This window comes from Streptomyces sp. YIM 130001 (assembly GCF_003574445.1).
GTDB lineage: Bacteria > Actinomycetota > Actinomycetes > Streptomycetales > Streptomycetaceae > Streptomyces.
Genome location: NZ_KZ984565.1, coordinates 1 through 114,128 on the forward strand (window position 1 = coordinate 1; position 114,128 = coordinate 114,128).

A 114,128-nucleotide genomic window follows, 5' to 3' on the forward strand; every position below is an offset into this window, starting at 1 on the left:
GGTGCACGGCTATTGCGGCCGGCCCACGATCTCAGTCCCAGCCAAACGGCTTCCCGGCAGCCCGATCCCTTACGCCCGGGGATTGCGAGCTGACTTCGTCGACGCAAGCCGCGCCCCACGGGCCAGACGCCGCAGCGACGCCTGGCGCCGCTCAATCCGAATCCGGCGCACGAGCCAACCCGCAGCCCGCCCCACCACAAGGGCCGTCGGCGTTTCCCGCCGACGGCCCTTCTTACATGGTGAGCAGAGAGACTGCCCCTGTCAGCGCTGTCTCATCACGCACTTGACCCCTGTGGGATTGAAGGCCGAGAGCGTGCCCGAGGTCTTGGTGCTCGCCAGCATGCCTTGGACGTAGGTCTTTTTGGTGACCTTGTAGTACTTCCTGGTCCCCTGCGTATAGGCCTTGTAGACCTGGCTGTTCGAGGAGAACTTCGGGGAAGTGCACGCCGCCGTCACGCTCGCGGAGGTGGAACTACTGAAGTTGATCGAACTGGCGACCGCGCCGCGTGAGATGCCCAGATCGGTTCCGATGGTACGTGTGACGGAGTACGTCTTCGAGAGCGTGCAGGTGCCGCCCTTCCCGGCGGAGCATGTCGCGAGCAGCTTCCCTCCCACGTTCTTGGTGGTGGCGGTGACCTTCACCGAGTACTTGTTCTGGACAGCGGGGCCGTCGGCGGCTGCGGTCGGTGCGAAACCGACGCCCAGGGCCGTGAGGGCGAGAGCGCCGGCCAGCGCGGTTGCCCCAGTGCGAGTTCTTGCCACGTGAAGTCCTTGTCCGTTTGGAGTGGGGGGTGCTTCACCGTCATTCGTTCCATGGCGACGGCTGCCCAGAGTGTGCCATGGGGGCGCCAGAAGGTACCTCAGATGTTTCAGGGTTGGCAGAGGCCGGTGAGGCGGCGGCATGGGCCTGCAACCCCGCCCCGCCAGAAGGGCCATCGGCATCCCACCAGGGCGCGTGAGTTCTCGCGCAGCGCGACGAGACACTCGCGAGCGCGGCGGTCGGCGACACGACCGTTGCATGACGTCGTCCTCATCGAACTCCACAACCCGGTCATCGACGGAGGCGCCCTCCGGCACCCTCGCTCAACACGCTGAACTTGACAGAGAAGTGGCAGGAGGTGCTGCTCTGGTGGGCGTCGTCGGGCACGGTGAGACCACGCTGCTTCAGGATGACCAGCAGGGCCTCGGCCAGGTCCTCGTCGCGGTCTTCGTCCCGGCCTTCGTCCCGGATCTCTTCGGCGAGGTACGACTTGCCTTACGCTCACGAGGCATCATCGGGGGTTCACTTGCGTTCGTCCGTCCAGCCTTCCCCTTGCTTGTGGTTCCCAGATGGCCAGAGAACCCTTGAGCTTGAACGCTCAGCCTCACACCCCGCCGTTACCAGCGACGCACGTGAGCGCGGGGACCGGTCCGAGTACAGACCTGAAGTTCGGCCGTATCAACTACCCTTCGCGCGGCCTTACTTACTCAAATGGAGCGACATCGTGTCGCACGACAGGCGACGTAGTACGCCCAACTCGCCGGCTTGTCCGGGTCCTTCTTGCCCTGGGCCTCCACTGCGAGGAGGAATGCGCCCTGCCCGGTGGTGTCGAAGTCGAACCTGAGCAGAGTGTCCACCCGCCGTTCCACGGGGCTGTCCTCGGTGAGGTCGGTGGGCAGCGTGGGCGCCCTGACCGGTCTCGGGATGTCGGCCCCCGGGAACTGGGACACGCGGCTGAAGAGTCCGGGGTCGTGCTGGAAGATGCGGTGCATCGTCTCGTGGGATGAGCTGACCATGCAGTTCCGTTCGGAGTGCGGGCGGTCCGGGTGAGCTTAGGGCGATCAACAGGCCCTGGCCGCAGCTCAGTTGATGTTGTTCGCTCGGTCGGGTGAGATCGCTTGACGGCCGTGTCGTCCGTGGGGCATATGCGTCCGGCATCGACGGGCGATGAGGTTCGTCCGGTACGTCGGTCCACCTGGGTGGCACCGCGTGAGTCCGGACGGGACCACGTCGGCCGCAGGCCGCAGACCGTAGGCCGCAGACCGGAGGGCAGTTGATGTGATCGACAAGGAATTCACGGCGACCCTGCGGAAGAGCCCGGAGCAAGGCGGCTGGACCTACGTGGTGTGGTCCGAGTCCGTCGCCTTCTTCGGTACCCGCGGGCTGGTGAAGGTTCGCGGCACGGTCGACGGGCACCCGTTCCGCAGCTCGTTCATGGCGCTCGGCGACGGCAGGCACAAGCTGCCGGTGAAGGCGGACGTACGGAAGGCGATCGGCAAGCGGGAGGGCGACGAGGTGACGGTCCGCCTGCTGGAGCGGATCGAGGCGTAGGTGGTCCTCCGGGGGTGTGGGGGCGGGCTCGGTGCGGCGCGGCGGTGCCGCCCGGGTCCGACCGAGAGTGGCCGGACGCGGAAGGCCCGTACATGGACCGGGAGTTGAGGATGGGGTGGCCGCTCTCGCGTCGCGGAGCTTCGGGGCGGCGACGGGGTGCGGCGAGGATCTCGTATACGACACGAGGCCGACGGGCGCGTCCCCGTGTCGGATCGGGTGGGCGGCTTCCGTCTCCGGCACACCCGGACAGGGGGGGGCAGGTTCTCGGCGCCAACGGCGTCGCCTGGACGGCCTGAAAGGTGCGAAGCCGCGACGGGTCCGGGACTCCTTCGCCGCGTACGCCTCGGGGGAGTGACGTATGCCACCGCCGGGTGGTCGCTGATCACGCGCGTCCTGCGTCCGGTTCGCCCACGTGTGGGGCGCGTTGGGGTGCTCGCGCAGAGTGGTGGAGGCGTTTCGGTGCGCGGTAGCCGAGTCTCAGATTGCGGAAGGTGAGCCCGGGCCCCTGGTCTCGCGATTTACCGGGCTGTAACACTGAAGGGTCGGCCGCTCCTCGGACGCTCCGGGGCGGCCGCCGTCCTGCGCGCGGCAACGGCGCCGAGCGTTCATCACCGGTGCGTACCGGAGGCAGGGCCGTGTCGTGATCCGGCGCGTGCCGAGGGCCTCGTCCGTACGGGTAACAGCTGTGCCAGAAAGGGACCCCGTGGCGACACGATCCGAGACGAAGACCGCGCTGACCTCCCTCGAGAACCTCCGCCTCGAGACGGAGCGGCGCAATCCGGCCCAGCCCGAGTTCCACCAGGCCGTGCACGAGGTGCTCGAGACGCTCGCACCGGTGCTCGCGGCCCGTCCCGAGTACGCCGAACCGGGCCTCGTGGAGCGCCTCTGCGAGCCCGAGCGGCAGATCATCTTCCGTGTGCCGTGGCAGGACGACCAAGGCCGGGTGCACGTGAACCGCGGGTTCCGCGTCGAGTTCAACAGCGCCCTCGGCCCGTACAAGGGCGGACTGCGCTTCCACCCGTCGGTGAACCTCGGCGTCATCAAGTTCCTCGGCTTCGAGCAGGTCTTCAAGAACGCGCTGACCGGACTCGGCATCGGCGGCGGCAAGGGCGGCAGCGACTTCGATCCGCACGGGCGCAGCGATGCGGAGGTCATGCGGTTCTGCCAGTCGTTCATGACCGAGCTGCAGCGCCACATCGGTGAGCACACGGACGTACCGGCGGGCGACATCGGCGTCGGCGGCCGGGAGATCGGCTACCTCTTCGGGCAGTACCGCCGGATCACCAACCGCTGGGAGGCCGGCGTGCTGACCGGCAAGGGCCCGCAGTGGGGCGGCTCCGCGATGCGGCCGGAGGCGACCGGGTACGGCGCCGTGCTGTTCGCGGCGGCGATGCTGCGGGAGCGGGGCGAGGACCTGGAGGGCCAGTCGGCGGTGGTCTCCGGCTCCGGGAACGTCGCGATCTACACGATCGAGAAGCTGAACTCCCTCGGTGCGAACGCACTGACGTGCTCCGACTCCAGCGGCTACGTGGTCGACGAGAAGGGCATCGACCTGGAACTGCTCAAGCAGATCAAGGAGGTCGAGCGCGGGCGCGTGGACGCGTACGCGGAGCGGCGGGGCTCGTCGGCGCGGTTCGTGCCGGGCGGGCGGGTCTGGGACGTCCCGGCGGACGTCGCGCTGCCGTCGGCCACGCAGAACGAACTGGAGGAGAACGACGCCGCCGCGCTGATCCGCAACGGTGTGAAGGCCGTGTCCGAGGGCGCGAACATGCCGACCACGCCGGAGGCCGTGCACCTCTTCCAGCAGGCGGGCGTCGCCTTCGGCCCCGGCAAGGCGGCCAACGCGGGAGGAGTCGCGGTCAGCGCCTTGGAGATGGCGCAGAACGCCTCCCGTACGGCCTGGTCGGCGGAGCGGGTCGACGAGGAGCTCGTCCGGATCATGGACGACATCCATGTCAACTGCCACGAGACCGCGGAGCGGTACGGGGCGCCCGGCGACTACGTGACGGGCGCGAACATCGCCGGCTTCGAGCGGGTCGCCGACGCGATGATCGCGCAGGGGATCATCTGATCGCTCAGGGCTCAGGGCTCAGGGCTCAGGGCTCAGGGCTCAGGGCTCAGGGCTCAGGGCTCAGGGCTCAGGGCTCGGGGCTCGGGGCTCGGGGCTCGGGGGTCGCGCCTGGCGGGTCCGGAGTCGCGGCTTTCGGGGGCGGTGGGTCGTGGGCGCACAATGGCTGCATGAATGCCTCCGACCCCACCAGCCCCCTGGAGCAGGCGCTGCACCAGGCCCGCGCGCTCATCCTCGCCGATCTGGTGGCGGGTGCCGTCGCGGAGGCGGACGTCGTCACGCTCGTCGAGGACTCGGTGACCCACCGGCGCTGGTGGGTCGAACAGTGGCCCGAGGGCGCGGCGTACGTCTCCGGCCTGGTCGCCCAGGACGTCCAGGACGCGCTCCTGGAGAAGTACGGGCGCTGGCCGCTGTGCCCCGCCTGCGGCTCTGGCGAACCTCACGCCCTGGACGTGGAACCGGAGTTGGGCGAGGACCCGCACTGGGTGTGCGGGAAGGCCGGGATCGTGGTCGCGCCGGTGGGATCGCTCGGATCGGTACTGGGCTGACCCCGTGACCGTCTATATCGATCCGCCGACCTGGCCCGGGCACGGGCGTCTCTGGTCGCACCTGGTCAGCGATGTCTCGTACGCGGAACTGCACGCCTTCGCCGCGTCGATCGGCTGCCCTCGCCGCGCCTTCGAACGCGACCACTACGACGTCCCCGCCCACCGCTACGCCGACGCGGTCGCCGGAGGCGCGCTGGAGGTCTCCAGCCGTGAGGTCGTCCGCCTGCTCACCGCGGCGGGGCTGCGGAGGCGGAAGGGTGGGGGTGCTCCGGGGCGAGAGCGGTGATCTCGGTTCGGAGCAGTGCACCTGTACGAGAGCAGTGTTCACGCATCGGAGCAGTGCACCTGCACGAGAGCAGTGCTCACGCACCAGAGCGGTGCTCCCACTTCAGAGCGGCGCTCCCGCCGCGGAGAGAGCGCCGCTCACGCCGTAGAGCGGTGCTCTCGTTCTCGAGCGGTGCTCACGCCGTAGAGCGGTGCTCTCGTTCTCGAGCGCCGCTCCCGCCGTAGAGCGGTGCTCTCGTTCCCGAGCACTGCTCCCGCGGTTGCGTGAGGGCTGGATACGCTCGGCGTATGGCTGACGATGTTCCGCAGGAGTCCACCTCCCCGCCCGATTCCGGCTCCGACGCGGACCGCGACGCCGTACTGCGGCGACAGTGGGCGGAGGCGTTGCGGGGTGCGCGCGACGGCGACGGGCCCGACCCCGAGCCGTACGCGGAGAATCTGCTCGCACGGTGGGCCGAGCCGCAGCGGAAGTACCACACCACCGAGCACCTGGCGGCCGTGCTCGGGCACGTCGACACCCTCGCGCAGCACGCGGACGCCCCCGACCTCGTACGGCTGGCCGCCTGGTTCCACGACGCGGTGTATCTGCCGGAGCGTTCCGAGAACGAGGAGCGATCGGCGAGCATCGCCGAACGAGCCCTGCACGAGGCCGGGTTGGCACCCGAGGCGGTCGCCGAGGTGGCCCGGCTCGTACGGCTCACCGTCACCCACGACCCGGCCGAGGGCGACACCGACGGCGAGGTGCTCTGCGACGCCGACCTCGCGATCCTGGCCTCCTCGCCGGACGACTACGCGGCATACGCGGCGGCGGTACGGGTGGAGTACGGGTTCGTGCCGGACGACGCGTTCGCCGTCGGGCGGGCCGGGGTGCTGCGCCAACTGCTCGACCTGCCGAGGCTGTTCCGCACCCCGTACGGCGCCGAGCACTGGGAGGGCCCCGCCCGCCACAATCTCGCTACCGAACTCCGTCTGATCGGCGCACAATCATCCCGATGACGACCACCAAAGGCGCACAGGGCGGACGGACCCTCGCCACGGCGCGCATGACGCTGACCGAGATCGACCCCACGCAGGCCACGGCGCTCAGCGTCGGCGGGCCCGGCGGGTTCGACTGGATCACCGGAGGGCCGGTGGAGGGCACCCGGGCCGGGGCCGGCTTTCTGGCGAAGGCCGCGTCGGAGGGCCGGTACCGAGCGGGCTGGGGCATGTACGTCCTGGTCCGCGACGCCGACGGCCTCGCACTCGGCGCCATGGGCTTCCACGGGGCTCCGGCCGACGGCCGCGTCGAGGTCGGCTACGACCTGGTCCCCGCTGCCCGCGGCGACGGCTACGCGACCGAGGCACTGCGCGCCCTGAGCGCCTGGGCCCTCGCCGACCCGGCCGTCACCACGGTCGTGGCCCGCAGCGAGCCGTCGAACACCGCCTCCCGGGCCGTCCTCGCCCGAGCCGGTTTCACCCTGACCCGCGGCCCCGAGACGACCGACGACCACGGCGAGGTCGTCACGTACGAGCTGGCCCGGAAGACCGGGCCCTCGGGCAGGAATGTGCCGTCGTCACCTCGTGTTACTGGCTGATATGCCTTCCGCTTCCGCCGAGTCCCCGGCGCCTGCCCCTGCCCGCATGCCGTTGGCCGTGTACATCCTCGGTCTGTCCGTCTTCGCACTCGGTACGAGTGAGTTCATGCTGTCGGGGCTGCTGCCGCCGATCGCGGACGACATGGATGTGTCGATCCCGCAGGCGGGGCTGCTGATCTCGGCGTTCGCGATCGGCATGGTGGTGGGTGCCCCGCTGCTGGCGGTCGCGACCCTGCAGTTGCCGCGGCGGGCGACGCTGATCTGGCTGATCTCCGTGTTCGGTGTCGGGCAGGTGGCGGGGGCGCTGGCTCCCACGTACGAGATCCTCTTCACTTCGCGGGTGGTCAGTGCGCTGGCCTGCGCCGGGTTCTGGGCGGTCGGTGCGTCCGTGGCGATCGCGATGGTCGACCGCAAGGCGCGGGCGCGGGCGATGGCCGTGATGATCGGCGGACTGTCCATCGCCAACGTTCTCGGCGTCCCGCTCGGTGCCTTCCTCGGTGAGCACCTGGGCTGGCGTTCGGCGTTCTGGGCGGTGGGCGGGGCGACCGTGATCGCCCTGGTCGGCATCGTCACTCTCGTCCCGCGCATCCCCACGCCCGACGAGAAGCCGCGGCTCGACCGGGAGTTGAGCATCTACCGGGACAAGCACGTGTGGACCCAGGTCGCGGTCGTGACGCTGGCCGGCGGCGCCGTGTTCTGTGCGTTCAGCTATCTGTCGCCGCTGCTCACGGACGTGACCGGACTGGGTACCTCCGCCGTGCCGACCGTGCTCGGCCTCTTCGGGGTCGGCGCGCTGGTAGGGACCATGATCGGCGGACGGTACGCGGACGCGCACCTGTTCGGTGTGCTGTTCAGCGGGATCACCGCCTCGCTCGTGTTCCTGGTCGCGCTGGCGCTGTTCGCGGACAACGCGGTGATGGCGGTCGGCCTCTCGTTCCTGATCGGCGTCTCGGCGTTCTACACGGCACCGGCGCTCAACGCCCGGATGTTCAACGTCGCCGGCGCCGCCCCCACCCTGGCCGGCGCCACCACGACGTCCTCGTTCAACCTCGGCAACGCGGGCGGCCCCTGGCTGGGCGGCCTCGTCATCGACGCCGGCCTCGGTTACCGTTCCCCGGCCTGGGCAGGCGCAGGCATGGCGGTCGCGGCCCTGGTCGCGACGTTCGTCGCGTTGCGCCTGGAGCGGGGCGCGCAGTCCCGCCCGTCCACCCGCGTGGTGGCGAGCGGGCCGTCCCTGTCGAAGGCGGCGGAGGAGACCCGGCGCTAGACACGCAGGCCCCGTCCGGTACAGCTGGTCCGGTACGGCTGAGCCGGTACGGCCGGTCCAGGACGCCCGAGCCGGTACAGCTGGGACGTGCCATTCACACCCGCGGCCGATGCCGTGGACCGGACAGAGGGAAGGAAGGCGCGTGCCTGCTTACGTGGTCGTCAACGTCGATGTGCTCGACGAGGAGGCCGGACTCGCCTACGCACCGGTGGCCCAGGCGTCGATCCGCTACCACGGCGGGCGGTACCTGGTCATGGTGCCCACGCCCGGAGCCTTCGAGGACGGCGAGGCTGCCGCGCTGTTCATGGTCGTCGAGTTCCCCGACATGGACCGGATCTGGGAGTGGTACGACTCACCGGAGTACCGGCGGGCCCGCGCGATCCGCGGGGACAGGGTGCGGGCGGGCACGGTGTTCGTCGACGGCGCCTCGCCGGAGGGCTTCTCCTGGTCGTGAGCGGTGGCCCGGCGGCGCCGGCCTGATCCGGACGCGCCGCTACCCCTCGCCGGCCCCCAGGAAGCGGTGGAGGGACGTCTTCAGGGCGTCGACGAAAGCGTCACGGGTGGGGTCGTCGATCCGGTCGAGGGACAGATACGGGTTGAGGTCCTCCAGTTCGACCAGGAGCAGGTCGCCGTCCCGGGTGCGGCAGGCGTCCACCCGCTGGATGCCGTGGTCGAGGCCGTTCCACTCGATGAAGCGCCGGGCGAAGGCCAGGTCGGCATCGGTCGGTGCGTACGGCTCGAGGGCCCAGCGCCGGTCGGGGTCGGGGGCGTGCACGGCGTACTGGAAGGTGTGGTCGACGTAGACGAACGACACCTCGTAGCGGAAGTCGATGCGTGGCTGGATCAGGAGGTCGGGGCCCTGCACGAGGCCTTCCGGCGCCGGAGCGGCCTGGGCTCGATCGGCCAGCTCCCGGCGGGTCACGAAGGACAGGCCGACGGAGTCCGCGCCCGCCTTCGGCTTGACCGCGTACTGCGCGGCCTCGGGCAGCCGGTGCAGGTCCTGGGGCGATTCGACGGTGGGGATCACCGGGTGGCCGTCCCGGGTCAGGTCGAGCAGGTACTGCTTGCCCGCCATGTCGGCCCGGCCGGTCAGCGGGTTGTAGACCCGGACGCCGTGGGCCGTGGCCCGGGTGCGGAAGTCCTCGTACTGGTCCTGGTAGTGCAGCACCGGGCCGCTGTTGCGGACCACGACCGCGTCGAAGCGGTCCATCAGCGACGTGGCGTCGAGCGGGTGGCACAGCGCGATCCTGAAGTCCGTGCGGAGCCGGGAGGACAGCAGGATGTCCTCGTCGCCGTAGCGCCGACCCTGCGCCGGGTAGACCGGGTCGGTCACGTAGAGCAGGCTGGGGCGGCTCGGCATGGGGCACTCCTCGGTGGCGGACGGCCATGGTGTCAGCCGGGGTGGCGGTGCGGTGCGGCGCGGTCGGGGCGGTCGTGGGACCACGTACACGACCGGCTTCTAGCATGAGGCGGCATGACGCAGACACGTGATCCTGAGCTGCCCGGACTGCTTCTCACGACCGAACGCGACGCTCTCGTACCGCTGTTGAGGCAGTTGCCGGACGACGCCTTCGCGGTACGGACCTGTTGTCCGGGCTGGACCGTGCGGCATGTGGTCGCGCACTGTTCGTCCGCGCTGATGCGGGTGGTCGAGGCGCGGTTCGAGGAGGGTGTGTACTCGCCGGAGGCCAACGACCGCGACATCGCGGAGCGTTCCGACTGGTCCCACCAGAAGGTGGTCGACGAGCTGGAGCGGGGCACGACCGAGACCGGCCCCATTCTGGCGCGGACGAGGGGCCGCCTCGACGTGATCGCGCTCGGCGAGTGGATCCACGGCGGTGACGTACGGGAGGCACTCGGGCGGCCGGGGGCCTACGGAGGCGACGGGCTGCCGCTCGCGCTCAAGCTCGCCTCCGACGTGTCCCGGCGCCGCGGAACGGTCGCGGTGCACGCGGACCTGGACGGCTTCGACGATCCGGTCACGCTCGGGGCGGCCGACGGCGAGCACCCGCCGGGCCGGTATCTCGGCCCGGCGGACACGTTCATCCGTCTCCTCGGGGGACGTCCACTCGCCGGTACGCGGTACGAACTGGCCGGGGTGACGGAGGGCGAGCTCAACCTTTTTCGCGGAGAGAGCGCCCGTCCGTCACCGGAGCCTTCCCAGGGCCGCAGCGGCGTCAGTTGAAGCCCCGCAACCGCAGACTGTTGGCGACCACGAAGACCGAGGAGAAGGCCATCGCGGCGCCCGCGATCATCGGGTTGAGCAGTCCGGCCGCCGCGAGCGGCAATGCGGCCACGTTGTAGGCGAAGGCCCAGAACAGGTTCGACCTGATCGTGCCCAGCGTCCTGCGCGCGAGCCGGATCGCATCGGCGGCGGCCCGCAGGTCGCCCCGTACCAGGGTCAGGTCGCCGGCCTCGATCGCCGCGTCCGTGCCCGTGCCCATGGCCAGACCCAGGTCGGCCTGGGCGAGGGCGGCCGCGTCGTTGACCCCGTCGCCGACCATCGCGACCGAACGGCCCTGCGCCTGCAGCTTCCTGACCACGTCGACCTTGTCCTGCGGCAGTACTTCGGCGATGACCTCGTCGATGCCGGCCTGGGCGGCGACCGATGCGGCGACCGCGCCGTTGTCGCCGGTCAGCAGGATCGGGGTGAGGCCGAGGGCGCGCAGCCGGCGTACCGCCTCCGGGCTGGTCTCCTTCAGGGCGTCCGCGACCTCGAGCACCGCGCGGGCTTCACCGTCCCAGGCGACTGCGATCGCCGTGCGGCCCGCCGCTTCCGCGTCGGCCCTGGCGCGCTCCAGGTGCGTGGGCAGGTGGATCTCCCAGTCCGCGAGAAGCTGTGCGCGGCCGACCAGGACCGCGTGGCCCTCGACGACGCCCTGGACGCCGAGACCCCCCACATTGGTGAAGTCCTCGGGTACGGGCAGCGCACCGAGCCGCTCGGCCGCGCCCCTGGCGACGGCTTGGGCGATCGGGTGCTCGGAGGAGTGCTCCAACGCCCCGGCGAGACGTAGGACTTCGTCCTCGGTGGTGGTGTCGGTGCTGTCGGTGCTGTCGGTGGTGTGGGTGGCGAGGAGGGTCATGCGGCCGGTGGTGATGGTTCCGGTCTTGTCGAGGAGGACGGTGTCGATCTTGCGGGTGGATTCGAGGACTTCGGGTCCCTTGATGAGGATGCCGAGTTGGGCGCCGCGTCCGGTGCCGACCATGAGGGCGGTGGGGGTGGCGAGGCCGAGGGCGCAGGGGCAGGCGATGATCAGTACGGCCACGGCGGCGGTGAACGCGGCGGCCCACCCCGATCCGGAGCCGAGCCAGAAGCCCAGGGTGCCGAGCCCGAGCGCGATCACGACGGGGACGAAGACCGCGGAGATGCGGTCGGCCAGGCGCTGGGCCGCGGCCTTGCCGTTCTGCGCGTCCTCCACGAGGCGTGCCATCCGGGCGAGTTGGGTGTCCGCGCCGACCCGGGTGGCCTCCACGACCAGTCTGCCGCCCGCGTTGACCGTGGCGCCCGTGACGGTGTCGCCGGCGGTGACCTCGACGGGGACGGACTCACCGGTCAGCATCGAGGCGTCGACCGCCGAGGAGCCCTCCACGACCCGCCCGTCGGTGGCGATCTTCTCGCCGGGGCGTACCAGGAACCGGTCACCGGCCTGCAGTTCGGCGGTCGGGATCAGCTGCTCGCCGCCGTCGCGCAGGACGGTGGCCTCCTTGGCGCCGAGTTCGAGCAGCGTCCGCAGGGCCGCGCCCGCCTTCCGCTTGGAGCGGGCCTCGAAGTAGCGCCCGGCAAGGATGAAGGCGGTGACGCCTGCCGCGGCCTCCAGGTAGATGTTCCCGGCGCCGTCCGTGCGGGCGATGGTCAGCTCGAAGGGGTGCGTCATCCCCGGAGTGCCGGCGGTGCCGAAGAAGAGCGCCCACAGCGACCAGAGGAACGCGGCCGAGGTCCCCACCGAGATCAGGGTGTCCATGGTGGCGGCGCCGTGCCGTGCGTTGGTCCAGGCGGCGCGGTGGAAGGGCCAGGCCGCGTAGGTCACGACGGGGGCGGCGAGGGTGAGGGACAGCCACTGCCAGTACTCGAACTGCAGGGCCGGGATCATGGCCATGGCGATGACGGGTACGGCCAGCGCGACCGCGGTGAGCAGCCGCTGCCGGAGCGGGGTCAGCGGATCGGGTTGTTCGGCGGCGCCGGTGGCGGACGGGCCGGTGGTCTGCGGTGGGGCAGGCTCCTCGGCGGTGTAGCCCGTGGCCTCGACCGTGGCGATCAGGTCCTGCACGGCGACGTCTTCGAAACGGTAGGTGACCTTCGCCTTCTCCGTCGCGTAGTTGACCGTGGCCGCCACGCCCTCCATGCGGTTCAGCTTCTTCTCGATGCGCGCCGCGCACGAGGCGCAGGTCATGCCGCCGATGGCCAACTCGACCTGGGTGCCCGGGGCTTCGTCGGCCCGGGGCGTCGGCGTGTGCGTGCTGCTCATGACTGCCGCCCCTCCATAGCTTGTGGTCACTTCCCGTAACTGGCTGCCTGTCGCTGTCCGTGGAGCCGAGCCGGTCGATCGGCTCCCGAAGCTTCGGGCCTCGGGTGGTCCGACTTCTGTCCATATACCCTCTGGGGGTATCTCCGCGCCGCCTTCAGATATACCCCCCTGCCCTATGCAAAGCAAGCGGGGTCCGGTGCTTGACTTGGTACCCCCTGGGGGTATGGTCGTTCGTAGGTGAGCGCAAGAGCGAGCCCGACGGATCCGCGGAACGGATCAGAGGGCCGGAGATCCCGGAGCCCTGGACACCAAGGGAGAACGTCATGCGAACCGGACTGAGAATCGGTGCCTTCGTCACCGCGCTCGCAGCGACCTTCGGCACGGCCTATGCGGTCGGGGACGGCGTGGGCCCGGTCGGTGGCGACGGGGGAAGGGAGCAGGAGGCGGGGCACGGGCACGACGGCGGCGACACCGGGACGGGCGGGGAGGCGGGCGGCCACGGGGCGGAGCCGCCCGGTGGACTGCAGATCTCCCAGGACGGCTACACGCTCGATCTCGAGACGCCCAGGATCGCCGCGGGCGAGAAGGCCGAACTCCGCTTCGCGATCGAGGACGGCAGCGGCCGCCACGTCACCGCGTACCAGCGCCAGCACGAGAAGGAGCTGCACCTCATCGTCGCCTCGCGCGACCTCGGCGAGTACCGCCATCTCCACCCGGAGCGGGCCGCGGACGGCACCTGGTCCACGCCGGTGGAGCTGCCGCGGGCCGGCGGGTACCGGATGTTCGCCGACTTCCGGCCCAAGGGCGGCGAAGGCCTCACCCTCGGGGCCGACCTCGCGGTCACCGGGGACTATGCCCCGCGTGAGCTCCCGGAGCAGCGGGCCACGGCAGACGCCGGCGACGGCTACGAGGTCACCCTCGACGGATCACTGACCCCCGGAAAGGCCGGCGAACTCGAACTGGCCGTCGCCAGGAACGGCCGGCCCGTCACCGACCTCCAGCCCTACCTGGGCGCGTACGGCCACCTGGTCGCACTGCGTGCCGGCGACCTGGCCTACCTCCATGTCCACCCGAACGAGGGGGAACCGGGCCCGGTGTCGTTCACTGCGACGACGCCGAGCAAGGGCTCGTACCGCCTCTTCCTCGACTTCAAGCACGACGGCAAGGTGCGGACCGCGGCCTTCACGGTCCAGGCTGGAAGCGGGACCGGTGGCGGATCCGGCGGTGACGGCGGAGCCGCCGAGGAGCACGAGCCGGAAAGCGACGGCGGAGCCGCCGAGGAGCACGGCGCAGGTGGCGACGGTGGGACCGGTGGTGGGCACGGGCACTGAGCGTCTCCCGTAAGGAGCCGGCAGCGCGTACTCTGGTTATTGGACTAGACCTGTACCGTCCCTCGCTGTCCCGATTGTCCCGGCTGTTCGTCCGCCCGCCCGTACATGGTGGGGCGGACGAACAGCCGGGACAATCGGCCGTCGGCGGCAGAGCGTCGAGGGTCCACGGAACCGATCGGCCGCCTACGGAGAACCAGAGGAAGAGGACCCATGAGCGAGCGCGCAGTCCTGGAGGTGATCGCCCTCGACGCCGAGGACGCGATCGCCGCCGAAGCCGGGGGCGCGGACCGCCTCGAACTCGTCACGGACATGGCAGCCGACGGGCTGACGCCCTCCCTGGAGACCTTCGCCGCGATCCGTGCCGCCGTCGGCATCGCGCTGCGCGTCATGCTGCGCGCCGAGGACGGCTTCGCCGCCGGCAGCCCCGCCGATGTGGACCGCCTCGCCCGGCGGGCCCGCGCGCTGCGGGACGCGGGCGCCGACGAATTCGTCCTCGGCTTCCTCGACGACACCGGCGCCCCGGACCTCGCCGCGGTCGAGTGCCTGGTCGGCGCCGTCGACGGTGCACGCTGGACCTTCCACCGGGCCATCGACCGTGCCGCGGACCGCGACGCCCTGCGCAAGCAGCTCGCCGATCTGCCCGGCCTCGACACCTACCTCACGGCGGGCGCCGCCACCGGCGTCGACGACGGCCTGCCCGTCCTCACCGCCGAGGCCGCCCGCTCCGGCGAACCCGGCTACGAGCAGCAGATCCTGGTCGGCGGCGGACTGGCCCTGCACCACGTACCCCAGCTCAAGGCGCACGGCGTCGACGCTTTCCACATCGGCAGCGCGGCCCGCCCCGACGGCTGGGGCGCACCGGTGTCCCCGGCGGCGGTACGGGAGTGGCGCACCGCGATCGACGGGTGAACCCCCGGGCGCGGCAGTCCCGATGGGGCGATCGGCTACGATCCCCGGCATGACTACCGGGACGGCCTCGCGCCACACACGGATCGGTGACCCGGTGCTCCGCTGAGCGCCGGGCGGGCCGGGACCGGCCGCTTGCCGGGTGGAGCAACGGCACGCGCTCCGCCCCCTGTTGTGAGAGATCGCAGATTCGGCAGATCGATCACGACAGGAGACCTCATGTCCAGCAGGACGCTGCAGATTCCCATGCCCGACGGCCGGGCGGACGCCCTCGCCGCCTTCCCCGACGACGGCGAACGGCACCCGGCCGTGCTGATGTACCCGGACGCCTTCGGCCTGCGGCCGGTACTGCGCGAGATGGCCGAACAGCTGGCCGGCCACGGGTACTTCGTACTCGTCCCGCACTACCTCTACCGGAACGGCCGCACGCCCCTGGTCGACCTCCCGGAATTCATCGGGGACGAGGAGCGGGACCGACTCGTGGGCCGGCTCATGCCGTTGCTCGGGGAGCACACACTCGACCGGGTCCTCGACGACGCCGCCGCATATCTGCGGTTCCTCGGGGAACGGCCCGAGGCCGCGCCCGGCCCGGTCGCCGTGACCGGATACTGCTTCGGCGGCCTCCTGGCGGTACGCACCGCCGCGGCGCACCCCGGCGAGGTGGCCGCTGTGGCCGCCTTCCACGCCCCGGTCGCGGCGGACGGCCCCGACCGACTCGGACAACTCGCCGCAGAGGTCCACTTCGGCCACGCCGCGGGCGACATCACCGCGGAGGACCTGTCGTCCCTCAACCAGGTCCTGGACGGCGCCGGCCTCACATACACCTCCGAGATCTACCCGGACACCGTCCACGGCTTCACCATGTCCGACACCTCGGCCCACAGCCCGTCCGCCCTGGACCGCCACTGGGAACGCCTGCTCCCGCTACTGGCCCGCAACCTGCGCACCACCTGAGGCATGTCGGCGCGCCCTGCGGGCCTGCATGCGCAGCACCACGGCGGATGTGGCCAATAGCCCCTGTGCATAAGGGAGTTGAGCTCCACATCCCTCGCGGACAGCGGCTGTAGGGCGCTTGTCCCCCTCGGGAGCTACGTGGAGGTGTCCACCGTGTGGTGACGCGTGCGGGGTGGTGGTTTCCGTAGCGTCCAATACAGCCGCAGCGCACCGGAGTTGCGGTCGGTGGACACGGCGGAAGTGCCTGGTTCTTCCACCGTACGGACCGTTCTCCGCGCCAACTTTCCTACTGCGAGGGCCTCATGAACCGCAAGATCCGCAACGTACGCAAGTCCGCCCTGGTCGCCCTGTGCTGCGCCGCGGTGGGTGTCGGCCTGGTCGGCTGCGAGGACGAGCCGAAGGCGGACAAGAAGCCCGCGGCGAGCAGCACCGGCGACGGCGCGAAGGACGGAGCGGCGAAGGGTGACGGCGCCGAGGACGAGGGCGCGAAGGCGGACGACGCGGCCGCGTTCACCGGGACCAAGAAGATCAAGGTCGACGGGCGGACGGTGAATGTCTCCTGCTCGGGCAAGGCCGCGGAGGGCAAGCCGGTCGTCATGCTGCTGCACGGCGGCGGTGACGATGTGACGAAGCTGGCCGGTCTGCAGAAGTCCGTCAGCGGCAAGGACCGGGTGTGCTCGTACGACCGTCTCGGCGCGGGGGCCAGCGACAAGCCCGAGGGGCTCCAGACGGTGGAGGACGCGGGGAAGGTCCTGACCGGTGTGCTGGACCAGGTCGCGGGGGAGTCGCCGGTGGTGCTGGCCGGGCACTCGCTGGGTGGCCTCTTCGCCGGGCGGTACGCGCCGGACCACCAGGACCGGATCAAGGGCCTGGTCCTGATGGACGCCACCTCGCCGACCCAGGGCGCGGATCTCAAGAAGCTGATTCCCGCGGACGCGGACAAGGCGTCGGCGGAGCTGCGTGATCAGACGCTGATGGTCCTGCAGGGCAAGGGGCCGGAGAAGCTGGTGACCCCGGACGGGCCGGTGCGCTCCGCCGGTGACATCCCGGTCGAGGTGATCCAGCACGGCAAGCAGTACCTGGGTGCCGTTCCGAAGTACGGCAAGGGTCTCGAGCGGGCGTGGACGCAGGGCCAGCACGAGTGGCTGAAGCTGTCGAGCAACAGCAAGCTGAGTGTCGCCAAGAACAGTGAGCACTACATCTACGTCGATGAGCCCGACGTCGCCGTCGCCGCGATCCAGCAGGTCGTGCAGGGCGCGACCGGCTGACGCCCGCCGCATCCGCCGACCGTCGAACCGCACGGCGTCGCAGACACCCCGCCGGGGAAACCCCCTTACCCCGGCGGGGTCCAGCCGTGTCCGGTGAACCGTTCAGCCGGCCAACTGCCGCGGCAGAGGCGCTCCATGAACAACCGTCAGGCCCGACACCGCTCGCGTCAGAGCCACATAGAGGCGGCGCAGCCCCGTGCGGTCGTCCGGCTCGGCATCGACCACCGCGGACGGTTCGTCGAGTACCACGTAGTCGTACTCCAGGCCCTTGGCCAGAGACGCGGGGACCAGGGTGAGCCGGGCTTCGTGGGTGGTCTCCTCGCCCGGTGCGAGGTGGCGCACGCCGGCCTCGTCGAGGGCGCGGGCCAGCTCGGGGATCCGGATGTCGGCCGCGATCAGGCCGATGGAGCCCTCCTGCTCGAGCGCCTCGGTGCAGGCCTCCACCGTCGCCGCCGCCGGTGCACCCGGCACCTGGCGGATCTCCAGCGCCCCCGGCGACTCACGTACCGACCGCACCTCGGTCAGTCCCGGGGCGATGTCCGGCAGCAGCCTCGACGCGAACGCGATCACCTCGCGCGGCACACGGAAGCCCGCGGTGAGCTCCTCGACCAGCGCGTCCCGCTTGCCCAGATGGGCAAGCGCCTCGTCCCAACTCGCCGTCGCCCAGGGCGTGGTGCCCTGGGCCAGATCGCCGAGCACCGTCGCCGATCCGGTCGAGCAGCGGCGGCCCACCGCCCGGTACTGCATCGGCGACAGGTCCTGCGCCTCGTCCAGCACCACATGGCCGAGCGAATGTGTGCGCTCCACCAAGTCCCGCGCCTCGTCGATCAACACGGTATCCGCCGCAGACCACTTGGCCGACTTCACCGACCGTGGCGGCTTCTCCCAGCGGACCGTCTTCTGCTCGTCCGCATCCAGGATCCCCTCGGCGTGCTCGGCCAGGAACTCGGCGTCGGCCAGCAGCCGGAGCACCAGTTTCGCCGGATCCACCTGCGGCCAGCAGGACTTGACGGCCGCCTTCACCGCCGCGTTCCGCGCGACCGCGTCCTGCACCCGGTCGTCCGGCGCCTCGCCCGCCTGCTCCATGCGGACCAGGATCGCGTGCGCGATGCGCTGCGGCAGCGCCGCGCGGGCCGCACCGTAGCGGATGTCGCGATCCAGCAACTCCTGCACGATCTCCGCCAGTTCGTATGCGGGGATGCGCCAGCGCCGTGAACCGCGCACCACCATCAGTGCCTCTTCGGGCAGTGTCACGTGCGCCCGCACCGCGCGCCGCAGCACCTCGGCCATCCGGGCGTCGCCCTTGAGCAGTGCCGTGGCCGGCCCGTCGACGCCGCGTACCTCGACGTGCGCGACCAGGTCGTCGACCGTCGCCTGTTTGACCTCCAACTCGCCGAGTGCCGGGAGGACTTGCTCGATGTAGTGCAGGAACGACCTGTTCGGGCCGATCACCAGCGTCCCGGTGCGGGCCAGGCGCTCACGGTGCGCGTAGAGCAGGTACGCGACACGGTGCAGGCCCACCGCGGTCTTTCCGGTGCCGGGACCGCCCTGCACGCAGACCGTGCCGCCGAGTCCCGACCGTACGATCTCGTCCTGCTCCGGCTGGATCGTCGCGACGATGTCCCGCATCGGGCCCACACGCGGCCGCTCGATCTCCTGCTGCAGCAGCTTGCTGCTCCGCTCGGCCTCGCCGGGGTCGGAGAGCCGCTCGTCCTCGTACGCGGTCAACTCGCCGCCGGTGTAACCGAATCGGCGGCGCAGGGCGATGTCCATCGGGTGCTGCTTGGACGCCTGGTAGAACGCCTGCGACACGGGCGCGCGCCAGTCGATCACCATCGGATTGCCGTCGACGTCGTGCACGTGGCGGCGGCCGATGTAGAAGCGGTCGCCGTCCGCGCCCTCCGCCTCGTCGGCGCCGATCCGGTGCAGATGGTCGAGGCGGCCGAAGAAGAGCGGGGTGTGGGAGAGGTCGGCGAGGGCCTTGATGCGCTCCTCGATCTGACTGTGCAGGACCTCCGAGTTGACCCAGTTCGCGGTGACGTCGCGGATGTCGAGCGACTGGACGTCCTCGCGCATCGCCCGCAGGGCGCTCCGTGAGGCGGTCAGATGGGCCTGCTCGCCGGCGAGCGGGCCGCCGCCCCGGCTGTCCGCCTTGAGCGCACCGTCCGGTCGGTCATCGGCGGCGGCCGTGCTGGGTCGTACGTCCTCGGACATGGTGGTGCTGCCTCCGGGTTCACCAAGAGCGGGGGCGGGGGTGCTCACGGTTCGCTGCGCGCAGTCCGTGCGAACACCCCGGCCTACAAGGGCAGCCGACCGGTTACCGTCCGGACGGCGGCGCTCCACGACGGGAGGCGGGAAGGCGGGAGTCTAAGCCAAGGGGTGGGGGCGGAGCCAAACGGTTTTCCTGGCGGCGTCGGCCCCAGCCCGGTGGACCCACCGCTCAGGGCCCACCCCGAGACCACGTCAGGGTTCGACTGTGACCTGAGAGGGACCCGGTCCCCCTGCGGGTGGAGATGGAACGGGCCCACGAATAGGCCCCCGGGCCGACGCGCCGGGAGGGCCCCCGAGCCCACCATGGACACCATGAGCAGCGCATCCTTCACCCCGGCCCCCGTCCGGACCGCCCGGCACCACGGCGCCAGCGCCGCTGCCGGGCCCCGGCACCACCACCCCCTCGGCAGCGCCCTGCGCGCGGCCAAGGCCTTCGCCGGCGCCGCGATCGGCGTCGTCCTCCTGGGCGAGAGCGAGTACGGCGAGGCGGGCGTACGGCGGCGCTGAGCCCCGTGGCGCCGCCGGCTCACGCCTGCAGGATGTCGTCCGCGTCCGCGATCCGGTAGGCGTAGCCCTGCTCGGCGAGGAACCGCTGGCGGTGCGCCGCGAAGTCCTGGTCGATCGTGTCGCGCGCGACGACGGAGTAGAAGCGTGCCTCGTGCCCGTCCGCCTTCGGCCGCAGTACCCGTCCGAGCCGCTGTGCCTCCTCCTGCCGCGAGCCGAAGGTGCCGGACACCTGGATCGCGACCGTCGCCTCGGGCAGGTCGATCGAGAAGTTCGCGACCTTGGAGACCACCAGGACGTTCAACTCGCCCTGGCGGAAGGCCTCGAACAGCTTCTCGCGCTGTGCGTTCGTCGTCTCCCCCTTGATGACCGGCGCGTCCAGATGCTCGCCCAACTCGTCGAGCTGATCGATGTACTGGCCGATGACCAGGGTCTGTTCGCCCTGGTGCCGGGCCACCAGCGCCTCGGTGACCTTCCGCTTCGTCGCGGTCGTCGCGCAGAAGCGGTACTTCTCGTCGGACTCGGCCGTCGCGTACGCGAGACGCTCGCTGTCCGTCAGGCTGACGCGCACCTCCACGCAGTCGGCCGGCGCGATGTACCCCTGCGCCTCGATCTCCTTCCACGGAGCGTCGAACCGCTTCGGCCCGATCAGCGAGAACACGTCCGACTCCCGCCCGTCCTCACGCACCAGCGTCGCGGTCAGGCCGAGCCGCCGGCGCGCCTGCAGATCGGCGGTGAACTTGAAGACCGGCGCCGGAAGCAGATGCACCTCGTCGTAGACCACCAGACCCCAGTCGCGCGAGTCGAAGAGCTCCAGGTGCGGGTAGATGCCCTTCCGCTTCGTCGTGAGGACCTGGTACGTGGCGATGGTGACCGGGCGGATCTCCTTGCGCGTACCGGAGTACTCGCCGATCTCCTCCTCGGTCAGTGAGGTCCGCTTGATCAGCTCGTGCTTCCACTGCCGGGCCGAGACCGTGTTGGTCACCAGGATCAGGGTGGTCGCCTTCGCCTCGGCCATCGCACCCGCACCGACGAGCGTCTTGCCCGCGCCGCAGGGCAGCACGACGACGCCGGAGCCGCCGTGCCAGAAGTTTTCCACGGCCTGCTTCTGGTACGGCCGCAGCGACCAGCCGGACTCGTCGAGTTCGATCTCGTGCGCCTCGCCGTCGACGTAACCGGCGAGGTCCTCGGCCGGCCAGCCCAGCTTGAGCAGCGTCTGCTTGATCTGGCCGCGCTCGGAGGGGTGCACTGCCACGGTGTCCGGGTCGATCCGGGTGCCGACCAGCGGCGCGATCCGCTTCGACCGCAGCACCTCCTCGAGCACGGGCCGGTCGGTGCTGGTCAGGACCAGGCCGTGGGTGGGGTGCTTGGAGAGGGTCAGACGGCCGTACCGGGACATCGTCTCGGCGATGTCCACGAGCAGCGCGTGCGGAACCGGATAGCGGGAGAACTCGACGAGGGCGTCCACGACCTGCTCCGCGTCGTGGCCGGCCGCCCGCGCGTTCCACAGGCCGAGCGGCGTCACCCGGTAGGTGTGGATGTGCTCGGGCGCGCGCTCCAGTTCCGCGAACGGGGCGATGACGCGACGGCAGGCCTCCGCCTGCTCATGGTCGACCTCGAGCAGGAGCGTCTTGTCGCTCTGGACGATCAGACAGGACACACGTACCTCCGGGAAGCGCCATCACGCGAAACTCCAGAGTTTACCGCCACGGGGGTGCCCGATGCGGGGTCCTGACCGGTGTCAGGAGTGCGGCCCGTGCGGGGTCACGGCTCCTGCCCGTCCTGTGTGCCACGACTCACGTTCCGCACACCGAATCCCGGGCCGGTCACCGCTCGCTCCCGTCCTCCTCGCCGCGCACGTTCCGCAGCATGCGCTGCAGTACGCGGACGGTCGTGGCGTAGTCGGCGTCGTCGATGCCCGCGTGGATGTGAGCGCGCCAGGCCGGGGCCCGGGCCTTGAGTTCCGTGCGGGCCCTGTCGCCGGCCCCGGTGATCCGCAGCCGCCCGTCCGGCTCTCGCGTGATCCACCCGCGCTCCAGCAGGATCTCGGCATCCGCCGCGAGGTCGTCCTCGGCCTGGCGGTACGACTTCGTCGTGTCGGTCAGTTCCGGGAGGGTCGTCCCGCGGTCGTCGGCCGCCAGATCGTGCGGCGACAGGAACCGGAGTATCCAGTACTGCGGCTGCGTGAACCCCGCCTCGGCCTGCCGGGCGCGGATGAACGCGAGGATCTCCTGGTGGGCGATCCCGGTCCAGTACGCGACCGGCTCGGTGGCGAGCTCCCGGTCCTCGGTCCGCTGCTGCTCCGTGGTCATCGGGCACCTCTCGGTCTCGTGGGCCGGCGGGTTCCCGCCGTCCTCGGAGTCGACCGTAAGACCTCAAGCATGCTTGAGGTAAAGCCCCATTTCGCTACGGTGTGCGGCATGGACGCAGACGCATACGCCGTGCCGATCCTGCCCAGCAGGGACCTCGGCGAGACACGGGACTTCTACGCCCGTCTGGGCTTCGAGGAGCGGGGTGAGTACGCGGCGCAGTACGGGTACCTGATCGTGGTCCGCGGCACCGTGGAGCTGCACTTCTCGTACGACGCCGAGACGGATCCCCTTACCACCGCGGGCAGTTGCTACGTCCACGTGCCGGACGCGGACGCGCTGCACGACGCGTGGAGCCGGCTCGGCGTGCCCACCGATCCCGCCACCGGAAGCCGCCTGGTGCCGCCCGTCGACACCGACTACGGCCTGCGCGAGTTCGCCGTGGTCGACCGCAGCGGCAACCTGCTCCGGATCGGCAGCCCGCTCGCCGATCCGGACGACAGGCCCTAGGCGGTGTCCGCCGGCCCTTCGGCCAGTTCGGCCACGCCCGTGATGCGGTGCAGCGGATACGTGCGGACCTCGTCCGCCGTGTGGTCGTAACCCGTGACGAACCCGCCCTCCACCCGGACGGGGGCGATGACGCGCTGGCTGGCGGCGCCCTCGGCGTTCACGTAGCCGATCCACAGGGCCGCGCCGGTGAGGACCGAGGCCTGCATGGTGGCGAGGGTCTCGGCGGAGGTGGTGCGGGGGAGTTCACCGGTCCGGCGCGGGGTGTCGCGGCGCGGTGCCGTGGACGCCAGATCACCGGCGCGGATCGCGCGGACGGCCGCGTCGAGCAGCGTGCCGTCCGGCGGCGGCGGACCGTCCGGCACCGGGTCCGGTGCGGTGCGCGGCGGGGTGCGGTGCGCGTGGGCGCGGGTGATGAGGACGTCGCCGTCGGCGGTCTCGGCCGCCGGGGCGAAGCCCATCGCGCGCAGTCCGTCGAGCAGCGCGCCGGGGTCGGCCTGGGCGGCGAGCACGGTCGGCGCGAGGCGCCGCAGGCGCAGGTTCTGCGCGCGCTTGTCGGCCATGATCTCGCCGAGCACGGCGTCGTCGTCGCAGCGGACGTACGCCGATGCGGCCCCGATGCGCAGGTGACCGTGCTTGCGGGCCACGTCGTCGATCAGATAGGCGAGCGGCTGCGGCACCGGCGTCCGGGAGTGCTCGGTCAGGAAGGTGTGCAGGTCGGATGCGCTACGGCCGGCATCGAGCGCACGGCGTACGGAACCGGGGGTGAAGCGGTACACCGTCGCGCCGCCCTTGGACTCCACGTCGGCGAGCACGGCGAGCGTCTCCGCGAGCGGCCGCTCCAGCGGGCCGGGCGCGACGGCGGTCAGGTCGGCCTGCAGCAGTACGTGGTCGAGCGGCTCGGGCAGCAGCGGCGCGAGCACGGCCGCCGCCCGGGAGGCAGCGGAGCCGGCCTCGGCCGGGGACCCCGGAGCCGGTGCGTCGAGGAGAGTGCGGCCCTGCGCGGAGAGGGCGCCGCGGCCGGTGAGGCCGACCAGTTCCGCCTCGTCGAGCGTCCAGCGGGCCAGCCGGGAGCGTAGGTCGTCCGGGGGATCGGTGGGAGTGCCCGCGCTCTCGGCGGATCGCAGCGGACGCTCCCAGCGGAGGCGGGCCAGTACCGACGCCGCGTCGGGGGCCGCACCCTCGGGCAGCTCCGCGAGCAGGGCGAGCACCCTGCCCCGCACCTCGGGAGCCGCCGAACGGTCCAGGTGCGGGCCGAGCGCGGACAGCGCACGCTCCTTCGCGTCACGGGAACCGACCAGACCCGCGGTACGGGTCGCCGACAGCCAGGCCGTGGCGAGCACCGCCCAGCGCTCCGGGGCCGGCAGCTCGAGCCACGCGTCGTACGCCGGCGTCGCCGCGTACCGCTCGTCCGCCTCGCCGTCCGAGGCGATCAGGCCCGCGGCGTAGGCGAGTTCGACCCAGAACGCGGCGACCGGCTCCGACAGATCGAGCGCCACCGCCGTCCGCTTCAGGTCCCGCACGCTCAGACCGCCCGCCCGCATCACCGCGGGCCCGCCCTCGTGCCACTCCCGCAGCAGTTCCTCGACGGTCGCGAGCGCGGTGTAGGCCTGCCCGGCCGCCGTGGTGTCCACGATCCGCGGCCGGTGCTCGCGCGCGACACCGACCTCGGGCGGCAGCGGACCGACTTCGCGGTGCGCACGCCCGGCGCGCAGATGCAGGGCCGCCTCACGCGGCAGGGTCACGGTCCCCGGCGACGTCGGCACCAGGAGCCCGCGGTCGAGCAGCAGGCGCAGATGCGGCGCCGGATCGGCGGTCACCTGGCCGTACGGAGGCCCCCAGGTCAGCCGGCCGAGCACGGTGAGCGCCTCGGCCGGCACCTCGTCGAGCAGCGCCGCCATCCGGGGCCGGTCGGTGAACAGGGCGGTCAGCGCCTGCACCGCCGACACCGGGTCGTGCGTGGCGGGCAGGCCCGCCGCCGCGACGATCTGCTGCAGACGCCCCGGCGACATACCTGCGGTGGCCTCGGTGAGAGTCGGGCCGAGGCCCGTGGGGGACGGGTGCTGAGGGGACGGCGCGAGCAGTTCGCGGGCCGTACGCACCAGGCGGAGCCGGTCCTCGGGGCCCCAGACGAGGGCCTGGTTCCGCAGTACGGCGAGGGCCCCGGGCAGCGCCGCCTCGACATCGGCGTCGCCGTCGTCACCGGCGAGCAGGGCGCAGAGCTCCGCGTAGGGAGCCGGGTCGGAGGCCACGGCGAGGGCCTCCGCGGTCTGCAGGGCGAAGGTGTCGAGCCGCTCGACGGCCCGTACGACGGAGGCACGGGTACCGGCCCGGGTGGCGAGCTGCGTCAGGTCGTTCGGAACGGGGTTGAGCAGGTCGGGCCGCGCTCGGAGCAGCGCGGCGAGGGAGACGTCGTCGCGGCGCCTCAACTCCTCGGCGAGGGTCCTCGCAGGGGCAGCGGCCTCCCTGCTGTCGTTCGTCATCCTGCCAACGTTAGCGGTCCCTCGGACCGTGCGGGGGTTCCCGCCGGCCGGCCCGGCGCCGGGGCGCTCCGTCGCCGGTCACCCGGCGGCCGGAAATCCGGCGCGTCCGACGCCCGGGGACAAGGCCGCACGGCCTGGGTCGGAAGGTAACGTCGGACGGGGCAAACCGCCCCACCCGTGGGGGACTTCGCGGGCGAAGAGGGAGAAGCGCAGGGAGCACCTCGTGCCGATCGAGAGCGATCAGCTCGTCTTCGACTACCTGAGCAGGGTCGGTGACCTCGCTCAGCAGCGCCAACTGCCTTCCGGCGCCCGCATGCGCCTGGTCACCGAGGTCCGCGGCAAGGTCGAGCGGCTGCGCGCCACGAGCCCCAACGACAGCCCCGCGACCGTACGGAAACTCCTCGCCGGCCTCGGCACGCCGGAGTCGGTCGTCCAGCGAGCCGTGGACCGCGGCGACGCGACGCCCACCCGCCCCACCTCCTCCGACGAGGACCCGAACCACGGCTCCCCGTACGGCAGTCCGGCCGCCCCACCTGCCGAGCCCGCCCCCAGGCCCACACCCACCCCACCGCCTTCCGCCGGCGCCGACCCCGGGGCCGACGACTCCGGACCGCACGGCCTCTTCGGCGGTACGTCCCCCGGGTCGCGCATCCTGCGCTCGGGGATCTCCGGATCGGGCATCCTCGGCAGCGTGCTCGGCGGGCGCGCGCGTCCCACGGACGGGGGCACAGGTGACGGCGGATCCCCAGGGCCGAAGGCGCACGGCGAGCAGCCGGACGACGAGCCGCAGAAGCGCCGCTTCATGCCGCGGCCGCGTGACGAGCGGTCCCCGGACGCCGACGCCTCCGACGGACCGTCCGTGCCGCGGCCCCCCGGAGCAGCTGCGCCACCGCACCTCGCGGGAGAGGACGAACTGGGGCCCAGCGACGCACAGCCGGACTGGTGGCGGATCGACTCGAGCCCGTTCGGCGGGGCCGACAACGTCCCCGGCTTCGTCGGCGGTGTCGAGATCCCCGAAATACTCAAACCACCGCCCGCCCGGCCGGAGGAGGACGACCGCCCCCGTTCCGGCAAGGCCAGGGCCAGGCCCCTGCCCCACGACGACGATGCCGACGACGAGGTAGCGGACGACGATGAGGGCGTCGAGGCGGCCATCGCTCCTCGCGGCCGGCGCATCCACCTCCGTCCGCGTCTCACCGGCTACACGAACCCGCTGCTGCTCCTGGCGGCCGTCTCTCTCGTGGTGGGTGCGATCCTCGGCAACTGGATCGCCCTGGGCGTGGGTTGGGTCCTCGCCTACACCTCGCGCCGACTCTCCCCGAACGAGTCCAAGTTCGCCGCGCTCGGCATCCCCGGACTCGCGATCGTGGCCGGCTTCGTCTGGCTGTGGGGCCGTGTCGAGGGCCGCTGGGGCGACGAGGTCGCCCAGGACGGCATGAAGACCGCCCTCCAGGACACCTGGCCCTGGGTGGTCCGGGCCGCAGCCGTCACCTCGGCCCTGTTCCTCGTCTGGCGCTCCCAGCGCCGACGCGAGTGAAGCCGGCCGGACGCACGCCCTCCGGCCCGCCCCCGAACGGCCCCCCGGAGCCCACCCCGCCCGTCCCCCCGCCACAATGACGGGCATGCCCGAAAACACACCCCGAACAGCGCCCTCCGCGCGAACCGTCGGGTTCGACCTCGACATGACCCTCATCGACTCCCGCCCCGGGATCAAGGCCACCTACGAGGTCCTGTCGGCCGAGACCGGCGTCCACATCGACGCCGAGCTCGTCGTCTCCCGCCTCGGCCCGCCCCTCGAGCAGGAACTCGCCCACTGGTTCCCGGACGACCGCATCCGGGAGGCGGGCGACCGCTACCGCGAGATCTACCCGGCGCACGCCATCGCCCCGACCCTCGCCATGCCCGGCGCCCGTGCAGCCGTACGGGCCGTGCAGGAGGCGGGCGGCAAGGCGATCGTCGTCACCGCGAAGCACGAGCCGAACGCCAAGCTCCACCTGGAGCACCTGGGCATCGAGCCGGACGCCGTGATCGGCTGGCTGTGGGCGGAGGCCAAGGCGGAGGCGCTGCGCGAGCACGGTGCCACGGTCTACGTCGGCGACCACGTCGGGGACGTACGCGGAGCCCGTACCGCGAACGCCCTGTCCGTCGCCGTACCCACCGGACCGTGCGACGCCGCCGAACTGCGCGCGGCAGGCGCCGACGTGGTGCTGACCGACCTGAACGAGTTCCCGGCCTGGCTGGCGGACTACCGCGACTGAGTCTGCGCGGCGGACTTCCGCTGAGCGGTGGCGGATCGCAGCACCCCGGCCCCGGCGATCACGAACCCGGCTCCCATCAGCATGCACACCGCGTAGGCGATGGACGGGAACGGATCCGTGCCGAGGAACAGCGGCGCCACGGTGACCAGAGTGGCCACCGCTCCGACGAAGAACACGATCGCGCCGACCTGGACGAGGCGGTCGCCGGGACCTGAAGGGTTGTTGCTCACGCGACCAGGGTAGTTCCCTGCGACCGGAACCAGTCAGCCGCACGTGAAGTGGCCCGAGACCGAGAAGAAAGCAGTCTTGTCACCGGCCTTAGGACCATTAGCCTGGGAGGCAGGCGGGTCGGACGACCCGCTGTAGTGCTATCCAGAGCCGTTTCCTCCCCCTCGGGAGCCGGCGTCGACCCACGAGTACGAGGACGAGGACAGACGGTGCCTACGGGTAAGGTCAAGTGGTTCAACGGCGAGAAGGGCTTCGGCTTCCTCTCCCGCGATGACGGCGGTGACGTCTTCGTGCACTCGTCGGTGCTGCCCGACGGGGTCGACGTACTCAAGCCCGGGCAGCGGGTCGAGTTCGGTGTGGTCGCGGGCCAGCGCGGTGACCAGGCGCTTTCCGTGACACTGCTCGATCCCGCGCCGTCCGTGGCCGCGGCCCAGCGCCGCAAGCCGGACGAACTCGCCTCGATCGTCCAGGACTTGAACACGCTCCTCGAGGGCGTGGGCCGGCAGCTGGAGCGTGGCCGCTACCCGGACAAGGCCTCCGGCGCCAAGGTCGCGGGCCTCCTCCGCGCCGTCGCCGACCAACTCGACGTCTGACCCGCGCGCCCCCTCAGGACGGTCCCGTACGGCAGGCTCCGTACGGGACACCCGGAGGGTTCAGGCACCGAACCGCAGTGCCTCGGGCTTCAGCGCCGGGACGAGCCCTTCCGCCGCGGCCCTGGTGAGCAGCCCGCGGATCGCCGCGTAGCCGTCCTCGCCCAGGTCGGCGGTGAACTCGTTGACGTACAGGCCGATGTGCTGGTCCGCGACCCCCGGGTCCATCTCCTGGGAGTTCTCCAGGACATAGGCCCGCGACGCCACCGGATCGTCCCAGGCGGCGCGGACCGAGGTGCGGATGGACGCGGCGAGGTCGCGCAGCGCGGTCTCGCCGAGCGAGCGCTTCGCGATGATCGCGCCGAGCGGGATGGGCAGCCCGGTCGTCGACTCCCAGTGCTCGCCCATGTCGGCCAGGCAGTGCAGGCCGAAGTTCTGGTACGTGAAGCGGGCCTCGTGGATGACCAGGCCCGCGTCCACCCGGCCGTCCCGCACCGCGGGCATGATCTCGTGGAACGGCATCACCACGATCTCCCCGACCCCACCGGGCACGGTCTCCGCGGCCCAGAGCCGGAACAGCAGATACGCCGTCGACCGCTCGCTCGGCACCGCTACCGTTCTGCCCGCCAGGTCCGCGCCCGGCTCCCGGGTCAGGACCAGTGGCCCGCAGCCCCGGCCGAGCGCGCCGCCGCAGGGCAGCAGCGTGTAGTCGTCGAGCACCCACGGCAGCACCGCGTACGACACCTTGAGGACGTCGAACTCACCGCGTTCCGCCATGCCGTTGGTGATGTCGATGTCCGCGAACGTCACGTCGAGCGCGGGCGCGTCCGGCACCAGGCCGTGCGCCAGGGCGTGGAACGTGAAGGTGTCGTTGGGGCACGGCGAGTAGGCGATCTGCAGGGTCACGACGGATTCTTCCTTCCGATGGCCCGCGCGGGTGGCGATCCCTGCCACCGGGCGGCGCCGAGTTCCGCCACCGCCGCGGTGAGTGCGGCCAGCGCTTCGGGGATGCGCCAGGCCGCACGGTCGCGGGGCCCGACGGCATTGGACACGGCGCGTATCTCGAGGACCGGGCAGCCGTGTGCGGCGGCGGCCTCGGCGACTCCGAAGCCTTCCATGGCCTCGGCGAGTGCGCGGGGGTGGTGGTCCGTCAGCTCGGCGGCGCGGGCGGCGGAGCCGGTGACGGTGGACACGGTGAGGACGGTGCCGACGACGGCTCCCGCAGCGGCGGCCACGTCCTGGACGAGGCCGGCGGGCGGGCGGTGCTCGACGGTGCCGAAGCCGAGGCCGGTGACCGGGACGAACCCGTCGGGGGTCTGCGCACCCAGATCGGCGGCGACGATCGCGTCCGCGACGACCACGGAGCCCACCGGGGCGCCCGGCGCGAACCCGCCGCCGATACCCGCCGAGACGACAAGCCCGTAGGGGCGCCCCTCGAGCGCGGCGGCGGTCAGTGCGGCGCCGGAGGCGGCCGCCACCGCAGCGGGCCCGACCCCGCCCACGAGGACATCGGCGTACGAGAGCGGGTCAGGGGCGGTGTGCGGAGGGACGGGCACTCGGGCGAGCGTTCCGGCCGGGAGTTCGTGCTGCGCCGGGGGCCCGCCGAGTCCGGCGACGACCGCGTCCCGCTCGGCCGCGACCGCGGTCACCAGCAGAACGCGTGGCGGGCGGCCGCCGGACGGAGCGGGGCCGTCGGCGGACCTGTCGCGTGGGGAGGACGTGTTACTCGCCCTTCTTCAGCTTGAAGTGCCAGATGCCCTTCAGCTTGCTGCCGTCGGTCTCGACGATGGAGACCTGGGCGTTCTTGAGCGGGGCGCCCTGGCTGCCGTCGGCGGACTGGCCGGCGGAGAAGAACGCGTTGCCCGGGATCGTCCGGTAGGTCTTCTTGTACGGCTCCTGCTCGGCCTGCTGGCCGTTGATGAAGAGCGTCCAGCCGTTGTCCGCGATCTCGGGGTCGACGCCGAAGCGGACCTTGTCGTCCATGCCGACGGTGAGGGACTTCTCCGCGTCCTTCGCCAGGCACTTCTTGATCTCCGCCTCGGAGATCGTGTCACCGCCCTTGTAGCAGGCGGCCTCGGTGTTCACGGAGTCGCTGCCCACCGTGACCGTCGCGATCGGCGTCGGCTTGTCGCAGGCGGCGAGGACGAGGAGTCCGGCGGACACGGCGCCGAGTGCGGCAGCGGTGCGGCGGCCCTTGGCCGTCATACGCAGGGAGGTCATGCGCGCAGGTTATCGGGACGGCCCACCCGGCGTGCCACGCGGGGGTGCGGCGTGCCGCGTCCGGTCCCGGCCCGTGCCGACCCGCCGAGGCCGGTGCTGCGGCGGGTCGGGGCAGGTCGTACCGGGTGGCGCAGGTCAGGTCACACGCGGGTGCGCCGTACCGCGTCTGGCGGTGGCCAGCAGCCCCCGTACGGTCGTGAGCCAACCGACGCCGACGATGGCCGCGCCGACGGCGAGGCCGAGCCCGCCGTGCAGCGGCAGAGCGATGCCGATGCCGCCGCCGATCACCCAGGACATCTGCAGCAGCGTCTCCGAGCGGGCGAAGGCCGAGGTGCGCACCAGTTCCGGCACGTCGCGCTGGAGCAGCGCGTCGAGGGACAGCTTCGCGAGAGCCTGCCCGAAGCCCGCCACAGCGCCCAGGCAGGCGATCAGGATCGGGCCGTAGAGCAGGGTGGCGGCGACGGCCACGGTGAGGACGACGGCCACCACGGTGACGATGATGATCTCGGGGGCGCGGGCGCGCAGGGCCGCGCCGACCGCGGTGCCGAGCGCATTGCCGGTGCCGGCCGCGACGCCGACGATGCCGAGCGAGACCGCCGCGCTCTGGCCGCCGAGCGGCTCCTCGCGCAGCAGGAACGCCAGGAAAAAAATCAGGAAGCCGGACAGGCAGCGCAGCGCCGCGTTCGCCGCGAGGCCGTGCGTGACGGCCGTGCCGACCGTGCGCAGTCCGGGCTTCTTGCCGTGCGGGAGGTGCAGGTGGCTCTCGTCGGCGGCCAACAGCGCCTTGCGTTCGCCCTTCGCCGAGTCGACCTTGTGCGGCAGCGTGAACGACAGCACCATGCCGGACAGGAACAGCACGCACGCCCCGTACAGCGGCCACGGAGGCCCGATCTGGTGCAGCCCCGCGCCGATCGGTGCCGCGATGCCGGTGGCGAGCAGCCCGCCGAGCGTGACCCGCGAGTTGGCCTTGACCAGGGAGAACCCGGGGGGCAGCAGTCGCGGGACGACGGCGCTGCGCACCACGCCGTACGCCTTCGACGCCACCAGGACGCCGAGCGCCGCCGGATACAGCTCGATGCTGCCCGTGGCGACCGCGCCCGACAGGGCCAGGGCGAGCAGCGCGCGGGCCAGCATGGCGCCGGCCATCGCCGCGCGGCGTCCGTGCGGCAGGCGGTCCAGGAGCGGTCCGATCACCGGGGCGAGGAGGGTGAAGGGGGCCATGGTGATGGCCAGGTAGAGCGCCACGCGTCCGCGTGCCTCGTCCGTCGGTACGGAGAAGAAGACGGTCGAGGCCAGGGCGACGGTGACCATCACGTCGCCCGCGCCGTTCACGCCGTGCAGTTCGATCAGTTTGCCGAGGCCCGATTCGCCCGCGCCGTGGGCGTTCGTCGCCTTGCGGATGCCCTTGACGGTCCCGGTGAACGGCAGTCCGAGGGCGCGGCCGACCGCCCGGCCCGCTCTGCGGATCGGGCTGGTCTGCTCGGACGACCTGACGGTAGCCACGTCGTCATAGTGCCCCAACACGGCCTGAGCATGGGGCCTCGCGTACGACCGGTGGCGGACGGAGGCCGGTTTCGGGGACGGGACGAGGGTGCTCGAGCGGCACGGGCGCGACCCGGAACCCGACGTGATGTGGGCGTCCGGTCCTGGAAGGGGTAGCGTGCGTAGCGCGCCAGCGGCGGTTGTTCCCGGCCGCGCGCCTCTTCGCGATCCCGCAGAATGGATGGCGTGTGGCGTGCCGGGGACAGCCGGACGAGGACGTCGATGCGGCCCACTGGTCCGCTCCGTTCGAGTCCCCTGCCGGGTGACGGCGCACCCGTGACACGGCGTAGGAGAGAAGCGATACCTGTGAGCGCAGCGACAACGCGAAGCCGGACCCCTGACCGTCTGTGCGCCGAGGCCGTCGACCTCGCCAGGACCGCGGCCGAGGAGGCCGCCGCTCCCGGTGTGGTCGGCGAGCATGTGAGCGCCGTTTCCGAAGGGGACCGCGTCGTCACGCACTTCTTCGAGTGCAAGGAGTTCGGATACCGGGGCTGGCGTTGGGCCGTGACCGTGGCCCGCGCCTCCCGCGCCAAGATCGTCACGCTGGACGAAGCGGTGCTGCTGCCCGGACCCGACGCGCTCCTCGCTCCGGAGTGGGTGCCGTGGAGCGAGCGGTTGCGTCCGGGCGACATGGGGCCCGGCGATCTGCTGCCGACCGAGTCGGACGATCTGCGGCTCGAGCCGGGTTTCACCGGCGAGGACGCGCCGCCGCCGAACTCGCCGGTCTCCGAGGAGATGGCCGAGCTCGTCGAGGCCGAGTACGCCGAGAGCACGGACGACATCGATGTGACCGCGGTGCCGCCGGCGGATCTGCCGCTCGCCCCGGCCCGTGGCTCCATCTCCGCGGTCGCCGAGGAACTGGGCATGCGCCGCGCCCGCGTGCTGTCCCGCTACGGCCTGCACATCGCCGCGGACCGCTGGGACGAGAACTTCGGTGCGAAGACGGCGATGGCCCAGGCGGCGCCCGCGACCTGTGTGTCGTGCGCGTTCCTGATGCCGATCGCCGGTTCGCTGCGGCAGGCCTTCGGGGTCTGCGCGAACGAGTTCAGCCCTGCGGACGGGCGGATGGTGTCCCTCGCGTACGGGTGCGGTGGGCACTCCGAGGCGGCCGTGATGCCGAAGCCGCCGAAGCCGGCGGTGCCGGTGCTCGACGAGATGCGGGCGGACCCCTTCCCGCTGCGGCCTGCGCCGGACTCGGGATCCGTCCCCACGGACGCGGTGTCCGCTGACGCGGACCTCGGGCATAGTTGACGCTTCGCCTCTCCTGGGGTTCTTCTGTTCCAGCCCCGGCGCAGGGGCCTTGCCCTCGAACTCCGACGGACTCCGTCCGAAGGGATCGCCGGGGCGGGCTTGATTTCTGAGAGAGGCTGGCGACCGTGAGCGTTTCCGTGCAACGGACCACGCAGGGCGAGGATCCCCTGGGGACCGCGCGTCTGCGCCGTGGTGTGCTCGACGCATGGGCCGCGACCCCCGCCAGATTCCGTGAGGACGCCAACGCCGAGGAGGACCTCGCACTCGGCGGCTACCGCGACCGTCTCGTCGTCGAGTTGGCGCAGAACGCGGCCGACGCCGCGGCCCGCGGCGGAGTCCCCGGCCGCCTCCGGCTCACCCTCAAGGAGGGCGTACTCGCCGCGGCCAACACGGGCGCCCCGCTGGACGCGGAAGGCGCCGAGTCGCTGAGCACCCTGCGCGCCTCCGCGAAGCGGGACGACCCGAACTCCGCGGGCACCGTGGGCCGCTTCGGCGTCGGCTTCGCCGCCGTGCTCGCCGTGACCGACGAACCTGCCGTACTGGGCCGGGGCGCGGGCATCCGCTGGTCGCTCGCCGAGGCCGCGGAACTCGCCGACGCCGCGGCTGGGACCGCGGCGGACGCCGGACTCGCGGACGAACTCCGGCGCCGGGACGGCCATGTGCCGCTGCTCCGGCTGCCGTTGCCCGCCGAGGGCACCGCCCCGCAGGGCTACGACACCGTGGTGGTGCTCCCGCTGCGCGACGCCGCGGCGGCGGACCTCGCCGAGCGGCTCGTCGACGGCATCGACGACGCCCTGCTGCTCACCCTGCCCGGCCTCACCGAGATCGTGGTCGAGACCCGGGAGGGCACACGTACGCTGACCCGCCGCGCCGAGGAGCCGTACGTCAGGATCGACGACACCCGGCACGGCACCAGCCGGTGGCGCACCGTCGCCCGGCACGGCGGCCTCGACCGTGAACTGCTGCGCGAGAGGCCGGTGGAGGAGCGACTGCGTCCGCAGTGGTCCGTGACCTGGGCGGTCCCCGTGGACGCCGAGGGCGCGCCGGCCCCGCTGCGTACCGCCTCCGTGGTGCACGCGCCCACCCCGAGCGACGAGCCGCTCGGCGTGCCGGCGCTGCTGATCGCGTCGTTCCCGCTGGACACCACGCGCCGGCATGTCGCGCCGGGGCCGCTGACCGACTTCCTGGTCGGCCGGGTGGCCGAGGCGTACGCCGAACTCCTCGCCTCCTGGCGGCCGGTGAGCACCGGCACGCTCGATCTGGTCCCCGGACCGCTGGCCCGCGCCGAGCTGGACGGGGCGCTGCGCACGGCGGTCCTCGACCTGCTGCCGCGCACCCCGTTCCTGGCGCCGGCCGCGACCGCCGAGGATGTCCCGGCCGCTCCGGGGCTCGACGACGAGGAGCGTGAACGGCCCCTCGCCCTGCGGCCGTTCGAGGCCGAGGTCGTCGAGGGTGCGGGCGAGGCGACCGTCCGGGTGCTGGCCGAGGTGCTGCCGACCCTGCTGCCCGCCGGGCAGGAACGCCGGATCGAGCTGCGGACCCTCGGTGTCGCCCGTCTGCCGCTCCAGGAGGCCATCGACCGCCTGGCCGGCCTCGAGCGCGAACCGTCCTGGTGGTGGCGCCTGTACGACTCACTCGCCGGCGTCGACCCGGACCGTCTGACGGGCCTCCCGGTGCCGCTCGCGGCCGGGCCGGACCGACAGGACGCCGAGGATGCCGCGGACCCCCTCCTGGACTCTCCGTACGCGCCCGCGCCGTCCACCCGACCGCGTACCACCGTCGGCCCACGGCACATCCTGCTGCCCGGTCCCGACACTCCGCCCGGGCTCGCCCGGCTCGGTCTGAAGGTCGCGCATCCGGACGCGGTCCATCCGCTCCTCGAGAAGCTGGGGGCGCTGCCTGCCACGCCGCGCGCCGTCCTCACCACCCCGCAGGTACGCACCGCCGTCGCCGCTTCGCTCGACGACGATTCCTTCTACGACGACGGGCTCGACGGGCCCGGTGGCGGCCTCGGCCCGCAGGAGTTGGCCGAGGTGGTCCTCGCGCTCGTTCGGGACGCGGGTCTCGAGCCGGGTGACGAGCCGTGGCTCGGCGCGCTCGCGCTCACCGACGACGAGGGCGAACTCGCGCCGGCCGGTGAACTGGTGCTGCCGGACAGCCCGTTCGCCCGCGTGATCCGGTCCGGCGAACTGGCGGAGGCCGACCAGGAGTTGGCCGCCCGCTGGGGCGAACAGCCCCTCACCGCCTGCGGCGTACTGGCCGACTTCGCCCTGGTCCGCGCCACTGACGTCGTCCTCGACCCGGACGAACTCGAGCCCCGCGAGGGCGACTTCGCCGAGCCGGACGACGCGGGACTGCTCGACGCCGTCGACGTCTGGTGCGAGGACGTGCTCGACCGGCTCCCCGAGACCCCGGTGCCGCCGGTCGTCACCGAACTCGTCGCCGTACGGGATCTCGACCTGGTCGACGACGACCGCTGGCCGGAGGCGCTCGCGCTGCTCTCGCGCCCGCCGCTCCGGGACGCGCTGACCCAGCCCGTGCGGGTGCTGCTGCCGGACGGCACGACCGAGTCGGTCCGCCCGTACACGGCCTGGTGGCTGCGCGGGCATCCCGTACTGGACGGGCGGCGCCCGGCGGGTCTGCGGGCCGCCGGGGGAGACCCGCTGCTCGCCGGGCTCTACGAGGAGGCGGACGCGAGCGGTTTCGAGGACGAGCAGGTGCTGCGCGCCCTCGGGGTACGCACCTCGGCCGCGGCGCTGCTCGCCGAACCCGGCGGTGCGGCCGAACTCCTCGACCGGCTCGCCGATCCCGACCTCCCGGTCACGGACCATCAACTGCATGCGCTCTACGGCAGGTTGGCCGACCTCGACCCGGAACAGGTCACGCTGCCCGAGGAGTTGCGCGCCGTCGTGGACGGTGCGGCCGTCGTGGTGGACGCGGCCGACGCGGTGATCGCCGACGCGCCCGATCTGCTGCCGCTGGCCGGGAGGCGGCCGCTGCTTCCGGTCTCTCCGGCCCGGGCGGCGGACCTCGCGGAACTCTTCCAGGTCAGGCGCCTGTCGGAAGTGATCGACTCCCCTGTCGCCGGTGCGGCGGGCACGGTCCGCGAGGTGCCCGAATCCGTACGTCTCCTCCTCGGCCCTTCCACACCGGACTCCTACGTCGAGCACGAGGACCTGGAGGTCGACGGGATCGAACTGGACTGGCGCCGCGGAGCCGACGGAGTCGTCCACGCGGCCACCCTGGAGGGCGTCGCCGCCGGCCTCGCCTGGTCAGCGGGCCAGTGGCCCCGCCGCTTCGAAACAGCGGCCCTCCTCGAGGACCCGACCCGCACCGCCGAACTCTCCAGGTCCCGCTGGTTCGACTGATCCCGCACGTCCCCCGGCCCCCTTGTCCTCAATCCCGGTCGGGCCGAACTCCGGCCCGACCGGCGATCAATTCAAGCCCGTCCGGCGATTGAGGACATCAGGAAGCCCGTCCGGCGCTCGAGGAAAAAACAGAGCCCGTCCGGCGCTTGAGGACAAGGCCCCCAGCACCGGAGGGGCTGAAAACCCCCACCCCCCCGGCCCGAGGGTCACGCCGGGAACTTGCGATCCACCCACCGAAACGCGAACTCGATGGCCGCCGCCGCGACCGCCGCAATCCCCACCGCAGCCCACGGCAACGTCGTCCCGACCAGCTGCAGCGCGAAGAAGTCCTGCAGCCACGGCACCACGAGCACCAGCATGAACCCGAGTCCCATCGTGGCCACCAGGCCGATCCGCCACCACGTGTACGGCCGCGCGATGATCGCCAGTACCCAGATCGCCACCAGGAACAGGCACAGCGTCGCCGCACTGGTCTCCGCCTCGCGCGCCCCCGGCCCCTCGTAGTGGTGCCGGGCCAGCAGATACGTACCGAAGGTGGCGAACGCGGCGATCGCGCCGCCCGGGATCGCGTACCGCATCACGCGCCGTACGAAGTGCGGCTTCGCGCGCTCCTTGTTGGGCGCGAGGGCGAGGAAGAACGCGGGCACGCCGATGGTCAGCGTGGACAGCAGGGTGAGGTGACGCGGCAGGAACAGGTAGTCGACCTGGGTGCACACCACCAGGGCGGCGATCAGCACCGAGTAGACGGTCTTGACCAGGAACAGGGTCGCGACCCGTGTGATGTTGCCGATCACCCGGCGGCCCTCGGCCACCACCGACGGCAGCGTCGCGAAGCTGTTGTTGAGCAGCACGATCTGGGCCACGGCACGCGTGGCCTCCGATCCGGAGCCCATCGAGACGCCGATGTCGGCGTCCTTGAGGGCGAGCACGTCGTTGACGCCGTCGCCGGTCATCGCGACGGTGTGGCCGCGGGACTGCAGGGCACCGACCATGTCGCGCTTCTGCTGCGGGGTGACCCGCCCGAAGACCGAGTTGTCCTCGAGGGCCTGCGCCATCTGCTCGGGGTCGGTGGGCAGGGTGCGCGCGTCCACCGTGTTCTCGGCGCCGGGCAGGTCGAGCTTGCCGGCCACCGCGCTGACCGAGACCGCGTTGTCGCCGGAGATCACCTTCGCGGCGACGTCCTGTTCCTCGAAGTAGTGCAGGGTGTCCGCGGCGTCGGGCCGCAGCCGCTGCTCCAGGACGACGAGCGCGGTGGCGCGGGCGCCCTCGGCGACCTGCTCGTCGTCCAGTTCACCGGCGGCGCGGGCGAGCAGCAGGACACGCAGGCCCTGGGAGTTGAGCTGGTCGATCTCGGCGAGTTCGGGGTCGCCGGCGGGCAGCAGCACGTCGGGTGCGCCGAGCAGCCAGGTGGAGGACTCGCCGTCGCCCTCGCTGAACGTGGCGCCGGAGTACTTGCGGGCCGAGGAGAACGGCAGCGACTCGGTGCAGCGCCACTCCTCGCTGTCCGGGTAGGAGTCGATGATCGCCTGCAGGCTCGCGTTCGGCCGCGGGTCGGACTCGCCGAGTGCGCCGAGCACCTTGCGTACGTAGGCCTCGTCGGTGCCGTTCAGGGGCCGCAGCTCGGTGACGTCCATGCCGCCCTCGGTGAGGGTGCCGGTCTTGTCGAGGCAGACGGTGTCCACGCGCGCGAGGCCCTCGATGGCGGGCAGCTCCTGCACCAGGCACTGCTTGCGCCCGAGCCGGATGACCCCGATCGCGAACGCCACCGAGGTGAGCAGGACGAGCCCCTCGGGGATCATCGGGACGATGCCGCCGACGGTGTACGCGATGGACTGCTTGAAGTCCTCGTCCTCGGCGAGCAGCTGGCTGATGATCAGGCCGATCGAGGTCGGGATCATCAGCCAGGTCACGTACTTGAGGATGGTGCTGATGCCGCTGCGCAGCTCGGAGTGGACGAGCGTGAACCGGCTGGCCTCCTCGGCGAGCTGCGCCGCGTAAGCCTCACGACCGACCCTGGTGGCCGAGAAGGCGCCGCCGCCGGCCACGACGAAGCTTCCGGACATCACCGCGTCGCCCGGCTTCTTGACGACGGGGTCGGCCTCGCCGGTGAGCAGCGATTCGTCGATCTCCAGGCTCTCCGCCTCGACGCAGGCGCCGTCCACGACGATCTTGTCGCCGGGGCCGATCTCGATGAGGTCGCCGAGCACGATCTCGGAGGTGGAGATCTCTGCTGCGACGCCGTCGCGGCGGACCGTCGGCTTGGCCTCGCCGATGACGGCCAGGCTGTCGAGGGTCTTCTTGGCGCGGAGTTCCTGGATGATGCCGATGCCCGTGTTGGCGACGATCACGAAGCCGAAGAGGCTGTCCTGGATCGGCGCGACGAAGAGCATGATCACCCAGAGCACGCCGATGATCGCGTTGAATCGGGTGAAGACGTTGCCGCGGACGATGTCGGCGGTGGAGCGGGAGCTGCGGACGGGTACGTCGTTGATCTCGCCGCGGGCGACGTGCTCGGCCACCTCGGCCGAGGTCAGTCCGGTCGCACGGACCGCCGTTCCAGGAGGGGTGACCGGGTGCACCGGGTCCAGTTCGGCTCCGGCGTCGATCACCGGCCCCTCGTGTTCCGGCTCCGGCCCGTCGGTATCGATCCCTGCCCGCTGCGTCATGCCTAGACGGTACGGGGCGCGACGGGCGTGCACCCGCTGAGGGCCCGCAAAACAGGACCACGGTCGGACGAAGATCCACCCTGGGTAGTACGGGCAACCAGGCTGCGTACTACGAGACTCGGGGCCGGTCCACGTCGTGCCACCCGGTCAGTCCCGCGGCTGGTCCCCGATGCCGCTTTGCGCGCGCTCCGCCTCTGCCGCCGCCGCCCGCTTCAGTGCCGCGTCCCGGCCGCGGACGTACCAGATGCCGATCAGGCCGAGGCCCGCGCCGGCCAGGCAGGCCCAGATCCACCACGTGGCGTCTCGGTCGTCGAACCAGCCGTAGAACGGCAGTTGGACGAGGAAGAGGACGAACCAGAGGATCGTGCCGCCGACGACGGTGGCGACGACGGGCCCCTCCAGGGGCTCGGGTGCCTCGTGCTTGGGTGTCCACTTCGCCATGCGCCCAGCTTACGAGGGGGCGCCCGGAGACTCGGCACGGGACCGTACGACCCGTGCGCGCCAAGGGTCTACGCGCGCAGATAGCAATTTCGACTTCATGTATTCATACTGAAACGGTCTTGGGCTGGCCACTTTCTTTCGTAGCAAGACACGAAAGAGCCGCATGAGTGACGCGACAGCGGCGCGGTGCGACAGGGGGAGTGTCCCGCCGAGCGCTCCCCTGTACCCCGCCGTCCGGCAGGCACCCGAGCCGCCGGACGCACCGTAATCCCCGAGGTCACGCATGCCCCCGTCGGCCACCGACAAGGCCACCGCCGAGCAGCCGCAGGCGCCCGAGCCGTCGAGCAACGCGCTCGACCGCTACTTCAAGATCTCCCAGCGCGGCTCCACGCTCGCGCGCGAGGTGCGTGGCGGGTTCGCCACCTTCTTCGCGATGGCCTACATCATCGTGCTGAATCCGATCATCCTCGGCGGCGCGAAGGACATGTACGGCCACCAGCTGGACAACGGCCAGCTGGTCACCGCCACCGCCCTCACCGCGGGCCTGACCACGCTCCTGATGGGCGTCATCGGCAATGTCCCGATCGCCCTCGCCGCGGGCCTCGGCATCAACACGGTCGTCGCCCTGCAGCTCGCCCCGCGGATGAGCTGGCCGGACGCGATGGGCATGGTGGTGCTCGCCGGTTTCGTGGTGATGCTCCTGGTGGCCACCGGGCTGCGGGAGCGCGTGATGAACGCGGTGCCGCTCGGCCTGCGCAAGGGCATCTCGATCGGTATCGGCCTGTTCATCATGCTGATCGGCCTCGTCGACGCCGGTTTCGTCTCCCGGATCCCGGACATCGCGCAGACCACGGTCCCGCTGCAGCTGGGCGGCGACGGTCACCTCAACGGCTGGCCGGTACTGATCTTCGTGCTCGGCGCGCTGTTGACGCTGTCCCTGATCGTCCGCAAGGTGCCCGGCGCGATCCTCGTCTCGATCGTCGTGATGACGCTCGTCGCGATGGTCATCAACGCCGTCGCCGACATCGACTCCTGGGGCCTGACCACTCCCGAGTGGCCGGGCAATCCGGTGGCGAGCCCCGACTTCGGTCTGGTCGGCGAGGTGAGCCTCTTCGGAGGCTTCGAGAAGGTCGGCATCCTGACCGGCTGCCTGTTCGTCTTCACCGTGCTGCTCTCGAGCTTCTTCGACGCGATGGGCACGATCATGGGGGTCAGTGACGAGGCGAAGCTGACCGACGACAAGGGCCAGATGCCCGGTATCAACAAGGTCCTGTTCGTCGACGGCATCGCGGTCGCCGCGGGTGGCGCGAGCTCCGCCTCGGCCACCACCTGCTTCGTGGAGTCCACGGCCGGTGTCGGCGAGGGTGCGCGCACCGGCTTCGCGAACATCATCACCGGCGGGCTCTTCACCGTCGCGCTGTTCCTGACGCCGCTGGCCACCATGGTGCCGTCGCAGGCGGCGACGCCGGCCCTGCTCGCGGTGGGATTCCTGATCCTGTCCGGTTCGATCGGTGCGATCGACTGGAAGGACCACACGATCGCGATCCCGGCGTTCCTGACGATGATGATGATGCCGTTCACGTACTCGATCACGAACGGCATCGGGATCGGCTTCATCTCCTTCGTGGTCCTGCGCCTGGCCGTGGGCCGCGGGCGCGAGGTCCCGGTGGCGATGTACGCCGTCTCGGCGGTGTTCGCCTTCTACTATCTGATGCCGGCTCTCGGGTTGACCTGACCGGCGTGATCGGCGGCGGGTGGTAACGAGCGCTCCGTACCGCCGTAGAACTTCTCCGTCTCGTCGACGGCCGCCTTGAAGCGTTCGTCGAAGTCGTCGCGAATGAGCGTCCGGACCACGTAGTCCTGGACGCTCATTCCCCTTTTGGATGCATGCTGGCGGAGCCGCTCGAGCAGCTCCCCGTCTATGCGCAGGCTGAGCACATCGGTCCCCATGTGCTTCAGGGTCGCCGCAGCCCGGGCGACGTCGCGTCACTTTCCGGAGTCGCCTCACTCATACGGGTGATGTTGGACCCGGGGGTGTGTGGGGTGTGTGTGCAGTCACTGTTTACCGGCTGTTCTTTAGTCAGGGTAATGAGTTACTCTAACGACCATGCCTGCCCTCACCCATGGCGACGACGTTGCCGCCGTGAACTCACTGCGCTCGGCCACGATGCGCATCGCCCGCCGGCTCAAGCACCAGCGGGTCGACGAGTCGCTCAGCCCCACCGAGATGTCGGTGCTCGGCACGCTCGCGCGCTGCGGCTCCGCCACCCCCGGCGAGCTCGCGCGCATGGAGCACGTCCAGCCGCCGTCGATGACCCGGATTGTGGCGCTGCTCGAGGCCAAGGGCCTGGTCAGGCTCGAGCCGCATCCCGAGGACCGCCGGCAGAAGGTGGTCAGCCAGACCGAGACCGCCGAGGCCATGCTCGAAGAGAGCCGCCGCAAGCGGAACGCGTGGCTGGCCGGCCTTGCAGAGTCTCTCGACGAGGACGAATGGGCCAAGCTGCGGGCCGCGGCCCCCGTCCTGGAGAAGCTCGCACATCTGAAGTAGCACCACCGCGGTACGGACGGACCCCCGCCCGACCGCCTGCAGGACCCGCACCCCCTGCAGGAACCACCGGCACCACCCGCCACATCCGCCATGCTCAAGGAGGGGAAGACCTTTGAGTTCGGGACCCGGAGCAGACTCCGCCCCCGCACCAGCCGCCCACGACACCGCCGCCCGCCCCAAGACCAGCATGTTCAGCTCGCTGAAGATCCGTAACTACCGGCTCTTCTTCACCGGACAGGTCGTCTCCAACACCGGTACCTGGATGCAGCGCACCGCCCAGGACTGGCTGGTGCTCAGCCTCACCGGATCGGCCTCCGCGGTCGGCATCACCATCGCGCTGCAGTTCCTGCCCATGATGCTCTTCGGCCTGTACGGCGGCGTGCTCGCGGACCGGCTGCCGAAGCGCGGCATCCTCTTCGTCACCCAGAGCGCGATGGGCCTGACCGGCCTCGCGCTCGCCGTACTGACCCTCACCGGAAGCGTCGAGGTCTGGCACGTCTACGTGACCGCCTTCGTCCTCGGCCTGGTCACCGTCGTCGACAACCCGGCGCGGCAGGCCTTCGTTTCCGAGATGGTCGGCCCGGACAAGCTCGCCAACGCCGTCAGCCTGAACTCCGCGAACTTCCAGTCCGCGCGCCTGGTCGGACCCGCCGTCGCGGGTGTCCTGATCACCGCCGTCGGCACCGGCTTCGCGTTCCTGCTGAACGGCCTGTCCTTCCTCGCTCCGCTCGTCGGACTCCTTTTGATGCGCACGGTCGAGCTGCACAAGGTGGAGCGGGCGCCGCGCGGCAAGGGCCAGCTCAAGGAGGGCCTCAAGTACGTCGCCGGACGGCCCGATCTGATCTGGCCGATCGTCCTGGTCGGGTTCATCGGCACCTTCGGATTCAACTTCCCGATCTGGCTCTCCGCGTTCGTGCACGACGTCTACCCGTCGGGGCCCGGCACGTACGGACTGCTGAACACGCTGATGGCGGTCGGCTCGCTCGCGGGTGCGCTGCTCGCGGCCCGGCGCGGGACCTCGCGCCTGCGGCTGCTGGTCGTCGCCGCGATGGCCTTCGGCGCGCTCGAGATCGTCGCGTCCGTGGCACCCACGCTGTGGATCTTCGCCGCCCTGCTCGTGCCGATCGGCATGTTCGGACTCACGGTCAACGTCACCGCCAACTCGAGTGTCCAGATGGCCACCGATCCGGCCATGCGCGGCCGGGTGATGGCGCTGTTCATGATGGTGTTCACCGGCGGTACGCCGGTCGGTGCGCCGCTGGTCGGCTGGATCTCCGACACCTACGGTGCGCGGACCGGCTTCGCCGCGGGCGGCATCGTCTCGCTGCTGGCCGCCGCGACCATCGGGCTGATCCTGGCCAGGGTCGGCAAGCTGCGGATGAGCTTCGGCTGGAATCACGGCCACCCGCGGGTGCATTTCGTACCGCGCGAACGGCTCACCACCGCCGCCTGACCGCGGTCAGTGGGTGACCGCGCGGGGCGATCGGTGTCTCGCGCGGTCAGCGTCCGCCGCCGTCCTTGCCGCTGTGGTCCGCCGCCGGCCGCGCCGTGAGCGACTGCGGCGCGGTGGGCTCCGGCAAGGAGCGGAACAGCAGCCAGCTCAGCGCGGGCATCAGGATCAGCGGGGTCAGGGCGGTCCGCAGGGTCGTCGCGTCCGCGACACGGCCGACGAGCGGACCGGCCAGACCGCCGATGCTGACGGTCAGGCCGAGCGTGATGCCGCTCGCGGTGCCGACGCGCGAGGGCAGATAGTCCTGGCCGAGCGTGACCTGCAGCGAGAACGGCATGTAGAGACCGATCGAGGTCAGCGCGACGCAGGCGTAGACCGCGGGGCCGGGCACGTACACGACCCCCGCGACCGCGAAGACCGAGACGAGATACGACCAGCCGGCCACGGTGACGCGGTCCCAGCGGCCGGCCAGACTGCCGCCGAGCAGTGAGCCCACCGCGCCGCCGAGATAGAGCACGAAGAGCGCCGCCGTACCCGCCGCCGTACTGCCGTGCATGCGTTCCTTGACGTGGAGCGCGACGAACGTGCTCATGCCGACGAACACGATCGACCGGCAGACCACGGCGAGCGACAGCTTCACGAACGAGCGCCGGTCGTCGGCACCCCTCGCGACCGCACCGCCGGAACCGCCGTGTCCCGCCTTCGCGAGCGCCCGCAGCACCGGCAGGCACAGCACGCTTCCCGCCAGGGCCGGCAGGACGAGCAGCGGGGTCAGGCGCAGACCGCCGGTGGCGACGACCGCGGTGACCATGAGCGGAGCGGCGGCGAAGCCGAGATTGCCGCCGAGCGAGAACCAGGCCATCGCACTGTGGCTGCCCCCGCTCGCGAGGCGCGCGACCCGGGCGGACTCGGGGTGGTACGCGGCGACCCCGACACCCGACACTGCGACGAACGCCAAGGTCAGAGCGTAGGAACCGGTCAGTCCGCTGAGGGCGATCCCCAGACCGCCGAGGACGGTGCTCACCGGGAGGAGCCAGGGCATCGCCCGGCGGTCCGTGAGGATGCCGAACACCGGCTGGGCCACCGAGGACAGCAGGGACGCGGCGAGCACGATGCCGGAGGCGGCGGCGTAGGTGTAGGCGCGTTCGGCGACGAAGAACGGGACCAGCGAGGCGACCGCGCCCTGGTAGACGTCCACGCAGGCATGGCCGATCGCGAGGAGGACGATCGATCGGTTCCTTGGCACAACGCCATGCTCGTCCGGCGGCCATATGGCGTGCTTCCAATAAACTGCCAACCGATGACGGAAATCCGCCACCAGCCCGTGGCTCCCACCCGTACCCGGTCGCTCGCCTCCGGAGCCGGGATCGACGCCCACCGGCACGACGACCACCAGATCGTCTACGCGGGCCGGGGCGTCCTCACGGTGGCGACGAGCACCGGGTCATGGGTCGCGCCGGGCACCCGCGCCATCTGGGTGCCCGCCGGCACCGTGCACGCCCACCAGGCGCACGGCGACCTCGAACTCCATCTGGTCGGTCTGCCCGCGCAAGACAACCCGCTGGGACTCGACGCACCGGCCGTGCTGACGGTCGGCCCCCTGCTGCGCGAACTGATCCTCGCCTACACCCGTACCCCGCACGACGACAGCCCGGAGCGAGGACGTCTGCGGGCCGTACTCCTCGACCAGCTGCGCGCCTCGCCCCAGCAGCCGCTGCACCTGCCGAGTCCGGCCTCCTCGCGCCTCGCGGCCGTGTGTGATCTGCTGCGCGCCGATCCGGCGGACAACCGGACCCTGGCGGTACTGGGCCGACGGACCGGTGCGAGCGAACGCACCCTCTCGCGGCTCTTCAAGTCCGAGCTCGGGATGACGTTCCCGCAGTGGCGCACCCAACTGCGCCTGCACCACGCGATGGTGCTGCTGGCCGAGGACGTACCGGTGACCGCGGTGGCGCATCTGTGCGGCTGGTCGTCGGCCAGTGCGTTCATCGACGTCTTCCGCCGTGCCTTCGGACACACGCCGGGTACGCATCCGGCCCGGCCCGGTGGCGGGTTCCGCGAGGGGTGAGGGAGACGGGGCGGCGGCGGGCGGAGAGACTCTGCGGGTGAGACTTTTCGTTGCTGTGCTGCCGCCGGAAGCCGCCGCCGACGAGCTGGCGGCGGAGATGGACGGACTGCGGGCGCTGCCGGGGGCGGACGGGCTGCGGTGGACGGAGTGGGCGGGGTGGCACTTCACGCTCGCGTTTCTCGGTGAGGTGCCCGAGGGCGTTCTGCCGGGGCTCGACTCCCGCCTCGCCCGGGCCGCGGGCCGTACCGCTCCCTTCCCGCTCGCCTTGCGCGGTGGCGGGAGTTTCGGTGACCGGGCGCTGTGGGCCGGTGCGGGCGGCGACCACGGGGCGCTGCGGCGGCTCGCCGAGCGGGTGGAGGTGGCGGCGCGGGAGGCCGGCGTCGACGACCGGGAGGATCCGTACGGGTTCCGGCCGCATCTGACGCTGGCGCGGGCGGCCGGGCGCGGGACGAGTCTCGCGCCCTTCGTCGAGGCGCTGGGTCCCTTCCGGGGATCCTCGTGGACGGTCGCGCGGCTCTCGCTCGTACGCAGTCATCTGCCGCGCCGCGGAGTACGGGGAGAGCGGCCGCGGTACGAGGAGGTCGGGCACTGGGCACTGGGTGGGGACGGTTAGTCTCGAAGGGTGAATCCCAAGACCAGAAACCAGATCATGGCCGGCGTGCTTGTGCTGATGTTCGTCGTGCTGGCGGTGGCGGCGGCCACCGGCGCGTAGCCCTCGGGCCGGGGGGGTGGGGGGTTTCAGGCGTGGGGCCTGGCTCCTTTGTCCTCTTTCTGTCCGGGCTTTGTCCGGGGCTGTTGGCTGGGCCGAGTTCCTTGTCCGCGGGACTTGCTCGGGGTGTCCTCAATCGCCGGACGGGCTTAGTGGTGCGGGCGGGCTTGAGAGGTGTGGGCCTGCAGAGTTGTGTGCGTGCCGGACTTGCTCGGGGTGTCCTCAATCGCCGGACGGGCTTAGTGGTGCGGGCGGGCTCGAGTGGTGTGGGTGAGCGCGGGGCGTCCGGCGATTGAGGGGTGGTGCTATGCGGCTGTCACCAGGCGAACGCTTCCGGGGACGGGCCGGGGCCCGGGAAGATCTCGTCGAGTGAGGTGAGCAGGTCCTCGGAGAGGTCGAGTTCGACCGCTCGGATCGCCGATGCCAGCTGGTCCGCCGTACGCGGGCCGACGATCGGGCCCGTCACACCGGGGCGCGTGAGCAGCCAGGCCAGGGCCGCTTCGCCGGGCTCGAGGCCGTGCTTGTCGAGCAGGTCCTCGTAGGCCTGCACCTGCTCGCGGACCTTGCTGTTGGCCAGCGCGTCCGCGCTGCGGCCGCTCGCCCTGCGGCCCTCGGTGGCCGCCTTCTTCAGCACACCGCCGAGCAGCCCGCCGTGCAGCGGCGACCAGGGGATGACCCCGAGGCCGTACTCCTGCGCGGCCGGGATGACCTCCATCTCGGCGCGGCGCTCGGCCAGGTTGTACAGGCACTGCTCGCTGACCAAGCCGTACGAACCGAGCCTGTGGGCCGTCTCGTTGGTCTGGGCGATCTTCCAGCCGGGGAAGTTCGAGGAGCCGGCGTAGAGGATCTTGCCCTGGGCGATCAGTACGTCGATCGCCTGCCAGATCTCCTCGACCGGGGTGCGGCGGTCGATGTGATGGAACTGGTAGATGTCGATGTAGTCCGTCTGCAGGCGCTTGAGCGAAGCGTCCACCGCGCGGCGGATGTTGAGGGCGGAGAGGCGGTCGTGGTTCGGCCACGGGTCGCCGTCGCCGGCCATGTTGCCGTAGACCTTGGTGGCCAGGACGGTCTGGTCGCGGCGGCCGCCGCCCTGTGCGAACCAGGTGCCGATGATCTCCTCGGTCCGGCCCTTGTTGTCACCCCAGCCGTAGACGTTGGCGGTGTCGAAGTAGTTGATGCCGGCGCCGAGGGCGGCGTCCATGATCGTGTGACTGTTGGCCTCGTCGGTCTGCGGGCCGAAGTTCATGGTGCCGAGTACGAGTCGGCTGACCTTGAGTCCTGTGCGTCCGAGCTGCGTGTACTTCATGAGTACACAGCGAACCGGGTGGAGTGGGCTCTAAGCAAGGGTCACTTGCGGTCACGGGGGGACTTGGTGGTGTCGACGACGAGATCGAGCGGGGTGCGGGTCAGATCGACCTTCTGCCCGAAGTCGACCTTGCTCGCGATGCGGTACTCGGCGCCGTCGGGCCGGGTGTAGACGTGAACCAGACCCTCGTAGGGGTCGGCGATCAGGTAGACGGGTACTTTCGCCGTCGCGTACGCGGTCAGCTTGGGGCCGAAGTCGTCCGCCGCTGTCCCCCGGGAGATCGCTTCGCCGATGAAGTGGACAGCGCCCTCGACGATCTCGATCTTGTATCCCTCGAGGAAGGGCTCGTCCTCCAGTGCCTCGAACATGGTGTCCAAGGCTTGGCGGTCGGCGATCTCGGCCATCTCGATCCTGTCTTCGAGAACAGTCATCGTGGCGCTTTTCCCCGGCTGTTCACCGGTCGCGGGCGCCCGCGCAGTCCAACGATAGGCACGGTCACGATGTCACGTGGATTTCGAACCTTTATGCGGAGTATGGCGCTCCGAGGTCCCAGGACTGGTGCATCGCGTCCGCGAAGGCCGCCGCCAGTTTGTGCTCGCCGTCGGCGCCCGGGTGGGTGCCGTCGTACGTGTCGTGGTTGATGTCCCAGGTGGGCGGGACGGAGGCGAGGAGCAGGGGGGAGCGGTCGGTGTCGAGGTCGGCGACCGTCTTGGCGAGGAGTTCGTTGAAGCGGGCCACCTCCGTGGCGAACGAAGGGTCCATGTCCGCGCGGATGTTGGGGATGACCGGCAGGACCGCCATCGCGATGCGCGGGTTGGCGGTGCGGGCCTCGGCGATGAAGGCGTGCGCGTTGTCGGCGGTCTGCTCGGCGTCGCTGTAGAAGCCCAGGTCGATCAGGCCGAGCGAGACGAGCAGCAGGTCGGCGCGGTGGGCGCGGACCGCCTCGCCGATCAGCGGCGTCATGTGCAGCCAGCCCTCGCCCCAGCCGGCGAGGTGGGCGCGCGGGAAGGCGGGCTCGACGCCAGGCGCGTACTCGTGCGAGACGGGGGCATCGGCTGCCTTGTCGTGCAGCGTCTCGCGGGGGCCGACGATCCGGAACGGGGCGTCGTACGAGACGCGCAGGTGCTGCCACATGTGGTGGCGCCACGTGTGCTCGCCGGCGCTGCCGATGGTCATGGAGTCGCCGACGAACATCAACCTGAGCATCCGGTCATCATCCTCGATCGCGACCGGCCGGCGGGTGTGAGGCCTGCCACGCGCGCGTGGAGGGCGAATTCGGATCCACGCGCGCGTGGAGGGCGATTTTCGGGCGGGGAAGGGCGGCCACGCGTGTGCGTGGCGGGCGGTGGCAGTCTTGGGGCATGCGTTCACTGCGGGCCCGGGGCCGTTCACTGCTGGCTGTGGCCGGTGCGGCCGGGCTCGTCCTGGTCGCGGCCGCCGGTCCGGCGGCCGCCGACAACGAGGACTTCACCATCGAGGACTCCCGGATCACCGAGTCCAGCGGCCTGGCCGCGAGCAAGGCCCACCCGGGCGTCTACTGGACGCACAACGACAGCGACGACGGGGCCTACCTGTATGCCGTCGACTCGCGGACGGGCAAGACCGTCGCCACGGTGACGATGACCGGCGTGGGTGCCCCGCGCGACGTGGAAGCGGTGTCCATGGGCCCCGACGGCGCCCTGTACGTCGGCGACATCGGGGACAACCTGGGCGGCACCTGGCCGCACGTGTGGATCTACCGCTTCCCCGAGCCGAAGCAGCTGCGCGACCAGACGGTCCGGGCCACGCAGTACACCGTCCAGTACGAGGGCGGGGCGCGCGACGCCGAGGCGCTGATGGTGCACCCGAAGACCGGGCGGGTGTACATCGCGGACAAGAAGGAGGACGGCGGCGGGCTGTACGAGGGCCCGAGTGAGCTGTCGGCCTCCGGCACCAACGTCTTCCGGCGGGTCGCCGACATCGATCTGTGGACGACCGACGGGGCGTTCTCGCCGGACGGGACGAAGCTGGTCCTGCGCAGCTACTTCAGCGCCCGCTGGTACGCCTGGAAGGACGGCCGGCCGGGCAAGGGCGGGCGCACCGATGTGCCGATGCAGCGGCAGGGGGAGTCCGTGACGTACGCCCCGGACGGGCGGGACCTGATGTTCGGCTCGGAGGGCAGGCGCAGCGGCGTGGAGGCGCTCCCGGCGCCGGGGGTCGAGGAGTCGTCCGGCGGGCGGGGCAAGTCGCCTGACGAGCAAGGGAGTTCAGGGGGCGGGGACGGTGCCGATGGCGGTTACAAGGTCGGGGCGATGGCCCTCGTGGTGGCGGTGGGGCTGACGTTCGGCCTGAAGCGGCTGTTCCGGCGGCGGTGAGGCGGCGTTCCGGGGCTGAGTGCTGAGTGCTGAGTGCTGAGTGCTGAGTGCCGCGGGTCGGCGCGTGCCTGGTCGGTGCGTGCCCGGCCGTGGTGATCCGCTGCGTCAGCGTGCGAGGCGTGCGGGCAGGGACTCGAGCCCGGGCAGGTGCTGCAGCCCGACCGGGGCCGGCGGTGGCAGTGGTGCGTCGGCGTCGTCGGGGGACGCGGCGAACGAGCGCAGCAGCAGCGCGACCAGGCGCCGTGAGGCGGCCTCCTTGGCCGGCTGCGAGGGCGCCGCGATGCCCTTGTTGGCCATCAGGACGAGTACCAGATCGGTCGGGTGGAAGTCCGTGCGCAGGGCCCCCGCCTGCTGTGCGCGCTGGGCCAGTGCGATCAAGCCGCGCTCCGCGCGCTCCTGTTCGCGGGTGAAGTCGAACGCGTCCGGGAACTCGGTGAGGAAAGCCATGGTGAACCCCTGGTCCGCGATGTGCATCGCGCAGATCTTCTCGACGACCGAGCGGAATCCTCGCCAGGGGTCGGGGTCCGCGAGGGCGTCGTCGACGACCGACGTGCAGTCGCTGAGCTGGTCGGTGAAGACCTCCGTGACGAGCGCGGCGCGGGTCGGGAAGCGGCGGTAGAGCGTGGCCATGCCGACGCCGGCTCTGCGGGCCACGGCGGCCATCGGCACCTCGAGGCCCCGCTCGGCGAACAACTCGCGCGCTGCGTCGAGGAGGCGCTGACGGTTGTGCCGTGCGTCGGCCCGTAGGTCCGGCAATTGAGATGAAGCTTCGGCCATGCGTCTCACATTAACTCAAGTGGAGTGACCTCTCCGTTTATCGCGCTACCGTGACTATCAGTGACGGACAACGGTCGTACATGCGGGCGTTTTATGGATGAAACGAGACGAAGGAACCACAGTGAGTGAGATGCGAGCCGCCCTCTACGACCGGTACGGCCCTCCGGAGGTGCTCCGCGAGGGCACGGTGCCGCGCCCCGTGCCGGGCCCACGTCAGGTCCTGGTGAAGGTGCATGCGGCGAGCGTGAACGGAGGCGAGCTGTACGCCCGCGCCGGCAAGGTCAAGGCGTTGACCGCGCTGGCCGCTCGCGGTTGGCCCAAGCGGCTCGGCATCGACTTCGCCGGCGAGGTCGCGGCCGTCGGGCGGGACGTACGGGACGCGGCGGTCGGGGACCGGGTGTGGGGCATGGTGTCGCGCGCGAACAGCTTCACCAGCATGGCCGAGTACGTGGTGACGTCGGCCGACCGGATCGGTCCCGCGCCCGTCGGGACCGACCTGGTGGAGGCCGCGGCGCTCCCGGTGGTCGGCACGACGGTGATCACCGCGCTGCGCGACAAGGCCCGCCTGGGCAAGGGGGAACGGCTGCTGGTCCGTGGCGCGAGCGGCGGCATCGGCAGCGTCGCGGTCCAGTTGGGGCGTGCGTACGGAGCTCACGTCACGGCACTCGCGGGCGCCGGGAATCTGGACTTCGTGAGGGAGCTGGGTGCCGACGAAGCGTTCGACCACCGCACGACGGACCCCGCCGCGCTCGGCCCCTTCGACGTCATCCTGGACGCGGTGGGCAGTGACCTCAGTGCGTGGCGGCGCCGGCTCTCCCCGCGCGGCCGCATGGTCGCGGTCTCCTTCGACCTGGGGCATCCGGTCCGCTCGCTCCTGACCATCGCCGGTTCGACGGTGCACGGATCGCGTCGGGTGCGCTTCTTCAGTGGTGATCCGCGTCGTGAACTGTTCGCGGAACTCGGCAGGTTGACCGAGTCCGGTGCCGTCCGGCCGGTGGTCGACACCGTGCACCCGCTCCCCGACGTCGCTCTCGCCCACCGGGCCCTCGAGGCCGGCGGAGTCCGCGGCAAGCACGTGATCCGGATGCTGTGACAGCACGTACGACCGGGCGGCGGGCGGGACAATCGACGGCGTGACTTCACCGCCGTCGCCACCATCGGCGCCTCCGCCCTCCGCCCGCCCCGAGCGCTCCGCATCGCCCTCCCCGCAGCCCTGGGCGCGCGTGCAGCGGCTCGACGCCGGCCGCGCGGTGGAGGCGGTCCGGGAGCTCACCGGAGTCCGTCTGACGCCGGACGGGCCGTGTCCCGGCGGGCAGGTGGGTGCGGCCTATGTGCGGTGGCCCGAGGGGCGGCGTTCCGTACTCAAGTGGCGGCCGCACACGCGGGTGGCGGAGCTGCGGGACGGTGCGCTCGCGGTCGCCGAGGAGTTGCGGCGTACGGGATATCCGGCGCCTGCCACCGAGTTGGCCGTCCAGGTGGGGCACGCGGTGGTGACGGTGCAGGAGTTGCTGCCGGGCAGCCCGGTCGATCAGCGCGGCGGGTTCGACGGGAGCGTCCTCGACCAGTTGCTCGCGCTCAACGACCTGCAGGCCGGTCGACTTGCCGGGCGCCCGGACGTTCCGGCGGTGGAGCTGTATCTGCGGACCGACGGGCCCGGGTACTGCCTGCACGAGCCGCTGCGGCAGTACGGCCGGCGCGGTGCCGCGCTGGAGCGCCGGGTGGCCGCGGTGGGGGCCGGGTATCCGGCCGTCCTGCCCGGGGACGACGCCGTACACCTGGACTTCCAGCCGGGGAACGTCCTCGTGGAGGACGGTTCGGTCACCGGGGTCATCGACTGGGACGGTGCCGCGCGCGGAGACCGCCGGTTCGATCTGGTGACCCTGCGCTTCGGCCTGCACGTCGGGCGGATCGATCCGGCGGTGACCCGTCGGCTCGACGCGGCGCTGGATGCGATGCCCGAGGAGGTGCTGCGGCCCGCGTGGGCGCACATGAGCCTGCGGATGGTCGACTGGGCGGTACGGCACTTCGCCGCGCAGGACGTGGAGCACTGGCTGGATCTGGCGGAGCAGCGCGGCAGTTGAGCGCCGCGCGGGCGGCCGTCCGCCGACCTTCCTTCGACCGCCTCAGGCCTTGTCCCGGCGTCCGATGCGCTCCGAGACCAGCTTCTCCAGGCCGTCGATGAGGCGGGACAGGCCGAACTCGAAGTGGTCGAACTCCGCGTCGAAGGTGTCCGGCGAGAGGCCGGCCAGGCCCGGGAACTCGCCGCTCGCCATGGCGCTTTCCAGGTACGGCTCCTGGCTTCCCCAGAACCTCTCGTCGCTCAGGCCGGTCTCCCGTACCGCCTCGACGGTCTCGAACTCCCTGCGGGCCGTGCCTGCCACGTAACTCTCCACCATCAGGACCACCGAGATCTTCTCCGGGTCGCTGAGCCCGATGTCGGACAGCGGCCCGAGCGATGCTTCAAGGCTGCGCAGGGCGCTCGGGCCGAGCACCGTACGGGCCCGGTTGATGGCGAGCAGCCACGGGTGGCGGCGGACCAGGGCGAGGTGCTCGCGGGCCATGGCGTCGACGGCGGAGCGCCAGTCCTGGCCGGAGGCCGCGCGTTCCGCGGCGGCGGGTGTGTCCAGGGGCTCGCCCTGAACGCGGTCGAGCATCAGGTCGAGCAGTTCGGCCTTGCCGGGGACGTAGCGGTAGAGCGACATCGTGCCGGTGCCCAGCTCGGTGGAGAGCCTGCGCATCGAGACCGCGGCGATGCCCTCGGCGTCGGCCAGCTCGACCGCGGCCGTGACGATGCGGTCGAGGGTGAGCGCCGGTTTCGGGCCGCGGCTGGGTCGGGGGCCCGTGCCCCACAGGAGTTCGAGGCTGCGGGAGATGTCGCCGCTTCCGGACGCTTCGGTGCTGCTCATGAGGGCCAGCCTAATGCTCGGACAGAAAACTGAGTACGCTGTACTCGTATTCGGGTACGGTGTACTCAATAAGGTTGGCGGCAGTGGAGGGATGCGCGTGAATATGCGGGAGAACGGGTCTGCGGGGCGGGCGTACGCCGTGCGCGCCGAAGGGCTGATCAAGCGGTACGGCGAGCAGCGGGCACTCGACGGCTTCGATCTCGCCGTGCGCCGCGGCACCGTGCACGGCCTGCTCGGCCCGAACGGCGCGGGCAAGACCACGGCCGTACGCATCCTCTCCACGCTGATCCGGCTCGACGGCGGACGGGCCGTAGTGGCGGGCGTGGACGTGGCAGCCGACCCGCGCGGCGCCCGGCGGCACATCGGCCTGGCCGGCCAGAACGCCGCCGTGGACGAGGGGTTGACCGGCAGGCAGAACCTCGAGCTGTTCGGCCGCCTCTTCCACCTCGGCGGCCGCCGGGCGCGGCTCAGGGCGGGTGAACTCCTCGAGCGCTTCGACCTGGCGGAGGCGGCGGACAAGGGGGCGGGCGGTTACAGCGGCGGGATGCGGCGCCGGCTCGACCTGGCCGTGTCGATGATCCTCGCCCCCGAGGTGCTCTTCCTCGACGAGCCGACGACCGGGCTCGATCCGCGCGGCCGGGGCGAAGTCTGGGACGCCGTACGGGACATGGTGGCCGGCGGCACCTCGGTGCTGCTCACCACGCAGTACCTCGACGAGGCGGACCGGCTCGCCTCCCGCGTCACCGTCATCGACCGGGGGCGGGCCATCGCCGACGACACTCCCGCCGCCCTCAAGGACACCGTCGGCGGAGACCGGATCGAGGTCGTCGTCACGCACGCCGCCGAACTCCCGCGCGCCCGCGACGTCGTGGGCCGGGTCTGCCGCGGTGCGCCCGCGACGGACGAGGCCGAACGGCGGGTGCACGCACCGGTCGCCGACCGGGTGGCGGCACTGACCGAGGTGGCGCGAGTACTTCAGGACGAGGGAGTGCAGGCCGAGGACATCTCGCTGCGCCGGCCGAGCCTTGACGACGTGTTCCTGCGCCTGACCGGACACGGCGCGGAGACCGGGGATCGCTCCACCGGCCGCACGGAAGCAGACGCACCGGCACCCGCGGAAGGGGTCACGGCATGACGGACGGATCCAGGACGCCCCTCCACGAGCGGCACGCGCGCGTGGACCACCAGAACCCGCATCCGGACGAGCCCCACGCGCGCGTGGACCACGAAAGCGAAGCCGGCGGTACGCGTCACGCGCGCGTGGACCTCACCGTCGACAGCGCCGGCGAGAACCGCGCGCGCTGGGCGGTCCTCGACACCTGGAATCTCGTACGGCGTGAACTCACCCACTACCAGCGCCAGCCCGTCATGATCGTCTGGCAGCTCGGCTTCCCGATCATCTCGGTGCTGCTCTACGGCTACGTGTTCGGCGGCGCGATGAAACCACCGGGCGGCGAGGGCGGCGAGGGCGGCGACTATCTGGACTTCCTGATGCCCGGGATGTTCGTGATGACGATGTCGTTCGGCTTCATGAACACGGCGGGCGCGGTCGCCGCGAGTACCAGCAAGGGCGTCGTCGACCGCTTCTGCTCGATGCCGATGGAGCCGTCCGCGGTGGTGGCCGGGCGCGGCGTCGCCGATCTCGTCGTGGCCTGCGCCGAGCTCGCGATCCTCGCGGCGACGGCGCTCGCGATGGGATGGAGCTCGGGCGGTGGACTCGCCGCCACGGTCGGCGCGTTCGGGCTGCTTCTGCTGCTGCGGTTCAGCCTGATCTGGACGGGTGTGTGGCTGGGACTGATCGTGCCCAACCCCGAGGCGGCCGGCAGCCTCTACGCGGTGGCCTTCCCGCTGACGATGATCTCCAGCATCTTCGTGCCCACCGGCTCCATGCCGGACTGGCTCGGCGCGGTGGCGTCCTGGAACCCGATCTCCTCGACCGGCACGGCCGCCCGTGAGCTGTTCGGCAATCCCGTGGCACGGGACGGCAGTTGGATCCAGGACAACGCCCTGCTGATGGCGGTGGTGTGGCCGCTGGTGCTGACGGCGGTCTTCCTGCCGCTCGCCGTGCGCCGGTTCCAGCGGCTCGGCCGCTGAGCGGTGTCCTGACGCGTGCGGTGCTCCGATACGTACGGTGTCCTGATACGTGATGAGGGGCGCCCGGCGAGCCGGGCGCCCCTCATCACGTGCTCCTACTGCTGCCGCGATGCGGTCAGAGCTTTTCGGTCACGTGTCAGAGCTTCTCGATCACGTAGTCGATGCAGGCCGTCAGGGCCTCGACGTCCGCCGGGTCGATCGCCGGGAACATCGCCACCCGCAGCTGGTTGCGGCCCAGCTTGCGGTACGGCTCGGTGTCCACGATGCCGTTGGCGCGCAGCACCTTCGCCACCTGGGCGGCGTCCACGGCGTCGTCGTGGAAGTCGATGGTGCCGATGACCGCGGAGCGCTGCGCCGGGTCCGCGACGAACGGGGTCGCGTACTTGGAGTCCTCGGCCCAGCCGTACAGGGTGCGCGCCGAGGTGGCGGTGCGCCGTACCGCCCAGTCGAGCCCGCCCTGGCCGTTCAGCCAGTCCAGCTGCTCGGCGAGCAGGAACAGGGTGGAGAGCGAAGGGGTGTTGTACGTCTGGTTCTTGAGGGAGTTGTCGATCGCCGTCGGGAGGCTGAAGAACTCCGGCACGTGCCGGCCGGAACCGTGGATCCGGTGAGCGCGCTCGATGGCGGCCGGCGAGAACAGTCCGAGCCAGAGGCCGCCGTCCGAGGCGAACGACTTCTGCGGCGCGAAGTAGTACACGTCCGTCTCGTTGACGTCGACGGGCAGGCCGCCGGCGCCCGAGGTGGCGTCCACCAGGACGAGGGAGCCCTCGTCGGCGCCCTCGACCCGCTTGATGGGCGCGGCGACACCGGTCGACGTCTCGTTGTGCGTGAGCGCGTAGACGTCGGTGCCCGCCTCGGCGGCCGGCACCGGGTGGGTGCCCGGGGCGCTCTGCACGATCGTCGGTTCGGCCAGCCACGGCGCGAGCTTCGCGGCCTTGGCGAACTTGGACGAGAACTCGCCGAACGACAGGTGCTGGGACTTGTTCTCGATCAGGCCGTGCGTCGCGATGTCCCAGAACGCGGTCGAGCCGCCGTTCCCCAGGATCACCTCGTAGCCGTCGGGAAGGTCGAACAGTGCGCGTACGCCGTCCCGCACCCGGCCGACCAGGTTCTTCACCGGGGCCTGGCGGTGCGAGGTGCCGAGCAGGGAGGTACCGGTGGCGGACAGTGCCGCCAACGCCTCCGTACGCACCTTGGAGGGACCCGCGCCGAACCGGCCGTCCGCGGGCTTGATGTCAGCAGGAATCTGGATCTCAACCACGTTCCGGAGCGTAGCGGCTTTTCCCGCGGCTCCACGCCGGGGTCCACCTCCCGAGATGCCCGGTGTCGGGTACCCGTCGGCGATCGCCCGAGTCCGACGGTTGTCCCGGACGTGCCGACGGGGTTGCGTTAATGCCTTAACTAAGGTCAACCTAAGTTCAACGGGCGGGCCGTGATGCGACGGGCGGGTGAGGGCATGGTGGGCAGACCGGGCAGGAGAGGCGACGAGGGGCGCCCGCCGCGGATCTCCGCCGCCGGCATCGAGCGGGTGGGGCGCGAGATCGGCCTCGCCGAGCTGACGCTGCAGGGCGTCGCCTCGCGGCTCGGCGTCGCCTCCGCCGCCCTGTACCGGTACGTCGACGGCAAGGCGGGCCTCGACCGGCTCGTCGGCGAGAGCATGCTCGCGGAGCTGCGGATCCCGGACCCGCCGCAGGACGACGCGGAAGCCCATCTGCTGCGATTCGCCTCCGTACTGCGGGAGTTCGTGCTCGAGCGGCCCGGGATGGCGCGCTATCTGCAGGAGCTGTTCCCGCGGGGGGAGGCGGGCGCCGGCCTGCTCTCCGGGGAGATCACGGCGCTGGCCGACCGCGGCTACTCGCCGGACGTCGCGGCGGTCGTCTCGTCGTCGGTGGCGGGCTTCGCCATCGCGCAGGCCGCGGCGCAGGAGCGGCAGATCGCGTTCTCGGCGGGGCCGGTCGGCCCGGCGGGCAGACCGGGGGCCGCGAGTGTGCCGGGGCGGGAACGCGATGCGCGGATGGAGCGGCAGATCGCGGACTCGCGGGCGCTGCTCGCCTCCGAGGGCGTACTCGGGCAGGCGCACGCGCATCTGCCGGAGGTGTCCCTCGCGGACTACTTCCGCCTGGTCGTCACGGCGTACATCCGCGGGCTGCTCGCCGCGGCGCCGCCCGGCCGGCCGCTCACCGACGTCATGGCAGCCCTTGACGTCACGTCTTCGTCCGACGGGAGCAACTAGTGGCTCGAGGATTCCAGGGCGCGGTGCTGCGCGGTTTCGGCGCACGCGACCACGAGGCGCGAGTGGTGGAGAAGCTGCGGCTTGCACCGCATTTCGTCCGGGTCCGGTTCGTCTCGCCGACGCTGTTCGCCGAGGTGGTGGCCGAGCCGACAGCGTGGCTGCGGTTCTGGTTCCCCGACCCGGACGGTGGGGACGCCGAGCACCAGCGGGCGTACACGATCACCGAGGCCGACCCGGAGACCGGGGCGTTCGCGGTGGATTTCGTGCTGCACGAGCCGGCCGGTCCGGCCTCCCGCTGGGCGGCGCTCGCCACGCCCGGTGCGCGGGTGCCCGTGATGTCGCTCGGCTCGTCGAAGTTCGAGGTCGGCTCCGAACTGCCCGCCGGGTACCTGCTGTTCGGTGACGCGGCGTCGATACCCGCGCTCAACGCGATCCTGGGTGTCGTCCCGCACGACGTGCCCGTCGAGCTCTATCTGGAGGAGCACAGCGCGGACGACCGCCTGATACCCCTCGCGGACCATCCGCGGCTGCGGCTGCACTGGGTGCCGCGGGGCGACGGTACTCAGCTCGCGGCGGCTCTCGAGGTGCGGGACTGGTCCGACTGGTACGCCTGGGTCGCCGCCGAGCAGACCACGTTCAAGCTGGTCCGTAAGCGGCTGCGGGAGGAATTCGGCTTTCCGAAGGGGGAGTTGACGGGGCGGGCGTACTGGATCCACGGGCGGGCGATGGGCAGGCTCCGGGACGCCAAGGAGGGCGAGGCCGCGGGTGCCGACCCGGCGTCGCTGCCGGAGATCGTCGGGGCGCGGCCGCCGTCGGAGGGGGAGTTGGCGGGGGAGCGGAGGACGCCGGGGGCCGGTCCGGGGGAGGGGGACGGACCGGCCTCCGGGACCGAAGCCGGTTCTGAGGCTGTTCCCGAGGCCGTGGGTGAGGCCGGGGCCGCGGGCGCTCCTGGGGCCGTGCGCGGCGCCGACGGACGCTCCGAGCCGGTCGTGGCCGGCCGGTGGCGGTCGCAGGCGGCCGGGCGGCTGCTCGCGCCCGTCCGGCGGAAGCTGATACTCGCCGGGCTGCTCCAGGCCGTGGTCACCCTGCTCCAACTCGCGCCGTACGTCCTGCTCGTGGAGCTGGCCCGGCTGCTCCTCGACGGAGCCGCGGAGTCCCGGCTGCGGACGGTCGGCGTCCTCGCTCTCGTCCTGCTCGGTGTCGGCACCGCGCTGGCCGCCGCACTGACCCTGTGGCTGCACGCGGTGGACGCCCGCCACGCGCGCGTGCTGCGCGGCAGGCTGCTCGGCAAACTCGCCCGCCTTCCGCTCGGCTGGTTCACGGCCCGTGGTTCCGCGGGCACCAAGAAGGTGGTGCAGGACGACACGTTGTCCCTGCACTACCTGGTCACCCACGCCGTGCCGGACGCCGTCGCGGCGGTCGTCGCACCGGTGGCGGTGCTCGTCTACCTGTTCAGCGTCGACTGGCGGCCCGCCCTGGTGCTGCTCCTGCCGATCCTGGTCTCCGTCGTGACGATGACGGTCATGATGGTCCAATCGGGACCGAAGATCGCCGAGGCCCAGCGCTGGGCGGAACGCATGGGCGGCGAGGCCGGCGCCTACCTCGAAGGGCAGCCGGTGGTGCGGGTGTTCGGCGGAGCCACGGCCTCCGTGTTCCGGCGGCGCCTGGACGCGTACCTGGAGTTCCTCGGTGACTGGCAGCGGCCGTTCATCGGCAAGAAGACCTTCATGGATCTGGCGACGCGGCCCACGACCTTCCTGTGGCTGATCGCCACGACCGGCACGCTGCTCGTCGTCGGCGACCGTATGGAGCCGGTGGACCTGCTGCCGTTCCTGCTGCTCGGCACGACCTTCGGGGCCCGCCTCCTCGGCATCGGGTACGGCCTCTCGGGCCTGCGTGACGGCACGCTGGCGGCCCGCGCCATCTCCACCACCCTCGACGACCGGGAACTCGCCACGAGGGGCGACGCAGGCGGCGGCGCCGTCGCGGACAGCACGGAGGGCGGGAGCGGGAGCGACCGGGGCGTCGGCGACGTCGTCCTCGAGCGGGTCACCTTCGGGTACCGGCCGGGAGTTCCGGTCGTACGGGAGGTGTCGCTCCGGCTGCGGGCGGGGACCGTGACGGCGCTCGTCGGGCCGTCGGGAGCGGGGAAGTCGACGCTCGCCGCGCTGCTTGCGCGCTTCCACGACGTGGACGACGGGGCGATCCGGATCGACGGCAGGGACATCCGGTCCCTCACCGCCGACGAGCTCTACGCGCGCGTGGGCTTCGTTTTCCAGGACGTCCAGCTGGTGCACGGCACCGTACGGGAGAACATCGCGCTGGCCGTGCCGGACGCGTCCGGGGAGCAGATCGAGGCGGCGGCGCGGGACGCCCGTATCCACGACCGGATCGTGCGGCTCCCGGACGGGTACGACACCGTCATCGGAGAGGCGGTCCAATTGTCGGGCGGTGAACGGCAGCGGCTCACCATCGCGCGGGCCGTCCTCGCCGACACCCCGGTGTTGGTCCTCGACGAGGCCACCGCGTTCGCCGACCCCGAGTCCGAGTACCTCGTACAGCGAGCGCTCGACCGGCTCACCAGGGACCGCACGGTCCTCGTCGTCGCGCACCGGCTGCACACCGTCACGGGCGCGGACCGGATCGTCGTACTCGACGAAGGACGCATCGCCGAAACCGGCACCCACGACGAACTCGTCTCGGCGGACGGCCGTTACCGCCGCCTCTGGGAATCCGGCAGTGGCCGCCCCGAACCGGCGGAGGCGGACCGCGCGGTGCACGCCGGCCGCTCGGCAGCCGCCACCGCCACCGTGACCGAAGGAGCCGCCTCGTGATCCGCTCGTTGCTGTGGCTGCTGCCGGCGGACCGGCGTACCCGAGCCGCCGCCTACGCCGCCCTCGCGCTGCTCTCGGTGCTGCTGCGTGCGGTCGGTGTGGTCCTTCTGGTGCCCCTGGTACGGGAGTTGTTCGGCGCCGAACCGGCCCGCGCGCTGCCGTGGCTGGGCGCGCTCACCGCGGTGACCGCCGTCGGCTGGGTGGTCGACACGGTCGCCGCCCGGCTCGGCTTCGACCTGGGCTTCGCGCTGCTCGACCGCGTCCAGCACGACGTCGCCGACCGTCTGACCCAGGTGCGCCTGAGCTGGCTCGCGGCAGGCAACGTCGCGACCGCACGGGCGGCCATCGCCTCCGGCGGGCCGGAGTTGGTCGGCCTGTTCGCCAGTCTGCTCACTCCGCTGATCGGTGCCGTCCTGCTGCCCGCGGCGATCGCCGTCGCCCTGGTGCCGGTCGCCTGGCAGCTCGGCCTCGCCGCCGCGGCCGGCGTGCCGGTACTGCTCGGCGCGCTGTGGGCGTCCGGGCGGATCACCCGCCGCGCCGACGCCCTGGCGGCGGAGACGAACAACGCCCTGACCGAACGGCTCGTCGAGTTCGCCGGCACCCAGCAGGCGCTGCGCGCCGCACGCCGAGTCGAACCGGCCCGCAGCCATGTGGGGAGGGCGCTCGAGGAGCAGCACGGGTCCACGATGCGGCTGTTGCTGCTCCAGGTCCCGGGACAGGTGCTGTTCGGCCTGGCGGGCCAGGCGGCCCTCGTCACGCTCGCCGCGGTGGCCGCCTGGCTGACCGTACGCGGGGATCTGACGGCCCCGGAGGCGGTGGCCCTGATCGTGGTCGTGGTGCGCTATCTCGAGCCGTTCACGACGCTTGCGGAGCTCGCCCCTGCCGTCGAGACGATCCGGTCCACGCTGGGCCGGGTCCGGTCCGTCCTCACCGCGCCGACGTCACCGTCCGGCACGGCGACGGCCGGCCGGGCCGGTGCGCCCCGACTCGAGTTCGAGAACGTCGACTTCGCGTACGGAGCCGAGGCGGAATCCCCGGTGGACGGCGCTGGCGGTGAGCCGGTGCTGCGAGGCCTGAACCTCACCCTGGAGGCAGGCACCACCACGGCCGTCGTCGGCCCCTCCGGGTCCGGCAAGAGCACGGTCCTCGCGCTGCTCGCGGGGCTGCACACGCCGACCCGTGGACGCGTACTGGTGGACGGCGTGGACACGGTGACGCTCGACGGTGCTTCCCGGCGGTCACTGACCAGCATGGTGTTCCAGCACTCGTACCTGTTCGACGGCACCGTGCGGGAGAACGTCATGGCCGGCGACCGGGACGCGGACCACGCGCGCGTGGAGGGCGTTCTCGGTCTCGCCCGGGTGGACGAGATCGCGGCGCGACTGCCGGACGGTGCGGACAGCCGTGTCGGGGAGGGCGGTTCGGCGCTCTCGGGCGGCGAACGGCAGCGGGTGGGTATCGCCCGCGCACTGCTCAAGCCCGCGCCCGTACTGCTCGTCGACGAGGCCACGAGCGCGCTCGACACCGAGAACGAGGCCGCGGTGGCCGCCGCGCTGTCCGCCGACCACATGCCGCGGACGCGCGTGATCGTCACGCACCGGCCTGCGACGGTCCGCAGCGCGGACCGCGTCCTGTTCCTCGAGGACGGCGCGGTGATCGAGGACGGCACGGTCGACGAACTCCTCGCGGCGGGCGGCCGCTTCCACACCTTCTGGCGTGAGGCGCAGGAGAGCGCCGCATGGCGCCTGCGCGCGACGGACGTTGCGGCAGGTCCGTCCGGAGCGGTACCGAGCCCGTCGGACGCCGCGCAACGTCCCTCGGACGGTGCTGCCGCCATCCCGTCCGGCAGTTGAGGACATCTTTCGGCCCGTCGGCGTTTGGGGGCAAGGCGCGCAGCGCCGGGACTGGCACGCTGGAGCACATGGATCCCGCAGCCCTGGAGCGAAGCCTCCGCACGGAACTCCGCGGCACCGTCGACTTCAGCCCCACCGCCCGCGCCCTGACGACCATGGACGCCTCCAACTACCGGCGCGTCCCGTTCGGTACCGTCGCCCCGCGCGACACCGCCGACGTGGCCGCCGCGCTCGCACTCTGCCGGCAGCACAGCGTCCCCGTCGTCCCCCGTGGCGCCGGCACGTCGATCGCCGGTCAGGCCACCGGCACCGGCGTCGTCCTGGACTTCACCCGCTGGATGAACGGCCTACTCGAACTCGACCCGGACACCCGCACCGCAGTCGTCCAACCCGGCCTGATCCTGGACACCCTGCGCACCGCGGCCGCCCCGCACGGCCTCACGTTCGGCCCCGACCCCTCCACGCACAGCCGCTGCACGCTCGGCGGGATGATCGGCAACAACTCCTGCGGCTCCCACTCGGTGGCCTGGGGCACGACCGCGGACAACGTCCACGACCTGACCGTCGTCACCTACGGAGGCGGCGACCCCCGACGCCTCGGACGCGGGTGGGACGGCGCACCGGACGGCCTGCGCGACCTCGCCGAGGGCGAACTCGCCCTCCTGCGCACCGGGTTCCCCGACCTCCCCCGCCGCATCTCCGGATACGCCCTCGACGCCCTGCTCCCCGAGAACGGCACCGACCTGGCCCGGGCCTACTGCGGCAGCGAAGGCACCCTGGCCGTACTGACCGAGGCCACGGTCAAGCTCGTCGAGGCTCCACGCGCGCGTGCCCTTGCCGTGCTGGGCTACTCGGACGAGAGCGCGGCGGCCGAGGCCGCGGCCGGTCTCCTGCCGTACGGACCGCTCACCGTGGAGGGCATGGCCGCCGACCTGGTGGGCGATGCGGAGGGACTGCCCCGGGGCGGCGCCTGGCTGTTCGTGGAGACCGGGGGCGACAGCCGGGACGAGGCACGCGCGCGTGCGGACGCGATCGTGCGGGCCGCGGACGTACTGGACTCCGTCGTCGTCACCGACCCGGCCGGGCAGCGCACGCTGTGGCGGGTACGCGAGGACGCCTCGGGGACGGCGACACGGATGCCCGACGGGTCGGAGGCCTGGCCGGGCTGGGAGGACTGCGCGGTTCCGCCCGCCCGACTCGGCGCGTATCTGCGGGACTTCAGAACCCTGCTCTCCGAACACGAACTGCGCGGCACTCCTTACGGGCACTTCGGCGACGGCTGCATCCACGTACGCATCGACTTCGACCTGCTCAGTGCGCCGGGCATCGCGCGGTTCAGGGAGTTCTCGCAGGACCTGGCCGCGCTCGTCGTCGCGCACGGCGGATCGCTCTCCGGCGAGCACGGCGACGGGATCGCACGGGCCGAGCTGCTGCCCGCCATGTACGGCCAGGATCTGGTCCGGCTCTTCGAGAAGGTCAAGGGCGTCTGGGACCCGGACGACGGTCTCAACCCCGGGATCCTGGTCCGTCCCGAACCCCTCGACTCGCACCTGCGCTTCGCCCCGCTGCCCCGCGGCCCCGTCGACGTCGCCTTCGGCTACCCGCACGACGACGGCGACTTCTCCGCGGCCGTCCGCCGCTGCGTGGGCGTCGCCAAATGCCGCAATACGACGGCGACTTCGGACGTGATGTGTCCGTCGTTCCGGGCCACAGGCGACGAGGAGCACTCCACCCGCGGCCGCGCCCGGCTGCTGCACGAGATGCTCGCGGGCGAGGTCGTCACCGACGGCTGGCGCTCCACGGAGGTGCGGGACGCGCTCGACCTGTGCCTGTCCTGCAAGGGCTGCCGCAGCGACTGCCCGGTCGGCGTCGACATGGCCACGTACAAGGCGGAGTTCCTGCATCACCACTACGCGGGCAGGCGGCGCCCGATGGCGCACTACTCGATGGGCCGGCTGCCGCGCTGGCTGCGCGCCGCGGCCGCCCTGCGCCTCGCTCGCCCGGCGAACGCGGCGCTGCGCGTGCCCGCCCTGGCCGCCCTCGCAAAGCGGCTCGGCGGCATCGCACCCGAGCGGGACATCCCGCGCCTGGCCCCGGTGACGTTCCGGCGCTGGTACGAGCGCCGTGGGCGTCGTCGCCCGGCCGCGCCGACCGTCGTGCTGTGGCCCGACACGTTCACCGATCACCTCTCGCCGTCGGTCGGACAGGCCGCGGTGCGGGTCCTGGAGGCGGCGGGACTCTCGGTCGTCCTGCCACCCAAGGGCGTGTGCTGCGGCCTCACTTACGTCTCCACGGGACAGCTCGACCTCGCCCGCGACGTGATGCGACGCACCCTCGACCGGGTGCCGCCGGACCGCCCCCTGGTGGTCCTGGAGCCGAGCTGCGCGGCGGCCCTCAAGGCCGACCTGCCCGAACTGCTCGGCGACGACGCGCGCGCACACCGCCTCGCCGCCTCCGTCCGGACGTTCGCCGAGGTCATCGAGGAGCTGGCCCCCGACTGGCAGCCGCCGCGGATCGACCGCGCGGTGGCCGGGCAGACCCACTGCCACCAGCACGCGGTGCTCGGCGACCGCGCGGACCGTGCTCTACGCGAAAAGGCCGGACTGACCGGCGAGTTGAGCGGCGGCTGCTGCGGCCTGGCCGGCAACTTCGGCTTCGAACCCGGCCACTACGAGGTCTCCCGGTCCTGCGCCGAGGACCAACTCCTCCCCGCAGTGCGTGAGTCACCCCCCGAAACCGCACTCCTCGCCGACGGTTTCTCCTGCCGCACCCAGCTCGAGCAACTGGGCGACGGACGCACGGGCCAACACTTGGCGGAGATCCTGGCGGACGCCTTGGACCGCTCCCCGAGCGGCGCCGCGCATCCAGGTGGACGCTCGTGAACCGCCCCGAGCGGCTGCCGACCAGCCGCGGACTTCCGCGGGCGTCGCTCGGTACATGAGCCGAGCCGCCCGGTCCCGCACAGCGCTCCGTTCCCGGTTCGGGGGCGGGGGCGGGGGGCGTCGAACGAGCGCAGCGACGCTCGCGGCCTACGACCCTCGCCCCGACGGGAGTTGACGGCAGTCCCGAGGCACGATCAGGACGTACGGGCGAAGTGGGCCCCCACCCATCCGGTGGCGGCGGCCACCTCGCGTGCGATGTCGGTGACGGGACGGTCGTCCGTCGTCACTCGCACGGTGCCGGTGGGGGACCGCTGGTCGAGGAGGAATGCCTTGCGGGCGCTTCCTTCGAGCTCCTGCCGCAGTTCCGTGCCGAGTTCGCGTCGTGTCAGTCGCGCGTGGATGGTGGCGTCGGAGGCGGTGAGCAGGACGCGCACGAGTCGTGCCGCGGTGCCCGACGCGCGCTCGAACATGCCGGTCGACTCCGGCAGCACGCTCAGGGTGTTCGTGTAGATCAGGCGGTGGTAGCCGCGGCGGGCGTAGTTCGCCCACACCGCGGTCAGGTTGCTCTCGGTGATCTCCGCGCGGTGCGGGTCTCCTTCGGGGGCCGGATGCACCGCCCCCATGAAGTCACCGTCGATGACCGCGTGAGCGACCGCCTCGGAGCGCAGCAGCGCCGAGACCTCCCACCCCACCGTCGTCTTGCCGACGCCGGCTCGTCCTCCGATGAGCAGCACTTCTGCGTGGTTCATGGCGGAAGGGTGTCAGGGGGCGGTCATGTCACGCGACGCGGTATCGGCCGCCGACGGCTGGCACGGGGGCCGTGTACGACCACCGGGCGGTCCGCTCTTCGGCCGCCGCCCGTGGAGCCTCACGCGGCTTGGTCGGATCCGGAGTCCCGCTCGCGATCGAGGTCGCGGAACAGCTCACCGAATCGGTGTGCAAGCGCGGTGGTCAGGCGGTCTCGTGCCTCGGTCAGTCGCTCGATGCGCTTGTTCAGATCGGCCACCCGTTGGAGGGTGACCTCGGCGACCGGACAGCGGTCCGACCCGGCCTCGTCGGCGCCTTGGGCGGTCTCTGTGCCGGGCAGCCACTTCATGTCGAGGACGTGGGCGAAGGCGCGTATGTCGCCGATCGTCAGGCCGGCGTCCAGCAGCTCGCGGATGGCACACAACCGCTGGACGTCGTCCTGCCCGTAGGCGCGATGGCCCGTCGGTGTGCGCTTCGCCGCGACGAGCCCCCGCTGCTCGTAGTAGCGCAGCGCCCGCGTGGTGAGGCCCGAGGCCGCCGCCGCCTCGCCGATACGCATGGTCGTTCCTCTCGGGCTGAGTGTCAGAGCTCCACCAGCACGGCTCCGACGTGGCGTCCTTCGAGCAACTCGCACAACGCCAGCGATGCTTGGTCGATTCCCGGCAGCCGGACATGCGGGAAGGTGAGCGTTCCCTCGCGCAGTCCACGGCTGAACTCCTGAAACCATTGGGGGATCGCGTCCAGGTGGTCGATGCCCGAAATGCCGCGCACGGTGATACCCCGCAAGATGAGGGAGCCCGTGTCGAACTCGACCGGGGAGCTGAAGCCGCCGGATATCTGGCTGGACAGCGTGCCGACCAGGGCGATGCGGGCGCCGCGGCGGGCCAACGCCAGGGCAGCCAGCAGCTGTTCGCCGCCGACGTTGTCGAAGACTGCGTCGATGCCGTCGGGGGCCGCCTCGCGCAGCTGGTCTTCGATCGGGCCTGCATCCCGGAGGACGACGGCGTCGTAGCCGAGTTCGTCGACCAGGCGCCGCCCTTTGCGCAGCGAGCTGGTACTGCCGATCACCCGCGTCGCTCCGCGCAGGCGGGCGAACTGCCCGGCCAGGGAGCCGACGCCGCCCGCCGCGGCGGTGACGAACACGGTGTCCGAGGGCCGCACTTCGGCCCCACGCACGATGCCCAGCCAGGCGGGCAGTCCCTGTGACAGGTGGGCGGCCGGATCGGGCAGTGCCCCGGGGTCGATGCGCTGAGCGTCGCTCTCGTCGATGACGGCGTACTCGCGCCATCCAAGGTTGTGGGAGACGAGATCGCCCGGGTGCAGACCGGTGCCCGGCGCTGTGGTCACCGTGCCGATGGCCGGTCCTGTCATGACTTCGCCCGGCGTGTGGGGCGGCATCGGCAGACTGGCGTCACCCCGTACCAGGGTGTCCATCACCGCGACGACGCTCATGAGCCGGTTGCGTACGAGTACCTGTCCGGGGCCGGGATCGGGGACCGGGACCTCGACCGTGCGGAAGTGACCAGGGGTGAGTGGTCCTTCAGGACGTGCGGCCAGGCGCACCTCCCGATGAGTGGCGGGGACGGTGTCGGGCATGAGAACTCCTCGGCGGCGTGGACGTCGCGTGCAGGACGTCCTTCCGGGCGGGCCGTCCCACGCATCTCGACGACGTTAGAACTTGACGCATGCGTCAAGTTCAAGCCCTGCCCTGGGGTTCGTTCGGTCGCTTCCGCGGGGCATGCGGTCGGGGCACCCCGCCCGTCCGTGTGCGCAGTCGGGCGGCTGGTGCGCCTATGGAGCCTCCGGCGCCTCGTGATCGTTCGCGGAGGCGTTGTGCGTGATCTCGTGGATCAGGGTGGCGAGTTCGCGTAGGCAGGGGTGGCTCGGGGTGTCGCGGCGGGCGAGGAGGACGGGGACCTCGGGGGCGTCGGTGAGGGGGCGGTAGATCACGCCGCGGTACTGGTGCATGCCGACCGTGGCCGTCGCGGTGATGCCCACCGCGCGGCCCGCGGCGATCGTGACGAGCCAGTCGTCGGTGTTCGCCACCGTGATCACCTCCCTGGGGCGGATCGCGGCCGGCCACAGGTCGAGGGTGGTGGCTCCCGAGACGGTGTTCAGGGCGATGGTCCGGTCCGTGAGGTCGGCGAGCGAGACCTCGTCGCGGTCCGCCAGCGGGTCGTCGGCCGGCAGGGCCGCCACCCGGGCCTCGGTGTAGAGCAGCTCGGTGACCAGGCCGGGGGCGTCGACGGTGCCGCGCAGCAGTGCCGCGTCGACCTCGCCTCGGGTCAGTCCCGCCGTACGGTCGTCGATCCGCAGGAGCTCCAGGGGTACGTCGGGGTGGGCCTCGCGCCAGCGCCGCAGCAGCGGTGTGGTGTGCGGGCCGGCCGCGGACCAGGCGTGCCCGAGCCGTAGTGGTCTGCGGGCGGTGCGGCCGACGGCGAGGGCGTCCTCGAAGGCGGCGATCGCTGCGGTGGCCCGGTCCTGGAACGCGCGGCCCTCCGGGGTGAGCGACAGGTGGTGCGTGCTGCGGTCCACCAGGCGTACGCCGAGGGCCCGTTCGAGGGCGGCGAGGGTGCGGGAGACGGCGGGCTGAGTGAGGCGGAGGCGCTCGGCGGCGCGCGTGACGTTGCGTTCCTCGGCGATGGCGAGGAAGCAGCGCAGGTGGCGCAGCTCGACGGAACCGGGGGTGGCGGGGGCGCGGGAGTCGTCGTCGCTGCTTGTGCCGCTCTTGGTGCCGCTCATGCGCGCGAAGCATAACGGGGGTTCGATCGGCATTTCACGCGCCGCGCAGGAGTCCGTAGCGTGGACGGGCGGCGGATCTCTCCGCGCGGAAAGTCCAATGCGTTGGATCGCAGAGTTCATTAGAGTGCCCTATGTGTGGGCGGCCGCAGCGTGGCCGTCGGCGAGCGAAGCGGCCGAGCGGGACGACGACGAAGGGGAAGGCTCCGATGAGTGCAGGGAGGCAGACCGGCGGGCCGGTCACGGGCGCGGCCACTTCGGGGGCGGCAGCCACGGAGGCCGCCGCCGGAGCCGCCGTCGTGCAGCCGGAGGCGGCCGGTGTCGTCGAGGGCACGTCCGGTGGCCGGCGGCGCGGACCGCGCAATTCCAGCCTCGGACCCGTAGGCCTCGTCCTCGCCGGCTGCCTGTCCGTGCAGTTCGGCGGTGCGCTGGCGGTGTCGCTGATGCCGCGCGCCGGAGCACTCGGCGTCGTGACCATCCGCCTGGTCGCCGCCGCGGTCGTGCTGCTCGTCGTGTGCCGCCCGAAGCTGCGCGGGCACTCGCGCACCGACTGGGGCACGGTCGTCGTGTTCGGTGTCGTGATGGGCGCGATGAACACGCTCTTCTACCAGGCGGCCGACCGCATCCCGCTCGGCACCGCGGTGACCCTCGAGGTGCTCGGGCCGCTGGCCCTGTCCGTGCTGGCCTCGCGTCGCGCGGTGAACGCGCTGTGGGCGGCGCTCGCGCTGGCGGGCGTCTTCCTGCTCAGCGGCGGCGGATTCGACTCGCTCGACCCGGTCGGGGCGGCGTTCGCGCTGAGTGCCGGCGTGATGTGGGCGACGTACATCGTGTTCAGCGCGAAGACCGGGCGCCGCTTCCCGCAGGCGGACGGGCTCGCCCTCGCGATGGCGGTGGCGGCGGTACTCAGCCTGCCGCTGGGCATCGCCGAGTCCGGCTCCAAGCTGCTCACCCCGACGACTCTGGCGCTCGGTGCCGGTGTCGCGGTGCTGTCCTCCGTGCTGCCGTACACGTTCGAACTCCTCGCGCTGCGGCGGCTTCCCGCCTCCACCTTCGCGATCATGATGAGCCTGGAGCCGGCCTTCGCCGCGCTGGCCGGGTTCCTCGTACTGAGCCAGGCGCTCTCCGCGACCGAGGCGCTGGCCATCGCGCTGGTCATCGTGGCCAGCATGGGCGCGGTGCGTACGCAGATCGGGCGGTCGAAGGCCGGGGCGGCGAAGGGCTGAGCCGCTCCGGACCGGGCTCTTGCGGGCTGCGGCGGGCAAGTTGTCCACAGGCGGCGGGGCGTCGTCGGTGCGGTGTGTGAGGATCCCTGGTGTCGGTCGGGGAGTGGAGCAGCGGGCGTGGTGGGGGCGCGCCGGACTGCGCGAACCGGCCGTGGGGAAGGGCGAATCCGTTGCCGTACACCGGGGGAGTGCACATGACCAGGCCAGTCGAGGAAGTGCTCGCGGAGCAGTGGCAGCAGATCGAGCGCTGGTACGTGGCGCAGGGCGGTTCGCACCTGCTGCGGGGTCCGGCTTCGGCCGAGGCGATCGCCGGGGTCGAGCAGGAGTTGGGTGTCACGCTGCCCGAGGAGCTCAGGCGGTCCCTCGAGCGGCACGACGGGACCGAGGAGGAGGGCTGGCCGGGCGGCACGCTGCTGTCCTGCGCGGGCATCGTCAAGGAGACCGGGATATGGCGTGAGCTGCTCGCGGAGGGCAGCTTCGACAAGCGGTCGCAGCACGACGCGGAGGAGGACGGGGACCTCTCGGACACGGAGCGCGCGGTCCTGCCGGGCTGGTGGAACGAGGGCTGGATCTGCATCGACGCGGACGGCGGGGGGAACGGCGCGGTGATAGACCTCGCCCCGGGCCCCGGCGGCACCTCGGGCCAACTCCTCGACATGGACCATGAGGTGGGCCCCAGCGGTCCCACGGCGGACAGCTTCCTCGACTACCTCGACGACGTGCTGGAGGAGCTGGACGACTGCAACGTGGTGGACGGGGCGTACGTGGAGGGCTGACGGCGGTCCACGGTGTGGAGGGCTGACGGCGGCCCACGGGGCTGCGAGGGCTCGGGTGGTTCAGGACCCGTCGGGGCACGGGCCGGTCGACAGGTCCGGTTCGAACGTCACGCGCTCCGTCTCGACGGTGCGTTCCCGCTGGACGAGCGTGATGCACCGGCCGTCGTTGTCGCCCTCCTCGGACACCTGGATCCAGTAGGTGATGAGGGCCTTGTCGCTGTCGTTGTTCGAGCTGTTCGCGATCCGGACGTGGGGCAGCGGGACGTCGTGCTGCTGGGCGCTGTCCTCAACGGCCTCGCTCACCCCGTCGCGGACGGTGGCCGATCCGTTGTCGTCGTAGCGTGCCTGCTCGAGGTCGTGCATGGAGTCGTTCACGACCTCCTGCAGCTCGTCGTCGCTGAGTGTCTTCATGTCCCACAGCACCCAGGCGAAGACGCCGGCCAGGACGAGTGGCAGGGCGAAGAGCGCCAGGAGGGTCCCCCGGTTGATCTGCATGGGGCGGGAGCATATGGGGTGAGTTCCGGGAGGCACCAGAGACGGGGTCGGTGGTGGTGGACGGCTCGGTTCGGCGGGCGGAGATTTTCAAGCACGCGTGCTTGTTTACCCGTCCGGCAGGTGCCATGCTCGCCGCACATCGACGTCCCGTGAGGGGAGTGCGCCGTGGCCGACCCCGTTCCCGTACTCGACGACCTGCGTGCGGAGAGTGCGGAACTCGACGCTCTGGTAGGGGAGTTGGAGCCGGCCGATTGGGCGCGGTCCACTCCGGCGCCGGGGTGGACGGTGGCCCATCAGATCGCTCATCTCCTCTGGACGGACGAGGTGGCGCTGATTGCCGCGACCGATCCGGACGCGTTCGCCGAGGAGGTCGAGAAGGCCCTCGTGGCGCCGCACGAGTTCGTCGACGAGGGGGCCGAGAAGCGTGCCGTACTGCCGCCCGGCGAACTGCTCGCGCGGTGGCGGCAGGGGCGCGACGACCTGCAACGGGCGCTGCGCGAGGCGCCGCCGGGCACCCGATGCCCCTGGTACGGGCCGCCGATGAGCGTCGCCTCGATGGTGAGCGCGCGCCTCATGGAGACCTGGGCGCACGGGCAGGACGTGGCCGACGCCCTCGGCGAGCGCCGGACACCCACGGCGAGGCTCCGGCACGTCGCGCGGATCGGCGTACGGGCCCGTGACTATGCGTACGTCGTACGCGAACTGCCGCCGCCGGACGGGGAGTTCCGTGTCGAGCTGACCGCACCGGACGGCGGCGGGACGTGGAGTTACGGGCCGGTGGACGCGGAGCAGCGGGTCACCGGCCCCGCAGTCGACTTCTGCCTCCTGGTCACCCAGCGCGCCCACCGCGACGACCTGTCCGTACGGGCCGAGGGCGCCGAGGCGGACCGTTGGCTCGACATCGCCCAGGCCTTCGCCGGCCCGGCGGGGCAGGGCCGGGAGCCCCAGGGAGCCGAGCCCCCGGACGGCGGGCGATGAACGGGGGCGGGGGCGCGCCGGAACTGGCGGGCACGTCGGAACCGACAGACGCGCCGGAACTGGCAGGCACGTCGGAACCGACAGACGCGTCGGAACCGGCAGGCACGTCGGAACCGGCAGGCACGTCGGAACCGGCAAGCACGTCGGAACCGACAGGCACGTCGGAACCGGCAGGCACGGCACACTTCGCCGGTCCGGCCGACGTCGCGCGCCCGGCCGACCCCACGAGCGCGCCCCACCCCCGCAGCGCACCCCACCCCCCGACCACCCCCCGCCCCCTGCGCATCGGGAACGCTTCCGGCTTCTACGGTGACCGGTTCGACGCCGTGCGGGAGATGCTCACCGGCGGTGAGCTCGATGTACTCACCGGGGACTACCTCGCCGAGCTGACCATGCTGATCCTCGGCCGCGACCGGCTGCGGGACCCCGGCCTCGGTTACGCGAAGACGTTCCTGCGCCAGCTCGAGGAGTGCCTCGCCCTGGCGCACGAGCGCGGTGTACGCATCGTGGCCAACGCCGGCGGGCTCAACCCGGCCGGTCTCGCCGCCGCCGTACGAGACCTCGCCGAGCGGTCGGGCGTCCCGGTGCGCGTCGCCCATGTCGAGGGTGACGATCTGCTGGCGCGCGGCGGCTGGGGCGAGGGTGTCCTCACCGCGAACGCGTACCTCGGCGGCGACGGCATCGCCGCCTGTCTGCGGGCGGGCGCCGACATCGTGGTGACCGGCCGCGTCACCGACGCCGCCCTGGTGACCGGTCCGGCCGCCTGGTGGTTCGGCTGGGAGCCGCAGGAGGCCCCGTACGGCCAACTCGCCGGGGCGGTCGTCGCCGGGCACGTCCTGGAGTGCGGGACGCAGGCAACCGGCGGGAACTACGCCTTCTTCACCGAGGCCCTGGCCGCCGGCCGCGACCTCCGCCGCCCCGGCTTCCCGCTCGCCGAGATCCACGCCGACGGCTCCGCCGTCATCACCAAGCATCCCGGCACCGGCGGACTGGTCGACGTAGGCACCGTGACCGCCCAACTGCTCTACGAGACCGGGGGCGCCCGTTACGCGGGCCCCGACGTCACCGCCCGCCTCGACTCCGTGACCCTCACCCAGGAGGGCCCCGACCGGGTCCGCATCGGCGGGGTCCAGGGTGAGCCCCCGCCGCCCACCCTCAAGACCGGTCTGAACCGGCTCGGCGGCTGGCGCAACGAGATCGTGTTCGTGCTGACCGGCCTCGACATCGAGGCCAAGGCGGAGTTGGTCAAGGCCCAGTTGGCAAAAGCGCTCGCCGAGTCGCCGCCCACACACGTCAGTTGGGAGCTGTCTCGAACCGACCGGTCCGATGCCGGCACCGAGGAGGCCGCGAGCGCCCTGCTGCGGCTCGTGGTGCGCGCCCCCGAGCAGGAGACCGTGGGCCGCCGCCTGACCGGCGCGGCCGTCGAACTCGGCCTGGCCGGCTATCCGGGCTTCCACCTCACCGCCCCACCCGGAAAAGGCTCCCCGTACGGGGTCTTCGAGGCGCGTCACGTCGAGCGGGACATCGCCGACCACACCGCCGTACTCCCCGACGGGACGCGGCTCGCCGTCGCCGGACCCTTGCGCACCGTGGAACTCGCGCCCGTACCGGAGCCGTTGCTGCCGGAGGCGTTGCCCGCGGGGCCGGTGCGGTGGGCGCCGCTCGGCGCCGTGGCCGGGGCCCGTAGCGGCGACAAGGGCGGGGACGCGAACATCGGGGTGTGGGTGCGCTCGGACGCGGCCTGGCGATGGCTGGCCCACGCGGTGACGGTCGACGCGCTGCGAGAACTCCTGCCCGAGACAGCCGAGTTGACCGTCACGCGCCACCTGTTTCCCCGGCTCCGGGCGGTCAACTTCGTCGTGGAGGGGCTGCTCGGCGAGGGCGTCGCCGCCCGGCACCGCTTCGATCCGCAGGCGAAGGGGCTCGGCGAGTGGCTCCGCTCCCGGCACCTGAACATCCCGGAGGAGCTGCTGTGACCGTCCCCGGAGCAACAAGCACGGGCGGCGGCCCCGGGCTGTCCGCCACGAGGCCCGCAGGAAGAGACACGGCCGTCCCGGAGGAGCTCTTGTGACCGTCCTGCCCACCGCGCTCGACCCCGCGGCACCGGAGTTCGCCGAGCGGCGCGAGGCGATGCTCGGCAAGCTCGCCGAGCTCGACGCCGAGCACGCCAAGGCCCTGGCGGGCGGCGGCGAGAAGTACGTGGACCGGCACCGGGGCCGCGGCAAACTGCTGGCCCGGGAGCGGATCGAGCTGCTGCTCGACCCGGACACCCCGTTCCTCGAGCTGTCGCCGCTCGCCGCCTGGGGCAGCGACTACCCGGTCGGCGCCTCGATGGTCACCGGTATCGGCGTCATCGAGGGCGTCGAGTGCCTGATCACCGCCAACGACCCGACCGTACGCGGCGGAGCCAGCAACCCCTGGACGCTGAAGAAGGCCTTCCGCGCCCACGAGATCTCCTACGCGAACCGGCTGCCGTCCATCCACCTCGTGGAGTCCGGCGGCGCGGACCTGCCCAGCCAGAAGGAGATCTTCATCCCGGGCGGTGCCCTCTTCAAACACCTCACCCAGTCCTCGGCGGCCGGCATCCCGACCGTCGCGGTGGTGTTCGGGAACTCGACCGCGGGCGGGGCGTACGTACCGGGCCTCTGCGACCACGTGATCATGGTCGAGGAGCGGGCGAAGGTCTTCCTCGGCGGTCCGCCCCTGGTCAAGATGGCCACCGGCGAGGAGAGCGACGACGAATCGCTCGGCGGCGCCGGGATGCACGCGCGCGTGTCCGGCCTCGCGGACTATCTCGCCGCCGACGAACCCGACGCGCTGCGCCAGACCCGACGGGTCGTCGCCCGCCTCAACCACCGCAAGGCGGAAGCCGATCCGGTACCGGGCGCCGCGCCGAAGTACGACGAGGAGGAGCTCCTCGGCATCGTGCCCGAGGACCTGAAGATCCCCTTCGACCCCCGCGAGGTCGTCGCGCGGATCGTGGACGGTTCGGACTTCGACGAGTTCAAGCCGCGCTACGGGCCGAGCCTGGTGACGGGTTGGGCGGAGCTGCACGGCTACCCCGTGGGGATCCTGGCCAATGCGCAGGGCGTGCTGTTCAGCGAGGAGTCGCAGAAGGCCGCCCAGTTCATCCAGTTGGCCAACCAGCGCGACATCCCGCTGCTCTTCCTGCACAACACCACCGGCTACATGGTCGGCAAGGAGTACGAGCAGGGCGGCATCATCAAGCACGGCGCGATGATGATCAATGCCGTGTCCAACTCCCGGGTCCCGCACCTGTCCGTGCTCCTCGGCTCCTCCTACGGGGCGGGTCACTACGGGATGTGCGGGCGGGCGTACGATCCGCGGTTCCTGTTCGCCTGGCCCAGCGCCAAGTCCGCCGTGATGGGGCCTCAGCAGCTGGCCGGCGTCCTGTCGATCGTCGCCCGGCAGTCGGCCGCCGCCAAGGGGCAGCCGTACGACGACGAGGCGGACGCGGGACTGCGCGCCATGGTGGAGCAGCAGATCGAGTCCGAGTCGCTGCCGATGTTCCTGTCCGGGCGGCTCTACGACGACGGGGTCATCGATCCCCGTGACACACGCACCGTTCTCGGCCTCTGCCTGTCCGCGATCCACACCGCGCCCGTCGAGGGCGCACGCGGCGGCTTCGGCGTCTTCCGGATGTGAGGGACGACCACCACATGACCGCAGGTGAGGAACGACAACCACATGACTGCTGAATCCGCGGGCGGCCGAGGGAACGCTCTCGAGGCGACCTCCGGCCCGGCCTCCGAACCGACCCCCGGCATGCACACGATCCGCACCGTCCTGGTCGCCAACCGCGGCGAGATCGCCTGCCGCGTCTTCCGTACCTGCCGTGAACTGGGCATCGGCACCGCCGCCGTGTACTCCGACGCCGACGCGGACGCGCTGCACGTGCGCGAGGCCGACACGGCCGTACGGCTGCCGGGCAGCGCGCCGGGGGACACCTATCTGCGCGGCGACCTCCTGGTGGAGGCCGCGCTCGCGGTCGGTGCGGACGCCGTGCATCCGGGCTACGGATTCCTCTCCGAGAACGCGGAGTTCGCCCGCGCCGTCCTGGACGCCGGACTCGTCTGGATCGGCCCGCCACCGGCGGCCATCGACTCCATGGCGTACAAGACCGAGGCGAAACGCATCATGCGTGCCGCCGGGCTCCCGCTGTTCGACGCGCTCGACCCGGAGGCCGTGACGGCCGACGATCTGCCGGTCCTGGTGAAGGCGTCGGCGGGCGGCGGCGGCCGGGGCATGCGGATCGTGCGGGAACTCGACGCCCTTGAAGGGCAGTTGAAGGCGGCCTCGGCGGAGGCGGAGAGCGCCTTCGGGGACGGGCAGGTGTTCGTCGAGCCCTACGTGGAGCGCGGCCGGCATGTCGAGGTGCAGGTGCTCGCCGACCGGTACGGCGGCATCTGGACGCTCGGCACCCGCGACTGCTCGCTGCAGCGGCGCCACCAGAAGGTCGTCGAGGAGGCGCACGCGCCCGGCCTCGGCGCGCGTCTGGAGCGGGAGGTCGAGCGGGCCGCGACGGCGGCCGCCAGGGCCATCGACTACGTCGGCGCCGGCACCGTCGAGTTCCTGGTCTCGGGAGAGCGTGCGTACTTCCTGGAGATGAACACTCGGCTGCAAGTCGAACACCCCGTCACCGAGGCGGTGTTCGACCTCGATCTGGTGCGGTGGCAGCTGCGCGTCGCCGAGGGCGCCCCGCTGCCCGAGGCTTCGCCGGTCCCTCGGGCGCACGCCATCGAGGCCCGCCTCTACGCCGAGGACCCGGCCCGCGGCTGGGCGCCCCAGGCCGGCACCCTGCACCGCCTCGACGTGCCGACCGGGCGCGACGTCTGGGTCGACACCGGATACGCCGACGGCGACGAGATCGGTGTGCACTACGACCCGATGCTCGCCAAGGTCATCGCCCGCGGCGCCACCCGCGCCGACGCCGCCCGGGGGCTCGCGGCCACCTTGGAACGCACCGTGATCCACGGCCCCGTCACCAACCGCGACCTGCTCGTACGCACTCTCAGGCACCCCGCCTTCCTCGCCGGCGACGTCCACACCGGCTTCTACGACGACCACTTGGACGCCCTCACCGCAGCGGCCGACGACGGCTTCGCCCGGCACGCCGCGCTCGCCGCGGCGCTGGCCGACGGGCACGGCCGCTCCCGGCTCGGCGGCTGGCGCAACCTGCCGTCCGTACCGCAGGCCAAGCGCTACCGCGGCGAGCCGGACGGCATCGAGTTCGAGGTGCGCTACCGGATCACCCGCGACGGGCTGCGGTTGCCGGACGAAGGGGACGGCCGGGAGGACGTGCGCGGCGCCCCGCGCGAGGTGCGGCTCGTGAGGGCGGAACGTGACCGCACCGTCCTCGAAGTCGACGGCGTACGGCACGAGTTCGGCGTCGTGCGACACGGCGACCGCGTGTATGTGGACACCGCCACGCGCGCGTGGACCTTCACCGCGCTGCCCCGCTTCCCCGACCCCGTGGAGCAGCGCGCCCCAGGTTCGCTGCTCGCTCCCATGCCCGGCACCGTCGTCCGGGTCGCCGACGGGCTCGCCGCGGGCGACGCCGTGCGGGCGGGTGCGCCGCTGCTCTGGCTGGAGGCGATGAAGATGGAGCACCGCATCGTCGCGCCCGTCACCGGCACCCTCACCGCCCTGCACGCCGCCCCCGGCCGTCAGGTCGAGGTCGGCACCCTGCTCGCCGTCGTACAGCCCGCGGACGAGGCCGGGGACGGCCCGCCCAACCGCTGAGCCACCGGCGCCCGTACACGGACAGCCCGCCCCCGCACCGCCCGACGCACAGGAGGACCGCCGTATGAGTACCGCCAGCACCGTCGTGGAGACCGAGGAGCAGCAGGCTCTCAGGGCCGCCGTCGCCGCTCTCGGCAAGCGGTACGGACGCGAGTACCTGACCCGTCTCGTACGCGAGCAGGGCCACCCCGCCGAGCTGTGGGCCGACGCCGCGGAGCTCGGCTACCTGGGCGTCAACCTGCCCGAGGAGTACGGCGGAGGAGGCGGCGGCATCACTGAACTCTCCATAGTCCTCGAGGAGTTGGGCACCGCGGGCTGTCCGCTCCTGATGATGGTCGTCTCACCCGCCATCTGCGGCACGGTGATCTCCCGGTTCGGCACCGAGGAGCAGAAGCGGCACTGGCTGCCGGGCCTCGCGGACGGCACGCTCACCATGGCGTTCGGCATCACCGAGCCCGACGCCGGCTCCAACTCGCACCGGATCACCACCACCGCGCGGCGCGACGGGGACGCGTGGGTGCTCACCGGCCGCAAGGTCTTCGTCTCAGGGGTCGACATCGCCGATGCCACCTTGATCGTCGGCCGCACCGAGGATGCCCGCACCGGTCGCCTCAAGCCCTGCCTGTTCATCGTCCCGCGCGACGCCGAGGGCTTCGGACGCCACCCGATCGAGATGGAACTGCAGGCGGCCGAGAAGCAGTTCGAGCTGGTCCTCGACGATGTACGGCTGCCTTCGGACGCGCTGGTGGGTGGGGAAGCGGACACGGGACTGCTGCAGCTGTTCGCCGGGCTCAACCCCGAGCGCATCATGACCGCCGCCTTCGCCATCGGCATGGGCCGCTACGCCCTCGCCCGCGCCGTCACGTACGCCAAGGAGCGCAGCGTCTGGAAGGACGCCGCGATCGGCAGCCACCAGGCCATCGCGCATCCGCTCGCGCAGGCCCATATCGATCTGGAGCTGGCCCGCCTGATGATGCAGAGGGCGGCCCATCTCTACGACGCGGGCGACGACGCGGCAGCGGGCGAGGCCGCCAACATGGCGAAGTACGCGGCCGCCGAGGCCTGCGTGAAGGCCGTCGACCAATCCGTGCACACGCTGGGTGGCAACGGCCTCACACGGGAGTACGGTCTTGCCTCACTCATCACCGCGTCCCGGGTGGCGCGGATCGCCCCCGTCAGCCGCGAGATGATCCTCAACTACGTGTCCCACCAGACCCTCGGGCTCCCCAAGTCGTACTGAGCCCCAGGGGCCGCCCCCACCCCGTCCGGCAAGGTTCGCCCCCGTCCGCCCCTGGAGGGACCGTGTTCCGCAGTCAGTACGCAGACGTCCCCGCCCTCGACGAACCCATCCACGACGCCGTGCTCGGCCGGGCGGCCGAGTTCGGTGACACCCCCGCGCTGATCGACGGAGTCGCCGGCACCACCGTCACGTACGCCCAACTGGACACCTTCCACCGGCGGATCGCCGCCGCGCTCGCGGAGTCCGGGCTGCGCAAGGGCGACGTGCTCGCCCTGCACAGCCCGAACACGGTCGCCTATCCGGCGGTGTTCTACGCGGCCACGCGCGCGGGCGCGGCGGTCACCACGGTCCATCCGCTGGCCACACCCGACGAGTTCGCGAAGCAGCTCACCGACTCGGGCGCGACCTGGATCGTCACCGTGTCCCCGCTCCTGGACAGCGCCCGCGAGGCCGCACGGATCGCCGGCGGCATCCGCGAGATCCTCGTCTGCGACCAGGCGGAGGGCCATCGCAGCATCCTCGACATGCTCGGCTCCACCGCGCCCGACCCCGACGTCGTCGTCGACCCGGAGGACATCGCCGCCCTGCCGTACTCCTCGGGCACCACCGGCATCCCCAAGGGCGTGATGCTCACCCACCGCTCCATCGCCACCAACCTGGCCCAGCTGCACCCCACGATGCCCGTCGGCGAGGGGGCGCGGATCCTCGCCGTCCTGCCCTTCTTCCACATCTACGGCCTCACCGCCTTGATGAACGCCCCGCTGCGGCACGGCGCCACCGTCGTCGTACTGCCGCGCTTCGAGCTCGAGACGTTCCTGGGTGCCGTCGAGGAGCACCGCATCACCGGCCTGTACGTCGCCCCGCCGATCGTCCTCGCCCTCGCCAAGCACCCCGCGGTCTCCGCGTACGACCTGTCCTCCCTGGAGTTCATCGTCAGCGCCGCCGCCCCGCTGGACGCCGCGCTCGCCGCCGCCTGCTCCGAACGGCTCGGACTGCCGCCGGTCGGCCAGGCGTACGGCATGACGGAACTCTCGCCCGGCACCCACGTCGTCCCGCTCGGTGCGCAGAACCCGCCGCCCGGTACGGTCGGCAAGCTCATCGCCTCCACCGAGATGCGCATCGTGTCCCTCGACGATCCGGCGAAGGACCTGCCGGCCGGCGAGCGCGGCGAGATCCTCATCCGCGGCCCCCAGGTCATGAAGGGCTACCTCGGCAGGCCGGAGGCGACCGCCGACATGATCGACGCCGACGGGTGGGTGCACACCGGGGACGTGGGTGAAGTGGACGACGACGGCTGGCTGTTCGTCGTCGACCGCGTCAAGGAGCTCATCAAGTACAAGGGCTTTCAGGTGGCTCCCGCCGAGCTGGAGGCGCTGCTGCTCACCCACCGCGACATCGCCGACGCCGCGGTGATCGGCGTCCTCGACGAGGACGGCAACGAACTGCCGAAGGCCTACGTCGTACGACAGCCGGGCAGTGGACTCACCGCGGGGCGTGTCACCGACTACGTGGCCGAACGCGTCAGCCCGTACAAGAAGGTCCGGCGGGTGGAGTTCATCGACGCGGTGCCGCGTGCCGCGAGCGGAAAGATCCTCCGCCGCGAACTGCGGGACCGTTAGCGTCTGTTGACCGGGCGGACGCAGGCCGATGGGCGCGGGCCGCACCACCGAGGGAGAACAGCACGTGATCAAGCACAGTCACAGCCGGGGCGTCAGCACCCTGACCCTGGACGCCCCGGCCCGCCGCAACGCCCTGTCGGGACCGCTGGTGGAGGCGCTCACCAAGGCGCTCGCCGACTGCGGCAGCGACGCGCGGGTACGAGCCGTCGTGCTCAGCCACACCGGCGAGACGTTCTGCGCCGGAGCGGACCTCAAGGAGCCCTGCAGCCCGTACGCGTTCGTCGCCCTGATGCGGCAGATCGTGGAGCTGCCCAAGCCCGTCGTCGCACGCGTCGACGGGCACGTACGGGCCGGCGGCCTCGGCCTGCTCGCCGCCTGCGACCTCGCGCTCGCCTCGCGCCGCTCGGACTTCGCGCTCACCGAGGTGCGGATCGGGGTCGCGCCGGCGGTGATCTCGCTGACGCTTCTGCCACGCATGGACCCGCGCGCGGTCGAGCGGTACTACCTCACGGGCGAACGCTTCGACGCCGAGCGGGCCGCCGCGACCGGTCTGCTCACCGAGACCGCCGACGACGTCGACGCCGCCCTCGGCGGCGTCCTCGAGTCGTTCCGCACGGCGGCACCCGGCGCACTGGCCGAGGCGAAGAAGCTGGTCACCGCCAGAGTCCTCGAGGCCTTCGACGAGCACGCGGAGGACTACGTCCGGCGCTCCGCGACGCTGTTCGCGTCCGCCGACGCCCGCGAGGGCATGACCGCCTTCCTCGAACGACGGGACCCTGCATGGCTGTTGTGAGCCCTGCCGACCGTGCGCCCAAGCAGGACCGCAGCCGCGCCACCCGACAGCGTCTCCTGGAGGCCGCCGTCTCCTGCCTCGCCGAGCGCGGCTGGGCGGGCTCCACGGTGTCCATGGTCGCCGAACGCGCGGGGGTGTCGCGCGGGGCCGCGCAGCATCACTTCCCGACCCGTGAGGACCTGTTCACGGCGGCCGTCGAGTACGTCGCCGAGCAGCGCTCGCAGGCGCTGCGCGAGCTGCCGGTGCAAAACCGCGGAGCCGTCGTGCATGCGCTGGTCGGCCTCTACACCGGACCGCTGTTCCGGGCCGCCCTGCACCTGTGGGTGGCCGCAGCCGACGAACCGCAGCTGCACGCGCGCGTGAGCGAACTCGAGGCACGCGTCGGACGCGAGAGCCATCGCATCGCCGTCGAGCTGCTCGGCGCCGACGAACGGCGCCCCGGCGTACGCGAAACGGTCCAGGGCCTGCTCGACATGGCCCGCGGCCTGGGTCTCGCCAACCTCCTCACGGACGACGCCGCGCGCCGGGAGCGGGTGGTGGGGCAGTGGGCGGTGATCGTCGAGCGCGCGCTGGACTGATCCGCGCTGCCGCCCTCCGCGCTGCCGCCCTCCGCGCTGCCGCCCTCCGGGCCGCCGCAAGGTCTGCTCAGGGCGCGAGCCGCCGCACCGTCCAACTGCCGTCCGCCACGCGCGCGTACCGGAGCCGGTCGTGCAGCCGGTTCTCCCTGCCCTGCCAGAACTCCACCTCGTCGGGCACCACCCGGATCCCGCCCCAGTGCGGCGGTACGGGCACCTGCGCGCCCGGCGGGTAGCGGTCCGCGAGTTCCGCGTACGCCCGATCGAGTTCCTCGCGGGAGGCGATCTGCGTGGACTGCCGGCTGGCCCAGGCGCCGAGCTGTGAACCGTGCGGCCGGGAGCGGAAGTAGCGCGCGGTCTCGTCCCGGCCGATCCGCTCCGCACCGCCCGTGACCAGGACCTGCCGGGCCATCGAATGCCACGGGAAGAGCAGCGCCACGCGCGCGTTGACCGCGATGTCGCGGGCCTTGCGGGATTCGTAGTTGGTGAAGAAGACGAAGCCGTCTGCGTCGTAGGCCTTGAGGAGCACGGTGCGGGAGCTGGGGCGGCCGTCCGCGTCGGCGGTGGAGACGACCATCGCGTTCGGTTCGTAGAGGCCGCCGTTCCGCTCGGCCAGGGCCGCCTCCGCGAACCAGCGCCCGAACTGCTCCATCGGCTCCCCGGCGAGCTCCGCCGGATCGACACCCTCGGCGCGGTACTGGCGGCGCATCACGGCCGGATCGTCCAGGTCGGCCGGGCTGGACGGTGGGACCTCGCGGGCGCCCGGGCCGCCGGTGGCTTCCTGCGGGGCGCCCGCGGTGTCCTGAGGGTCCGTGGGGTCGCGGCGGGAGTGATCGGTCACCCCGTCATCCTGCCGCACCGAAGGGGTGGCTTCCGACCCCTGGGAGGTGGTCTCATGGCACTGAGTGCCGCAAGCTCCTGTCGATGTGGCACTCCAGGACCCCGTCCTGTCCGCACGCCGGCCGGATGACCTCCGGCCGTACGGGGCATGACCCGGTCGACCGGAACGGACCGCGAGTCGCGGAGGGCGTCTGCCGAGGCGCCGTCCAGGGGCGCCGACCGCGGATCCAGGCCGGTGGCCACCTGTTCCTGACATGTGGTCAGCCAATGCACCTGTCGCCGCGGCAGTCACCCTCTGCCGCCACTCATGAGGAGCCGCCTTATGTCCGACTTCGTACCCGGTCTCGAAGGAGTCGTCGCGTTCGAGACGGAGATCGCCGAACCGGACAAGGAAGGAGGCGCCCTGAGGTACCGCGGTGTGGACATCGAGGACCTGGTCGGCCATGTCTCCTTCGGGAACGTGTGGGGCCTCCTCGTGGACGGCGCCTTCGCGCCCGGCCTTCCGCCCGCGGAGCCGTTCCCGATCCCGGTGCACTCCGGGGACATCCGCGTCGACGTGCAGTCCGCGCTCGCCATGCTCGCCCCGGTCTGGGGCCTGAAACCACTGCTGGACATCGACGAGTCCCGCGCCCGCGACGACCTCGCGCGCGCCGCCGTGATGGCCCTGTCGTACGTCGCCCAGTCCGCCCGCGGGCAGGGCATGCCGATGGTGCCGCAGCGCGAGATCGACAAGGCCGAGAGCGTCGTCGAGCGGTTCATGATCCGCTGGCGCGGTGAGCCGGACCCGCGGCACGTCAAGGCCGTCGACGCCTACTGGACCTCCGCCGCCGAGCACGGCCTGAACGCCTCGACGTTCACCGCCCGGGTCATCGCCTCCACCGGCGCCGATGTCGCCGCAGCCCTCTCGGGCGCGGTCGGCGCCATGTCGGGGCCGCTGCACGGCGGCGCACCGTCCCGGGTGCTCGGCATGATCGAGGAGATCGAGCGCACCGGGGACGCCGCCGGCTACGTCCGGCAGGCCCTCGACAAGGGGGAGCGCCTGATGGGCTTCGGACACCGCGTCTACCGGGCCGAGGACCCGCGCGCGCGGGTACTGCGCCGTACCGCGAAGGAGCTCGCGGCGCCGCGCTTCGAGGTGGCCGAGGCGCTGGAGCGGGCCGCGCTTGAGGAGCTGCACGCCCGTCGCCCGGACCGGGTGCTGGCCACCAATGTCGAGTTCTGGGCGGCGATCGTCCTGGACTTCGCCGAGGTGCCGGCCCATATGTTCACGTCGATGTTCACCTGTGCCAGGACGGCCGGCTGGAGCGCGCACATCCTGGAGCAGAAGCGCACCGGACGCCTGGTGCGTCCGTCCGCGCGCTACACGGGCCCCGGCACGCGCGACCCGCGCGCCATCGAGGGTTACGCGGATCTGACGGGCTGACCGGGTCTGTCGGGCCATCCGGAAACGCAGACGACCCGCGGGCCTTGGTCCCCGCCGTACGAAACGGCGGGGAGCCGGCCGGACAATACCGGCGGCCCGCGGGTCGGGTGACTGCTTGGGATTGGGCCGGCTGCGCACATGCATCGCGCGCTGGTCCGGCACCGCACTGGTTCTACGGTGGCAGGCTGCTAGCCCGCAGCCACCTCACCTGTCCGGTATGTCATCACTTCCGAACCACCTCCCTTCCGGTTGATTCCCACACTAGGAGTCGTCCCCGGGCGGCATCAAGGGATTTTCTGCGACCTTGACGGAGGCGGCTGAAAACCGGCATGGAACAGGTCGTACCGGGGCACCTCGACGCCCCAGGACAACGATTCGGGCGTGGACCCGACCACGTTTTGACAAACGCGCTGTGCTCTGTGTCACGTTCGAGTTGAATGATCGGTGAGCGGTGCACACCGACAAGCTGACTCGTCCTGCATGGGGGTGGCCAGATGAGTGCTTCCCGGCGCAGCGGTACGGCGGACTCCTTGGGGCCGGGAGACCCCGAGCCCGATCCGGAGACCGAGCGCGATCCGGAGCGTGACGGACCGGCGTCCGACGATCTGCTCGCGGCTCTCCTCGACGGCATGGACGCGGCCCTGTGCGCCTTCGACGCCGACGGCGTGGTCACGCACTGGAACCGCGAGGCGGAACGCATCCTCGGCTGGACCGCAGAGGAGGCCGTCGGCCGCCGCGGATTCGCCGGCTGGGCGGTGCGCAGCGCCGACGCCGACGAGGTGGCGGAGCGGCTGCTGGGTGCGATGGGGTCGCCGGGGCGTCAGGTGCACGAGTTCGCGCTGCTGACCAAGGACGGCGGCCGGGTCCTGGTCCGTACCCAGTCCGCGGCCGTGCGCGGTCCCGACGGCGAACCGGCGGGTGTGTACTGCGCGTTCAGCGAGGTGCACACCCAGATCGACCTGGAGCGTTCCATCGCGCTCAGTGAGGCGCTCTTCGACTCGGCGTCCTGGGGCGTCGTCCTCGTGGACGCCGATCTGCGCCCGGCCGTGGTCAACGGCCATGCGGCACGTGCCCTCGGCGTGGGCCGCAGCTCCCTGCTCGGCCGCCCGCTCGGTGAACTCCTCACCCGAGGCGTCGAGGACCTGGAGAACGCCTTCACGCACGTCCTGTCCGAGGGCGCACCGCCCGAGCCGGCCGAGATGTGGGTCACCCTGCGCACCGACGAGGGCGAGTCGCGGCGCTGCTGGCGCAGCGGTTTCGTACGCCTGTCGTCGCCGCTCGCGGAGGAGCCCGTACCGCTGGGTGTGGGCTGGCTGTTCGTGGACGTCACGGAGGCCAAGCAGCTCGAGCAGGAGGCGGCGCAGCTGCGCTTCCGCGCCAACCAGCTGCACCGCGCCGCACGCGCGTCCGCCGAGTGCGAGGACCCCTACGAGGCGGCGACGGTCCAGCTGGACTTCGCACTCGCCGGCTTCGCCGATCACGCCCTGATCGACCTGACGTCGTCACTCGAGCCGCCCCGCCTGGTGCGGTCCGCGGCCACTCCCGCCGGTACGCCGGGGCCCGTGCAGTCCCTCGCCAAGGGCGGCATTCCGCTGCGGTACGCGCCGGGGCATCCGGCGCTGCAGTGCCTGGAGCGGGCGGGTTCGGTACGGGCGTCGGCGGGCGCCGCGGGGTCCACGGACGCCGAGCAGTGGGCCGAGGCCCGGCAGTGGCCGTCCGACGCGGTGCACGCCCTGTGCGTGGCGGCGCGCAGCCGCGGGCGCACGGTGGGCGTGGTGACGTTCCTGCGGGGCGTGACGCGCCCGCCCTTCGAGCGGGGTGAGGCGATGTACGCGGAGAGTGTGGCCGTACGGATCGCCGCGAGTCTGGATCTGGTGGGGCGCTGACGACGACGGTGCGTTGCCGGGCACCGGAGTCGTCGGGCACGCGCGCGTAGGCCCTGGAGTCGTGAGGCACGCGCGCGTAAGGAGGGTGTTTTCCGGCTCTGCGCGCGCGTGGCCGATCGCCCTCCACGCGCGCGAGGAGGCGTCACCGCCGGTAGAAGATCCGGTCCCCGTAGCGGCGGAAGATCTGGCCGTTCCAGTCGTGGCCGCCGTCGACGTTGCCCGAGCGCAGCAGCGGCGGTTCGATGCCGCGGGCCAGCAGGTCACCGGCCGCGCGGGCCATCACGGCCTGCAGCAGGGCGTTCGTCACGACGCTCGACGCCGGTCCGAAGGGGGCCTCGATGCCCTCCGCGCTGAGCTCCGCGTCGCCGACCGTGATCTTGCTGTCGAGGACGAGGTCGCAGTGGTCCTTGAGGAAGGTGCCGGACACGTGCCGGGACTTGGTCTCCGTCGCGTACGCCACCGAGGTCACGCCGATCACCTTGATGCCGAGCGCGCGGGCGTTCATCGCCATCTCGACGGGCAGGGCGTTCCGCCCGGACAGCGAGATGATCACCAGGACGTCGCCGGCCGTGGCGGGACTGGTGTCGAGTACCGCGCCCGCCAGACCGTCCACCCGTTCCAGGGCGGAACCCAGGGTCGCGGGCATCACGTCGACGCCGACGACGCCCGGCACCGCGAGCAGGTTCATCAGGGCGAGCCCGCCCGCCCGGTACACGATGTCCTGGGCGGCGAGCGAGGAGTGCCCGGCGCCGAAGGCGAAGAGCCGGCCGTCCGCCTCGACCGTGTCCGCGATCATCGCGGCCGCGGCGGCGATGGACTCGGACTCCTCGTCGCGGACCCGCTCGAGCAGGCCGATCGCGGCGTCGAAGTACTGGTCCGCCAGCTTGTTCCCGTCCATCGAGCAGGCCCCTTCCGCCTTGTGTCGCCGCTCACGTTGCGGTCTGGACCAGTGGACTGTCAATACGGACCGCACGGACCCCCGGGGGGTGTGCGGGCCCCGCCGGTGCCCCCCTCCGGCCGGGTCCCGCACCACGCGCCACCCCGCATACGCCGCGCACGCACGCCGAGTCAGCACCAGACCCCTCTCGAAATCGCTCCGAACACCGTCACAGGCCCGGAATTCCGGGCCGGAATCGGGTTTTCGGGCCCCGCCTCACGCGGGCGCGGCACGGTTGTCGGCGGTATGCGTCAGAATTGAGTCCGGGGCCACCGCACGACGATTTTCTGTCACAGCATCGAGGGGCACGTATGTCCGGACTGATCGACACCACGGAGATGTATCTCCGCACCATCCTCGAGCTCGAAGAGGAAGGTGTGGTCCCCATGCGTGCCCGGATCGCGGAGCGGCTCGATCAGAGCGGCCCGACGGTCAGCCAGACGGTGGCTCGCATGGAGCGCGACGGACTGGTCTCCATCGCCAGCGACCGTCACCTGGAGCTGACCGAGGAGGGCCGCCGCCTGGCCACCCGCGTGATGCGCAAGCACCGGCTCGCCGAGTGCCTGCTGGTCGACGTGATCGGCCTGGAGTGGGAGCAGGTGCACGCCGAGGCCTGCCGCTGGGAGCACGTGATGAGCGAGGCGGTCGAGCGCCGCGTCCTCGACCTGCTGCGCCACCCGACCGAGTCGCCGTACGGCAACCCGATCCCGGGGCTCGAGGAGCTGGGCGAGAAGGCGGAGGCCGATCCCTTCCTCGACGTGGGGATGGTCAGCCTGGCCGACCTGGACGCGGGCGCCGAGGGCAAGACCGTGGTCGTGCGCCGGATCGGCGAGCCGATCCAGACCGACGCCCAGCTGATGTACACGCTGCGCAGGGCGGGGGTGCAGCCCGGCGCGGTGGTCAGCGTCACCGAGTCGCCCGGCGGAGTGCTGGTCGGCAGCAGCGGTGAGGCGGCCGAGCTCGAGTCGGAGATCGCCTCGCACGTGTTCGTCGCCAAGCGCTGACGGCAGCGACCCGCGGACGGTCCGCGGGAGCGCCCCTGCGAGGTGTTCCCGCGACCGCCCTCCGTCGGCACACCTACCTCAACTGCCCCTTTTGTAGCGGCACTTGAGGCAACAAATCGAAGATTCACTGTGCGGAACGGCAGCGCCGGGACGTTTTGCGTGCCACGCTGTCGCGTGAGGCATATGACGTGAGAGCTCTTGACCGCCGGGGGACGGATCGGGATCGAGGAGGGGGCGGGACATGTGCCACCGCGACCTGCACGTCCGCCCGGGCCCGGCGCGGCCCCGAACAGCAGAGGGCCCCGGCGCCTCGCGACGCCGGGGCCTGTCCTCCCCTGTGCTGACCCGGAGCCCCGAGCTCCCAGGGTCAATCCCCTCGGACCGTTTTCCCCGAGCGGTCCGCCTCCCGCAAAAGGTCTCCCCTCGGCCGCGCCGATCATTCCTTGAGGGTGGTCACTCGAACGAGGGTTGTTGCCACCAGAAGCACCGTTTTCGAATGCAGGTTCTATAGCGTTTGCCGTACGAAGCGGTCGGTCGTACGGGACGAGCCGGGGCAAGTGGGCCCGCAGAGGGGGTGCCAGGACCATGGTGCGACGCATCGACGTATCGGGGGCAGGGGGCGCACGTCTCGCCGCCTGGGAGTACGCCGACCCTCCGAAGCTCTGGGAGGCCTCCCGGACGGAGCCCGACGGCGAGGCGGATCCCTCGCCCGGCGTGCTGTTACTGCACGGCCTGATGGGCCGTGCATCGCACTGGGCCGGCACCGCCCGCTGGCTGGCCGAGCGCCACCGCGCCGTCGCGCTCGACCAGCGCGGACACGGCCAGAGCGACAAGCCGCCCGAGGGCCCCTTCACCCGCGACGCCTACGTCGACGACGCCGAGGCCGCCCTGGTCCAGCTCGGCCTCGCCCCTGCCGTGCTCATCGGCCACTCGATGGGAGCGCTCACCGCCTGGCAGCTCGCCGCACGCCGGCCCGACCTGGTCCGCGGCCTGATCATCTGCGACATGAAGGCCTCACCGCTGGGTGCCGCCTCGCAGCGCGAGTGGGCCGACTGGTTCAAGGCCTGGCCGCTGCCCTTCGCGACCCTCGCCGACGTACGCAAGTGGTTCGGCGAGGACGACCCGTGGGTGGAGCGCCCCAATCCGGCACGCGGCGACTTCTACGCCGAGGTGATGACGGAGTCCGAGGACGGCTGGCGCCCCGTGTTCGCCCGCGACCAGATGCTGGTCTCCCGCGAGACCTGGGTCTACGACGCGCACTGGGAGGAACTGGCCCAGGTCCAGTGCCCGGCCCTGGTGGTCCGCGGCCTGGACGGCGAACTGGGCCGCGCGGAGGCCCAGGAGATGGTCCGCGTCCTGCCCCGTGGCGCGTACGCGGAGGTGCCGGACGCCGGACACCTGGTCCACTACGACCGGCCGGACGGCTGGCGCACGGCGGTGGAGCCGTTCCTGGACGGCGTGCTGACGGGGAGCGAGCCGGCGTGAGGCCGACGCGCCCGTCAGGCGGTGACGGGCGCGTGCGAAGCTGCCGCCCGGCGCCGCTTCCAGTACCCGACGGTGAGTACGGCCATGAGCGGCCCCCACAGGGTCAGCGGCGCGTAGCAGGCGTAGAGCCACGCCGCCTGCAGGCCGCCCTGCTCGGTCGGGAAGTCGGCCGGCAGCGGATCGCCCTGGATCGTGCGGCCCTGGATCTGGGTGACCAGCACCAGGACGGTCCACAGCAGCGTGAGCGCGGCGGCTCCGACGGCTGCCGGGATCACCGCCGCCAGGACCGGGACGGGGCGGCCGCCCAGCAACGGGATCCAGCGCGGAAACACCTCGCCCCACCGCGCGATCAGGCCGAACGCGGTGAAGGCGACCAGCTCGGACGCGAGCGTCAGCACCACGACGTACACCGCGAGACCGGGGCCGACGCGGTCGTCGGCGACGAGCGGGAGCCGCCAGATCCCGGACGGCAGAACGACCAACGGCACGGCGCAGGCCGCCAGCCGCATCCCCCGGGACACTCCGGGTACGGGCGCGTGCGCCGCCCGCCATGCGCGGCGCAGGCGTCCCGGACGGGCGGCGACGGCGAACTCGTGACTGTGCGGGGGCGGCTGCATGGCAGGTCCTCGACTCGGCTGCGGCGGCTGTTCGGCGTACCGCTCACGCTCGCACCGGGGACCCGCCCGCCGGATCGCCCGGCGGTCCTGTCCTGGCTCCCCCGTGCGGCAGGCAGGGGGTACGACCAGGGAACGACCGCCGAGCCCTCCGGCCGGGTGGCGAGGGCCGGTGACCGAGCCCGCCGCCGTCAGGCCGCGTAGCCCTTCGGCGGGATCAGCGACGCCAGCTGCGAGAAGTCGAGCCAGTAGATCTGGTAGCCGTTGAAGGAGGCCGAGTCGGCGATGAGCACCGTGTCGTGGTCGGTGTCGTAGCCGATGACCGTGAAGTAGTGGTACACGGTCTGGTCCGACGGGTAGCCGGGCGGCTGGTTGCCGGGCGGGGCGACGATGTTGGCGACGACGGCGTAGTTGTCGTCGATGTCCGCCACCACGTCCGACCGGAGCAGGTCGATCTGTGCCTGGGTGGGCGGGTCGTTCGGCATCTCGCGGGTGAAGTACTGGCCCGCGTCGATACGGGAGTTGAGCACCGTGGTGACCTGGCTGATGTGGTCGGTGCCGCCGGTGTGGGTGCCGAGTTCGGCGGCCAGGGTGCTCTGGCTGGGGGCCGCGACCCGGGCCGACAGCGCGCAGCGGGTGGCGGCGGGGCCGCACCAGTAACCCGTCTCCTGGACCTGGTACTCGACCGAGATGACGTGCTCGCCCTGGGCGTTCACCTCCTTGGTCCGCAGGGTCGGGAACGCGCTGCGGTGGCCGCCGACGACCTCGGTGGCGACCTGGATGCCGTTCGGGTGTGCGGGGCTGGGCGGCAGCGGTGCGACCTGGCGGTCGCCGGCGCCCGGCCGGGCGGGTGCCTGCGCTCGCGCGGTGCCGGTGGACAGGAGGGCGCCGGTGGCGCCGAGCGCGAGCATGCCGGCAAAGGCTCTTCTTCGCATGATGCGTCTCCTCATCTGTATCTGTGGGGGAGGCATGAGCATGTCATGTCAATGGGGCGGTGGGGAGACGGCGTTGCCGGCCTGCAGGAGGCGCCCAAGGCGGCCGTCCGCGGGCCACCGGGCCCGCGGACGGCCGCACCCCGCGTCACCCCTTGCTGACCGCTCCGAGGATCTCCGGCAGCCGGTTCGCCGTGCGCGGAGCCGCGAGGCGCAGGCCGCCGAAGGTGACGAGCCAGCCGTAGGCGATGCCGATCGGGAGCAGCAGCCACAGTTGGTCGTGCGCGCCGGACACATGCATCCAGATCGTCAGGGCGATCACCGGCGCACAGATCACCGCGGCCGCGACCATGCCGCCCATGATCGAGATGAACGCCAGGCCCGACTGCCCGGGCGCGACGTTCTTGTGCCCCTCCTGCGGGATCGAGTACGGATAGCGCGCCGAGGCCCAGGCGCCGGTCGCCAGCATCGCGCCGAGCAGTGCGAAGGACAGTCCGAACGCCTCCGGCAGCGCTCCCCAGTCGCCGACGAGGCCCGTCGTCAAGAGGGTCACGAGCGTGGCGTACGGCAGCGTGACCACCAGCAACGCAAGGGCGCGGGCGCGCAGTTCGAGATACGCGTCCCGGGGCGAGGAGATCGTCATCGCGACCATCCAGAACGCCGAGGTGTCCTGGCCGAACTGGTTGTACATCTGCACGCCGAGCATGCCCGCCGCGAAGCAGGCGAAGTACACCGATCCGGTGCCCTGCAGCGCGTTGAACACCGGCACGATCAGGCCGATCGCGAGCGAGGTCACCCACGCCGCCTTGGTCTTCGGATCCCGCCAGACGTAGCGCAGCGTGCGTTCCATCGCCGTGCCGGTACGGCCCGCGGGCAGCAGGCGGGACAGGCCGGTGGAGCGCTCCTTGCCGGTGCTCTCGTCGGCGGCGGCGAGCGTGGAGCCGTCCGGCATCGTCATCAGGCGGGTCAGGCTCCGCTGCCACCACCACAGGAGCGCCGCGAGCGCCACGACGGACAGGGCGAGTTGGGCCACCGCATCGAGGTAGGCGCCGTCGGCGGCCGAGTCGACCGCGGCGATCGACGAGGCCGGCGGGATCCACCGCGCCACGTCGGCGTACGGCTCGAGCGGCTCGAGGCCGCCGGCCCGGCCGAGCCGCTGCGCACCGAAGTTCACCGCCTGGGCGCCGACCGCGACGATCAGCCCGCTGAGCACCGCGAGGTCGCGGCCCTTACGGCTGGTCAGGAGGCGGGTGTTGGCGGCGGCGACGGCGCGGGCGAGCGCCACGCACACCAGGATCGTGAGCACCGCGGCCACTACTCCGACGACCGCCGCGGCCGCGCCGTGCGCGACGGCGATCACCGAACCGAGCACCAGGCAGAGCGTGAACAGCGGCCCGATACCGACGAGCGATGCCGCGAGCAGGGCGCCGACCAGCGGTCTCGGCCGCAGCGGAAGCATCACCAGACGCGTCGGGTCCAGGGTCTCGTCACCGCTCGGGAAGAACAGCGGCATCACCGCCCAGCCGAGCGCGAGCACCAGCGTGAGCAGCAGGACGACGGTCGGTGCGTGCTCGTGGCCGCGCAGCAGCAGCAGGCCGAGCAGCTGGAGCGCGGCGAAGAGCAGCGCGAAGACCATCGAGACGATGTACGCGGCCCGGCGGCCGCCCGACTGGCGCAGCCCGTTGCGGAGCAGGGACAGCTTCAGCCGGACCATCACCGGGGTCAGCTGGGCCGTGGTCGTCATCGGGCGCCGCCCCCGAGCCAGTCGAGGGAGTTGCCGTCCTGCTGCCCGGCCGCACCGACCAGTTCGAGGAACGCGCTCTGCAGCGAAGGCGCGTCGCCGCGCACCTCGTCGAGGGTGCCCTGCGCCCGGATCCGCCCGGCGGCCATCACCGCGACCCAGTCGCACAGCGACTCCACCAGCTCCATCACATGGCTGGAGAAGACCACGGTGGCGCCGGAGGCGGTGTACCGCTCGAGGACGCCGCGGATGGTCTGCGCGGACACCGGGTCCACGCCCTCGAACGGCTCGTCCAGGAACAGGACTTCGGGATTGTGCAGCAGCGCGGAGGCCAGGCCGATCTTCTTGCGCATACCGGTCGAGTAGTCGACGACGAGCTTGTGCTGCGAGCCCGCCAGATCGAGTACGTCCAGGAGCTGGGTGGCCCGCTTCTCCACCTCGTCGCCGGGCAGCCCCCGCAACCGGCCGGTGTAGGTGAGCAGTTCACGCCCCGAGAGCCGCTCGAAGAGCCGCAGGCCCTCGGGCAGTACGCCGATCCTGGCCTTCACCTCGGCCGGGTCCTGCCAGACGTCGTGGCCGACCACGTGGACGCTGCCCTGGTCCGGCCTGAGCAGGCCGGTGACCATGGACAGGGTGGTGGTCTTGCCGGCGCCGTTCGGTCCGACGAGACCGATGAATTTGCCTGCGGGCAGGACCAGATCGATGCCGGACACGGCGATCTGCTCGCCGAAGCGTTTCCACAGGCCCTGTACGCGTACTGCCTCGTCCACCGGTGCTGCCCTCCGAACCCACGCCCCGTCCGCGTGGCGTGCTGGCGATCAAGATGCTCACGGTCACGATACGGACCGGGCAGCTTGTCGGAAGTGCGTTCGGACGGGACGGGACGGGGTGGGACGGGGTGGGTCGGGTGGCGCCGGACGCCCGACGGGACGGATGCCCGGACGGGACGGGCGCCCGGACGGGACGGGCGCCCGGACGGGACGAGCGCCCGGCTCAGATGCGGCGGTCGCGGGCGCAGGCGTACGCGAGCGGGCTGATGAGCTCGTCGGCGTCGGGCAGCCAGCGGTTGGCCGCGGTCGGGTGGCAGGCCCACTGGACGGCGCCGCTGCGGCCGAAGCGGGTGGGCGGCGCGGCGATCCACTCGCCCTCGCCGAGGGGGCGCAGGTCCAAGGTGGCGGGCGGCCAGCCCAGTGTGCGCACCAGATCGGGGGCCTGTGCGGCGGTGCCGGGCAGCGCCAGGAACTGCATACGACGGTCCGGGGTGACGGTGACCGGCCCGAGCGTGAGGTCCATCCGCTCCATCCGGGCGAGCGCCAGGAAGCCGGCCGTCTCGGGCACGTCGATCGCGTCGAAGGTGCGTCCGGTGGGCAGCAGGATCGAGGACTGCGGCTGCTTGGCCCAGAGCCGGCGCACGGACTGGGCGCTGCCGGTGGCCTGTGCGGCCCAGTCCTCGCGCGCGGGGTGTGCGCCGGGGAGTGCGCAACCGGTGTCTCCGCAGGAGCAGCGCACCGCTCCATCGGTGGGCTCGAGCCAGGTGCCGGGGAACACGTCCCAGTGCCGCTCCTCGGCGTACCGCTCCGCGTGTTCGGTGAGTGGACCGCCGTCAGGCAGTCGGTCCCCGCGCTGGTGGGGGATCTGGCCGGCTCCGGTGACTTCGATCGTCTCTTCCACGCACCACTCAACTTCCGCCGGTGTCCCGGGTTACGGCCCGAGAGCGCCCGGCGCGTGCGCGGGTCGGGCGCATCGATTCTGCACCTGGGGCGCATGGGTGCACGGTCGGGGGCGCGCAGCACGATCCGCTCCGGGGACGGGTAGCGGACCGGGAGGAAACGGTGAAGTCCGGCGGCTCTCGGCAGGACCGCCGGTCCTGGCCGATTCCGCGCACATCTCGCATGTCTGGTTATGTCCCGCATCTTCCGTATGCCGGCGGGGCATTGATCATCGGGGATGTTGTCCTACGGCGCACACCAGGGGGTTCGCCATGGCCGCAAGGCCTCTCGTCGCGCGACAGCCGAACGAACGGCTGCAGTCGCTCATCCAGGAAGCCGGCTGCTCCAACGCCGGACTCGCCCGCAGGGTCAACCTGTGCGGCGCGGAGCACGGCCTCGACCTTCGCTACGACAAGACGTCCGTGGCCCGCTGGCTGCGCGGCCAACAGCCGCGCGGCCGGGCGCCCGGAGTGATCGCCGAGGCGGTTGGACGCAAACTGGGCCGCACCGTCACCATCGACGAGATCGGCATGGCCAACGGCAAGAACCTGGCCTCGGGCGTCGGCCTGCAGTTCTCGCCGACGGTGCTCGGCGCGATGGAGCAGGTCTGCGAGCTGTGGCGCAGTGACGTGGGCCGCCGGGACTTCCTGTCCGGCTCCTCGGTCGCCGCGTCCGCGCTCGTCGAACCCAGCCGCGACTGGCTGATCACCGCCACCGACGCCCATGTCGCCCGCTCCGCCGGGCCACGCGTCGGGCACTCCGACGTGGCCGCCGTGCGTGCGATGACCGACTCGCTCGTGCAGTTGGACCACCAGTACGGCAGCGGTCACGTACGGCCGGTGGTGGTGCACTACCTCAACTCGGTGGTGTCCGGGCTGCTCGCCGGGTCGTACCGGGAGGCGGTGGGGCGCGAACTCTTCGGCGCGGTGGCCCGGTTGACCGAGGTCGCCGGATACATGGCCGTGGACACCGGGCAGCCCGGGCTCGCTCAGCGGTACTACATCCAGGCCCTCCGGCTCGCCCAGGCCGCCGGCGACCGCGGCTACGGCGGATACGTACTGGCCGCGTCCATGAGCCACTTGGCGGCCCAGCTCGGCAATCCGCGGGAGATCTCCCAGCTCGCGCGGGCCGCGCAGGAGGGCGCGCGCGGCCGGGTCACGCCGCGTGCCGAGGCGATGTTCCACGCGGCGGAGGCGCGCGGGCACGCACTGCTCGGCGACGCGAGTGCGGCACAGTCCGCGGCGTCCCGCGCGGGGAGTGCGATGGAGCGCGCGGCCGCACACTCCGGGGACGACCCGGTGTGGATCGCGCACTTCGACGAGGCCTATCTGGCCGACGAGTTGGCGCACTGCCACCGCGATCTGGGGCAGGCCGACGACGCGGCGCGGGCGGCCCGTGAGTCGCTCGACGGGCACCCGGAGGGGCGGGTGCGGCGGCGGGCGATCGGTCTTCTGCTGCTCGCCACCGCCGAGGTGCAGCAGCGCGAGGTGGAGCAGGCCTGCTCCACCGGGACCCGGGCCGTCGAACTCCTCGCCACTCTGCGATCCAACCGCGGGGCGGAGTATCTGGACGACTTCCGCACGCGGCTCGAACCGTTCGCCCGCACCCCTGCCGTACGGGAATTCGGCGCCCGGGTCGATGCGCGAGCGGCCTGAGAGGGCGGTACGTGTCCGGGGTGAGCCAGCTCATGCGCGAGCTGCGTCACAGTGTCCGAAACGCCTCCGTCCCTGCTTAAGACGGCCTTAAACAGCGTACGGGCCACGGGTCTTGTTACTGCGGTGCGAGGGGGCCGCCACTGCGTGGAAAGGGGCGACGGGGACCCGGTAGCGTGAAGCGACGATTGCGAAGGTTCCCCAGGTGTAGGAGTACCGGTGACGCAGAGCGGACAGGGCGAGGAGCCGCAGTATCCAGCGGCGCGGCCCGCGCACGAGGGTGTCGTGCTGCCCGCCGACGGGGGCGAACCCCTCATATCCGGCGGCCTTCCGGACCAGACCGTTCCGGCCGGCGGCCTGCCCTGGGGGCAGCCGTGGGGGCCGGGGCAGGACGGTACGGGGGGCCACGGGGCCGCCGCTCAGGGGGGTGCCGGTGACGCCTCGCGCGGGGCCGCCCCGCAGAGTGACGCTTCGTACGGGGCACCTTCGCACGGCGACGCTTCGTACGGCACGGCTGGATACGGCGACGGCTCGTACGCCCCCGCTTCGTACGCCACCGCTTCGTACGCCACCGCTTCGTACGGTGACGCTTCGTACGGTGCTCCCGTGTACGCGCAGGACGCCGGCGGGTGGGAGCCGCAGCCGGGTCCAGGAGCGGCCGGTGCGGCGGGCCCTGCCGGTCCGGTGCCGTCCGCTGCGGAGGAGCCGGCGACGCAGTACATCGCGCCCGTCCCCGCCGACGAGGGCGCCACCCAGTACATCGCCCCGATTCCCGCCGACGAGGGCGCCACTCAACTCATCCCGCCCATAACGGCGCAGACCGCCCACCCGGGCCCGATGCCCGGACCGGACGCCCCCGCACCGCAGCCGGGCCCCTACCCCGCGCCCGGCGCCCACGCGGCCCCGCCCGCCCCCTCCGGCCCGCCTGCGCACGCCCCCGCGCCCGCACAGCGCTCCGGCGCGCACGCCGCGCCGCGGGGCCCCGGCGCCGAGCTCCCCGGCGCGCTGCCGCCCGAGCAGCCGGTGGACGCCACTCAGTTCCTCGGCCGCCGCTCCGACGTACCGCAACGGGCGCCGCACGCGCACCGCGCCCCGCAGCCGCCGTCCGCCTCCGGCGGGGATCCCGACGTCGAGGCCACCCAGTACATCGCCCCCGTCCCCGCACAGCCGCCCGGCGCCCCCTACGGCATACGGCCCGGAGCGCCCGGTGACCGGCAGCCGCCGCCCGAGTTCGACAGCCTCTTCCGCAGCGAACCGGCGGACGGCGGCGGCACCGACTCGACGCAGCAGATGCCGCGCTTCGAGGTGCCGCAGCAGTCCGCCGACCAGGGCGGTGAACCGCCGCGCGGCCGCGCGGTGAACCGCCGTGCGGCCGCAGGCGGTTCCGGCGGTTCCGGCGGCACCGGCTCCAAGGTCCCGATGGTGGCCGCGATCGGTGTCGCCATCGCCATCGTCGGCCTCGGTGCGGGCGTCCTGATCAATCTGGCCGGCGGCGACGACACCAGCGACGAACCCGGCACCGTCGCCGCGACCGAGCCGACCGAGAAGTCCGCCGAACCCACCCCCTCACCGACGGTGGACCCCGGCAAGCAGCAGGCGGAGAAGCTCGACAAGCTCCTCGAGGACAGCAACAACAGCCGGGCCGCGGTGATCCGTTCGGTCGAGCTCATCAAGTCCTGCAAGAACCTGCCGCAGGCCGCCCGCGACCTCCGGGGCGCCGCCAAGCAGCGCAACGGACTCGTCGCCCGGCTCGGCGAGCTGAAGGTCGACAAGATCCCGGACAACGCGAAGCTCACCGCGTCCCTCAACAAGGCCTGGAAGGCGTCCGCCTCGGCCGACAACCACTACGCGGCCTGGGCCGGCGAGACCTGCAAGGGCAAGGGAAAGAACAAGAAGGCCGGGCAGACCCCGCACAAGCGCTCCGGCGACCGCCAGAGCGGCGTGGCCTCCGCGTCGAAGAAGGAAGCCGTCGCGACCTGGAACCCGCTGGCCACGAAGTGGCAGCTGACCCAGCGCCAGCCGGTCGACCTCTGACCCCCGGCGGGCCGGTCGATCCCGGACCCGTCCGCGGCCCGGCGGGGACACCCCGCCCGGCCGCGCCTCAGATCCGGCTGTCCTCCAGCGTCGAGGAGACGTCCACGGCCTTCGACCTGGCGGCCACGAGCCGCCCGTCACGTACCACCTGAAACGTCACGCGGGCGTTGACCAGGCGCGGGAACTCGCTCGCCGCGATCGTGTCCTCGAATCGCCAGCGCAGGGTCGGCGTCAGCCCGCCCGTCGTGGCGCTCTCACCCGAGTTGAGCGCGCGGCCGACCGTGCGCGAGGTCACCTCGCCGTCCCCGAGCGACTCGACGATCTGCTCCAGCACGGAGTACGCGATCCAGGTCGTCTGCACCGCGGCCGACGCCGGATCGATCCGGTTGTCGGCGAACGCGTGCTCGCGGATCACCTTCCGCATCGGCTCCCAGCGCTTGTCGTCCGCCGCCGGGTACCAGCCGGTGACGTAAGCCCCTTCGTACGGACCGGACTTGCCGCCCGAGCGGTCCACCAGGGACTGGTCCACGCTGCCGAGCACGGAGGAGATCCGCACCTGCTGGTAGTCCTCCTTGGCCCGGCGGAACGAGTCGAAGAACGTGTCCGTACGGTCCCCGAGCGCGGCCGTGACGCAGCCGGAGCGGGAACGTTCCGCCGCGCCCGCCTGCCCCAGTTCGGCCGCGAGCGACGGGTCGGCTCCCGCCCGGCTCAGCGCCTCCTCGGCCTTGGAGGTGAACTCCGTGCCGTCCTCGGCGGCCCGGATGTCGGCGACCTTCGCGCCGTCGCCGGCCGCCAGGCCCGCTTCCAAGATCCCCGGCAGGTCGTCGCCCGCGACGGTGTCCGGGCGGACCAGGGAGACCTGGGTGCAGGAGCGGGCGAGCTGCCGTCCGTTGCCGGCCATCAGGGCCACCTGGCCGCCGTTCACCGGGTACGAGTTCGAGCTGGTGAACTCCTCGTTGGTGAGCCCGAATCCGCCGATGTAGGGAATGCCGGCCGCCTCTAGCGGGGACAGGAAGGACCGCGCGTGCTGGCTGTACGAGCCGACGACGGCCACCACGTCCTCCTTGACGGCACGGCGCGCACAGTCGCCGGCGCCCGCGGGGTCGTTGTGCTCGTTGCAGGTGAGGACCTTGAGGTCGCGACCGTTGATGCCGCCGTTCTCGTTGACCCAGCGGGCGTACGTCTGGGCCATGGCCGGGACGCCCGGCACGTTGGTCGCCCGGGTCTTCTCCGGCGCCCAGGTCATCACCACCACGGGCCCCCCGGAGTCCCCCGATCCCCCGGGGAGCACGCCGCAGCCGCCCAGTGACGTCGCACACACAGCAAACGCCGCACCGAGGGCGACGGAGGTGAAGGCGCGAGTGGACTTGGTACGTCGCCGAGCGGTCATGAACCTGCACGATTCCGCTCCATTCCTAACCTCCGAGTGACCCTGCTTCAACGTGGGGTGACACGGAGGTGAATTGCAGCCACCCGAACGTGACCCTCGCCGAGCGGCCCCGGAGGCGAAACGTACGATCGGCAACCGTGCAAAGCTCGGAGAAGTCTTCCCGTCGTGACCGTCGCTCCTCCACCATGGGCGGCATGGCTCTCAACGACATGCCGTGGTGGCGCTGGCGCAGCAACGTGCGCTCGGCCCTGCACATGCTGTCCGACCCCGTCTTCCAGCAGGAGTGCTGGCTGGCCGGACGCGACGAGTACGGGGACGTCACCGACGCCGTGTACCGCCTGGTCGAGGACACCTGGCTGGACAACTGGTCCGCGGAGAAATACGTCGGCACGATCTTCCGCGACGCTTCGGAGGCGTCCCTCGTCGACGTCGCCGTCCTCAGGGTGCTGCGCATCATGCACGAGGTCGGACCCGACGCCCCGGTCTCCGCGTACCTGGAGCACCAGAACTGGCCGGAGGCGGTCAGGGCGGCACGCGAGGCCCACGTGGCGCTCGCCGCGGGCGACGGCGAGGACCCGGACACCGCTCCGAAGACGCTCGAGGTGCTCCGTATCCTCACCCGCTCGGCCTGACCGCCCGCTCCGTCCGCTGGCGCGGGCCCGCGGCCCGAGCGTCGCGGGCTCCGCATATGCGATCCTTCCGCACATGAATGCGCAGCCCGCGGCCGCCTCCGAGCAGTCCGACCAGTACGTCCTCACGCTGTCCTGCCCCGACAAGCAGGGCATCGTGCACGCCGTCTCCAGTTACCTGTTCATGACGGGCTGCAACATCGAGGACAGCCAGCAGTTCGGCGACCACGACACGGGCCTGTTCTTCATGCGGGTGCATTTCTCGGCCGAGTCGCCGGTCACCGTGGAGAAGCTGCGGGCCAGCTTCGCCGCCGTGGGCGACTCGTTCCAGATGGACTGGCAGATCCACCGGCCCGACCAGAAGATGCGCATCGTCCTGCTGGTGTCCAAGTTCGGCCACTGCCTGAACGACCTGCTCTTCCGCGCCCGCACCGGCGCCCTGCCGGTGGAGATCGCCGCCGTCGTCTCGAACCACACGGACTTCGCCGAGCTGGTCTCCTCGTACGGCATCCCCTTCCACCACATCCCGGTGACCAAGGAGAACAAGGCGCAGGCCGAGGCCCAGGTGCTGGACCTGGTCCGCGAGGAGCGCGTCGAACTCGTCGTTCTCGCCCGCTACATGCAGGTGCTCTCGGACGACCTGTGCAAGCAGCTGAGCGGCCGGATCATCAACATCCACCACTCGTTCCTGCCGAGCTTCAAGGGCGCCAAGCCCTACCACCAGGCGCACGCCCGCGGCGTGAAGCTGATCGGCGCGACCGCGCACTACGTGACCGCGGATCTCGACGAGGGCCCGATCATCGAGCAGGAGGTCGAGCGCGTCGGCCACGAGGTCACCCCGTCGCAGCTGGTGGCGATCGGCCGCGACGTCGAGTGCCAGGCGCTCGCCCGCGCCGTGAAGTGGCACGCGGAGCACCGCATCCTGCTCAACGGCCGCCGCACGGTCGTCTTCACCTGAGCCGGCCGCCGCAGGTGCCCGTGCTCACATCCGGCTGAGCGAGGCCGCCGCGGCGAGTACGTCGTGGATGGCCTCGCGGTCGCCGTCCTGCCCCGCGGCCGCCTCCTCCGGAGGTACGTGACCTGCCGCCAGCCGGCAGAACTCGTCGCCGTCCAGGGCGACATGGGCCACCGCCTGCTCCGGCGACGCGAGCGCGCCCGGCGAGTCGAGGGCGATGTACCACTCGCCGCCGCCGCGTCCCTCCACCTCGAGCAGCAGACTGCGCCCCGGGGCGCCGGCCGTGGCCAGACCCTGCGGCGGAGCCGCGAATCCGGAGCGCCGGCGGTCGGCGAGAGCCGAGGGCAGCTGCCGCGCGGCCAGGTCGATCATGCCGTGCATGTGCCGCGGCGCGGGCAGCTCGTACGGGTAGTCGACGGCGTCGGCGATGTCGCCCGCGTGGATCCAGGTCTCGAAGGCCCGGTCCACCATGGCGTCCCGCAACGGCAGTTCGTACGTCCCGTACGGCACCGGGATCTCGGCGTTGGCCGCGCCCGCGAACGACAGCGTCCGTACGATCGCGTGGCTCTGCCGCCGCCAGGGGCGCCGCACCGCGCGGGTCGGCGGGAAGCGGGAGCCGCGCCAGTACTTCTCGGTGCGGTCGGCCGGCTTGCGGCTCTTCGGCGCCATCACGCCGAGCGGGTCGTCGAGGCCGATCGCCATGGCCGCGAGGCCGTCCACGGTCAGCAGGTGGGCGATGGTGCCGGCCACCGTCGTACGGCGGTCGCGGCCGCTGTCGCCCTCGTACCAGCGAAGTCGCACCGGGGCGTGCCACTCGGCGTCGCCCATGTCCCGCAGGAGCGCGTCGAGCCGGGCGGCCTCGGCGTCGTAGGCGCCTGCCCAGTCCGGCACGGGGATGCGCGGCGGCCTGCGGTCGAGGCAGCCGGCCAGGACCCGGCTGCGCAGACCGGGGTCGAGGTCGAGGCTCTCCTCCGGGTGCAGCAGGCCGACCGCGTCCCGCAGCCGCAGGGCCTCCTCGGCGCACTGCGTGCAGCTGTCGAGGTGCAGCTCGACGGCCTTCGCCTCCTCGGGCGAGCAGGCGGCGAGCGCCCAGGCGCCGAGCAGGGACTTCAGGACGGTGTGCTCGAGCTGGGGAGGGATCACGGCAGGCGGGGGTGGGGGAGGTGGCGTGGGTGGCGTGGGCGGCGCCTGTGGAGGCAGCGGCCGGCCGGTGTCCTCGACGGACATGCGGGGCGGGGGTATGCGCGGGCTGCCCCGGGTCTCCCCGGGGTTGTCGCCGCGCGGCTCGTCGGGGTCCTCCGGCGGCAGGGACCGGTCATCGCTCACAGCGCTCTCCGCGGTCGGTGGTGCGGCGCTCGCGGGTCGTTGGCCGTGGACAGGAGCTGCAGGCCGAGCCGGAGCCGACGTCGCGCCTCGTCCTCGGTGACGCCGAGGTCGGCGGCGGTCTGACGGTAGTCGCGGCGCTGGAAGTACGCCAGCTCGAGGGCGGCCCGCAGCGGGGCCGGCATCGACGTCACGATGTAGTCGGCGCGGGCCGCGACGGAGGCTTGGCGCACCTTGCGTTCCAGGTCCTCCGCGGTGCCGGCGCCGCTGCGGGCGAGCGCGGCGGTCTCCGTCTGCCGCAGCCGCTGGACGGCGTGCTGGTGCGCGAGTCCGGCTATCCAGGACCGCAGCGGTCCCTGTTTCGGGTCGTAGCTCTCCGGGTTCTCCCAGATATGGGTGAAGACCTCGCGGGTGACGCGGTCGGCGTCCGTATCGTCGTCGAGTACGCGGTGGGCCAGGCCGTGCACGAGTGTCGCGAAGCGGTCGTACAGCTCACCGAGGGCGGCTGCCTCCCCGCGGGCCAGGCGCTGCTGCATCCTGCGGTCCCAGCGAGGCGGTGCGTCCTTCCCCATATGACTCCCTCCCTCTCCGACGAATGTAATCGGAACGGATGGCGTTGCATGCCCCTTTACTGCAATGCGTGGCGCTACTGCGGCAGCGGATGGTAAGGCGACGGTCACAGAGCGCGGGTGAGATCGCGTTCCGGGGCGGTGGAATGCGACGGACTGCGACCAGCATGGATCGAATCCGCACAAACGTGATAGGTCTGCTGGCAGGGCCGGTGCGGGGCGGTCCGGGGTTCGTGTTTCATGGGGGAGTGGCGGGGCAGCCGCGAGAGAAGGAAGCGAAAGGAAGGCTTCCGGATCCAGCGAGGTTGTGGGCGAACGAGCAAGTGAGAGACAGGAAGCGGCGGTACGGCTTCCTGATCGGTCGAGCGAGAGGCGTGGTGTGGCGCTCAGGGTGAACGAGGGGGACCAGGACGGCTGGGCCGTCATCCAGGTAAGCGGCGAGATGGACCTGGTGACCTCACCCGTGCTGCGTCAGCGTGTCCACGAGGCGGTCGCCGACGGCCGGCGAAGGCTGGTGGTCGACCTCTCCGAGGTGTTGTTCTGCGACTCGAGCGGTGTGGGTGTGCTGATCGCCACGCGACGGCTCATCCGGTCCTGCCAGGGCGAGTTGAGGCTCATCCTCCCCGCCCAGGGAGCGGAGGACGGTTCGCACGTCAATCGGGTCCTGGCCGCGCTCGGTGTGCGGCGGCTCTTCTCGGTGTACGCGGACGTGGACACCGCGGTCCTCGACTCCGTACCGCCGCTGTCGGCGTAGGCCGCTTCCGGGCCGTGTCCCGTCCGTGTCCGACGGTTGCGATCGCGTAGCGGAATTCGGCGGTCTTGCTACAAGACCGCCGGTGTGACGCCTTCCGCCCGCGGACCCCACGTACGCTCCACCGTGAGACGCATTCACCCCACCTGATCAGTGAGGCAGCTGAAATGGACAGCGCAGAGTACGAGCGCAAGATTGCCGCCCGCTTCGCATCCTTCGACCAGGACGGCAACGGCTATATCGACCGCGAGGACTTCAGTGCCGCGGCGAAGGCGTTGCTCGCCGAGTTCGGTACGAAGGCCCGCAGCGACAAGGGGCAGGCGCTGTACCTGGGGGCGGAGGCGTTCTGGCAGGGCATGGCGGGGATCGCCGACGTCGACGGTGACCAGCGCGTGACCCGCGAGGAGTTCGTCACCGGCGCGGTGAAGCGGCTGCGTGACAGCCCCACCCGGTTCGGCGAGATCGCCCGCCCGTTCCTGCGTGCGGTGATCGGTGTCGCGGACGAGGACGGCCGGGGCGCGACGCCGGAGGCCGCGGAGCGGGTCCTGCGGGTGCTCGGGGTCGAGGACGGCCTCGCGGCGGCGGCCGCGGCCGCGCTGGACGCGGACGGCGACGGCCGGATCTCCGAGGACGAGATCCTCGCCGCCTTCGCCGGGTACTTCACGACGCCCGAGCCCGAGTAGCAGGCAGCCCGCGGGAGTGCGCCGCCGAGCGCGCACTCCCGCGGGCGATGCCTTGCGCAGATCAGCTCTTGACCCGCTCGCGGATCCAGACGCCCGCCTCCTTGAGGACGTCGGTACCCGCCCACTGGTCACCGGAACAGGTGCCCGGCTCGAAGACCGCCCCGGAGCGGTCGTCGTCGGAGTAGTTCCAGTTGGTCCAGGAGATGCCCTTCTGCTCCATCAGGTCGATGTACTTCTGCGCCATCGCGAAGTCGTTGCCGCCCTCGCCCGCCGAGTCCTGCGTCCCGAACTCCGTGACGAATACGGGGAGTTGATCCGCAGCGCGGGACAGCGTCCGCAAGTACTCGTCGTCGTGCGAGGCCGCGTAGAAGTGGAAGGTGTACATGATGTTGTCGGCCTCGACCGGGTTGTCGACGACCTCCTGTTCGCTCCCGTCCTCGGAGACGCCGAACGACGACCAGGCGCGGGTGCCGACCAGGGCCACGCCGTCCGGGTCGTGTTCGCGGATCACCGGGATGACTTCCTCGGCGTACGACTTGATCCGGTCCCAGGAGACGCCGCTGGGCTCGTTGGCGATCTCGTAGAACACCCCTGGCTGGTCCGCGTACTTGGACGCCATGTCCGTGAAGAACCTCTTCGCCGACTCGGTGTTGGCGTTCGGGTCGCCGGGGTCGAGCTGGTGCCAGTCGATGACGGCGTACATACCGCGGGCGATGGCCTGGTCGACGACGCGCTGGGCGAGCTGGGTGAACTTCTCCGGGTCGGACTCGTAACCGCCCTCCTGGACGTACGTCGAGACCCGCAGGATGTCCGCGTCCCAGTCCTGCGCGAGTGCGTCGAGCGAGCCGTCGGTGAGGCACTGGGAGTACCACTGGGTGCCGTGCGAGCTCATGCCCTTGAGCTGGACCGCCTTGCCGTCCGCGTTGCACAGGTCCTGGCCGCAAACGCTGAGTTGACCGTTGCGGGCCACGGCGGAGCCGGCCGGCGCGGAGGCCTCGGCGGTGCCGCCGCGGTCCTCTTCGGCCCCGGCGCTGAACGGTGCGGTGAGGGCGAACAGGAGCGCGCCGGCGAGGGCGGCGCCGACGGGCACTGTGCCGGAACGGCGCCGGCGAGTGGGGGAGTGCTCGGCCATGGAGGTGTTCCTCCTGATCAAAGTCGTTGCAGGTGGGGGGAGTTGAGGCCGCGCGGGGTGGTCGGGGGTGCCGGGCGCGGCCCGGTGGTGGGGGTGGTGGGGCTGCGCTGTTCCTTGGGGGTGGCGGGAAAGTTAGGGTTCTTTCCCATTGGCGTCAAGAGGTTAGGAAAGTTTCCTTACAGTCGGAGCTTCGGGCTCGTCCGTCCTGAGGCCGAGCCGGGCAGCGGCCGAGCGGAATCCGTGCGCGCGCCATCACCACGACCGAGCCCGCCCACCGGGACCGGTGGGCGGGCTCTTGCTCCGTCTCCTGCGGAGTCAGGAGAACCGGGCGCGCAGCTCGTACTTCAGGACCTTCCGGAGTGCCTCGTTCCGGGGTAGCGCCGGGATCACCTCGAGCCGTTCCGGAAGCTTGTGCACGGACAGGCCCTGCTCCCGCAGGTACGTCGCCACTCCGGCGAGCGTCAACGCCGCGGCCCCGTCCGGCTGTTCCACCACCGCGCAGACCCGCTCCCCGCGCTCCGCGTCCGGAAGCCCGATCACCGCCGCGTCCCCGACGTCCGGATGCTCGTGCAGCAGGTCCTCGATCTCCTTCGCGGAGATGTTCTCGCCCTTGCGGATGATGACGTCCTTGAGGCGCCCGGTCAGGACCAGGTGCCCGGTCGGGGTGAGATGCCCGAGGTCGCCCGTGATCAGGAAGCCGTCCGCGTCGAAGGCCTCCGCGGACTGCACGGGGTCGAGATACCCCTGGCAGACGGCCTCGCCCCGCAGCCGTACCTCGCCGTCCGTGTCCGGCGGGAGCGCGGAGCCGTCGGGGCCGGTGATGCGTATCTCCATGCCGTCCGGCGGCCGGCCCTCCGTGGTGGCGAGGTTGTCGACCGTGTCGTCGGGGGCGCCCATCGTGATCATGGGGACTTCGGTCATGCCGTATCCGTGCGTGAGCTGGACGCCCATCTCCCGTACGACGGCGTGGTAGATCTCCGGCGGTTTCGGCGCTCCGCCGCCCGCGAGCAGGCGCAGCGAAGGGATCACCGGGGTGTCCGGATCCTTCCGCTGCTCGGCGAGGAACATCGAGTAGAACGCCGTGGAGCCGCCCGCGACCGTCGCCCCGTGGCGTCGGTACCCCGCCAGCGCACCGGGCATCGCGAACTTCTCGAAGAGGATGGCAGGGAAGCCGTAGAGCAGCAGCATCACGGTGTAGTCGGGGCCCGCGATATGGGCGAACGGGAAGGCCATCGAGCCGACGTCGGACGCCGAAAGGTGCAGCGCGTGGGCCAGGCAGGAGCCGCCCGCGATCAGTGAACGGTCGGTGTGCAGCACGCCTTTGGGCGCCGAAGTGGTGCCGGAGGTCCAGTAGATCCAGCGCACCGCCGTACCGTCCTCGGGTGGCGGCGGCAGTACGGCGGGGTCGCCGTCGGGCAGCGTGGTGTAGCCGTCGAAGATGCCGCGCGCGCCCAGGCGTTCGGCCATACCGGTGTGGTCGAAGCCGCGCCAGACGCCCGGTGACGCGAAGTGCTCGGCCTTCGACTCCCGCAGCGCGAAACCGACTTCGCGGTCCCGGTAGAACGGGATCAGGGGGGTCTGCACGGCGCCGATCCGCGCCAGCGCCATGGACAGCAGCACGGTCTCGATACGGGTCGGCAGCTGCCAGGCCACCACGGTGCCGGGGCGGATGCCGCGGTCGTGCAGGCCGGCCGCCACTCGCTCGGAGCGGTCCCGCAGGTGCCCGAAGGTGAGCGTGCGGTCCGCCGCCGGGTCGTCCTCGGCCTGGATGAGGACCGGGTCGTCGGGAGTGAGTGCGGCACGCTGGGCGACCAGGTCCCAGAGGGTGGGTGCGCTGCCGAGTCGATACGCGGTGCCGGTCATCGCGAACCTCCTTTACTCCCCGGGTAACTGACGAAGCGTCAGATCGTGTCGAGAGCGTAGGGCGCCGCGCCTTGTCGGTCCAGAGGTCGGGGGCTAGCCTGCTTTCTGACGACCCATCAGGTAAGGCGAGCCTCAGCACCGGTCCACCGGGCCGGAACGCGTCGCGCGCCGCACCGCCGGACACGGCACCGTCAGGTGAGGGGACCCCCATGGAACTGCCTCGGATCATCAGCGTCGACGACCACGTGATCGAGCCCGCACACCTCTTCGACACCTGGCTGCCGAAGAAGTACCGCGACCGCGGACCGAAGCCGCTGACCGCCGGCATCGGCGAACTCGAGTACACCGGCGGCAAGTACGTCATCACCATGGACCCGGACGGTCCGCCCACCGACTGGTGGATCTACGAAGACCTCAGGTTCCCGTACAAGCGGAACATCGCGGCCGTCGGCTTCGACCGCGACGACATGACCCTCGAAGGCATCACGAGGGCCGAGATGCGCCCCGGCTGCTGGGACCCGGCCGAACGCCTCAAGGACATGGACCTCAACCACGTCGAGGCGTCCCTCTGCTTCCCCACCTTCCCGCGATTCTGCGGGCAGACCTTCGCCGAGGCACACGACAAGGAGGTCGCCCTCGCCTGCGTGCGCGCGTACAACGACTGGATGGTCGAGGAGTGGTGCGGCGGCAGCGGCGGCCGGCTCATCCCGCTCTGCATCATCCCCCTCTGGGACATCGACCTCGCCGTCGCGGAGATCAAGCGGAATGCGGCACGGGGTGTGCGGGCGGTCACCTTCTCGGAGATCCCGACCTATCTCGGCCTGCCGTCCATCCACTCCGGGTACTGGGACCCGTTCTTCGCCGTCTGCCAGGAGACCGGGACGGTCGTCAACATGCACATCGGCTCCAGCTCCCAGATGCCGGCCGCATCCCCCGACGCACCCCCCGCCGTCCAGGCCTCGCTGTCCTTCAACAACGCCATGGCCTCGATGATGGACTTCCTCTTCAGCGGTGTCCTGGTCAAGTTCCCGCAGCTCAAACTCGCTTACAGCGAGGGCCAGATGGGCTGGATCCCGTACGCCCTGGAACGCGCCGACGACGTGTGGGAGGAGCACCGCGCCTGGGGCGGCGTCCGCGATCTGATCCCCGAGCCGCCGTCGACGTACTACTACCGGCAGATGTTCTGCTGCTTCTTCCGGGACAAGCACGGGGTCGCGTCCCTCGACGTCGTCGGCCGCGACAACGCCGTCTTCGAGACCGACTACCCGCACGTCGACTCGACCTTCCCGCACACCAAGGAGGTCGCCCTCGACCACGTCAAGGGCCTCGACGACGAGACGGTCTACAAGCTGATGCGCGGCAACGCCATCCGCATGCTCGACCTCGACTTCGACCGCGACCGCGGCGCCGCGAAGTAGCCGGGCGGCCCGCGTGGACCTCGACCACAGCGAGGAAGACGAGGAGTTCCGGGCACGGCTGCGGGAATGGCTGGGCAAGGTTCTGCCCGCCCTCCCGCCCAAGCCGGACCCCACCGACTGGCCCGGCCGCCGCACCTACGACCTCGGCTGGCAGCGGACGCTGTACGACGCCGGATACGCGGGCCTGCACTGGCCGGTGGACGCCGGCGGCCGCGGCGCCACCCCCACCCAGCACCTCATCTACCTGGAGGAGACCGAACGCGCGGGCGCGCCCTACGTGGGCGCCAACTTCGTCGGCCTGCTGCACGCCGGACCCACGATCGCCGCCGAGGGCACCGAGGAACAGCGCCGCCGCTGGCTGCCGCCCGTGCTGCGCGGCGACGAAGTCTGGTGCCAGGGCTTCAGCGAACCGGACGCCGGCTCCGACCTGGCCTCCCTGCGCACCCGCGCGATACGCGACGGCGACCACTACGTCGTCTCCGGCTCCAAGATCTGGACCTCGCACGCCGAGGTCGCCGACTGGTGCGAACTCCTCGTCCGCACCGACCCGTCCGCCCCCAAGCACCGCGGCATCAGCTGGCTCGCCATGCCCATGGACACCCCCGGAATCACGGTGCGCCCACTGCGCACCCTCGCCGGGTCCACCGAATTCGCCGAAGTCTTCCTCGACGACGTACGCATCCCGGTGGCGAACCGCGTCGGCGAGGAGAACGACGGCTGGCGCGTCACCATGGTCACCCTCTCCTTCGAACGCGGCACCGCCTTCGTCGGCGAGGTCGTCGCCTGTCGCCGCACCCTCGGCCGGCTCGCGGCGCGCGCACGGGAGAACGGACGCTGGGACGACGCGGTCCTGCGCCGCCGCCTCGGGAGACTGAGTGCCGAGTTCACCGCCCTGTGGCGCCTCACCCAGTGGAACGTCTCGGAGGCCCAGGCCACCGGCGGCGTCCCCGGCACCGGCGGCTCGGTCTTCAAGCTCCGCTACTCCCACGCCCGCCAGGAACTCTTCGACACCGCTGCCGAAGTACTGGGCCCCGACGCCCTCGACCTCGACGAGGAGTGGACCCTCGACCGGCTCAGCTCGCTGTCGTACACCATCGCCGCCGGCACCTCGCAGATCCAGCAGAACATCGTCGCCGAGCGGGTGCTCGGACTGCCGAAGGGACGGTGACGGACGTGCACTTCCAACTCACCGACGACCAGCGGGCCCTGCGCACCGGGGTGCGGCAGCTGCTCGAGGGCAGGTTCGGGCGGGAAGCGCTGCGGGCCGCCGTGGACGGGGCCGAGCGGCAGGGCGCCCCCGCACTCGACCGGGAGCTGTGGCGGGAGCTCGGCGAGGCCGGGTTCTTCGCGCTACGCCTGCCCGAGGAGGCGGGCGGGGTCGGGCTCGGTCTCCCGGAGGCCGTACTCGCCTTCGAGGAGGCCGGCCGGGTGCTGCTGCCCGGGCCGCTCGTCACCACCGAGCTGGCTGCCGCGACGGTCCCCGGAGCGGCAGCCGGTACGACGGTGGTGACCTGCGCGGACGGCCCCCTGGTGAGCTGGATCGACGCGGCCGACGTGGCACTCGGCTCGACCGCGGGAGCCCGGGCCGTACGCTCCGTCGATCCGCTGACGCCGCTGCACCGAGTGCCCGCGGCCCCCGGCCGGTCCGCACCGCCGCAGGGGCTGCGGTCACCGGCCGGGGTACTGCTCACCGCCGCCGAACAACTGGGCAGTGCGGCGCGCACGTGCGAGCTGGCGGTCCAACACGCCCGGCAGCGCGAGCAGTTCGGCCGCCCCATCGGTTCGTTCCAGGCAGTCAAACACCTGTGTGCCCAGATGCTGGTCCGTACCGAGGTCGCGCGGGCCGCCGTCTACGCGGCCGCGGTGACCGAGGACCCGCTCGAGGCTTCGGGCGCCCGGCTGCTCGCCGACGAGGCGGCGGTACGCGGTGCGCGGGACTGCCTCCAGGTGTGCGGCGGCATGGGCTTCACCTGGGAGTCCGACGTCCACCTGCACCTCAAGCGGGCCTGGCTGCGCACGGAACTGGGGCCTTCCTCGGCCGACGCCGAGGAGGCACTCGCGTCGGCGCTCTGAACCGTACGGACGCGGCCCCGGTGCGAGACGCCCGGGCTCTGACGCGTACCCGACCCCTACCCCGATGATTACTCAGAGCGAGACTTTCGATGGTCGTGCGTTCCGATATCGGGTTGTGTCCTGGAACGCGATCGTCACGGCCCGGAGTCGGGCAACTGCTCCGGTACGCTCCGTGGGGTGCGATCGGTGCTGTGGTTGAGCCGGACCGGAGCTGCCCGAGGGGCCGCCCCGAAGCCCCTGCTGCCCGCCGTTCGAGCGGCGATGGCGCCTCGTACGCCCAGGAGTTCGACACCCCGCGAAGAGCGTCGCACAGTATGCCGCACGCGTACTCCTTCGCGCTGGAATATGCCCGAAGCGCTTGTTGGGGTGACTGTACGTCAACCATGCTGTCTCACAGGGGAGTCACGATGCGTGACTCCGAGGAGACACGAGGCGATGTGTCCGCCGGTTCGGATGGTGTGAGCGGTGCAGGTGCTTCAAGTTCAGACCGAGGTCGCGGCAGACCCCGCGGAGGTGGGGCGCGCCAGACGATGGGCGAGGTCCCGGCTCGCCGGGAGCGGCGTGGCAGCCGACGAGCCGCTGGCGGAGACGCTGGTCCTGATCATCTCGGAACTCGTCACCAACGCCGTGGTGCACACCGGCAGTCCGGCGGTCCTGAGCATCCGGCTCCCCGAGTGTTCCGGCGCCTGTCCGGGGACGGTGCGCGTCGAGGTCACCGACAGCAGCGCCCGCCCGCCGCGGCCCCGGCACGCGGACGGCGAGGAGACCAACGGCCGCGGTCTCGAACTGGTCGAGGGCCTCGCCGACCGCTGGGGCTGGCAGCAGGAGAGCGGCGGCAAGCAGATCTGGTGCGAGCTCGACCACTGTGTGGCGGGCGTGGAGGCCGTGCCTTCCGGCGAGGCGGTCGCGTTTCCCGCCTGAACGGGCGGGCGCGGCAGCGTCGCATCACCGGAGTGGGTGTTGACGCGAGGTGTCCGATTGATCACCCTTGTGTCAGCGGAACCGCCGCGAGGGGATGCCGAGGGCGCCGGCTGGACGACTTGGCAAGTGCGGTACGCCACCGGCGACCGGTCCCCTCCAGCGGGACACGAACGCCGGAGCGGGTGGCGGCGCCGGATGCCGCGCTCGGGGCGCCATCGGTGCGCCGCCGCCCGGCCGTTCGCACGGGGGTCGTTTCGCAAGGGTTGTTTCGCACGGGAGCCGTTTCGTACGGGCCGCTCTCGTCGGATCCGCCGGCCGGGGACCTCGGCATCGATGCCGACTGCGGGCAGAGCTCTTCCGGCCCGGGGGGCGAACCGGCCGACTGCTGCAGCGAGTTCGCATCCGTCGAGGGCCTGCGCCCGGGCTTCCGTCAGAGGATGGCGACCGGGGCCACCGGGGTGCCTGTGCCGCCCACTACGGGCTCGGGCATCGCGGTGAGGAGGAAGGTGTGGCGTGATTCTTGTGCACAGGCTGTGGACAGGGTTTCGAGGTTGAAGTTCTGGCCCTGGAGCATGCCCATCTCGACGAGGTGGAGGGCGTGGACCGGGAGCCAGAGGTTGTCGATCTCCGGGGGGAAGATCTCGAAGGTGAGGGTGTCGTTCGCCACGGCGGCGACGTCGCGGGCGTGGAACCACTCCGGAGTGCGTACCGAGAGTCCGGGGGACGGGTAGCCGTAGGCGTGGTGGTCGCCGGCCAGGCTCACTCGGAGTTGGCCCGTGCGTACGAGGACGATGTCGCCCGCGCGCACCGTCAGCCGGCCGAACTCCGCCGCCTCGTCGAGGTCTTCGGGGGTCACGGCGTGGTTGCTCGGCAGTCGTTCGACGCCCTTGGCGCGGGCCACGTCGAGGAGGACGCCGCGCGAGACCAGGTGCGGGATCTTGTCGATGCCGCTGAACTCGGCGCCGTGGTGTGCGTTGACGGACGAGGCGGGGCGGCCGTTGTAGATCCGGCCCGAGTGTGAGGCGTGGGGCAGGGCGTCCCAGTGGGTGGCGGACTGCAGTCCCATCGTGACGATGTCGTCGCTGCAGGCCACCGTGTCCGGGCCGAAGATCTCCTGGTTGATCTGCACCATCGCGTGGACGGGATTGATGCGGCCGGGGATGACTCCGGTCTGGATGCCGTCCTGGCGCAGCGGGAGGGCGAGCGGGATGCGCCGGCCGGACGTGACGGTCGCGGCGGCGGCGCGGACCACCTCGTCGGTGATGAGGTTCAGGGTGCCGATCTCGTCGTCGGTGCCCCAACGGCCCCAGTTGTTCACGCGTTCGGCGATGTCGTGGAACTCGGCGGGCAGGGCCATGGCGCGCTCCTCGCTTCGGTCAAGTCGGGGATCGGGTTTGCTCCGCGGCCTTGTGCTCGTACGACCGGTGCCCCATAGAATCTAACGGTCCGTCAGAAACCGCGGGAAGGGGCCGGCATGGGGAACTTCTTGGCAGGCAAGGCAGTCGCCGTCACAGGCGCCGGGCGCGGAATCGGGCGGGCCGTCGCGCTCGCCGCGGCGGCCGAGGGCGCCAAGGTCGTCGTGAACGACT

The 114,128-nt window shown here is 71.8% G+C and carries 99 protein-coding genes and 1 pseudogene (1 of these 100 running past the window's edge); 59 read left to right on the plus strand and 41 right to left on the minus strand.

Going from position 1 to position 114,128, the window contains the following annotated elements; genetic code table 11:
- Positions 1-261 precede the first annotated feature (261 nt).
- Both DSC45_RS27740 and DSC45_RS27750 read right to left on the minus strand, forming a co-directional pair.
- The gene (locus DSC45_RS27740; protein WP_119294713.1) at positions 262-762 is read right to left on the minus strand and encodes a hypothetical protein; all 501 of its coding nucleotides are present in this window, start codon (positions 760-762) and stop codon (positions 262-264) included.
- A gap of 735 nt (positions 763-1,497) precedes the next feature.
- Positions 1,498-1,776 (minus strand): annotated as a pseudogene (locus DSC45_RS27750) (hypothetical protein); the annotation flags it as partial.
- Between the two features lie 265 nt (positions 1,777-2,041).
- Here DSC45_RS27750 and DSC45_RS27755 point away from each other — a divergent pair.
- The 8 genes from DSC45_RS27755 (at position 2,042) to DSC45_RS27790 (ending at position 8,507) form a co-directional block, all read left to right on the plus strand.
- Positions 2,042-2,311, plus strand: a complete 270-nt coding sequence (locus tag DSC45_RS27755; protein ID WP_119294872.1) for a DUF1905 domain-containing protein — start codon at positions 2,042-2,044, stop codon at positions 2,309-2,311.
- A 703-nt stretch (positions 2,312-3,014) separates the two neighbouring features.
- Positions 3,015-4,382, plus strand: a complete 1,368-nt coding sequence (gene gdhA, locus DSC45_RS27760; RefSeq protein WP_119294715.1) for an NADP-specific glutamate dehydrogenase — start codon at positions 3,015-3,017, stop codon at positions 4,380-4,382.
- Positions 4,383-4,549: 167 nt separating this feature from the next.
- Positions 4,550-4,927, plus strand: coding sequence for a hypothetical protein (locus tag DSC45_RS27765; protein WP_119294716.1), 378 nt, complete (start codon positions 4,550-4,552; stop codon positions 4,925-4,927).
- 4 nt (positions 4,928-4,931) lie between these two features.
- The gene (locus DSC45_RS27770; protein WP_119294717.1) at positions 4,932-5,213 is read left to right on the plus strand and encodes a DUF4031 domain-containing protein; all 282 of its coding nucleotides are present in this window, start codon (positions 4,932-4,934) and stop codon (positions 5,211-5,213) included.
- Positions 5,214-5,500: 287 nt separating this feature from the next.
- Positions 5,501-6,208: an HD domain-containing protein gene (locus DSC45_RS27775; protein WP_119294718.1), complete on the plus strand. Its 708-nt coding sequence runs from the start codon at positions 5,501-5,503 to the stop codon at positions 6,206-6,208.
- Positions 6,205-6,786 carry a GNAT family N-acetyltransferase gene (locus DSC45_RS27780; RefSeq protein ID WP_119294719.1) on the plus strand — a complete coding sequence of 194 codons (582 nt, stop codon included), beginning with the start codon at positions 6,205-6,207 and terminating at the stop codon, positions 6,784-6,786. The genes DSC45_RS27775 and DSC45_RS27780 overlap by 4 nt, the downstream gene beginning before the upstream one ends.
- 46 nt (positions 6,787-6,832) lie before the next feature.
- Positions 6,833-8,053: a Cmx/CmrA family chloramphenicol efflux MFS transporter gene (locus tag DSC45_RS27785; RefSeq protein ID WP_119294720.1), complete on the plus strand. Its 1,221-nt coding sequence runs from the start codon at positions 6,833-6,835 to the stop codon at positions 8,051-8,053.
- Positions 8,054-8,195: 142 nt separating this feature from the next.
- On the plus strand, positions 8,196-8,507 hold the full coding sequence (locus DSC45_RS27790; protein WP_119294721.1) for a DUF1330 domain-containing protein: 312 nt from the start codon (positions 8,196-8,198) through the stop codon (positions 8,505-8,507).
- A gap of 39 nt (positions 8,508-8,546) precedes the next feature.
- Here the strand turns inward: DSC45_RS27790 and DSC45_RS27795 are convergent, their stop codons facing one another.
- Positions 8,547-9,413, minus strand: a complete 867-nt coding sequence (locus DSC45_RS27795; protein WP_119294722.1) for an ATP-grasp domain-containing protein — start codon at positions 9,411-9,413, stop codon at positions 8,547-8,549.
- A gap of 114 nt (positions 9,414-9,527) precedes the next feature.
- Between DSC45_RS27795 and DSC45_RS27800 the strand changes: the two genes are divergently transcribed.
- Entirely contained in the window at positions 9,528-10,238 is a 711-nt protein-coding gene (locus tag DSC45_RS27800; protein ID WP_119294723.1) for a maleylpyruvate isomerase family mycothiol-dependent enzyme, read from the plus strand.
- Here DSC45_RS27800 and DSC45_RS27805 read toward each other — a convergent pair.
- A complete protein-coding gene (locus DSC45_RS27805) occupies positions 10,231-12,519 on the minus strand; it encodes a heavy metal translocating P-type ATPase (RefSeq protein ID WP_119294724.1) in 2,289 nt (762 codons plus the stop codon). The two genes, DSC45_RS27800 and DSC45_RS27805, sit on opposite strands and share 8 nt — an antisense overlap.
- 323 nt (positions 12,520-12,842) lie before the next feature.
- On the opposite strand from DSC45_RS27805, the gene DSC45_RS27810 reads away from it, so the two are divergent.
- From DSC45_RS27810 to DSC45_RS27825, 4 genes are all read left to right on the plus strand, one after another.
- Entirely contained in the window at positions 12,843-13,850 is a 1,008-nt protein-coding gene (locus tag DSC45_RS27810) for a hypothetical protein (RefSeq protein WP_119294725.1), read from the plus strand.
- Positions 13,851-14,060: 210 nt separating this feature from the next.
- Positions 14,061-14,759, plus strand: coding sequence for a copper homeostasis protein CutC (locus DSC45_RS27815; protein WP_119294726.1), 699 nt, complete (start codon positions 14,061-14,063; stop codon positions 14,757-14,759).
- A 216-nt stretch (positions 14,760-14,975) separates the two neighbouring features.
- On the plus strand, positions 14,976-15,710 hold the full coding sequence (locus DSC45_RS27820) for a dienelactone hydrolase family protein (RefSeq protein WP_119294727.1): 735 nt from the start codon (positions 14,976-14,978) through the stop codon (positions 15,708-15,710).
- Between the two features lie 302 nt (positions 15,711-16,012).
- Positions 16,013-16,978, plus strand: a complete 966-nt coding sequence (locus tag DSC45_RS27825) for an alpha/beta fold hydrolase (RefSeq protein WP_119294728.1) — start codon at positions 16,013-16,015, stop codon at positions 16,976-16,978.
- 102 nt (positions 16,979-17,080) lie between these two features.
- Here the strand turns inward: DSC45_RS27825 and DSC45_RS27830 are convergent, their stop codons facing one another.
- On the minus strand, positions 17,081-19,192 hold the full coding sequence (locus tag DSC45_RS27830; RefSeq protein WP_119294729.1) for a HelD family protein: 2,112 nt from the start codon (positions 19,190-19,192) through the stop codon (positions 17,081-17,083).
- A gap of 369 nt (positions 19,193-19,561) precedes the next feature.
- Here DSC45_RS27830 and DSC45_RS27835 point away from each other — a divergent pair, with 369 nt between their 5' ends.
- The gene (locus DSC45_RS27835) at positions 19,562-19,756 is read left to right on the plus strand and encodes a hypothetical protein (protein ID WP_119294873.1); all 195 of its coding nucleotides are present in this window, start codon (positions 19,562-19,564) and stop codon (positions 19,754-19,756) included.
- A gap of 19 nt (positions 19,757-19,775) precedes the next feature.
- On the opposite strand, the gene DSC45_RS27840 is transcribed toward DSC45_RS27835, so the two are convergent.
- Positions 19,776-21,413 (minus strand): DNA repair helicase XPB, encoded by a 1,638-nt coding sequence (locus tag DSC45_RS27840; RefSeq protein WP_119294730.1) that lies wholly within the window; start codon positions 21,411-21,413, stop codon positions 19,776-19,778.
- A gap of 166 nt (positions 21,414-21,579) precedes the next feature.
- Entirely contained in the window at positions 21,580-22,065 is a 486-nt protein-coding gene (locus tag DSC45_RS27845; RefSeq protein ID WP_119294731.1) for a MarR family winged helix-turn-helix transcriptional regulator, read from the minus strand.
- A 108-nt stretch (positions 22,066-22,173) separates the two neighbouring features.
- Between DSC45_RS27845 and DSC45_RS27850 the strand changes: the two genes are divergently transcribed.
- The gene (locus tag DSC45_RS27850; protein ID WP_119294732.1) at positions 22,174-22,572 is read left to right on the plus strand and encodes a bleomycin resistance protein; all 399 of its coding nucleotides are present in this window, start codon (positions 22,174-22,176) and stop codon (positions 22,570-22,572) included.
- On the opposite strand, the gene DSC45_RS27855 is transcribed toward DSC45_RS27850, so the two are convergent.
- Positions 22,569-25,052 (minus strand): helicase-associated domain-containing protein, encoded by a 2,484-nt coding sequence (locus tag DSC45_RS27855; RefSeq protein ID WP_119294733.1) that lies wholly within the window; start codon positions 25,050-25,052, stop codon positions 22,569-22,571. The genes DSC45_RS27850 and DSC45_RS27855 overlap by 4 nt on opposite strands.
- A gap of 223 nt (positions 25,053-25,275) precedes the next feature.
- Here DSC45_RS27855 and DSC45_RS27860 point away from each other — a divergent pair, with 223 nt between their 5' ends.
- Both DSC45_RS27860 and DSC45_RS27865 read left to right on the plus strand, forming a co-directional pair.
- A complete protein-coding gene (locus tag DSC45_RS27860) occupies positions 25,276-26,589 on the plus strand; it encodes a hypothetical protein (RefSeq protein WP_119294734.1) in 1,314 nt (437 codons plus the stop codon).
- 85 nt (positions 26,590-26,674) lie between these two features.
- Positions 26,675-27,310 carry an HAD family hydrolase gene (locus DSC45_RS27865; protein ID WP_119294874.1) on the plus strand — a complete coding sequence of 212 codons (636 nt, stop codon included), beginning with the start codon at positions 26,675-26,677 and terminating at the stop codon, positions 27,308-27,310.
- Here the strand turns inward: DSC45_RS27865 and DSC45_RS27870 are convergent.
- Positions 27,298-27,540: a hypothetical protein gene (locus tag DSC45_RS27870; RefSeq protein ID WP_119294735.1), complete on the minus strand. Its 243-nt coding sequence runs from the start codon at positions 27,538-27,540 to the stop codon at positions 27,298-27,300. The two genes, DSC45_RS27865 and DSC45_RS27870, sit on opposite strands and share 13 nt — an antisense overlap.
- A 207-nt stretch (positions 27,541-27,747) precedes the next feature.
- Here DSC45_RS27870 and DSC45_RS36855 point away from each other — a divergent pair, with 207 nt between their 5' ends.
- Positions 27,748-28,131 (plus strand): cold-shock protein, encoded by a 384-nt coding sequence (locus tag DSC45_RS36855; protein ID WP_119294736.1) that lies wholly within the window; start codon positions 27,748-27,750, stop codon positions 28,129-28,131.
- Positions 28,132-28,191: 60 nt separating this feature from the next.
- Here DSC45_RS36855 and DSC45_RS27880 read toward each other — a convergent pair whose 3' ends face one another.
- The 4 genes from DSC45_RS27880 to DSC45_RS27895 form a co-directional block, all read right to left on the minus strand.
- Positions 28,192-29,034: a 1,4-dihydroxy-6-naphtoate synthase gene (locus DSC45_RS27880; RefSeq protein WP_119294737.1), complete on the minus strand. Its 843-nt coding sequence runs from the start codon at positions 29,032-29,034 to the stop codon at positions 28,192-28,194.
- Positions 29,031-29,777 carry a futalosine hydrolase gene (locus tag DSC45_RS27885; RefSeq protein WP_240434883.1) on the minus strand — a complete coding sequence of 249 codons (747 nt, stop codon included), beginning with the start codon at positions 29,775-29,777 and terminating at the stop codon, positions 29,031-29,033. The genes DSC45_RS27880 and DSC45_RS27885 overlap by 4 nt, the downstream gene beginning before the upstream one ends.
- Before the next feature lie 73 nt (positions 29,778-29,850).
- Complete coding sequence (locus tag DSC45_RS27890; RefSeq protein WP_119294739.1) at positions 29,851-30,348, minus strand: DUF2771 domain-containing protein; 498 nt, start codon at positions 30,346-30,348, stop codon at positions 29,851-29,853.
- A 135-nt stretch (positions 30,349-30,483) separates the two neighbouring features.
- Entirely contained in the window at positions 30,484-31,815 is a 1,332-nt protein-coding gene (locus DSC45_RS27895; protein WP_119294875.1) for an MFS transporter, read from the minus strand.
- A gap of 381 nt (positions 31,816-32,196) precedes the next feature.
- Here DSC45_RS27895 and DSC45_RS27900 point away from each other — a divergent pair, with 381 nt between their 5' ends.
- Positions 32,197-33,141, plus strand: coding sequence for a DUF3027 domain-containing protein (locus tag DSC45_RS27900; protein ID WP_119294740.1), 945 nt, complete (start codon positions 32,197-32,199; stop codon positions 33,139-33,141).
- 125 nt (positions 33,142-33,266) lie between these two features.
- Positions 33,267-36,509 (plus strand): sacsin N-terminal ATP-binding-like domain-containing protein, encoded by a 3,243-nt coding sequence (locus tag DSC45_RS27905; protein ID WP_119294741.1) that lies wholly within the window; start codon positions 33,267-33,269, stop codon positions 36,507-36,509.
- Between the two features lie 206 nt (positions 36,510-36,715).
- Here DSC45_RS27905 and DSC45_RS27910 read toward each other — a convergent pair whose 3' ends face one another.
- Together DSC45_RS27910 and DSC45_RS27915 are read right to left on the minus strand one after the other, a co-directional pair.
- The gene (locus tag DSC45_RS27910; protein WP_119294742.1) at positions 36,716-39,175 is read right to left on the minus strand and encodes a cation-translocating P-type ATPase; all 2,460 of its coding nucleotides are present in this window, start codon (positions 39,173-39,175) and stop codon (positions 36,716-36,718) included.
- Positions 39,176-39,322: 147 nt separating this feature from the next.
- Positions 39,323-39,616 (minus strand): DUF2530 domain-containing protein, encoded by a 294-nt coding sequence (locus tag DSC45_RS27915; protein WP_119294743.1) that lies wholly within the window; start codon positions 39,614-39,616, stop codon positions 39,323-39,325.
- 283 nt (positions 39,617-39,899) lie between these two features.
- Between DSC45_RS27915 and DSC45_RS27920 the strand changes: the two genes are divergently transcribed.
- Positions 39,900-41,351, plus strand: coding sequence for an NCS2 family permease (locus DSC45_RS27920; RefSeq protein WP_119294744.1), 1,452 nt, complete (start codon positions 39,900-39,902; stop codon positions 41,349-41,351).
- Here DSC45_RS27920 and DSC45_RS27925 read toward each other — a convergent pair.
- Positions 41,321-41,566 carry a ribbon-helix-helix protein, CopG family gene (locus tag DSC45_RS27925; protein WP_119294745.1) on the minus strand — a complete coding sequence of 82 codons (246 nt, stop codon included), beginning with the start codon at positions 41,564-41,566 and terminating at the stop codon, positions 41,321-41,323. The genes DSC45_RS27920 and DSC45_RS27925 overlap by 31 nt on opposite strands.
- Before the next feature lie 157 nt (positions 41,567-41,723).
- Here DSC45_RS27925 and DSC45_RS27930 point away from each other — a divergent pair, with 157 nt between their 5' ends.
- Positions 41,724-42,164 carry a MarR family winged helix-turn-helix transcriptional regulator gene (locus tag DSC45_RS27930; RefSeq protein ID WP_119294746.1) on the plus strand — a complete coding sequence of 147 codons (441 nt, stop codon included), beginning with the start codon at positions 41,724-41,726 and terminating at the stop codon, positions 42,162-42,164.
- Between the two features lie 112 nt (positions 42,165-42,276).
- On the plus strand, positions 42,277-43,617 hold the full coding sequence (locus DSC45_RS27935) for an MFS transporter (protein WP_119294747.1): 1,341 nt from the start codon (positions 42,277-42,279) through the stop codon (positions 43,615-43,617).
- Between the two features lie 46 nt (positions 43,618-43,663).
- On the opposite strand, the gene DSC45_RS27940 is transcribed toward DSC45_RS27935, so the two are convergent.
- Positions 43,664-44,860 carry an MFS transporter gene (locus DSC45_RS27940; protein ID WP_119294748.1) on the minus strand — a complete coding sequence of 399 codons (1,197 nt, stop codon included), beginning with the start codon at positions 44,858-44,860 and terminating at the stop codon, positions 43,664-43,666.
- A 54-nt stretch (positions 44,861-44,914) separates the two neighbouring features.
- Between DSC45_RS27940 and DSC45_RS27945 the strand changes: the two genes are divergently transcribed.
- Together DSC45_RS27945 and thpR are read left to right on the plus strand one after the other, a co-directional pair.
- Positions 44,915-45,682: a helix-turn-helix transcriptional regulator gene (locus tag DSC45_RS27945; RefSeq protein ID WP_119294749.1), complete on the plus strand. Its 768-nt coding sequence runs from the start codon at positions 44,915-44,917 to the stop codon at positions 45,680-45,682.
- Between the two features lie 37 nt (positions 45,683-45,719).
- Positions 45,720-46,295, plus strand: a complete 576-nt coding sequence (thpR, locus tag DSC45_RS27950; protein ID WP_119294750.1) for an RNA 2',3'-cyclic phosphodiesterase — start codon at positions 45,720-45,722, stop codon at positions 46,293-46,295.
- 412 nt (positions 46,296-46,707) lie between these two features.
- Here the strand turns inward: thpR and DSC45_RS27955 are convergent, their stop codons facing one another.
- From DSC45_RS27955 to DSC45_RS27965, 3 genes are all read right to left on the minus strand, one after another.
- A complete protein-coding gene (locus DSC45_RS27955; protein ID WP_119294751.1) occupies positions 46,708-47,697 on the minus strand; it encodes an aldo/keto reductase in 990 nt (329 codons plus the stop codon).
- A 41-nt stretch (positions 47,698-47,738) separates the two neighbouring features.
- On the minus strand, positions 47,739-48,128 hold the full coding sequence (locus DSC45_RS27960; RefSeq protein ID WP_119294752.1) for a Uma2 family endonuclease: 390 nt from the start codon (positions 48,126-48,128) through the stop codon (positions 47,739-47,741).
- Positions 48,129-48,219: 91 nt separating this feature from the next.
- Positions 48,220-48,903: a GDSL-type esterase/lipase family protein gene (locus DSC45_RS27965; RefSeq protein ID WP_119294753.1), complete on the minus strand. Its 684-nt coding sequence runs from the start codon at positions 48,901-48,903 to the stop codon at positions 48,220-48,222.
- Between the two features lie 155 nt (positions 48,904-49,058).
- Between DSC45_RS27965 and DSC45_RS27970 the strand changes: the two genes are divergently transcribed.
- Positions 49,059-50,051, plus strand: coding sequence for a TolB-like translocation protein (locus DSC45_RS27970; protein ID WP_119294754.1), 993 nt, complete (start codon positions 49,059-49,061; stop codon positions 50,049-50,051).
- A 105-nt stretch (positions 50,052-50,156) separates the two neighbouring features.
- Here the strand turns inward: DSC45_RS27970 and DSC45_RS27975 are convergent, their stop codons facing one another.
- Positions 50,157-50,828, minus strand: coding sequence for a TetR/AcrR family transcriptional regulator (locus tag DSC45_RS27975; RefSeq protein WP_119294755.1), 672 nt, complete (start codon positions 50,826-50,828; stop codon positions 50,157-50,159).
- A 130-nt stretch (positions 50,829-50,958) separates the two neighbouring features.
- On the opposite strand from DSC45_RS27975, the gene DSC45_RS27980 reads away from it, so the two are divergent.
- Together DSC45_RS27980 and DSC45_RS27985 are read left to right on the plus strand one after the other, a co-directional pair.
- Entirely contained in the window at positions 50,959-51,921 is a 963-nt protein-coding gene (locus tag DSC45_RS27980; protein WP_119294756.1) for an NAD(P)-dependent alcohol dehydrogenase, read from the plus strand.
- A gap of 40 nt (positions 51,922-51,961) precedes the next feature.
- A complete protein-coding gene (locus tag DSC45_RS27985; RefSeq protein WP_119294757.1) occupies positions 51,962-52,909 on the plus strand; it encodes a phosphotransferase in 948 nt (315 codons plus the stop codon).
- 42 nt (positions 52,910-52,951) lie between these two features.
- Here DSC45_RS27985 and DSC45_RS27990 read toward each other — a convergent pair whose 3' ends face one another.
- Entirely contained in the window at positions 52,952-53,734 is a 783-nt protein-coding gene (locus tag DSC45_RS27990) for a TetR/AcrR family transcriptional regulator (protein ID WP_119294758.1), read from the minus strand.
- A 103-nt stretch (positions 53,735-53,837) separates the two neighbouring features.
- Here DSC45_RS27990 and DSC45_RS27995 point away from each other — a divergent pair, with 103 nt between their 5' ends.
- Both DSC45_RS27995 and DSC45_RS28000 read left to right on the plus strand, forming a co-directional pair.
- Positions 53,838-54,869, plus strand: a complete 1,032-nt coding sequence (locus DSC45_RS27995; protein WP_119294759.1) for an ATP-binding cassette domain-containing protein — start codon at positions 53,838-53,840, stop codon at positions 54,867-54,869.
- Positions 54,866-55,828 carry an ABC transporter permease gene (locus tag DSC45_RS28000; RefSeq protein ID WP_119294760.1) on the plus strand — a complete coding sequence of 321 codons (963 nt, stop codon included), beginning with the start codon at positions 54,866-54,868 and terminating at the stop codon, positions 55,826-55,828. The genes DSC45_RS27995 and DSC45_RS28000 overlap by 4 nt, the downstream gene beginning before the upstream one ends.
- Positions 55,829-55,964: 136 nt before the next feature.
- Here DSC45_RS28000 and serC read toward each other — a convergent pair whose 3' ends face one another.
- A complete protein-coding gene (gene serC / locus DSC45_RS28005) occupies positions 55,965-57,086 on the minus strand; it encodes a phosphoserine transaminase (protein ID WP_119294761.1) in 1,122 nt (373 codons plus the stop codon).
- Between the two features lie 195 nt (positions 57,087-57,281).
- Here serC and DSC45_RS28010 point away from each other — a divergent pair, with 195 nt between their 5' ends.
- The 4 genes from DSC45_RS28010 (at position 57,282) to DSC45_RS28025 (ending at position 65,627) form a co-directional block, all read left to right on the plus strand.
- Positions 57,282-58,058 carry a TetR/AcrR family transcriptional regulator gene (locus DSC45_RS28010; protein ID WP_162929368.1) on the plus strand — a complete coding sequence of 259 codons (777 nt, stop codon included), beginning with the start codon at positions 57,282-57,284 and terminating at the stop codon, positions 58,056-58,058.
- A complete protein-coding gene (locus DSC45_RS28015; RefSeq protein ID WP_119294763.1) occupies positions 58,058-60,892 on the plus strand; it encodes an ABC transporter ATP-binding protein/permease in 2,835 nt (944 codons plus the stop codon). The genes DSC45_RS28010 and DSC45_RS28015 overlap by 1 nt, the downstream gene beginning before the upstream one ends.
- Entirely contained in the window at positions 60,889-62,745 is a 1,857-nt protein-coding gene (locus tag DSC45_RS28020; RefSeq protein WP_119294764.1) for an ABC transporter ATP-binding protein, read from the plus strand. Before DSC45_RS28015 ends, DSC45_RS28020 begins: the two co-directional genes overlap by 4 nt.
- 68 nt (positions 62,746-62,813) lie before the next feature.
- Positions 62,814-65,627: an FAD-binding and (Fe-S)-binding domain-containing protein gene (locus tag DSC45_RS28025; RefSeq protein WP_119294765.1), complete on the plus strand. Its 2,814-nt coding sequence runs from the start codon at positions 62,814-62,816 to the stop codon at positions 65,625-65,627.
- Positions 65,628-65,821: 194 nt separating this feature from the next.
- On the opposite strand, the gene DSC45_RS28030 is transcribed toward DSC45_RS28025, so the two are convergent.
- The 4 genes from DSC45_RS28030 to DSC45_RS28045 form a co-directional block, all read right to left on the minus strand.
- The gene (locus DSC45_RS28030; protein ID WP_205571452.1) at positions 65,822-66,376 is read right to left on the minus strand and encodes a DEAD/DEAH box helicase family protein; all 555 of its coding nucleotides are present in this window, start codon (positions 66,374-66,376) and stop codon (positions 65,822-65,824) included.
- A 119-nt stretch (positions 66,377-66,495) separates the two neighbouring features.
- Positions 66,496-66,933 (minus strand): MerR family transcriptional regulator, encoded by a 438-nt coding sequence (locus DSC45_RS28035; protein WP_119294767.1) that lies wholly within the window; start codon positions 66,931-66,933, stop codon positions 66,496-66,498.
- Between the two features lie 23 nt (positions 66,934-66,956).
- Positions 66,957-67,970, minus strand: coding sequence for an MDR family NADP-dependent oxidoreductase (locus DSC45_RS28040; RefSeq protein ID WP_119294768.1), 1,014 nt, complete (start codon positions 67,968-67,970; stop codon positions 66,957-66,959).
- 195 nt (positions 67,971-68,165) lie between these two features.
- Positions 68,166-69,116: a LysR family transcriptional regulator gene (locus DSC45_RS28045; RefSeq protein ID WP_240434884.1), complete on the minus strand. Its 951-nt coding sequence runs from the start codon at positions 69,114-69,116 to the stop codon at positions 68,166-68,168.
- A 206-nt stretch (positions 69,117-69,322) separates the two neighbouring features.
- Here DSC45_RS28045 and DSC45_RS28050 point away from each other — a divergent pair, with 206 nt between their 5' ends.
- Both DSC45_RS28050 and DSC45_RS28055 read left to right on the plus strand, forming a co-directional pair.
- Positions 69,323-70,336, plus strand: a complete 1,014-nt coding sequence (locus DSC45_RS28050; protein ID WP_119294770.1) for an EamA family transporter — start codon at positions 69,323-69,325, stop codon at positions 70,334-70,336.
- Positions 70,337-70,530: 194 nt separating this feature from the next.
- A complete protein-coding gene (locus tag DSC45_RS28055) occupies positions 70,531-71,112 on the plus strand; it encodes an SMI1/KNR4 family protein (protein ID WP_119294771.1) in 582 nt (193 codons plus the stop codon).
- A gap of 60 nt (positions 71,113-71,172) precedes the next feature.
- Here DSC45_RS28055 and DSC45_RS28060 read toward each other — a convergent pair whose 3' ends face one another.
- On the minus strand, positions 71,173-71,607 hold the full coding sequence (locus tag DSC45_RS28060; protein ID WP_119294772.1) for a hypothetical protein: 435 nt from the start codon (positions 71,605-71,607) through the stop codon (positions 71,173-71,175).
- 165 nt (positions 71,608-71,772) lie between these two features.
- Here DSC45_RS28060 and DSC45_RS28065 point away from each other — a divergent pair, with 165 nt between their 5' ends.
- The 8 genes from DSC45_RS28065 to DSC45_RS28100 all read left to right on the plus strand — a co-directional run bounded on the left by DSC45_RS28065 (position 71,773) and on the right by DSC45_RS28100 (position 82,578).
- A complete protein-coding gene (locus tag DSC45_RS28065) occupies positions 71,773-72,585 on the plus strand; it encodes a TIGR03084 family metal-binding protein (RefSeq protein ID WP_119294773.1) in 813 nt (270 codons plus the stop codon).
- A gap of 278 nt (positions 72,586-72,863) precedes the next feature.
- Entirely contained in the window at positions 72,864-74,561 is a 1,698-nt protein-coding gene (locus DSC45_RS28070) for an acyclic terpene utilization AtuA family protein (protein ID WP_205571457.1), read from the plus strand.
- Between the two features lie 91 nt (positions 74,562-74,652).
- The gene (locus DSC45_RS28075; RefSeq protein ID WP_119294775.1) at positions 74,653-76,251 is read left to right on the plus strand and encodes an acyl-CoA carboxylase subunit beta; all 1,599 of its coding nucleotides are present in this window, start codon (positions 74,653-74,655) and stop codon (positions 76,249-76,251) included.
- A 120-nt stretch (positions 76,252-76,371) separates the two neighbouring features.
- A complete protein-coding gene (locus DSC45_RS28080; RefSeq protein WP_119294876.1) occupies positions 76,372-78,348 on the plus strand; it encodes an ATP-binding protein in 1,977 nt (658 codons plus the stop codon).
- Positions 78,349-78,412: 64 nt separating this feature from the next.
- A complete protein-coding gene (locus tag DSC45_RS28085) occupies positions 78,413-79,588 on the plus strand; it encodes an acyl-CoA dehydrogenase family protein (protein WP_119294776.1) in 1,176 nt (391 codons plus the stop codon).
- A gap of 62 nt (positions 79,589-79,650) precedes the next feature.
- Positions 79,651-81,207, plus strand: a complete 1,557-nt coding sequence (locus tag DSC45_RS28090; RefSeq protein ID WP_119294777.1) for a 4-coumarate--CoA ligase family protein — start codon at positions 79,651-79,653, stop codon at positions 81,205-81,207.
- A 28-nt stretch (positions 81,208-81,235) separates the two neighbouring features.
- Positions 81,236-82,000: an enoyl-CoA hydratase family protein gene (locus DSC45_RS28095; RefSeq protein ID WP_119294778.1), complete on the plus strand. Its 765-nt coding sequence runs from the start codon at positions 81,236-81,238 to the stop codon at positions 81,998-82,000.
- Positions 81,988-82,578, plus strand: coding sequence for a TetR/AcrR family transcriptional regulator (locus DSC45_RS28100; protein ID WP_119294779.1), 591 nt, complete (start codon positions 81,988-81,990; stop codon positions 82,576-82,578). The genes DSC45_RS28095 and DSC45_RS28100 overlap by 13 nt, the downstream gene beginning before the upstream one ends.
- A 67-nt stretch (positions 82,579-82,645) precedes the next feature.
- Here DSC45_RS28100 and pdxH read toward each other — a convergent pair whose 3' ends face one another.
- Positions 82,646-83,284, minus strand: a complete 639-nt coding sequence (gene pdxH, locus DSC45_RS36630) for a pyridoxamine 5'-phosphate oxidase (RefSeq protein WP_240434893.1) — start codon at positions 83,282-83,284, stop codon at positions 82,646-82,648.
- Positions 83,285-83,737: 453 nt separating this feature from the next.
- On the opposite strand from pdxH, the gene DSC45_RS28110 reads away from it, so the two are divergent.
- The gene (locus DSC45_RS28110) at positions 83,738-84,838 is read left to right on the plus strand and encodes a citrate synthase 2 (protein WP_119294781.1); all 1,101 of its coding nucleotides are present in this window, start codon (positions 83,738-83,740) and stop codon (positions 84,836-84,838) included.
- A 494-nt stretch (positions 84,839-85,332) separates the two neighbouring features.
- Positions 85,333-86,724 carry a PAS domain-containing protein gene (locus tag DSC45_RS28115; protein WP_119294782.1) on the plus strand — a complete coding sequence of 464 codons (1,392 nt, stop codon included), beginning with the start codon at positions 85,333-85,335 and terminating at the stop codon, positions 86,722-86,724.
- A 142-nt stretch (positions 86,725-86,866) separates the two neighbouring features.
- On the opposite strand, the gene DSC45_RS28120 is transcribed toward DSC45_RS28115, so the two are convergent.
- Entirely contained in the window at positions 86,867-87,622 is a 756-nt protein-coding gene (locus DSC45_RS28120) for an SIS domain-containing protein (protein ID WP_119294783.1), read from the minus strand.
- Between the two features lie 350 nt (positions 87,623-87,972).
- On the opposite strand from DSC45_RS28120, the gene DSC45_RS28125 reads away from it, so the two are divergent.
- Together DSC45_RS28125 and DSC45_RS28130 are read left to right on the plus strand one after the other, a co-directional pair.
- Entirely contained in the window at positions 87,973-88,665 is a 693-nt protein-coding gene (locus DSC45_RS28125) for an iron-dependent transcriptional repressor DtxR (RefSeq protein ID WP_119294784.1), read from the plus strand.
- A 585-nt stretch (positions 88,666-89,250) separates the two neighbouring features.
- Positions 89,251-90,150, plus strand: a complete 900-nt coding sequence (locus DSC45_RS28130; RefSeq protein WP_119294785.1) for an alpha/beta fold hydrolase — start codon at positions 89,251-89,253, stop codon at positions 90,148-90,150.
- 14 nt (positions 90,151-90,164) lie between these two features.
- Here the strand turns inward: DSC45_RS28130 and DSC45_RS28135 are convergent, their stop codons facing one another.
- The 5 genes from DSC45_RS28135 to DSC45_RS28155 all read right to left on the minus strand — a co-directional run bounded on the left by DSC45_RS28135 (position 90,165) and on the right by DSC45_RS28155 (position 95,108).
- Complete coding sequence (locus DSC45_RS28135; RefSeq protein ID WP_119294786.1) at positions 90,165-90,767, minus strand: hypothetical protein; 603 nt, start codon at positions 90,765-90,767, stop codon at positions 90,165-90,167.
- Between the two features lie 188 nt (positions 90,768-90,955).
- The gene (locus DSC45_RS28140) at positions 90,956-91,699 is read right to left on the minus strand and encodes a C39 family peptidase (RefSeq protein WP_119294787.1); all 744 of its coding nucleotides are present in this window, start codon (positions 91,697-91,699) and stop codon (positions 90,956-90,958) included.
- A 145-nt stretch (positions 91,700-91,844) separates the two neighbouring features.
- The gene (locus DSC45_RS28145) at positions 91,845-93,440 is read right to left on the minus strand and encodes a transporter (protein WP_119294788.1); all 1,596 of its coding nucleotides are present in this window, start codon (positions 93,438-93,440) and stop codon (positions 91,845-91,847) included.
- The gene (locus DSC45_RS28150) at positions 93,437-94,207 is read right to left on the minus strand and encodes an ABC transporter ATP-binding protein (RefSeq protein WP_119294789.1); all 771 of its coding nucleotides are present in this window, start codon (positions 94,205-94,207) and stop codon (positions 93,437-93,439) included. The genes DSC45_RS28145 and DSC45_RS28150 overlap by 4 nt, the downstream gene beginning before the upstream one ends.
- Before the next feature lie 223 nt (positions 94,208-94,430).
- On the minus strand, positions 94,431-95,108 hold the full coding sequence (locus DSC45_RS28155; protein WP_119294790.1) for a bifunctional DNA primase/polymerase: 678 nt from the start codon (positions 95,106-95,108) through the stop codon (positions 94,431-94,433).
- Between the two features lie 310 nt (positions 95,109-95,418).
- Here DSC45_RS28155 and DSC45_RS28160 point away from each other — a divergent pair, with 310 nt between their 5' ends.
- Positions 95,419-96,801, plus strand: coding sequence for an NsdA family TPR-like regulatory protein (locus DSC45_RS28160; RefSeq protein WP_119294791.1), 1,383 nt, complete (start codon positions 95,419-95,421; stop codon positions 96,799-96,801).
- A 216-nt stretch (positions 96,802-97,017) separates the two neighbouring features.
- Positions 97,018-98,832, plus strand: coding sequence for a hypothetical protein (locus tag DSC45_RS28165; RefSeq protein WP_119294792.1), 1,815 nt, complete (start codon positions 97,018-97,020; stop codon positions 98,830-98,832).
- Positions 98,833-98,899: 67 nt separating this feature from the next.
- On the opposite strand, the gene DSC45_RS28170 is transcribed toward DSC45_RS28165, so the two are convergent.
- Positions 98,900-100,222: an ABC transporter substrate-binding protein gene (locus DSC45_RS28170; RefSeq protein WP_119294793.1), complete on the minus strand. Its 1,323-nt coding sequence runs from the start codon at positions 100,220-100,222 to the stop codon at positions 98,900-98,902.
- Positions 100,223-100,407: 185 nt separating this feature from the next.
- On the opposite strand from DSC45_RS28170, the gene DSC45_RS28175 reads away from it, so the two are divergent.
- Complete coding sequence (locus DSC45_RS28175; RefSeq protein WP_119294794.1) at positions 100,408-100,854, plus strand: SCO4402 family protein; 447 nt, start codon at positions 100,408-100,410, stop codon at positions 100,852-100,854.
- A 73-nt stretch (positions 100,855-100,927) separates the two neighbouring features.
- Complete coding sequence (gene purU / locus DSC45_RS28180; RefSeq protein ID WP_119294795.1) at positions 100,928-101,809, plus strand: formyltetrahydrofolate deformylase; 882 nt, start codon at positions 100,928-100,930, stop codon at positions 101,807-101,809.
- 24 nt (positions 101,810-101,833) lie between these two features.
- Here purU and DSC45_RS28185 read toward each other — a convergent pair whose 3' ends face one another.
- Together DSC45_RS28185 and DSC45_RS28190 are read right to left on the minus strand one after the other, a co-directional pair.
- Positions 101,834-103,114, minus strand: a complete 1,281-nt coding sequence (locus DSC45_RS28185) for a DinB family protein (RefSeq protein ID WP_240434894.1) — start codon at positions 103,112-103,114, stop codon at positions 101,834-101,836.
- Between the two features lie 14 nt (positions 103,115-103,128).
- Entirely contained in the window at positions 103,129-103,701 is a 573-nt protein-coding gene (locus DSC45_RS28190) for a sigma-70 family RNA polymerase sigma factor (RefSeq protein WP_119294796.1), read from the minus strand.
- A gap of 376 nt (positions 103,702-104,077) precedes the next feature.
- On the opposite strand from DSC45_RS28190, the gene DSC45_RS28195 reads away from it, so the two are divergent.
- Both DSC45_RS28195 and DSC45_RS28200 read left to right on the plus strand, forming a co-directional pair.
- A complete protein-coding gene (locus tag DSC45_RS28195) occupies positions 104,078-104,452 on the plus strand; it encodes an STAS domain-containing protein (RefSeq protein WP_119294797.1) in 375 nt (124 codons plus the stop codon).
- A gap of 164 nt (positions 104,453-104,616) precedes the next feature.
- A complete protein-coding gene (locus DSC45_RS28200; protein ID WP_119294798.1) occupies positions 104,617-105,132 on the plus strand; it encodes an EF-hand domain-containing protein in 516 nt (171 codons plus the stop codon).
- 61 nt (positions 105,133-105,193) lie between these two features.
- Here the strand turns inward: DSC45_RS28200 and DSC45_RS28205 are convergent, their stop codons facing one another.
- On the minus strand, positions 105,194-106,264 hold the full coding sequence (locus DSC45_RS28205) for a glycoside hydrolase family 5 protein (RefSeq protein WP_119294799.1): 1,071 nt from the start codon (positions 106,262-106,264) through the stop codon (positions 105,194-105,196).
- 315 nt (positions 106,265-106,579) lie between these two features.
- A complete protein-coding gene (locus DSC45_RS28210) occupies positions 106,580-108,127 on the minus strand; it encodes a class I adenylate-forming enzyme family protein (protein ID WP_119294800.1) in 1,548 nt (515 codons plus the stop codon).
- Positions 108,128-108,336: 209 nt separating this feature from the next.
- Here DSC45_RS28210 and DSC45_RS28215 point away from each other — a divergent pair, with 209 nt between their 5' ends.
- The 4 genes from DSC45_RS28215 (at position 108,337) to DSC45_RS28235 (ending at position 112,539) form a co-directional block, all read left to right on the plus strand.
- Entirely contained in the window at positions 108,337-109,545 is a 1,209-nt protein-coding gene (locus tag DSC45_RS28215; protein WP_119294801.1) for an amidohydrolase family protein, read from the plus strand.
- 13 nt (positions 109,546-109,558) lie between these two features.
- Complete coding sequence (locus DSC45_RS28220) at positions 109,559-110,713, plus strand: acyl-CoA dehydrogenase (protein WP_119294802.1); 1,155 nt, start codon at positions 109,559-109,561, stop codon at positions 110,711-110,713.
- Between the two features lie 5 nt (positions 110,714-110,718).
- Positions 110,719-111,618 carry an acyl-CoA dehydrogenase family protein gene (locus tag DSC45_RS28225; RefSeq protein WP_119294878.1) on the plus strand — a complete coding sequence of 300 codons (900 nt, stop codon included), beginning with the start codon at positions 110,719-110,721 and terminating at the stop codon, positions 111,616-111,618.
- Between the two features lie 465 nt (positions 111,619-112,083).
- Complete coding sequence (locus tag DSC45_RS28235; RefSeq protein WP_119294804.1) at positions 112,084-112,539, plus strand: ATP-binding protein; 456 nt, start codon at positions 112,084-112,086, stop codon at positions 112,537-112,539.
- 430 nt (positions 112,540-112,969) lie between these two features.
- Here the strand turns inward: DSC45_RS28235 and DSC45_RS28240 are convergent, their stop codons facing one another.
- Positions 112,970-113,896: a cyclase family protein gene (locus DSC45_RS28240; protein WP_119294805.1), complete on the minus strand. Its 927-nt coding sequence runs from the start codon at positions 113,894-113,896 to the stop codon at positions 112,970-112,972.
- A 117-nt stretch (positions 113,897-114,013) separates the two neighbouring features.
- On the opposite strand from DSC45_RS28240, the gene DSC45_RS28245 reads away from it, so the two are divergent.
- Positions 114,014-114,128: the start of an SDR family NAD(P)-dependent oxidoreductase gene (locus DSC45_RS28245; RefSeq protein ID WP_119294806.1), read on the plus strand. The gene runs 797 nt beyond the window's last position; the window shows 115 of its 912 coding nt (coding positions 1-115); it begins with the start codon at positions 114,014-114,016; the stop codon falls past the right edge of the window.

Bases quoted from the DNA above. Each gene is read 5' to 3' on its own strand.
- DSC45_RS28115 (WP_119294782.1), top strand. From the start codon at position 85,333: ATGAGTGCTTCCCGGCGCAGCGGTACGGCGGACTCCTTGGGGCCGGGA.
- DSC45_RS27910 (WP_119294742.1), bottom strand. From the start codon at position 39,175: ATGACGCAGCGGGCAGGGATCGATACCGACGGGCCGGAGCCGGAACAC.
- DSC45_RS27945 (WP_119294749.1), top strand. From the start codon at position 44,915: ATGACGGAAATCCGCCACCAGCCCGTGGCTCCCACCCGTACCCGGTCG.
- DSC45_RS28010 (WP_162929368.1), top strand. From the start codon at position 57,282: ATGGTGGGCAGACCGGGCAGGAGAGGCGACGAGGGGCGCCCGCCGCGG.
- DSC45_RS28050 (WP_119294770.1), top strand. From the start codon at position 69,323: ATGAGTGCAGGGAGGCAGACCGGCGGGCCGGTCACGGGCGCGGCCACT.
- DSC45_RS28035 (WP_119294767.1), bottom strand. From the start codon at position 66,933: ATGCGTATCGGCGAGGCGGCGGCGGCCTCGGGCCTCACCACGCGGGCG.
- DSC45_RS27930 (WP_119294746.1), top strand. From the start codon at position 41,724: ATGCCTGCCCTCACCCATGGCGACGACGTTGCCGCCGTGAACTCACTG.
- DSC45_RS28030 (WP_205571452.1), bottom strand. From the start codon at position 66,376: ATGAACCACGCAGAAGTGCTGCTCATCGGAGGACGAGCCGGCGTCGGC.
- DSC45_RS27980 (WP_119294756.1), top strand. From the start codon at position 50,959: ATGCGAGCCGCCCTCTACGACCGGTACGGCCCTCCGGAGGTGCTCCGC.
- DSC45_RS27810 (WP_119294725.1), top strand. From the start codon at position 12,843: ATGCGAACCGGACTGAGAATCGGTGCCTTCGTCACCGCGCTCGCAGCG.
- DSC45_RS27990 (WP_119294758.1), bottom strand. From the start codon at position 53,734: ATGAGCAGCACCGAAGCGTCCGGAAGCGGCGACATCTCCCGCAGCCTC.
- DSC45_RS28110 (WP_119294781.1), top strand. From the start codon at position 83,738: ATGTCCGACTTCGTACCCGGTCTCGAAGGAGTCGTCGCGTTCGAGACG.
- DSC45_RS28125 (WP_119294784.1), top strand. From the start codon at position 87,973: ATGTCCGGACTGATCGACACCACGGAGATGTATCTCCGCACCATCCTC.
- DSC45_RS27890 (WP_119294739.1), bottom strand. From the start codon at position 30,348: ATGACCTCCCTGCGTATGACGGCCAAGGGCCGCCGCACCGCTGCCGCA.
- DSC45_RS27775 (WP_119294718.1), top strand. From the start codon at position 5,501: ATGGCTGACGATGTTCCGCAGGAGTCCACCTCCCCGCCCGATTCCGGC.
- DSC45_RS28100 (WP_119294779.1), top strand. From the start codon at position 81,988: ATGGCTGTTGTGAGCCCTGCCGACCGTGCGCCCAAGCAGGACCGCAGC.
- DSC45_RS27780 (WP_119294719.1), top strand. From the start codon at position 6,205: ATGACGACCACCAAAGGCGCACAGGGCGGACGGACCCTCGCCACGGCG.
- DSC45_RS28205 (WP_119294799.1), bottom strand. From the start codon at position 106,264: ATGGCCGAGCACTCCCCCACTCGCCGGCGCCGTTCCGGCACAGTGCCC.
- DSC45_RS27975 (WP_119294755.1), bottom strand. From the start codon at position 50,828: ATGGCCGAAGCTTCATCTCAATTGCCGGACCTACGGGCCGACGCACGG.
- DSC45_RS28200 (WP_119294798.1), top strand. From the start codon at position 104,617: ATGGACAGCGCAGAGTACGAGCGCAAGATTGCCGCCCGCTTCGCATCC.
- DSC45_RS27785 (WP_119294720.1), top strand. From the start codon at position 6,833: ATGCCGTTGGCCGTGTACATCCTCGGTCTGTCCGTCTTCGCACTCGGT.
- DSC45_RS27965 (WP_119294753.1), bottom strand. From the start codon at position 48,903: ATGCTCAGGTTGATGTTCGTCGGCGACTCCATGACCATCGGCAGCGCC.
- purU (WP_119294795.1), top strand. From the start codon at position 100,928: ATGAATGCGCAGCCCGCGGCCGCCTCCGAGCAGTCCGACCAGTACGTC.
- DSC45_RS27795 (WP_119294722.1), bottom strand. From the start codon at position 9,413: ATGCCGAGCCGCCCCAGCCTGCTCTACGTGACCGACCCGGTCTACCCG.
- DSC45_RS27920 (WP_119294744.1), top strand. From the start codon at position 39,900: ATGCCCCCGTCGGCCACCGACAAGGCCACCGCCGAGCAGCCGCAGGCG.
- pdxH (WP_240434893.1), bottom strand. From the start codon at position 83,284: ATGCGCCGCCAGTACCGCGCCGAGGGTGTCGATCCGGCGGAGCTCGCC.
- DSC45_RS28145 (WP_119294788.1), bottom strand. From the start codon at position 93,440: ATGACGACCACGGCCCAGCTGACCCCGGTGATGGTCCGGCTGAAGCTG.
- DSC45_RS28095 (WP_119294778.1), top strand. From the start codon at position 81,236: ATGGGCGCGGGCCGCACCACCGAGGGAGAACAGCACGTGATCAAGCAC.
- DSC45_RS28025 (WP_119294765.1), top strand. From the start codon at position 62,814: ATGGATCCCGCAGCCCTGGAGCGAAGCCTCCGCACGGAACTCCGCGGC.
- DSC45_RS28120 (WP_119294783.1), bottom strand. From the start codon at position 87,622: ATGGACGGGAACAAGCTGGCGGACCAGTACTTCGACGCCGCGATCGGC.
- DSC45_RS27955 (WP_119294751.1), bottom strand. From the start codon at position 47,697: ATGAAGTACACGCAGCTCGGACGCACAGGACTCAAGGTCAGCCGACTC.
- DSC45_RS28215 (WP_119294801.1), top strand. From the start codon at position 108,337: ATGGAACTGCCTCGGATCATCAGCGTCGACGACCACGTGATCGAGCCC.
- DSC45_RS28055 (WP_119294771.1), top strand. From the start codon at position 70,531: ATGACCAGGCCAGTCGAGGAAGTGCTCGCGGAGCAGTGGCAGCAGATC.
- DSC45_RS27850 (WP_119294732.1), top strand. From the start codon at position 22,174: ATGGACGCAGACGCATACGCCGTGCCGATCCTGCCCAGCAGGGACCTC.
- DSC45_RS28080 (WP_119294876.1), top strand. From the start codon at position 76,372: ATGCACACGATCCGCACCGTCCTGGTCGCCAACCGCGGCGAGATCGCC.
- DSC45_RS27825 (WP_119294728.1), top strand. From the start codon at position 16,013: ATGAACCGCAAGATCCGCAACGTACGCAAGTCCGCCCTGGTCGCCCTG.
- DSC45_RS28045 (WP_240434884.1), bottom strand. From the start codon at position 69,116: ATGAGCGGCACCAAGAGCGGCACAAGCAGCGACGACGACTCCCGCGCC.
- DSC45_RS28130 (WP_119294785.1), top strand. From the start codon at position 89,251: ATGGTGCGACGCATCGACGTATCGGGGGCAGGGGGCGCACGTCTCGCC.
- DSC45_RS27915 (WP_119294743.1), bottom strand. From the start codon at position 39,616: ATGGCGAAGTGGACACCCAAGCACGAGGCACCCGAGCCCCTGGAGGGG.
- DSC45_RS28190 (WP_119294796.1), bottom strand. From the start codon at position 103,701: ATGGGGAAGGACGCACCGCCTCGCTGGGACCGCAGGATGCAGCAGCGC.
- DSC45_RS27830 (WP_119294729.1), bottom strand. From the start codon at position 19,192: ATGTCCGAGGACGTACGACCCAGCACGGCCGCCGCCGATGACCGACCG.
- DSC45_RS27865 (WP_119294874.1), top strand. From the start codon at position 26,675: ATGCCCGAAAACACACCCCGAACAGCGCCCTCCGCGCGAACCGTCGGG.
- DSC45_RS28140 (WP_119294787.1), bottom strand. From the start codon at position 91,699: ATGCGAAGAAGAGCCTTTGCCGGCATGCTCGCGCTCGGCGCCACCGGC.
- DSC45_RS28000 (WP_119294760.1), top strand. From the start codon at position 54,866: ATGACGGACGGATCCAGGACGCCCCTCCACGAGCGGCACGCGCGCGTG.
- DSC45_RS27845 (WP_119294731.1), bottom strand. From the start codon at position 22,065: ATGACCACGGAGCAGCAGCGGACCGAGGACCGGGAGCTCGCCACCGAG.
- DSC45_RS28135 (WP_119294786.1), bottom strand. From the start codon at position 90,767: ATGCAGCCGCCCCCGCACAGTCACGAGTTCGCCGTCGCCGCCCGTCCG.
- DSC45_RS27970 (WP_119294754.1), top strand. From the start codon at position 49,059: ATGCGTTCACTGCGGGCCCGGGGCCGTTCACTGCTGGCTGTGGCCGGT.
- DSC45_RS27835 (WP_119294873.1), top strand. From the start codon at position 19,562: ATGAGCAGCGCATCCTTCACCCCGGCCCCCGTCCGGACCGCCCGGCAC.
- DSC45_RS28040 (WP_119294768.1), bottom strand. From the start codon at position 67,970: ATGCCCGACACCGTCCCCGCCACTCATCGGGAGGTGCGCCTGGCCGCA.
- DSC45_RS28240 (WP_119294805.1), bottom strand. From the start codon at position 113,896: ATGGCCCTGCCCGCCGAGTTCCACGACATCGCCGAACGCGTGAACAAC.
- DSC45_RS27805 (WP_119294724.1), bottom strand. From the start codon at position 12,519: ATGAGCAGCACGCACACGCCGACGCCCCGGGCCGACGAAGCCCCGGGC.
- DSC45_RS27925 (WP_119294745.1), bottom strand. From the start codon at position 41,566: ATGGGGACCGATGTGCTCAGCCTGCGCATAGACGGGGAGCTGCTCGAG.
- DSC45_RS28085 (WP_119294776.1), top strand. From the start codon at position 78,413: ATGAGTACCGCCAGCACCGTCGTGGAGACCGAGGAGCAGCAGGCTCTC.
- DSC45_RS27800 (WP_119294723.1), top strand. From the start codon at position 9,528: ATGACGCAGACACGTGATCCTGAGCTGCCCGGACTGCTTCTCACGACC.
- DSC45_RS28210 (WP_119294800.1), bottom strand. From the start codon at position 108,127: ATGACCGGCACCGCGTATCGACTCGGCAGCGCACCCACCCTCTGGGAC.
- DSC45_RS27815 (WP_119294726.1), top strand. From the start codon at position 14,061: ATGAGCGAGCGCGCAGTCCTGGAGGTGATCGCCCTCGACGCCGAGGAC.
- DSC45_RS27855 (WP_119294733.1), bottom strand. From the start codon at position 25,052: ATGACGAACGACAGCAGGGAGGCCGCTGCCCCTGCGAGGACCCTCGCC.
- DSC45_RS28175 (WP_119294794.1), top strand. From the start codon at position 100,408: ATGGGCGGCATGGCTCTCAACGACATGCCGTGGTGGCGCTGGCGCAGC.
- DSC45_RS27995 (WP_119294759.1), top strand. From the start codon at position 53,838: ATGCGGGAGAACGGGTCTGCGGGGCGGGCGTACGCCGTGCGCGCCGAA.
- DSC45_RS27765 (WP_119294716.1), top strand. From the start codon at position 4,550: ATGAATGCCTCCGACCCCACCAGCCCCCTGGAGCAGGCGCTGCACCAG.
- DSC45_RS28170 (WP_119294793.1), bottom strand. From the start codon at position 100,222: ATGACCGCTCGGCGACGTACCAAGTCCACTCGCGCCTTCACCTCCGTC.
- DSC45_RS27960 (WP_119294752.1), bottom strand. From the start codon at position 48,128: ATGACTGTTCTCGAAGACAGGATCGAGATGGCCGAGATCGCCGACCGC.
- DSC45_RS28060 (WP_119294772.1), bottom strand. From the start codon at position 71,607: ATGCAGATCAACCGGGGGACCCTCCTGGCGCTCTTCGCCCTGCCACTC.
- DSC45_RS27820 (WP_119294727.1), top strand. From the start codon at position 14,976: ATGTCCAGCAGGACGCTGCAGATTCCCATGCCCGACGGCCGGGCGGAC.
- DSC45_RS28160 (WP_119294791.1), top strand. From the start codon at position 95,419: ATGGCCGCAAGGCCTCTCGTCGCGCGACAGCCGAACGAACGGCTGCAG.